Annotated in this window: 112 protein-coding genes, 2 tRNA genes and 1 pseudogene (1 of these 115 running past the window's edge); 67 read left to right on the forward strand and 48 right to left on the reverse strand. The window is 44.4% G+C overall.

All coding sequences use genetic code 11. From position 1 onward, the window contains the following. Positions 1-156 precede the first annotated feature (156 nt). Both K9J17_07930 and K9J17_07935 read left to right on the forward strand, forming a co-directional pair. A pseudogene (locus K9J17_07930) lies at positions 157-615 on the forward strand (recombinase family protein). A gap of 345 nt (positions 616-960) precedes the next feature. Next, a complete protein-coding gene (locus tag K9J17_07935) occupies positions 961-1,707 on the forward strand; it encodes a zinc ribbon domain-containing protein (GenBank protein MCF8276648.1) in 747 nt (248 codons plus the stop codon). Here K9J17_07935 and K9J17_07940 read toward each other — a convergent pair. The 3 genes from K9J17_07940 to proS form a co-directional block, all read right to left on the reverse strand. Next, positions 1,667-1,741 (reverse strand) — tRNA-Glu (locus K9J17_07940). The genes K9J17_07935 and K9J17_07940 overlap by 41 nt on opposite strands. A 256-nt stretch (positions 1,742-1,997) precedes the next feature. After that, entirely contained in the window at positions 1,998-2,075 is a 78-nt protein-coding gene (locus K9J17_07945; protein ID MCF8276649.1) for a KxYKxGKxW signal peptide domain-containing protein, read from the reverse strand. Between the two features lie 417 nt (positions 2,076-2,492). Then, a complete protein-coding gene (proS, locus tag K9J17_07950; protein ID MCF8276650.1) occupies positions 2,493-3,968 on the reverse strand; it encodes a proline--tRNA ligase in 1,476 nt (491 codons plus the stop codon). Between the two features lie 107 nt (positions 3,969-4,075). Here proS and K9J17_07955 point away from each other — a divergent pair, with 107 nt between their 5' ends. Both K9J17_07955 and K9J17_07960 read left to right on the forward strand, forming a co-directional pair. Further along, positions 4,076-5,626 carry a hypothetical protein gene (locus K9J17_07955; GenBank protein ID MCF8276651.1) on the forward strand — a complete coding sequence of 517 codons (1,551 nt, stop codon included), beginning with the start codon at positions 4,076-4,078 and terminating at the stop codon, positions 5,624-5,626. 11 nt (positions 5,627-5,637) lie between these two features. After that, positions 5,638-7,128, forward strand: a complete 1,491-nt coding sequence (locus K9J17_07960; GenBank protein MCF8276652.1) for a hypothetical protein — start codon at positions 5,638-5,640, stop codon at positions 7,126-7,128. On the opposite strand, the gene K9J17_07965 is transcribed toward K9J17_07960, so the two are convergent. From K9J17_07965 to K9J17_07975, 3 genes are read right to left on the reverse strand one after another with little or no spacing between them, the layout of a single operon-like run. After that, complete coding sequence (locus K9J17_07965; protein MCF8276653.1) at positions 7,125-8,603, reverse strand: tetratricopeptide repeat protein; 1,479 nt, start codon at positions 8,601-8,603, stop codon at positions 7,125-7,127. The genes K9J17_07960 and K9J17_07965 overlap by 4 nt on opposite strands. A 60-nt stretch (positions 8,604-8,663) precedes the next feature. Further along, entirely contained in the window at positions 8,664-9,434 is a 771-nt protein-coding gene (locus K9J17_07970) for a hypothetical protein (protein ID MCF8276654.1), read from the reverse strand. Between the two features lie 5 nt (positions 9,435-9,439). Beyond that, positions 9,440-10,534, reverse strand: coding sequence for a Nif3-like dinuclear metal center hexameric protein (locus tag K9J17_07975; GenBank protein ID MCF8276655.1), 1,095 nt, complete (start codon positions 10,532-10,534; stop codon positions 9,440-9,442). A 57-nt stretch (positions 10,535-10,591) separates the two neighbouring features. On the opposite strand from K9J17_07975, the gene lpxK reads away from it, so the two are divergent. Continuing rightward, positions 10,592-11,611 (forward strand): tetraacyldisaccharide 4'-kinase, encoded by a 1,020-nt coding sequence (lpxK, locus tag K9J17_07980; protein ID MCF8276656.1) that lies wholly within the window; start codon positions 10,592-10,594, stop codon positions 11,609-11,611. After that, positions 11,604-12,416 (forward strand): purine-nucleoside phosphorylase, encoded by an 813-nt coding sequence (locus K9J17_07985; GenBank protein MCF8276657.1) that lies wholly within the window; start codon positions 11,604-11,606, stop codon positions 12,414-12,416. The genes lpxK and K9J17_07985 overlap by 8 nt, the downstream gene beginning before the upstream one ends. A gap of 65 nt (positions 12,417-12,481) precedes the next feature. Here the strand turns inward: K9J17_07985 and K9J17_07990 are convergent, their stop codons facing one another. Then, positions 12,482-12,862: a DUF1987 domain-containing protein gene (locus K9J17_07990; protein ID MCF8276658.1), complete on the reverse strand. Its 381-nt coding sequence runs from the start codon at positions 12,860-12,862 to the stop codon at positions 12,482-12,484. Positions 12,863-12,880: 18 nt separating this feature from the next. Then, complete coding sequence (locus tag K9J17_07995) at positions 12,881-13,483, reverse strand: SiaB family protein kinase (GenBank protein ID MCF8276659.1); 603 nt, start codon at positions 13,481-13,483, stop codon at positions 12,881-12,883. Positions 13,484-13,673: 190 nt separating this feature from the next. On the opposite strand from K9J17_07995, the gene K9J17_08000 reads away from it, so the two are divergent. From K9J17_08000 to K9J17_08020, 5 genes are all read left to right on the forward strand, one after another. Further along, positions 13,674-14,408, forward strand: coding sequence for a class I SAM-dependent methyltransferase (locus tag K9J17_08000; GenBank protein ID MCF8276660.1), 735 nt, complete (start codon positions 13,674-13,676; stop codon positions 14,406-14,408). Continuing rightward, positions 14,408-15,100: a ZIP family metal transporter gene (locus K9J17_08005; GenBank protein ID MCF8276661.1), complete on the forward strand. Its 693-nt coding sequence runs from the start codon at positions 14,408-14,410 to the stop codon at positions 15,098-15,100. Before K9J17_08000 ends, K9J17_08005 begins: the two co-directional genes overlap by 1 nt. Positions 15,101-15,183: 83 nt before the next feature. Continuing rightward, positions 15,184-15,816: a peroxiredoxin gene (locus tag K9J17_08010; protein ID MCF8276662.1), complete on the forward strand. Its 633-nt coding sequence runs from the start codon at positions 15,184-15,186 to the stop codon at positions 15,814-15,816. A gap of 130 nt (positions 15,817-15,946) precedes the next feature. Beyond that, positions 15,947-17,500 (forward strand): S8 family serine peptidase, encoded by a 1,554-nt coding sequence (locus K9J17_08015; protein MCF8276663.1) that lies wholly within the window; start codon positions 15,947-15,949, stop codon positions 17,498-17,500. A 2-nt stretch (positions 17,501-17,502) separates the two neighbouring features. Next, positions 17,503-18,615, forward strand: coding sequence for a hypothetical protein (locus K9J17_08020; protein ID MCF8276664.1), 1,113 nt, complete (start codon positions 17,503-17,505; stop codon positions 18,613-18,615). 5 nt (positions 18,616-18,620) lie between these two features. On the opposite strand, the gene mazG is transcribed toward K9J17_08020, so the two are convergent. Further along, positions 18,621-19,391: a nucleoside triphosphate pyrophosphohydrolase gene (gene mazG, locus K9J17_08025; protein ID MCF8276665.1), complete on the reverse strand. Its 771-nt coding sequence runs from the start codon at positions 19,389-19,391 to the stop codon at positions 18,621-18,623. Positions 19,392-19,520: 129 nt separating this feature from the next. Between mazG and K9J17_08030 the strand changes: the two genes are divergently transcribed. From K9J17_08030 to K9J17_08040, 3 genes are all read left to right on the forward strand, one after another. Continuing rightward, complete coding sequence (locus K9J17_08030) at positions 19,521-20,183, forward strand: DUF4272 domain-containing protein (GenBank protein ID MCF8276666.1); 663 nt, start codon at positions 19,521-19,523, stop codon at positions 20,181-20,183. A 3-nt stretch (positions 20,184-20,186) separates the two neighbouring features. Next, positions 20,187-20,681, forward strand: a complete 495-nt coding sequence (locus K9J17_08035) for a hypothetical protein (protein ID MCF8276667.1) — start codon at positions 20,187-20,189, stop codon at positions 20,679-20,681. Positions 20,682-21,126: 445 nt separating this feature from the next. Next, on the forward strand, positions 21,127-22,386 hold the full coding sequence (locus K9J17_08040) for a hypothetical protein (GenBank protein ID MCF8276668.1): 1,260 nt from the start codon (positions 21,127-21,129) through the stop codon (positions 22,384-22,386). Between the two features lie 60 nt (positions 22,387-22,446). Here K9J17_08040 and K9J17_08045 read toward each other — a convergent pair whose 3' ends face one another. The 6 genes from K9J17_08045 to ruvX form a co-directional block, all read right to left on the reverse strand. Beyond that, positions 22,447-23,064, reverse strand: a complete 618-nt coding sequence (locus K9J17_08045) for a DUF1684 domain-containing protein (GenBank protein MCF8276669.1) — start codon at positions 23,062-23,064, stop codon at positions 22,447-22,449. Positions 23,065-23,135: 71 nt separating this feature from the next. Continuing rightward, positions 23,136-23,897, reverse strand: coding sequence for an NRDE family protein (locus K9J17_08050; GenBank protein MCF8276670.1), 762 nt, complete (start codon positions 23,895-23,897; stop codon positions 23,136-23,138). Between the two features lie 230 nt (positions 23,898-24,127). Then, positions 24,128-25,849 carry a phospho-sugar mutase gene (locus K9J17_08055; GenBank protein MCF8276671.1) on the reverse strand — a complete coding sequence of 574 codons (1,722 nt, stop codon included), beginning with the start codon at positions 25,847-25,849 and terminating at the stop codon, positions 24,128-24,130. Between the two features lie 72 nt (positions 25,850-25,921). Next, positions 25,922-26,461, reverse strand: a complete 540-nt coding sequence (locus K9J17_08060; protein ID MCF8276672.1) for a tetratricopeptide repeat protein — start codon at positions 26,459-26,461, stop codon at positions 25,922-25,924. Further along, a complete protein-coding gene (gene def, locus K9J17_08065) occupies positions 26,458-27,024 on the reverse strand; it encodes a peptide deformylase (GenBank protein ID MCF8276673.1) in 567 nt (188 codons plus the stop codon). Before def ends, K9J17_08060 begins: the two co-directional genes overlap by 4 nt. Further along, a complete protein-coding gene (gene ruvX / locus K9J17_08070; protein MCF8276674.1) occupies positions 27,021-27,449 on the reverse strand; it encodes a Holliday junction resolvase RuvX in 429 nt (142 codons plus the stop codon). Before ruvX ends, def begins: the two co-directional genes overlap by 4 nt. A 48-nt stretch (positions 27,450-27,497) precedes the next feature. Here ruvX and K9J17_08075 point away from each other — a divergent pair, with 48 nt between their 5' ends. From K9J17_08075 to miaA, 5 genes are all read left to right on the forward strand, one after another. Next, positions 27,498-28,319: a 2,3,4,5-tetrahydropyridine-2,6-dicarboxylate N-succinyltransferase gene (locus K9J17_08075; GenBank protein MCF8276675.1), complete on the forward strand. Its 822-nt coding sequence runs from the start codon at positions 27,498-27,500 to the stop codon at positions 28,317-28,319. Between the two features lie 127 nt (positions 28,320-28,446). Further along, positions 28,447-29,430, forward strand: coding sequence for a glycosyltransferase family 9 protein (locus K9J17_08080; protein MCF8276676.1), 984 nt, complete (start codon positions 28,447-28,449; stop codon positions 29,428-29,430). A 78-nt stretch (positions 29,431-29,508) separates the two neighbouring features. Then, on the forward strand, positions 29,509-30,930 hold the full coding sequence (locus tag K9J17_08085) for a CCA tRNA nucleotidyltransferase (GenBank protein ID MCF8276677.1): 1,422 nt from the start codon (positions 29,509-29,511) through the stop codon (positions 30,928-30,930). 105 nt (positions 30,931-31,035) lie between these two features. Further along, a complete protein-coding gene (locus K9J17_08090) occupies positions 31,036-31,713 on the forward strand; it encodes a plasmid pRiA4b ORF-3 family protein (GenBank protein ID MCF8276678.1) in 678 nt (225 codons plus the stop codon). Continuing rightward, a complete protein-coding gene (miaA, locus tag K9J17_08095) occupies positions 31,713-32,615 on the forward strand; it encodes a tRNA (adenosine(37)-N6)-dimethylallyltransferase MiaA (protein ID MCF8276679.1) in 903 nt (300 codons plus the stop codon). Before K9J17_08090 ends, miaA begins: the two co-directional genes overlap by 1 nt. Here miaA and K9J17_08100 read toward each other — a convergent pair. After that, positions 32,612-35,209, reverse strand: coding sequence for a hypothetical protein (locus tag K9J17_08100; protein MCF8276680.1), 2,598 nt, complete (start codon positions 35,207-35,209; stop codon positions 32,612-32,614). The genes miaA and K9J17_08100 overlap by 4 nt on opposite strands. A 136-nt stretch (positions 35,210-35,345) precedes the next feature. Here K9J17_08100 and K9J17_08105 point away from each other — a divergent pair, with 136 nt between their 5' ends. The 5 genes from K9J17_08105 (at position 35,346) to K9J17_08125 (ending at position 41,265) form a co-directional block, all read left to right on the forward strand. After that, positions 35,346-37,532, forward strand: coding sequence for an N-acetylmuramoyl-L-alanine amidase (locus K9J17_08105; GenBank protein ID MCF8276681.1), 2,187 nt, complete (start codon positions 35,346-35,348; stop codon positions 37,530-37,532). Between the two features lie 2 nt (positions 37,533-37,534). Next, positions 37,535-38,533, forward strand: coding sequence for an MlaD family protein (locus K9J17_08110; protein MCF8276682.1), 999 nt, complete (start codon positions 37,535-37,537; stop codon positions 38,531-38,533). A 9-nt stretch (positions 38,534-38,542) separates the two neighbouring features. Beyond that, on the forward strand, positions 38,543-39,868 hold the full coding sequence (locus tag K9J17_08115) for a (Fe-S)-binding protein (protein MCF8276683.1): 1,326 nt from the start codon (positions 38,543-38,545) through the stop codon (positions 39,866-39,868). Positions 39,869-39,875: 7 nt separating this feature from the next. Then, entirely contained in the window at positions 39,876-40,667 is a 792-nt protein-coding gene (locus tag K9J17_08120; GenBank protein ID MCF8276684.1) for a (Fe-S)-binding protein, read from the forward strand. Between the two features lie 94 nt (positions 40,668-40,761). Beyond that, positions 40,762-41,265: an ABC transporter ATPase gene (locus K9J17_08125; GenBank protein ID MCF8276685.1), complete on the forward strand. Its 504-nt coding sequence runs from the start codon at positions 40,762-40,764 to the stop codon at positions 41,263-41,265. Positions 41,266-41,269: 4 nt separating this feature from the next. Here K9J17_08125 and K9J17_08130 read toward each other — a convergent pair whose 3' ends face one another. From K9J17_08130 to K9J17_08155, 6 genes are all read right to left on the reverse strand, one after another. Next, the gene (locus K9J17_08130; GenBank protein ID MCF8276686.1) at positions 41,270-41,692 is read right to left on the reverse strand and encodes a hypothetical protein; all 423 of its coding nucleotides are present in this window, start codon (positions 41,690-41,692) and stop codon (positions 41,270-41,272) included. A gap of 13 nt (positions 41,693-41,705) precedes the next feature. Continuing rightward, positions 41,706-43,211 carry a hypothetical protein gene (locus K9J17_08135; GenBank protein ID MCF8276687.1) on the reverse strand — a complete coding sequence of 502 codons (1,506 nt, stop codon included), beginning with the start codon at positions 43,209-43,211 and terminating at the stop codon, positions 41,706-41,708. 11 nt (positions 43,212-43,222) lie between these two features. Further along, positions 43,223-43,471, reverse strand: coding sequence for a hypothetical protein (locus K9J17_08140; protein MCF8276688.1), 249 nt, complete (start codon positions 43,469-43,471; stop codon positions 43,223-43,225). Between the two features lie 132 nt (positions 43,472-43,603). Then, positions 43,604-46,159: a TonB-dependent receptor gene (locus K9J17_08145; protein ID MCF8276689.1), complete on the reverse strand. Its 2,556-nt coding sequence runs from the start codon at positions 46,157-46,159 to the stop codon at positions 43,604-43,606. Then, on the reverse strand, positions 46,128-46,739 hold the full coding sequence (locus tag K9J17_08150; protein MCF8276690.1) for a carboxypeptidase-like regulatory domain-containing protein: 612 nt from the start codon (positions 46,737-46,739) through the stop codon (positions 46,128-46,130). The genes K9J17_08145 and K9J17_08150 overlap by 32 nt, the downstream gene beginning before the upstream one ends. Positions 46,740-46,822: 83 nt before the next feature. Continuing rightward, the gene (locus K9J17_08155) at positions 46,823-47,407 is read right to left on the reverse strand and encodes a hypothetical protein (protein ID MCF8276691.1); all 585 of its coding nucleotides are present in this window, start codon (positions 47,405-47,407) and stop codon (positions 46,823-46,825) included. Between the two features lie 155 nt (positions 47,408-47,562). Between K9J17_08155 and paaA the strand changes: the two genes are divergently transcribed. From paaA to paaJ, 4 genes are all read left to right on the forward strand, one after another. Further along, positions 47,563-48,510 (forward strand): 1,2-phenylacetyl-CoA epoxidase subunit A, encoded by a 948-nt coding sequence (gene paaA, locus K9J17_08160; protein MCF8276692.1) that lies wholly within the window; start codon positions 47,563-47,565, stop codon positions 48,508-48,510. A 79-nt stretch (positions 48,511-48,589) separates the two neighbouring features. Continuing rightward, entirely contained in the window at positions 48,590-48,877 is a 288-nt protein-coding gene (gene paaB, locus K9J17_08165) for a 1,2-phenylacetyl-CoA epoxidase subunit B (protein ID MCF8276693.1), read from the forward strand. A 1-nt stretch (position 48,878) separates the two neighbouring features. Continuing rightward, a complete protein-coding gene (gene paaC, locus K9J17_08170; GenBank protein ID MCF8276694.1) occupies positions 48,879-49,637 on the forward strand; it encodes a phenylacetate-CoA oxygenase subunit PaaC in 759 nt (252 codons plus the stop codon). Between the two features lie 97 nt (positions 49,638-49,734). Continuing rightward, positions 49,735-50,217 (forward strand): phenylacetate-CoA oxygenase subunit PaaJ, encoded by a 483-nt coding sequence (gene paaJ, locus K9J17_08175; protein MCF8276695.1) that lies wholly within the window; start codon positions 49,735-49,737, stop codon positions 50,215-50,217. Positions 50,218-50,220: 3 nt separating this feature from the next. Here the strand turns inward: paaJ and K9J17_08180 are convergent, their stop codons facing one another. Continuing rightward, complete coding sequence (locus K9J17_08180; protein MCF8276696.1) at positions 50,221-50,517, reverse strand: hypothetical protein; 297 nt, start codon at positions 50,515-50,517, stop codon at positions 50,221-50,223. 140 nt (positions 50,518-50,657) lie between these two features. Here K9J17_08180 and paaG point away from each other — a divergent pair, with 140 nt between their 5' ends. From paaG to paaZ, 10 genes are all read left to right on the forward strand, one after another. Next, positions 50,658-51,440 (forward strand): 2-(1,2-epoxy-1,2-dihydrophenyl)acetyl-CoA isomerase PaaG, encoded by a 783-nt coding sequence (gene paaG, locus K9J17_08185; protein MCF8276697.1) that lies wholly within the window; start codon positions 50,658-50,660, stop codon positions 51,438-51,440. A 107-nt stretch (positions 51,441-51,547) separates the two neighbouring features. Continuing rightward, positions 51,548-52,702: a 3-hydroxybutyryl-CoA dehydrogenase gene (locus tag K9J17_08190; GenBank protein MCF8276698.1), complete on the forward strand. Its 1,155-nt coding sequence runs from the start codon at positions 51,548-51,550 to the stop codon at positions 52,700-52,702. 87 nt (positions 52,703-52,789) lie between these two features. After that, complete coding sequence (locus K9J17_08195) at positions 52,790-53,629, forward strand: prohibitin family protein (protein ID MCF8276699.1); 840 nt, start codon at positions 52,790-52,792, stop codon at positions 53,627-53,629. 5 nt (positions 53,630-53,634) lie between these two features. Then, a complete protein-coding gene (locus K9J17_08200) occupies positions 53,635-54,054 on the forward strand; it encodes a hotdog fold thioesterase (GenBank protein ID MCF8276700.1) in 420 nt (139 codons plus the stop codon). Between the two features lie 16 nt (positions 54,055-54,070). After that, entirely contained in the window at positions 54,071-54,679 is a 609-nt protein-coding gene (locus tag K9J17_08205) for a MarC family protein (protein ID MCF8276701.1), read from the forward strand. A gap of 9 nt (positions 54,680-54,688) precedes the next feature. Beyond that, complete coding sequence (gene pcaF, locus K9J17_08210; GenBank protein ID MCF8276702.1) at positions 54,689-55,894, forward strand: 3-oxoadipyl-CoA thiolase; 1,206 nt, start codon at positions 54,689-54,691, stop codon at positions 55,892-55,894. A 223-nt stretch (positions 55,895-56,117) separates the two neighbouring features. Continuing rightward, entirely contained in the window at positions 56,118-56,732 is a 615-nt protein-coding gene (locus K9J17_08215) for a transferase hexapeptide repeat family protein (GenBank protein MCF8276703.1), read from the forward strand. Continuing rightward, entirely contained in the window at positions 56,729-57,277 is a 549-nt protein-coding gene (locus tag K9J17_08220) for a hypothetical protein (GenBank protein ID MCF8276704.1), read from the forward strand. The genes K9J17_08215 and K9J17_08220 overlap by 4 nt, the downstream gene beginning before the upstream one ends. A 186-nt stretch (positions 57,278-57,463) precedes the next feature. Next, a complete protein-coding gene (locus K9J17_08225; GenBank protein ID MCF8276705.1) occupies positions 57,464-58,423 on the forward strand; it encodes a hypothetical protein in 960 nt (319 codons plus the stop codon). A gap of 97 nt (positions 58,424-58,520) precedes the next feature. Further along, positions 58,521-60,560, forward strand: a complete 2,040-nt coding sequence (gene paaZ, locus K9J17_08230; protein MCF8276706.1) for a phenylacetic acid degradation bifunctional protein PaaZ — start codon at positions 58,521-58,523, stop codon at positions 60,558-60,560. 17 nt (positions 60,561-60,577) lie between these two features. Here paaZ and K9J17_08235 read toward each other — a convergent pair whose 3' ends face one another. After that, on the reverse strand, positions 60,578-61,414 hold the full coding sequence (locus tag K9J17_08235; GenBank protein ID MCF8276707.1) for a ZIP family metal transporter: 837 nt from the start codon (positions 61,412-61,414) through the stop codon (positions 60,578-60,580). Between the two features lies 1 nt (position 61,415). Beyond that, on the reverse strand, positions 61,416-62,072 hold the full coding sequence (locus tag K9J17_08240) for a metal-dependent transcriptional regulator (GenBank protein ID MCF8276708.1): 657 nt from the start codon (positions 62,070-62,072) through the stop codon (positions 61,416-61,418). A 78-nt stretch (positions 62,073-62,150) separates the two neighbouring features. On the opposite strand from K9J17_08240, the gene K9J17_08245 reads away from it, so the two are divergent. The 11 genes from K9J17_08245 to K9J17_08295 all read left to right on the forward strand — a co-directional run bounded on the left by K9J17_08245 (position 62,151) and on the right by K9J17_08295 (position 72,008). Then, a complete protein-coding gene (locus K9J17_08245) occupies positions 62,151-64,436 on the forward strand; it encodes a TonB-dependent receptor (protein MCF8276709.1) in 2,286 nt (761 codons plus the stop codon). 69 nt (positions 64,437-64,505) lie between these two features. Further along, the gene (locus tag K9J17_08250; protein ID MCF8276710.1) at positions 64,506-65,933 is read left to right on the forward strand and encodes a leucyl aminopeptidase; all 1,428 of its coding nucleotides are present in this window, start codon (positions 64,506-64,508) and stop codon (positions 65,931-65,933) included. A gap of 6 nt (positions 65,934-65,939) precedes the next feature. After that, entirely contained in the window at positions 65,940-66,473 is a 534-nt protein-coding gene (locus tag K9J17_08255; GenBank protein MCF8276711.1) for a peptide deformylase, read from the forward strand. A gap of 1 nt (position 66,474) precedes the next feature. Further along, the gene (locus K9J17_08260) at positions 66,475-67,092 is read left to right on the forward strand and encodes a 2,3-bisphosphoglycerate-dependent phosphoglycerate mutase (GenBank protein MCF8276712.1); all 618 of its coding nucleotides are present in this window, start codon (positions 66,475-66,477) and stop codon (positions 67,090-67,092) included. Positions 67,093-67,107: 15 nt separating this feature from the next. Then, the gene (locus K9J17_08265; GenBank protein ID MCF8276713.1) at positions 67,108-67,536 is read left to right on the forward strand and encodes a hydrolase; all 429 of its coding nucleotides are present in this window, start codon (positions 67,108-67,110) and stop codon (positions 67,534-67,536) included. Continuing rightward, positions 67,536-68,363, forward strand: coding sequence for a type I methionyl aminopeptidase (gene map / locus K9J17_08270; GenBank protein ID MCF8276714.1), 828 nt, complete (start codon positions 67,536-67,538; stop codon positions 68,361-68,363). The genes K9J17_08265 and map overlap by 1 nt, the downstream gene beginning before the upstream one ends. A 24-nt stretch (positions 68,364-68,387) precedes the next feature. After that, positions 68,388-69,149 carry a class I SAM-dependent methyltransferase gene (locus K9J17_08275; GenBank protein MCF8276715.1) on the forward strand — a complete coding sequence of 254 codons (762 nt, stop codon included), beginning with the start codon at positions 68,388-68,390 and terminating at the stop codon, positions 69,147-69,149. A gap of 47 nt (positions 69,150-69,196) precedes the next feature. Beyond that, entirely contained in the window at positions 69,197-70,093 is an 897-nt protein-coding gene (locus K9J17_08280) for a mechanosensitive ion channel family protein (GenBank protein ID MCF8276716.1), read from the forward strand. Positions 70,094-70,209: 116 nt separating this feature from the next. Then, entirely contained in the window at positions 70,210-70,638 is a 429-nt protein-coding gene (locus tag K9J17_08285; GenBank protein MCF8276717.1) for a GNAT family N-acetyltransferase, read from the forward strand. A 2-nt stretch (positions 70,639-70,640) separates the two neighbouring features. Continuing rightward, positions 70,641-71,708: an alanine/ornithine racemase family PLP-dependent enzyme gene (locus tag K9J17_08290; protein ID MCF8276718.1), complete on the forward strand. Its 1,068-nt coding sequence runs from the start codon at positions 70,641-70,643 to the stop codon at positions 71,706-71,708. 60 nt (positions 71,709-71,768) lie between these two features. Continuing rightward, positions 71,769-72,008: a hypothetical protein gene (locus tag K9J17_08295; GenBank protein ID MCF8276719.1), complete on the forward strand. Its 240-nt coding sequence runs from the start codon at positions 71,769-71,771 to the stop codon at positions 72,006-72,008. A gap of 218 nt (positions 72,009-72,226) precedes the next feature. On the opposite strand, the gene K9J17_08300 is transcribed toward K9J17_08295, so the two are convergent. Then, a complete protein-coding gene (locus tag K9J17_08300; protein MCF8276720.1) occupies positions 72,227-72,532 on the reverse strand; it encodes a hypothetical protein in 306 nt (101 codons plus the stop codon). Further along, entirely contained in the window at positions 72,525-72,884 is a 360-nt protein-coding gene (locus K9J17_08305) for a hypothetical protein (protein MCF8276721.1), read from the reverse strand. Before K9J17_08305 ends, K9J17_08300 begins: the two co-directional genes overlap by 8 nt. A 327-nt stretch (positions 72,885-73,211) precedes the next feature. Between K9J17_08305 and K9J17_08310 the strand changes: the two genes are divergently transcribed. Then, entirely contained in the window at positions 73,212-73,943 is a 732-nt protein-coding gene (locus tag K9J17_08310) for an NYN domain-containing protein (protein MCF8276722.1), read from the forward strand. Between the two features lie 25 nt (positions 73,944-73,968). On the opposite strand, the gene K9J17_08315 is transcribed toward K9J17_08310, so the two are convergent. After that, positions 73,969-74,817, reverse strand: a complete 849-nt coding sequence (locus tag K9J17_08315) for an agmatine deiminase family protein (protein ID MCF8276723.1) — start codon at positions 74,815-74,817, stop codon at positions 73,969-73,971. Positions 74,818-74,897: 80 nt separating this feature from the next. On the opposite strand from K9J17_08315, the gene elbB reads away from it, so the two are divergent. The 3 genes from elbB to K9J17_08330 all read left to right on the forward strand — a co-directional run bounded on the left by elbB (position 74,898) and on the right by K9J17_08330 (position 77,160). Beyond that, on the forward strand, positions 74,898-75,593 hold the full coding sequence (elbB, locus tag K9J17_08320; protein ID MCF8276724.1) for an isoprenoid biosynthesis glyoxalase ElbB: 696 nt from the start codon (positions 74,898-74,900) through the stop codon (positions 75,591-75,593). A 26-nt stretch (positions 75,594-75,619) separates the two neighbouring features. Beyond that, positions 75,620-76,621 (forward strand): hypothetical protein, encoded by a 1,002-nt coding sequence (locus K9J17_08325; GenBank protein ID MCF8276725.1) that lies wholly within the window; start codon positions 75,620-75,622, stop codon positions 76,619-76,621. A gap of 83 nt (positions 76,622-76,704) precedes the next feature. Then, positions 76,705-77,160: a MarR family transcriptional regulator gene (locus tag K9J17_08330; protein ID MCF8276726.1), complete on the forward strand. Its 456-nt coding sequence runs from the start codon at positions 76,705-76,707 to the stop codon at positions 77,158-77,160. Here the strand turns inward: K9J17_08330 and K9J17_08335 are convergent. Then, a complete protein-coding gene (locus K9J17_08335) occupies positions 77,157-78,926 on the reverse strand; it encodes a DUF885 domain-containing protein (GenBank protein MCF8276727.1) in 1,770 nt (589 codons plus the stop codon). The genes K9J17_08330 and K9J17_08335 overlap by 4 nt on opposite strands. Before the next feature lie 50 nt (positions 78,927-78,976). Here K9J17_08335 and K9J17_08340 point away from each other — a divergent pair, with 50 nt between their 5' ends. The 3 genes from K9J17_08340 (at position 78,977) to K9J17_08350 (ending at position 82,214) form a co-directional block, all read left to right on the forward strand. Beyond that, entirely contained in the window at positions 78,977-80,218 is a 1,242-nt protein-coding gene (locus tag K9J17_08340; GenBank protein MCF8276728.1) for a competence/damage-inducible protein A, read from the forward strand. Between the two features lie 65 nt (positions 80,219-80,283). Continuing rightward, positions 80,284-80,520: a 50S ribosomal protein L28 gene (gene rpmB / locus K9J17_08345; protein ID MCF8276729.1), complete on the forward strand. Its 237-nt coding sequence runs from the start codon at positions 80,284-80,286 to the stop codon at positions 80,518-80,520. A gap of 74 nt (positions 80,521-80,594) precedes the next feature. Continuing rightward, positions 80,595-82,214 carry a M1 family metallopeptidase gene (locus tag K9J17_08350; GenBank protein ID MCF8276730.1) on the forward strand — a complete coding sequence of 540 codons (1,620 nt, stop codon included), beginning with the start codon at positions 80,595-80,597 and terminating at the stop codon, positions 82,212-82,214. 117 nt (positions 82,215-82,331) lie between these two features. Here K9J17_08350 and rplS read toward each other — a convergent pair whose 3' ends face one another. Both rplS and trmD read right to left on the reverse strand, forming a co-directional pair. Then, complete coding sequence (rplS, locus tag K9J17_08355; protein MCF8276731.1) at positions 82,332-82,685, reverse strand: 50S ribosomal protein L19; 354 nt, start codon at positions 82,683-82,685, stop codon at positions 82,332-82,334. Between the two features lie 185 nt (positions 82,686-82,870). Then, positions 82,871-83,551, reverse strand: coding sequence for a tRNA (guanosine(37)-N1)-methyltransferase TrmD (trmD, locus tag K9J17_08360; protein ID MCF8276732.1), 681 nt, complete (start codon positions 83,549-83,551; stop codon positions 82,871-82,873). A 75-nt stretch (positions 83,552-83,626) separates the two neighbouring features. Between trmD and bioB the strand changes: the two genes are divergently transcribed. Genes bioB through K9J17_08385 form a run of 5 tightly spaced genes read left to right on the forward strand, consistent with a single transcriptional unit; the run spans position 83,627 to position 88,185 of the window. Beyond that, positions 83,627-84,724 (forward strand): biotin synthase BioB, encoded by a 1,098-nt coding sequence (gene bioB, locus K9J17_08365; protein ID MCF8276733.1) that lies wholly within the window; start codon positions 83,627-83,629, stop codon positions 84,722-84,724. Between the two features lie 12 nt (positions 84,725-84,736). After that, on the forward strand, positions 84,737-85,867 hold the full coding sequence (locus K9J17_08370) for an 8-amino-7-oxononanoate synthase (GenBank protein MCF8276734.1): 1,131 nt from the start codon (positions 84,737-84,739) through the stop codon (positions 85,865-85,867). After that, complete coding sequence (bioD, locus tag K9J17_08375) at positions 85,857-86,480, forward strand: dethiobiotin synthase (protein MCF8276735.1); 624 nt, start codon at positions 85,857-85,859, stop codon at positions 86,478-86,480. Before K9J17_08370 ends, bioD begins: the two co-directional genes overlap by 11 nt. Beyond that, complete coding sequence (gene bioA, locus K9J17_08380; protein ID MCF8276736.1) at positions 86,477-87,754, forward strand: adenosylmethionine--8-amino-7-oxononanoate transaminase; 1,278 nt, start codon at positions 86,477-86,479, stop codon at positions 87,752-87,754. Before bioD ends, bioA begins: the two co-directional genes overlap by 4 nt. Next, positions 87,751-88,185: a DUF1569 domain-containing protein gene (locus K9J17_08385; protein MCF8276737.1), complete on the forward strand. Its 435-nt coding sequence runs from the start codon at positions 87,751-87,753 to the stop codon at positions 88,183-88,185. The genes bioA and K9J17_08385 overlap by 4 nt, the downstream gene beginning before the upstream one ends. Here the strand turns inward: K9J17_08385 and K9J17_08390 are convergent. Then, positions 88,182-88,724: a DUF255 domain-containing protein gene (locus K9J17_08390; GenBank protein MCF8276738.1), complete on the reverse strand. Its 543-nt coding sequence runs from the start codon at positions 88,722-88,724 to the stop codon at positions 88,182-88,184. The two genes, K9J17_08385 and K9J17_08390, sit on opposite strands and share 4 nt — an antisense overlap. A gap of 336 nt (positions 88,725-89,060) precedes the next feature. Between K9J17_08390 and K9J17_08395 the strand changes: the two genes are divergently transcribed. The 3 genes from K9J17_08395 to K9J17_08405 all read left to right on the forward strand — a co-directional run bounded on the left by K9J17_08395 (position 89,061) and on the right by K9J17_08405 (position 94,471). Next, entirely contained in the window at positions 89,061-89,915 is an 855-nt protein-coding gene (locus K9J17_08395; protein ID MCF8276739.1) for a UDP-2,3-diacylglucosamine diphosphatase, read from the forward strand. Continuing rightward, entirely contained in the window at positions 89,912-90,952 is a 1,041-nt protein-coding gene (locus K9J17_08400) for a glycosyl transferase (protein ID MCF8276740.1), read from the forward strand. Before K9J17_08395 ends, K9J17_08400 begins: the two co-directional genes overlap by 4 nt. Before the next feature lie 78 nt (positions 90,953-91,030). Beyond that, entirely contained in the window at positions 91,031-94,471 is a 3,441-nt protein-coding gene (locus tag K9J17_08405; GenBank protein ID MCF8276741.1) for a pyruvate carboxylase, read from the forward strand. On the opposite strand, the gene K9J17_08410 is transcribed toward K9J17_08405, so the two are convergent. Continuing rightward, positions 94,468-95,022, reverse strand: coding sequence for a DUF922 domain-containing protein (locus K9J17_08410; GenBank protein MCF8276742.1), 555 nt, complete (start codon positions 95,020-95,022; stop codon positions 94,468-94,470). The two genes, K9J17_08405 and K9J17_08410, sit on opposite strands and share 4 nt — an antisense overlap. 33 nt (positions 95,023-95,055) lie before the next feature. On the opposite strand from K9J17_08410, the gene K9J17_08415 reads away from it, so the two are divergent. Next, on the forward strand, positions 95,056-95,898 hold the full coding sequence (locus K9J17_08415) for an alpha/beta hydrolase (protein ID MCF8276743.1): 843 nt from the start codon (positions 95,056-95,058) through the stop codon (positions 95,896-95,898). A 19-nt stretch (positions 95,899-95,917) separates the two neighbouring features. On the opposite strand, the gene K9J17_08420 is transcribed toward K9J17_08415, so the two are convergent. From K9J17_08420 to K9J17_08430, 3 genes are read right to left on the reverse strand one after another with little or no spacing between them, the layout of a single operon-like run. Further along, positions 95,918-97,090, reverse strand: a complete 1,173-nt coding sequence (locus tag K9J17_08420) for a glycosyltransferase (GenBank protein ID MCF8276744.1) — start codon at positions 97,088-97,090, stop codon at positions 95,918-95,920. Continuing rightward, positions 97,091-98,284: a glycosyltransferase family 4 protein gene (locus K9J17_08425; protein ID MCF8276745.1), complete on the reverse strand. Its 1,194-nt coding sequence runs from the start codon at positions 98,282-98,284 to the stop codon at positions 97,091-97,093. Next, entirely contained in the window at positions 98,259-99,707 is a 1,449-nt protein-coding gene (locus K9J17_08430) for an LptF/LptG family permease (protein MCF8276746.1), read from the reverse strand. Before K9J17_08430 ends, K9J17_08425 begins: the two co-directional genes overlap by 26 nt. Positions 99,708-99,790: 83 nt before the next feature. On the opposite strand from K9J17_08430, the gene K9J17_08435 reads away from it, so the two are divergent. Then, positions 99,791-100,546 (forward strand): glycosyltransferase family 2 protein, encoded by a 756-nt coding sequence (locus K9J17_08435; protein ID MCF8276747.1) that lies wholly within the window; start codon positions 99,791-99,793, stop codon positions 100,544-100,546. Here the strand turns inward: K9J17_08435 and K9J17_08440 are convergent. The 3 genes from K9J17_08440 to K9J17_08450 are packed head-to-tail and all read right to left on the reverse strand — an operon-like array spanning position 100,534 to position 103,239. Next, positions 100,534-102,174 carry a glycosyltransferase family 39 protein gene (locus K9J17_08440; protein ID MCF8276748.1) on the reverse strand — a complete coding sequence of 547 codons (1,641 nt, stop codon included), beginning with the start codon at positions 102,172-102,174 and terminating at the stop codon, positions 100,534-100,536. The genes K9J17_08435 and K9J17_08440 overlap by 13 nt on opposite strands. Then, positions 102,171-102,836, reverse strand: a complete 666-nt coding sequence (locus K9J17_08445; protein MCF8276749.1) for a phosphatase PAP2 family protein — start codon at positions 102,834-102,836, stop codon at positions 102,171-102,173. Before K9J17_08445 ends, K9J17_08440 begins: the two co-directional genes overlap by 4 nt. Before the next feature lie 28 nt (positions 102,837-102,864). Continuing rightward, complete coding sequence (locus K9J17_08450; protein MCF8276750.1) at positions 102,865-103,239, reverse strand: SRPBCC domain-containing protein; 375 nt, start codon at positions 103,237-103,239, stop codon at positions 102,865-102,867. 137 nt (positions 103,240-103,376) lie between these two features. Between K9J17_08450 and K9J17_08455 the strand changes: the two genes are divergently transcribed. Continuing rightward, positions 103,377-103,450 (forward strand) — tRNA-Met (locus K9J17_08455). Positions 103,451-103,674: 224 nt separating this feature from the next. On the opposite strand, the gene K9J17_08460 is transcribed toward K9J17_08455, so the two are convergent. From K9J17_08460 to K9J17_08500, 9 genes are all read right to left on the reverse strand, one after another. Further along, positions 103,675-104,025, reverse strand: a complete 351-nt coding sequence (locus tag K9J17_08460) for a hypothetical protein (GenBank protein ID MCF8276751.1) — start codon at positions 104,023-104,025, stop codon at positions 103,675-103,677. A gap of 147 nt (positions 104,026-104,172) precedes the next feature. Continuing rightward, positions 104,173-104,784 (reverse strand): class I SAM-dependent methyltransferase, encoded by a 612-nt coding sequence (locus K9J17_08465; protein MCF8276752.1) that lies wholly within the window; start codon positions 104,782-104,784, stop codon positions 104,173-104,175. Next, positions 104,781-105,650, reverse strand: coding sequence for a hypothetical protein (locus tag K9J17_08470; protein MCF8276753.1), 870 nt, complete (start codon positions 105,648-105,650; stop codon positions 104,781-104,783). The genes K9J17_08465 and K9J17_08470 overlap by 4 nt, the downstream gene beginning before the upstream one ends. Next, the gene (locus K9J17_08475; protein ID MCF8276754.1) at positions 105,650-107,086 is read right to left on the reverse strand and encodes a hypothetical protein; all 1,437 of its coding nucleotides are present in this window, start codon (positions 107,084-107,086) and stop codon (positions 105,650-105,652) included. Before K9J17_08475 ends, K9J17_08470 begins: the two co-directional genes overlap by 1 nt. Before the next feature lie 53 nt (positions 107,087-107,139). Next, positions 107,140-107,709, reverse strand: coding sequence for an ankyrin repeat domain-containing protein (locus tag K9J17_08480; GenBank protein MCF8276755.1), 570 nt, complete (start codon positions 107,707-107,709; stop codon positions 107,140-107,142). Between the two features lie 113 nt (positions 107,710-107,822). After that, the gene (locus K9J17_08485) at positions 107,823-109,868 is read right to left on the reverse strand and encodes a hypothetical protein (protein MCF8276756.1); all 2,046 of its coding nucleotides are present in this window, start codon (positions 109,866-109,868) and stop codon (positions 107,823-107,825) included. Then, on the reverse strand, positions 109,868-110,365 hold the full coding sequence (locus tag K9J17_08490) for a hypothetical protein (GenBank protein ID MCF8276757.1): 498 nt from the start codon (positions 110,363-110,365) through the stop codon (positions 109,868-109,870). Before K9J17_08490 ends, K9J17_08485 begins: the two co-directional genes overlap by 1 nt. Before the next feature lie 23 nt (positions 110,366-110,388). Next, the gene (locus tag K9J17_08495) at positions 110,389-110,937 is read right to left on the reverse strand and encodes a hypothetical protein (GenBank protein MCF8276758.1); all 549 of its coding nucleotides are present in this window, start codon (positions 110,935-110,937) and stop codon (positions 110,389-110,391) included. A gap of 84 nt (positions 110,938-111,021) precedes the next feature. Next, on the reverse strand, positions 111,022-115,343 hold the 3' portion of the coding sequence (locus tag K9J17_08500; GenBank protein ID MCF8276759.1) for a hypothetical protein. It continues 88 nt past the right edge of the window; the window shows 4,322 of its 4,410 coding nt (coding positions 89-4,410); its start codon lies off the right edge, out of view; it ends in the stop codon at positions 111,022-111,024.

A 115,343-nucleotide genomic window follows, 5' to 3' on the forward strand; every position in this document is an offset into this window, starting at 1 on the left:
AAACCTACCGCTTAAAACGCTGCATTCCGTATTCAGAATTGAAATTGACCGCTAATGGTCATAGAATCCTACACCCTGAAAAGAAGAAAAATGATAGAAAATAAACTTTTAGTAAGTCTTGGTTTTTACCTCAGTTCTTCCTGAAACGAAACGAGGATGAGAAAGCGAGCAGTATTGATGTCACGAGTATCCAGTGATGAACAGGCAAAAGGATACAGTCTGGATGTTCAGACTGAATCATTAGAGAAGTACTGTGAGCGATCTGACATTGAAGTGGTCTATTCATTCAAAGAGGATCATTCAGCTAAAAACTTCGAGCGACCAGCGTTTAAAGAGTTTATCTCATTCGCAAAGAAGAACAGAGGTAAGATTGATGAGTTACTTTTCACTTCTTGGGATCGATTTTCAAGAAATATTCAAGAGGCCTACAAAGTCATTGATCTACTGAGAGAGTTGGGTATTTCACCCCAAGCAATAGAGCAGCCCATTGACCTTTCAACTCCAGAGAACAAGGCGATACTTGCCATGTATTTGGTCATTCCTGAAATAGATAACGACCGAAGATCGATCAAGACAAAAGGTGGTATCCGTGCAGCGCTTAAATCTGGTCGATGGTGTAGCAAAGCTCCATACGGTTACAGGAATACCAGAGATGAGAATAATAAACCGCTGATCGTACGCGGTGAACACAGCGATAACATCAGATGGGCATTCGAACAGGTGCTGGAAAATGCAACTCAGCGTGAAATACAGCGTGAATTGAATAAGCGCGGCTGCATGATTCAAAAGACCCGCGTTGGCCTCATGCTTAGGAATCCTGTTTACATTGGAAAGATTGAAGTTCCCGAATATGGAAAAGAACCTTACCAGTTAGTCGAAGGGGTACATGAAGCAATCGTTTCAGAAAAACTGTTCTATCAGGTACAGGATGCGTTGAATACTAAAGGTCCAAGGAGGGTAATGTCCAAGAAGACAAGCGACCAATTGCTACCATTACGCGGTAAACTCAAATGTTCTAAATGTGACGCAAAATTGACGGGCAGTCGATCACGTGGAAAATTGGGCGGTCATTACGCCTACTATCATTGCAACCATTGCAGGAATGAGCGCCATCGGGCAGACCTTATTAATCAAGTGATGGAAGAGGTCTTGGATTCTGCCAAATTGAACAGCAGACTTGACAGGTTAGTTGAAGCTATATGCGCTGACCTTTTAACTGCTGATAGTTCTCAAACAGCTGCCAAGGTCAATAAGTTGAAGCAGACCGTGTCGAAGCAGAACGACCGAATCCAGCGGTTGCAGGACAATCTTGCTGATGGAGTTGTTTCTTCAGATGACTATATGTCTATGAAGACGCGTTTTTCCAAGGAATTGAATGAAGCGCAGAACGAATTGAATCATTTAAAGGCTCATGATTCAAGCAAAGAATCAATTATTCGCAAAGCGGTCGAGGCTCTGAATAATTTAGGGGTGAACTATCGTAATTCTTCGGCAGACCGTAAGATTAAGCTTGTAGGTTCGATATTTCCAGAAATGATTGAATTTGACGGAAACAAATGTCGAACCCCGAAAATAAATGAAGCCGCTGCTCTGTGTTTCAATGTTGATGGGCGATTGCGAGGAAATAAAAAAGGGACACTTCATCAAAAAATGGAAGTGTCCCTTTTGGTAGCCCGTAGGGGAATCGAACCCCTGTTACCAGGATGAAAACCTGGCGTCCTAACCCCTAGACGAACGGGCCGTTTTATTTAACGGAGTGCAAATGTAAAATTTTATCAAAAATGAAAAACAATCGGTAAAAAATTATTCTGAAGAATCTTGTTCGTGACTGAATTGAAATCCTAATCGTTTGCCCGTTTTCACATTCATCTGCTTCGAAATGTCGATCATTTGGCCAACTTGAACCGGTCCCATGCTGGAAAAAGGTGGAGTTAAAAGGTCAAATTCTTGGCAGTATTGGACGGCAGACATGATGATCTTCCTTAGCGATGGTCCATCTAACTGCGAAGAACCGAAGTCGTTGTAGAGAAAACCCAATTGTTTTTTGCCTTCCATAAAATAGTGGCCTTCTGCATTCACAAACAATCGACCCACAAGATATCCAAGGTCTTCCAGTCGATTAAGTTCAAAGGAAGAATTCAGAAAATTGAAGATGCTGATCATCCCGCAGTATGCATTCAATCGGTCTTTTTCTACATACGAAGTTTTCCAAATCCGATGACTTCGATCAAAATCAAAGACATCATTATGCAGAAAGAAGATGACCACGTCTTCCCCAAATTTCAATTCAGCCTGAAAGTATCCCTTTTCAGTGTACTTGACATCAACGTTGGAGATGCTTTCAACATCGTCACAAAGTTCGTTAGCCAACTTTTCAGCCTCCGATTTGAGCGATTCGAAATAATCCTTGGTCTGATTAAGAACCTTTAGCTTGTGGGTGCTTTTCTCCTTTAGAGACGTAAGAATGGATTGATATTGCTCATTCGAATCCATTAATACGACTTAGCGAAAACCACTATCTGGTTAGAGTCATTCCCAGTATAAACACACTTTCCAGGAACCTTATACGAGTCCTCCAACGGAATGAGCCGAATTGTAGCTTTGGTCTCTTCTTTGATTATTTGCTCGGTCTCTGATGAACCGTCCCAATGAGCAAGAATGAATCCACCTTTATTCTCTAACACGTCTTTGAATTCTGTCCAAGAATTCACGCTTGTAGTATGTGTTTTTCGGTGTTCAAGTGCTTTTTGATACAGGTTGCTTTGAATTTCTTCAAGCAGAGATTGAACATGATCAGCAATTCCTTCGGCAGCTAGCGTTTCTTTGGTAAGTGTATCCCTTCTTGCCACTTCCAAGGTTCCGTTCTCAATATCGCGAGGTCCGAGACCGATGCGTACAGGAACGCCTTTGAATTCGTATTCGGCAAATTTCCAACCTGGTTTGTGTGTGTCGCGATCATCCAATTTCACCGAAATCCCTTTGGCTTCCAGTTCGGCTTTAATCTCACGAGCTCTATCGCACACCAATTTGTATTCTTCTTCCTTTCTGTAAATAGGAACAATGACCACTTTGAACGGAGCCACATTAGGAGGAAGAACAAGACCGTTATCATCTGAATGTGTCATGATCAAAGCGCCCATCAAACGTGTAGAAACACCCCAAGAAGTAGCCCACACGTAATCTTGCTTTCCATCTTGGCCAGTGAATTTTACGTCAAATGCTTTCGCGAAATTCTGTCCTAAGAAGTGTGAAGTGCCGGCTTGTAGTGCTTTTCCATCTTGCATCAATGCTTCTATGCAATATGTTTCAATGGCACCTGCAAAACGTTCGTTGGCTGATTTTGTGCCTTTCCAAACTGGCATTGCCAGGAAATTCTCTGCAAAATCAGCATAAACGTTCATCATTTGTTCAGCCTCGGCAATCGCTTCCTGTTGCGAAGCATGTGCCGTGTGTCCTTCTTGCCAAAGGAACTCGGCTGTTCGAAGAAACAACCTCGTTCGCATTTCCCATCGCACCACGTTGGCCCATTGGTTTATCAATATAGGTAGGTCACGATAACTCTGAATCCAATTTCTATATGTGTTCCAAATAATGGTTTCAGATGTTGGACGAACAATCAGCTCTTCTTCAAGTTTTGCAGTTTCATCTACTTCGATTCCACCATCAGCTGTACTTTTTAGGCGATAGTGAGTTACAACGGCACACTCTTTGGCAAAACCCTCCACATGACTGGCTTCTTTTGCAAAAAAGCTTTTTGGGATGAAGAGTGGGAAATAGGCATTGACGTGTCCGGTTGCTTTGAACTTTTTATCGAGTTCGGCCTGCATGCTTTCCCAAATGGAAAACCCATATGGTTTAATGACCATGCAGCCTCTTACAGCAGAGTTTTCTGCTAAATCGGCTTTTACAACAAGTTCGTTGTACCATTTCGAATAATCTTCTTCACGGGATGTAAAATCCTTCGCCATTTTGGTATGATGTTTGTAAGATTTGTAAACGTTTGCGAAAGGCCAAAATTAAACATTAAGCCGCGCTGACTGTCTTATAAAATGATTGATTGTAAAAGCCAAAAGCCATGAAACGTTCATCTTTCAAAATCATTCTTTCCGTAATCCTGTTCTCAACTGTATCGTTTTCAATCAGTGCTCAGGACGATGATGGAATTTACGGTGACATTTATCAAGCACCTACAATTACTGAAGAGGTGATTGATACGTCAGCCTCACCGCTCGATGGATATTCTACTGTTGATGATTATTATCCAGAAGGAGGCACTACAGGTTCTGTAAATGGTTCAGCTGAGAGCAATTCTCAGCAATATGTTGATCAGAATGGGAACAACATTACCAACAATTATTATGGCGATTACTATGAGGATGACAATGACTATTACTACGCTTCACGAATAAATCGCTTTTACAGGCCGATGTACAACTTCGGCTATTACAATTCTTATTACACCAACATGTACTATTATAATTACGACCCATTTTATTGGGGTACAAGTATTTATGGTGGCTATGGTTCTATGTTCGGATGGAATAATGGATGGAATAATGGCTGGGGAATGGGCTTTGGTTACGGCTATGGATATGGATGGAATAGTCCGTTCTATTATCCAGCTTGCTACGGTGGATATGGCGGCTACGGAGGTTTTGGTTACGGTTACGGAGGCTATGGTTATGGCGGTTATGGTGGCTACGGAGGATATTACAATACCTACGATTCAAACAGTGGAATTTACTACGGCCACCGAGGGTCAGAAGGAACTGGAGGTACAGTTGGTTCAGGATATAGAAACACATCGTTTGCAAACGTGTACAACAAGGCTGCTGAGAATGGACTGGTAAACCACGCGAACAATGGAAACATACTTCAAACTTCTGAGGGCAAAGCTGTTAAGGTTGATCAATCACGGTCTATTGTGAAAGAAAGTGCTTCACAAAATTCAGTGAACCAGATTAACAAGCAGATTGCCACTGAAAGGTCAACGGCTACTTCAAGCGAACGTGTGAACAGTTCGAGTGACGTTTCTAAGAATCCTTATCAACGTAGTTCTGCGGCAAATGTGCCGTCTACACAGCAGCGAAATATTGCTTCGAATGTGGATAGAGTACGCATTCAGTCAACCACGCCACCTAGAACCCGAACTAATCCGAGCAATGCGGGTAATGTTTATCAACGTGGTCAGGATATGTCGAAATACTCGGGTAATCAGCCTAGCAACCAACCTAGTCGGTCTACTTATCAAGATCGTGGAAATGGAAACATGTATCGTGACATTCAGCGTACACAGCCAAGTCAAAATAATAATGGTTACCAACCATCTCGTGGTGTGCAGCCTTCTAATGGACAATACACTAGGCCATCAAACGAACAACGACAGAATAATTATTCGCAACCTTCTCGAAACTATGCGCCACCTGCTAGAACAGCTCCTTCGCGAGGCACGCAGCAGCAGCAACCTTCTAGAAGCATAAGTCCAACACCAAACCGTGGCTCTAATAACAGTTATTCTGCACCATCTCGACCTTCTGGTTCTGGGTCTGTGCCGAGTTCAGGTAGCCGTGGTTCTTTCAGTTCACCTAGTAGAAGTTCGTCTGGATCAAGAGGCGGACGCCCATAAATTTCGAAACCATGAAAAGTATATGCATTCAGTTGATCTTAATCGTTGCGGTTGTTACGCTAACGAAAGTTGAGTCGTTCGCACAGAACGAATTGGATGCATTGCGCTATTCGCAGGTAGATGTTTTGGGAACAGCCCGATATTCGGCAATGGGCGGTGCTTTTGGAGCTTTAGGTGGCGACATGTCATCGATGGGAGTCAATCCAGCAGGAATCGGGGTATTTACCAAAAGCACAGGTTCGGCCACTATTTCTATCCTTTCAGCAGGAACAGACGCCACTTATTTAGGCACTTCGAGTTCCGACAATAAGGTAAATCTGAATATTTCGAATGTTGGATTCGTGGCCCGTTTCAAACGAAAAAGGGGAGACGATAAACAGTGGGCTTGGAAAGCATTCCATCTTGGTGTGACTTATAATAGAACTGCTAATTTTAATCGAAGGACTTCGATTGTAGGAGTCAATACATCCAGTTCGGCAATCGATCCATGGGTTGATCAGCTCAATAATTCTGGAATTCAATACGCTGATATTCCTACAAATGACTTTGTTCCTAGTTCTGGTTTGACCAATGCATACATGGGTTGGGGAACATTCTTGATAGATACAACTCCTGGTTCTGTCAATTCATATTTGCGGAATGTGCTTCCCAATTATGGACAATCGCAACAAGTGAAGGAAATGACCAAAGGTTCGATGGGCGAAGTGGCTATCACATTCGGAGGGAACTTCGGAAATGCACTTTATATTGGAGGAAGCATAGGCATTCCTCGTATCAATTATGAGTTGGAACGCGGCTATACCGAAAGTGATACGCAAGATTCTATTGCTGATTTTGATTCTTTCACAAAAACAGACTATTTGAAAGCTTCCGGAACTGGATTCAATTTCAAATTAGGAATGATCTACAGGCCAGTAAAATGGCTCAGATTAGGAGCTTCTGTTCACACGCCTTCTTATTTCAATATCAATGAGCAATACAAAAGCTTGATTGTGGCGAATGCTTTCGGAACTACCTTCAGTCAATCTACGTTGCAAGGAGCGTTCAAGTACAACTTGCAAACACCATTCAGAGCAATTGGAAGTTTGGGTTTTGTGGTCGGGAAAATAGGTTTGATCTCTGCTGATTATGAGTACGTAAACTATTCGTTAGCGCATTTCAGGTCTCGTAGTTATGGTTTTGATGTAGAGAACACCAACGTTCAAAGCCGTTTACATTGGGCAGGAAACATTCGAATTGGAACAGAATGGAGAATCAATTCGTTCAGTGTTCGTGGAGGTTTTGGAATCAATGGCGATCCATTCACCGGAAAATTCAATTTTGATAACACCCGATATTCGGTGGGAGCTGGTTTCAGATTAGATCATTTCTTCGTGGACTTGGCTTACAGTCTTCATAGAACAGTTAGTTCTTATGAAGTGTATGATGTGGCTTATGTGCCTTTGGCGAAAACGGTCACGATTGATAACAGTATTATCGCAACCGTTGGGTTCAGATTCTAATTTTTCAATCGTAAAATTCCCGCTTTCGCTTTTTGATTGATGCTGTTCTTGTATTCAGAATTATTGAATTCAGAGCATGCCTGGAATGCTTTTAAAGCTTCCTCTTTTCTTCCTGCATTTTCATAAAGCATTCCGAGCATCAACGAAGAATTTGCAGCAAAGTATCTGTTGCTTTCTCTTCCGTTCTCAATCGTTAATCTATAATAGTTTATGGCATCCTTGTCGTTGCCCATCTCATCATGTATTCGGGCAAGTCTGTACGTGAATTCCAGTTTCTCGTCCGTTGAGTTGACGCTTCCGTTTGGTGACGAAATCAGGGTGCTCAACGCTTCTTTGTAAAAACCACCGTCAAATTGCAGTCTTGCCTTCAGAAGGAATTTGTTTGGAACTTGGCCTGATTCAAATTCCTTCTGAGCTGATTTATCCTCATCAAGCATTGTATTTCCAGCATTTTCGACTTTGGAAATCTCCTTCTTGTAAAGAGCCACGTCATTTTTGACCAGCAAGGCATTCCAAGCCAATTTTTGGTGTGCTGCCTTCAGGTAGCTTTTTCCTTTGAATGTGCTCACGTATTTCTGCAGCGGAATACTCGCGTCTGCATCCATTCTGGCTAGTTTCAATTCTCCTAAAAGGAAATTCAGATACGGAAATGAATTGCTGTTTTTGGTCGAATTTTCCAGTGTTTTGATTGCCTCGTTCGTTTTTCCTGTCTCCTTTAGCAAACTCGCTTTCGAAAAATCCATAAGCGGACCCGATTCTACCGCCACTTTATCTGCAATACGACTCAAGGATTCAGCATCGTTCAACAGATTGATATGAAGAAAGCTCAAGAGGAAAAGGGTTTCTTTTCTCAGATTTTGGTATTGCTTTTTTCCTTCTGATCTGGAAATAACGGACTCCATTTCGTCAATTCCTTGTTCAATGCTGCCATCAACTCCCATCAGTTTGGTGGCCCATTTGTAATTGTCTGGAACGGTACCGATGAGCGTGTGTAAAAGTCCCATGCTCTTGTACGTTGGAAGAAAGTCTGGGAACTTCTGCTTGTTCTTTTCCAACGCATGAAAGGCCTTGTTGATTTCCCGAGCTCCGTTCAGGTATTCTCCGAAACGCATCATTGAAAATGCCCAATGCAAATGAATTTCACCTTCTACCAGCAACTTGTAGGGCGAGTTGCTTGGTAACTTGTCCAAGGCATTCAAACGCTCCGACCTCAATTCTTTCCGCAGTTCAAATTGCTGTTGATCTTCCGTTACTACAATGAACAGGAAGTCAGAAAGGTCGTCCAGATAAACTGGTGCCAAATTGCTTTCATCTGCCAAGCGTTGTTTCTGAATCAACGATGTAGCCTCGGCAAATTTCAGGTCGAGTAGGAGGGAATAGGACTTTTCATAGTCATCTCCAGTAACGAAATGCTGGCCTCGAACCTCGGTACAGACCGCAACGGCAAGAAAGATGGCGAAGATGTTTTTGAACATAGGGTACAAAAAAAGGGGATTCAATCTGAATCCCCTTCAATATTCTAGCCGAATATGATTTTATCCTTCTTCTCCGCTTCCATCAATGTCAGCATCAACAAGAACACGTCCACAATGCTCGCAAACGATGATTTTCTTTCTTAAGCTGATATCAAGGATACGCTGTGCAGGAACTTTATTGAAGCATCCGCCACAAGCGCTACGCTCAATTTTAACAACTGCCAATCCGTTCAAAGAATTCTCACGGATACGTTTGTAAGCTGTGATCAGACGGTCTTCAATGACTTTTTCAGCTTCTTTCGATTGCTTAGCAAGTTTAGCTTCGTCTTTTTCAGTTTCAGCAATGATAGAATCAAGCTCTGCTTTCTTGGCCTCAAGGTCTTTCTGACGTTCTTCCAAGTTCAACTTGGCGCCATCGATCATTACGTTCTTTGCCTCAATATTTGCGCGGAACTCGTTCATTTTCTTCTCACAAAGTTGGATTTCCAAATTTTGGAACTCAATCTCTTTGTTCAATGAGTCAAACTCACGATTGTTACGCACTTTACTTTGCTGCTCTTCGTATTTTTTGATGGCAGTAAGCGCATCAGTGATCATGTTTTTACGCTGAACGATTGCATCTTCAAATGCATTCACCTCATCGGTAAGATTTTGCAATCTTGTTTCAAGACCTGCAATATCATCCTCAAGATCTTGAACTTCCAATGGAAGCTCTCCTCGGATGGTTCTGATTCGGTCAATTTCAGAGTCAATTGTCTGAAGGTTATAAAGTGCTTTCAGTTTGTCTTCTACTGAAAATTCTGACCCTGTAGTAGCTTTTTTAGTCGCCATGCTTCTTATAGATAATTGATGGGGTTTGTTTTTACCCTTGTCAAACGGGGTGCAAAGGTAGGAAATTTATGTGCCAGTTTGTCTGCTAAAAGTGCAATCGTGAATTGTTCGCTTTCGTAATGACCGATATCGGCAATAATGATGCGGTTTTCAGCATCAAAAAACTGATGATACTTGAAATCGCCAGTGATGAAAACGTCAGCTTCTGCGGCCACGGCAGCGTTCAGAAGAAAACTTCCAGCGCCACCGCAAATTGCCACTCGTTTCACGTTCTTTTTATGCGGAAGTGTGTAACGAACACAGTCTGTTTTCATCGATGTTTTGAGTGATTTCAGAAATTCCAATGCATCCACTTCTTCAGTAAGGTCGCCAACCATGCCCGAACCGACCTCATTCCAAACGTTTTCCATAGGATAAACATCAAAAGCAACTTCCTCGTACGGATGTGCTTTCTTCATGGCACTCAAGACTTTTTTAACGGAGAAATCGGGTACAATGAACTCAATTCGTACTTCTTCTTCCTTATGGATCTGACCTTTTTCTCCTACAAATGGATTCGTCTTTTCGTTCCCTCTGAATGTTCCAGTTCCCGGAATGTTGAACGAACACTGGTCGTAATTGCCAATGTTGCCAGCGCCAGCATCGCACATTGCGGTTCTAAGCTGTTCTGCATAATCGGTTGGGCAGTAGGTCACTACTTTTTTGAGCAGTTGTTTTTTGGACTGAAGAATTCGCGTATTGACTAAACCAAGTCTTTCAGCAAACTTGCTGTTCACACCATCAATCACATTATCTAAATTGGTATGAATGGCATATAGAAGCACATCGTTTTTGATGGCTTTCATCACCGTTCGCTCCACATAATTGTTGCCATTGAAGCGTTTCAACCCACTGAAAACGATCGGATGGTGCGAAACGATGAGATTACAACCTTGCGAAAGGGCATCATCAATCACATCTTCGGTGCAATCTAAACTCACCAGTATTCCTGTTATCGGAGTTTGGCTGTCGCCTACCAACAATCCCGAATTATCGTAACTCTCTTGAAGTGATGGCGGAGCCAGCTCTTCCAGAAAATCAATGACCTCTTTCGCTTTCATATCTAAGATTTGGAACAATATTAATAAGAATGTAATGTTCGGTACTATATTCGGACCGTGCCTTTGTACCGACATCTTCTTTGGCCTTTTGCTATTGCCTATGGCATTGTCGTAGGTATTCGCAACTTACTTTTTACTATTGGTATTCTTCCTTCAAAGCAATTTGATGTTCCTGTTATCTGTGTTGGAAATCTGGAAATGGGCGGTACGGGTAAATCGCCTTTGGTCAGTTACATCGTGCGAATCTTACTTCGAAATTCGAAGCGTGTTGCAGTTATTAGTCGTGGTTACGGACGTTTAAGCTCTGGTTTTAAACTAGTTGAGGGAAATAGTCTAGCAACTGAAGTGGGCGATGAACCCTTGCAGCTCAAACGAAGACATCCAGAAGTTGCCGTTGCGGTTTGCGAAGATCGAGTGAAAGGAATTGAGCAACTATTGAATATGAAACCCAAGCCAGATTTCGTGATAATGGACGATGGTTTTCAGCATCGATGGGTGAAGCCGAGTTTTTCCATTTTGGTTACCAGCGCACACCTTCCGTTCATTTCCAATTGGTTGCTGCCAGTGGGAACCTTGAGAGAATCGATGTTTTCTGCTTCGCGCGCTGACATTATTGTAATGACTGGAGCAAGTGAAAACTCTGATTCGGCAATTGCGGAAGTGGAAAATGTGTACTTCTCAAAAACGCTTGTGAATGATGAAGTTCAGATTTCGGGTGAAGGGGCTGAACTGGATTTGCATCAATCGGTAGTAACCTTCTGCGGTATTGCAAATCCTGAACGTTTTGAAGGAATGATGCGAATGAATTTCAATGTACTTGAGCATCTAAGCTTTGCTGATCATCACAACTATAACCTTTCCGACCTCCAAAACCTGCGAAAAAAATTAGATAGTTTTGGCCCGGCCGTTGAGGCGGTCATTACAACAGAGAAGGATGCGGTTCGCCTCATCAATACTTCTCTTTTAAAAGAACTTGGACAGATACCTGTTTTCTACATTCCGATAGAGATGGAAATGCTCTTTGGTAGATCAGAGGAATTCGAAAAATTGATTTTGGAACATGGAAAACATGCTTGAGAAAATACAGGAGACGGCCAGCTATTTAAAGAAGCGAACAGGCGCATCTCCGGTTGTTGGAATCATCCTCGGAACTGGACTTGGTGGGCTTGTCAAAGAGATTGAGGCTGAACATGTTGTGCCTTACGAGGAAATCCCAAATTTCCCAGTTTCTACTGTGGAAGGTCATTCTGGTAAGTTGATTTTCGGACAGCTTGGTGGAAAGTCGGTGATGGCAATGCAAGGTCGTTTTCATTACTATGAGGGCTACGATATGAAACAGGTGACGTTTCCTGTTCGTGTTATGAAAGCTTTGGGTATGAATGACCTTGTGGTTTCTAACGCAAGTGGTGGCGTAAATCCCGATTTCGAAATCGGTGACCTGATGATCTTGAACGATCACATCAATTTGTTTCCTACAAATCCATTGATCGGAAAGAACTATCCTGAGTTAGGACCTCGTTTTCCTGATATGAGTGAGGCTTACGATAAAGAACTTATTGCCAAGGCCAAGGAAATTGCTTCAGCCAATGGAATCAACGTTCAGGAAGGGATTTATGCCGGATTGAGCGGACCTTGTCTCGAAACTCCTGCTGAATATCTATACGTTCGAAATGTTGGTGCTGATGCTGTTGGAATGTCTACTGTGCCTGAGGTAATTGTTGGAAGACATGGCAACATGCGCTGCTTTGCTGTTTCCATCATCACGGATCTTGGTGTTCCAGGTAAAATTGTAAAAGTGACGCATGAAGATGTGATCAACGTGGCAGCCAAGGCTGAGCCTAAGATGACCTTGATCATGAAAGAACTTATTTCTCAGATGTAGCAACAAAAAAGCCTGAACTCGTTGAAACAAGTTCAGGCTGAAGTAAAGTAGTCTGTAAGTAGAAGTTATTCCTGAATCTCGATCATTTTGAACGGAACATTGATGATGCTTTGGTAATCCTCGCCAGCCTCAAGCATGTCTTCATCATCTTCCTCGTAGTACCAGTTTATTACAATTTCGCTGCCATTCTTGTTCATCGTCTCCATTTTCTTGAACAGATCAAGAAGGCATTTTGACGAGCTGGTATTGAAATATTCCAATTGAATATCGCAAACCGTTTTAGACTGCGGTTTTCTCGAGTAGTTTTCAAGCCAATCTACCAATGGTTTGTAAAACTCGATGGAGTTTTCTGGTATTGACCGACCTTTAAGAAGCAGCGCTCCTTTGTCGTGGTCAAAGTTTACGTTAGGTGTTTTCGGTGTTCCTTCTAAAAATATCGAATCCATGTTACCGATGTTTTCTGGTTAATTTTCGTCTACGTTAATATTAAGGCTGAAAAATGAATATTCTTCATTCAGCTTGGCAAATTCATAATTCAGCTTTTTTCCTGTTTTTTGGGCAATATCAATCATTCCCAATCCTCCACCGCCTTTTACCGATCGACCATCACTGTTCAAAACTTCCTTGTAAAGGTCTTTCAGTTCTTCTCTATCCAGAGAGTTTATGCGGTCTAATCTATCTTGGAATGAATCTTTTCTTTCCGTCAGAATGTAGTTTCCTGTGGTAATGGAATAACCATTATTGTTCAGACTGATCATGAAAATGGCAGACCGATCTGTTCCGTTCTTAGCCATTTCTGAAGGCACTTCATCTATGTGATGATATAGATTCTGAAGACACTCAACAAGCACATTGTAAACCTTCTTGCGCAGCTTTGGAGCTTCATTCATGTCATCCATTCGCTGTTCGATGATCTGAAGAATCGAAGACATCAACTCGGAAGTCACGTCTCCTTTAAATGACAGAACGACCTTGTTCGATTCCATTCTGTGATATAGGTCGTATATGTTCATTTCCTCGTCTCGCTCAGCAATTTTAACTTGGTTTCTGCCAAAATTATCAGTCATTACTCATTTAATCTGGTTTGGAAAATCCAACTCCAGCACCTGGTTTCGTGAGGTTATACACCGCTTAAACAAAATAGGTTACTGCGTTTTCTTAAAAAATTGTTGTGGTTATAAAGAAATTGGATGATGTCTAGGTCGTAAGGCAGTTAAGCGACACAATTGAATAAATTAGCCGCTCAATAGATTATCTGTGCAAGACTGGTTCGCTACTTGGTTTAACTCACCTTATTATCATACCCTATATCAAGATAGGGATCATTCTGAAGCAGAGAATTTTGTCGATGTCTTGGTCTCGCACGTGCAGTTGCCAAAAGGTTCAAAGGTTTTAGATCTTGCCTGCGGAAAAGGGCGTCATTCACTGCATCTTTTCAAACACGGATTTCAAGTTATTGGAATTGATCTTTCTGAAGAAAGCATAGCCGAGGCGAGACTGAATGAGCAGGAAGGATTGGAATTCTTTGAGCACGACATGCGATCACTCTATTGGACAGATTATTTTGATCTGGTGGTGAATCTGTTTACAAGCTTCGGATATTTCCACAGCAAAATGGATGATCAACAAACAATTTCCTCCATTGCCGATTCTCTAAAACCGGATGGGTTGTTTGTGCTCGATTTTATGAACTCGGTGAAGGTGGTCGGGAATCTGATCACTTACGAGGAAAAGACAATTGATGATATTCGCTTTGAAATAACCAGAGGAGTGGAGAAAGGAGTGATCGTAAAGCGCATTCATGTGGTTGATGGAGAAGTGGAGCTTGATTTTGAAGAACAGGTTGATGCACTCAAACTTTCTGATTTTGAATCGTATTTCACCGCTGCAGGACTTGAGTTGTTGTCTACTTTCGGAGATTATCATTTGAACCCTTTTGAACCTGAAATTTCTGACCGTTTGATATTGGTCGCTAAAAAGCCAACTGCCTGATGGAACTTCTCATTCTCTTAGTAGGAGCCTTTGTGGGCGGTATGCTTGCATGGGCCATCAAAGTAGAAAAGTCGAATATGAAGCTGATTCTAGCATTCAGCGGAGCTTTCATGCTCGGCCTGTGCTTTTTTCATGTCTTACCCGAATCGTATGAATCAGTTGGAAGTAAGGCCGGTGTTTGGGTCTTGGTGGGTTTCATGGTTCAGATCATGCTCGAAGTGCTTTCTAAAGGCATGGAACACGGGCATGCACATGCATTGCACGGAAAACAATTGCCCTTGGCTTTGTTTGTCGGATTAGGATTGCACGCGCTTTTAGAAGGTCTTCCATTTGGTGGTGAACATGCCCACGAGCATCATTCGTTACTAGCAGGTGTCATCATCCATAAAATTCCTGTAGCATTCATTCTTGGAACCGTTTTGCGCGGTGCCGGATTTACAATGCTTCAAGGAGCTGTAGCCATTTTTGGCTTTGCGGCAATGGCGCCATTAGGAGGCATTCTTAGTCATTTTCTTGAAGGTAAACTGGCAGATGCTGTCGTGTTCCAAGGAACTGTTCAGGCCATTTTGGTAGGTGTTTTTCTTCACATCGCCACTACCATCATTTTTGAATCAGACAAAGGACACGCCTTCAACATTACCAAGCTGTTGGCCATTGTTGCTGGCTTCGTATTGGCCTTTTTGTCGGTTTAAGCTTACGTTAGATCGAACATCGTTCGAGGCTATCTGTTACCTTTGCAGTCGAATAAAATTCTAATCAAAAATCAAACGATAAAATGTCAACATTAGTAGGTAAGAAAGCACCGTCATTCAAAGCGGCTGCTGTAGTTAACGGAGGTACAGTTGAGGCAGATTTCTCATTGGATCAATATGTAGGAAAAAAGAATGTGGTGTTCTTTTTCTATCCAAAGGATTTCACATTTGTATGCCCTTCAGAGCTTCACGCATTTCAAGATAAATTGGCAGAATTTGAAGCAAGAAACACTGCTGTTGTTGCTTGCTCAACCGATACGGAAGAAACGCATTGGGGTTGGTTGCAAATGGATAAAGGAGCCGGTGGCATCAAAGGAGTGAAGTATCCTATCGTAGCAGATACGGCTAAAACCATTTCTGCCAACTACGGAGTTCTTTTCGGAGAGTACGATATGGACGAAGAAGGAAATCTTATGGCCACAGGTCCGATGATCGCTTACCGTGGTCTTTTCCTTATCGATAAAGCTGGTACAGTGCGTCATGCTTTGGTTAACGACCTTCCATTGGGAAGAAACGTGGACGAAGCTTTGAGAATGGTTGATGCACTTACCTTCTTCGAAGAGAACGGTGAGGTTTGTCCTGCCAACTGGGTTAAAGGTTCGGAAGGAATGAAAGCAACTCACGAAGGTGTTGCAAGCTATTTGGCAGCTCACTAAGCCTTAGAAAGCTCATTGAAAATCCCTGCTCCGAGCTATCGGAGCAGGGATTTTTGCATTATGGGAGGTTGAAAAATGCCTTACTTAAATTGCCTGTACCTTAGAGGCACATTAACATGATTAAACTGAAATGAGATTTACTCTACTATCAATGATTGTCGTTGCGATGGTCTTTCAAACACGGATTGTGACTGCTCAAACCGTAGACCCGAATGCAGTTGACGGCCATATCCACATAAAACTATCAGACGCTGCGCCTATTAACCTGGCTGGTTACACGGGTGGAAACTTGGCGCTTGACTTGCTTTTTACTGCATCCGGACTCGATAGTATTTACAAGCCATTTCCAATGGCTGGAACTGCCCTCGACAGCATTTACCGGATTGTTTTTCCAAATGTTGGACAAGTAAATGCGCTGATAACTGCGTTGAATGCGTTGCCTTATATCGAATACGCGGAAAAAGATCCGATGGCATTTGCGTTCAATACACCCAATGATCTACAAACAAATCAATGGTCACTCCAGAAAATTCAAGCGGAGTTGGGGTGGAATTATACAACTGGTTCGAGCAATGTGCTGGTAGCGGTTCTTGATAATGCCATCGCTATTGATCATCAGGATCTATTGGCCAATATTTATACAAACGCTGCCGAAGCTGGAGGTTTTCCACTCCTTGATGATGATGGGAATGGCCGTGCCGATGATGTGAATGGATTTGACGTGGTGGATAATGATAGTAATCCGCGGCCGCCAGCCAACGCTTCGGGCAACAATGATGGATTTACGCACGGAACACACGTGGCGGGCATTGCAGGCGCAGCCACCAATAATGGAATAGGAATGGCTTCCATTGGTCATTCAATCAAGATTCTTCCGGTTAAAATTGCCGACAATGCCAATGGAAATCTTTCAGGAGGACTTGATGGAGTTTTCTACGCCATGCGTTCAGGAGTGGACGTGATCAGTATGTCGTGGGGATTGATAAATGATGTCATTACCTTCAAAACACTCATTCAGCAGACGGCTGCCGCAGGAATTCTGATGGTGGCAGCTGCTGGAAATGATGGTGATCAGACTTTACAATATCCTGCTGCCTATCCTGAAGTGATCAGCGTGGGCGCCACGGATCAGAACGATCGAAGGGCATCATTTTCCAATTACGGTTCAACCATAGATGTCATGGCTCCGGGAGTTGACATTTACAGCACATTTCCAGAAGGAAATAACACCTACGGAAATTACAGTGGCACGTCTATGGCCACACCAATGGTTGCCGGTTTGGCGGCCTTGGTCAAATCGCATTTTCCAAGCATGACCGCTGCACAGATTCGTGCTCGGATAGAAGCAGGCTGCGAAGATATCAGTGCTCAGAATCCAGGAATGAACGGGCAGTTAGGCGCTGGTCGTATCAATGCCTTTCAAACATTGGGAAATGTTTCGGTGGCGGAATTGGCAGACAATGGTTTCAGCATTTGGCCGAATCCATGTTCTGAATTAATTCAACTCAAAAAGCCGATTGAAATGGATGTAATATCTATTCACATCATTGATATTTCTGGCCGCGAAGTGCTCCGTTCTGCATGGACAAGCCATCTTGATATCAGCATGTTCTCTTCCGGAATGTATTCGCTTAGTGTGGCAACGAACAAAGGAATGATGCAGACGAAATTGATGGTGAATTAATCATGAAAGAGTTCCTTTTGCTTTGCGTTATGGCATGTTTGATTTCAAACTCTTCTTATGCTCAAACACCTGTCATCACCGAATTGTGCGAACTCCCTTCGGCAGTAACGGAAACGTCTGGACTCGAAAATGGACCTAACAGTTGGTTTTGGACGCATAACGATAGCGGAAATCCTGCGGTTCTTTACGCGGTAGATACGGCAGGAAACATCCAGCGGACTGTTTCTGTAATTGGTGATGCCAATGTTGATTGGGAGGAAATAACCAAAGACGAAAATGGCAATATCTACATTGGAAACTTCGGGAACAATTCCTTGAACAGAACGGAACTTCGGATTGTGAAAATCCCGAGCATTGATACCTGCACGGTCAATGCATATGTCACTGATACCATCCGATTCAGCTATCCCGATCAATCAGCATTTCCGCCAAACGGAACCTACGGAAATTTCGATATGGAAGCTATGTTTCACTTTCAGGATTCGGTGCATCTTTTCAGTAAAGACCGCTCCAATCCTGGAACAGGATTTACCAAACATTATAGGCTACCTCAGCTTGGCGGAACGTATGTTGCCGAATTGGTAGATAGTTTCCAAACGGGCTCGATCAGTTATGTGTTTGCCGTAACTGCTGCTGATATTTCTGATGATGGAAATGAAGTTGTGCTATTGAGCGCAGATAAGATCTGGCTATTTAACAATTTCTCTGGGACCGATTTTTTTGCTGGCGATGTTGCTACGCTCAATTTGAGCGTATTCTCTCAAAAGGAAGGAATCTGTTTCAGAAATGGATTTCTGTATGTGACAGACGAAGCCTCGTTCGGGTTAGGAGGGAAGATGTACCGCATTCATCCCGGGTTGTTCGTTCAGGTTGATGAAACTGCGAAAGAGTTAGAAATAGAAGCCATTTATGGTCAGAACCTGCGCTTGGCCGAACTTCGATTTTCGGAGAACGAATCCGTGAGCTGGCAAGTATTCAGTACCGATGGGCGTTTGCTGCAAGAGGGTAAAGCCCGTGAGCGCATTTTAGCTTCTGAACTCGCCCAATCGAGTGGGGTTTATGTATTGCAATTGCGAAACGAAAAAGGAGCGAAAGCCATGCTCATTCAACTCTGATGGGCTTATCCCAATTTCTTAGCCGCATTCCAATATTCATCCATTTCGGCCAAGGTCATATCGCTTAGCTGCTTGCCTGCTTTTTTGGCGCCTTCTTCCAAGTATTGAAAGCGTTTGATGAATTTCTTGTTGGTGCGTTCCAAGGCCATTTCGGGGTCTACGTTTACAAAACGAGCATAGTTGATCATTGAGAATAGCACATCTCCAAACTCATCTTCAATGTGCTTGTGATCGGCTCCTTTGTCAATCTCAACCTTCAGCTCGTTCAACTCCTCGTTCACCTTTGCCCAAACCTGTTCTTGGTTGTCCCAATCGAAACCAACACCTCTGGCTTTCTCCTGAATTCGAGTGGCCTTAACCATGGCTGGAAGTGATTTCGGTACGCCTTCCAGTACCGATGTCTTCCCTTCCTTCAGCTTCAGTTTTTCCCAATTCTGCTTCACTTCCTCCTCATCTGCCACTTTCACATCGCCATAGATATGCGGATGGCGCGAAATGAGTTTTTCGCAGATACCTTCAGCCACATCGGCCATATCGAAGGCGTTCTGTTCCGAACCGATCTTGGCATAGAAAACGATGTGCAAAAGGATATCGCCCAACTCCTTCTTGATCTCTTCCAGATCGTTGTCTAAAATAGCATCGGCCAGTTCGTAGGTTTCCTCAATGGTCAGATGGCGAAGGCTTTCGAGCGTCTGTTTCCGATCCCACGGACATTTCTCCCGTAGGTCGTCCATGATGTTCAATAGTCGTTCAAATTGTTCCAGTCTTCTGTCCATCGCTTTGGCTTTGGGGCAAAGGTGCTGATTTATGATAGATCGAGGTTGACTGCGGTACATCTTGAATCAGAATCCAACTACGAAATGGATAAAACACTATTTTTCATGGTGTAATCATGTTGAGACAAAATGTTTGGATTTTTTAAAAAGAAACTGACGCGAAAGGAACGCAGCGAAAAGTTCCTTGAATCGCATGGGGTGAAGATCAATTACCATCTTCCACATGTAGAAAGTGAGGAGGAAACCGTCCTAAGAACGCCTGAGGAAATTGCTACACGGGTTACGGCTTTGGCTTTTGTGAACATGGTGGCTTGCAATGCGGTCGATGCTGAAAAATGCATTGAAACACTCCATAAGTTCAAGCTATATGATGCGTTGACCCCCAATGAAAAAGACTTTCTGTCTGACCCGACCGAGGAACGCAAGAATACCGAATCGTGGAAATGCGAGTGCATTTGGGTCTTGCTTTGGGCGCTGAATAAGGTGGATGACCTTGGCTATCCAGACGAGCTATGCAACCTGAACAATACGACTGAGGGTGGTTACCCGCTCAAGTCAAACGTGAATCCCAATGATTACATCAAGTCCATTACAACTTCGCGCAACAAGACCGAGATACTGGATGCGAACGACCTCTATTACCGCTTGGATTGGGCATGTGTAGATGCGCGCATCAACGGGCGGGAAATCGATGGATTGATTCCTGGCGTGGTCTACGAACGGCATTACGCCCTCAATTGGCTGATCAACTACATGGACGATGAGTGGGATGATATTTCATGTGATACGTAAGCCATGAGCTGGACCGTTATCATCACGCTTGTTATTGTTGTCATCGTTGCCCGAATTGTGTGGAAACAAAAGAAGGAAGACGCGGAGAAGAAAGCGACCGAAGCATACATCGAAGAGTTGCTAGCCAATGCAACACCGGTTGAAGATCATCCTTACCATGTCCGAATGAAGGAGGCTAAGGATGCCATGATGGAGCAGATTATGGCCAAAAAGTACAGCAATGACGAAGACCTGTTGTATGACCTTACCGTTGCCAACGTGCTTTATATGCTTAATGACCCTGATAAATGGTCGTACTCCAAAGATGAGTTTGTGATAAAGCGGGAGGGGAACACCGTCCTTAGAATGCGACTGAAACTGAACTGTGAGGGAGAGGAACACCGCATTTATCAGCAGCTATTCCAGCGGATTGGAAACAACCCTTTACTACCAGATTCTTACAAGGGTATCAGTACCATGTGCGATATCTTCGGTAACGAACTCGAGAATTTCCTGTAGACGCTTCAGATCTGTTCTCGACTGATGGGGACTGGGTGGGGCTGTCAAGCGAATCACCTTGTTTCCTTCCTTATTCCACCCGCTCAACCACTCTGGTCGCCTGTTAGAGCAATGGTGAAACGAGGCCTCTTCAATTTGTTCAGAGAGCTTCCATCGGTCGGTTCGCTAAGTTTCAACGCAAGCCAAACCCTAATCCTCCCCTCCCAAGATCAATTCCCAATTTCCTTCCCGCAGTAGCTAGCGGGTTCTTTGAATAGCATCAACAGCAGCGTAAGATAAATGGAAAGCTTGCTTGGCCTCTGAGAAGATCTGCTCGGCCCGTGAGCAGATCTGTTTGGCCCGTGAGAAGATCTGCTCGGCTCGTGAGAAGCTCCTTTGCTCAAAAAAGCAGCTTCCGTGGCTGTATGCTTGATGAACTTGGCCGAGAGTAGCCATCGGACATGAGATGGAATTCGGTGGCGGATCGAGTCAAAACATTTCTCACCTTAGGAGTGTGATCCGAAAGCGCATCGTCATATGCCTGTTTCTGTTGCCGCTGCTGTATTTCAATGCGCGCTTACTGCACTCGCCAGATTTTAAGCAGTCCGGATACGGTTATCTGAACAAGGACGTATACGCGCAGCAGCAATTCTTGAAGAAGGCAATTGACCAAGGCGCAGACACCGACATGCAGCGCTATTTTCCAGAAGGTTTTGTGTTCTTGAACGTGTTGTATGGGCTTACTTGGTGCGAACTTGCTGAGCATTTAGACCATGGAATGCCCGAATTCCATGAGGCCCAAGACGAGGTGATCAAAACCTATAAAAAGCTTAGCTGGGCAACAACGGAAGCCGTTTTTCCGGAAGGAATGCAACCTGAAAGAGGTGTTTTCTATGCTGGATGGAAGAACTACCTCTTAGCTAGAATGATAAAAGGTGGATTGGATGGTGCAGATCCGCAATTCAAAGAGCAGTTCGAAAGCAATACCAACGCCATTGTAGCTGCCTATGAAGACAAAAAATGTCAGTTCTTGGATTCCTATCCCGGAATGACATGGCCAGCAGATAATGTGATTGCCGTGGCTTCGGTGGCCATTTATGATGAAGTGGAAGACCAACGGCATGCTGATTTTTTGAAAGGATGGAAACGTGGTCTGCTTCAACATTTGGATGAGAACGGTCTTATTCCACATCAGACCCAATCTGGTACAGACAGGATTGTTGAAGGGGCAAGAGGCTCGTCCCAATCATTGATGCTCATCTTTTTAAAAGAATATGCAGCAGATATTTCCTCCGAACATTTCAAGATCTATCGCTCGCTGTTTCTCACGTCCCGAATCGGTCTTCCAGGTATATTGGAATATCCGAAGGGGATTGAAGGCCATGGCGATGTAGATTCGGGGCCAGTGCTGTTCGGTGTAGGAGGCTCGGCATCCATTGTCGGAATCAGAACGTTGGCAACGTACAATGACTTTTTTGTCTCGAACGGAATACGAAACTCCGTAGAGGCTTTTGGAGTGCCCTATTCGGTTTTTGGGAAGAAGAAATACCTTTTCGGAAAAATGCCGATGGCAGATGCTTTTATCGCGTGGGCCAACGCTACGGCCATACCGGATCAGGCCTCAGAAAAAGTACCCTTCCAAGAAAACTGGAGATTGAAATGCCTTATTCCAAGCAGTATGATCATGCTTGTTCTGTTGTTCTTATTTGCACGGACTTTTCGCTAGCGTGATTCAAACTCCGGTTTCTTTCATTAGGAAACAGGAACAGAACTGTCAGAGGTCAATTCAATGGGGGTTCTTTACACCCGCTAAAACTTCCGTCTTCAGAAAATTCTCCTTTGGCGGAATAGGGCAAGAGTAGCGGTTACTGTAGGCGCAATACGGATTGTATGCCTGGTTGAAATCGATGACAATACTGTTTCCCGAAGGTATCTTGAGGTCGATAAACCGCCCTCCTCCATAACTTTCTTCCCCGTTCGAAAGATCGGTGAAGGGTAGGAACAGGTCTTCTTTAAACTCATCCATCGCTCTAAGTTGATGACTTTGATAAACATTGAGTGAATATTCTTTGCCATTTAGTTGGAAGACAACCGTGCCATAGACTTCGTAAATAGGCTTACGGTCCGTGGTTGTTTTCATTTCAAATGGTTTCGAACGCTTTGCACGGTAGAACTGGGCCGTTACACAAAAGTTGGTGTCGATGGGGAAGAATGGCAGCCCATCAAATACAAGCCGTTCATCATTTGGCAGCGGACTTTCTGTAGAATCAGCGTATTCCTTATTCAGTTTAATTCGAAAGGCCTCATTGTCGGCTATAATGGTTTTTCCATCGGTCTGAGCAAAGCATTCAGTCGTAATCAGGATGATCGTTATGATCAAAGAAGATCGAAGGGTCAATGTCATTGGCATATCTTGGTTTTGGGCCCTAAGATAGGATTACCACAGACCGCCAACGTTCAAAACCATTCTAAATTTCACATTATTGGAAGCTCAAAGCCAACCTTCCCAACTTCCTTCCCTTCCGCATCAAAGCTCTTTTCTTTAAAAAAGCAGGTGCCATTACGGTCAATTTTGATGACTGTAGAACACACCGTTCCGTAATCGGGCGTATTGATGAATTTGGCGGAAAGGACCTTTTCCAGTTCAAGGCCAACGCCCGTTTGAGGCAGCTCTTCGGTCTTAGCAAAACTGCTATCGTGCAGAATGGAGAAGAGGCTGTCAGAATCGAGTGCGTTGGTTTCAGTGGCAGCTTTCAACTTTGCTTTGCCGTCATCCACCTTGGGCCAAGATGTATTGAGGAAGGCGTTGCTCAATCCGTGAATGCCCGAAGTGATGGCTTTGATCTCGTTCTCCACATTGGAATAATAGAACAGCTTTTTGGCTGTGCCCACAATGAGGTTGAAACCGTTGTAGGCTTCCGTATTCTCAATCGATTTCAAATAAGATTCTGCGTCCTCGCTACCAATCAGGAAGTTGGAGACCAAGGTGCCACGGGTAGGGCCTTTGCGGTTGAAGAAATCGGGATGGCGGTAATTGGTGAGGAAGGCGATCTTCCCTGCCTTGTTGGTGCCAAGCCAAGTGCCCATTCCTTCCAGATCGCGGCCTGCCAATACCTCGGGATGGTCGTTCCAAAAATCAGCCTTGGCTGCTGGGCGTTTTCGAAATTCGTCCCTGTTGGCTATCAGCACGAACGGAAATTCCTCAGACTCGTTGATGGCGAAAAGACACAGACACATGGGGTAATTAAAAATGAAGAATTAATAATTAGAAATATTCACCTCAGGTAATGTAAAGAAATCCTCCGCCTTACTTCGACAGGCTCAGCACAGGCTATTCCTCGGCACCTCCTTTGAAAGGAGGACTGAGCCCCCTTCCCCTTTGAAAGGGGGTGCCACGCCCAAGCGTGGCGGGGGATTTATTTTCTCTGCATCCTTTGCGAATCCTTCGCGTCTTTGCGGTTCAATAATTATATCAAACCAAGATCAGACTGAATGGTTGTGATCTTTCCTTTCAATGCATCATGAACAGCATCGTGATCAGCCGTGTTTTTCAGTTCAGCATTCACCGAAAAATAGAACTTGATCTTCGGTTCCGTTCCCGATGGTCGGGCTGTGACAATGGTTCCATCTGCCGTTTCAAACTGTAGCACGTTAGACGAAGGAAGTCCAGTAGGGCTTTGACTTCCATCTGCCAAGTTGGTCACCTTCCCAAGTTTATAATCGCGAAGCGTAAGTACTGTCGAGCCATCCAAGGTCTTAGGTGGATTGCTGCGGAGGTCTTCCATCATTTGGGCAATTTCTTCCGCTCCAGTTTTTCCTTTTTTGGTTATGCTGATGAGGTCTTCCAAGTAGAATCCGTATTCAAGATGGATATCCATCAGCATTTCGTACAGGCTCTTTCCTTGGTTTTTCGCCCAGGCGCACATTTCAGAAATCAGCACACAGCTCAGCACAGCATCCTTATCGCGAACGATGTCTCCGGCCAAGTAGCCGTAGCTTTCTTCGCCTCCGCCAATGAACTGTTTCTTGCCTTCCAATTCCAAGATAAGCGCTGCAATGAATTTGAAACCCGTCAGCACATCGTAGCAAGGAACGCCTTTCGATTCGGATATCTTTTGGATGAGTGCCGTTGTCACAATGGTCTTGGCGGTGAACTGATTCCCGTCCAATTTGCCCAACTCGCTCCAGCGCTTAATGAGGTAATAGACCAATAGCGAACCGGTCATATTACCGTTCAAAAGTTGCAATTCGCCTTTCGTATTTCTCACTGCAATTCCCACTCGGTCGGCATCTGGGTCGGTTCCCATCACGAGGTCGGCACCAACGGCTTCGGCTTGTTCCAAGGCCATTTTCAAAGCGGCTGCCTCTTCAGGGTTCGGAGAAACCACCGTTGGGAAATTCCCATTCGGCTCATCTTGTGCAGCTATGGTACTCACGTTAGTGAACCCGAGTTCTTTCAATGTCCGTGGAACCATGGTTCCGCCCGTTCCGTGCAGCGAAGTGTAAACGATATTCAGGTCAGACTGTGCTTTCACCGCATCAGGCGAAAGGCACAGCGATTTCAACCCATCAATGTAGGCACGGTCCAACTGCTCATCTATCAGTTCAATCATCGCATCATCAGCATTCCACTTTACATCCTGCGGACCAGCAATTTTCTGCACTTCAGTGATCACGTTCTTATCGTGAGGAGCAATCAACTGACCGCCATCTTCCCAATAGGCCTTGTAGCCGTTGTATTCCTTCGGATTGTGAGATGCCGTGATGACCACACCGCTCTTACAACCCAAATGACGGATGGCAAAAGACAGTTCGGGCGTTGGTCTCAGCGCGCTGAAGAGGTAAGCTTTAATGCCATTGGCAGCGAAAACCTCAGCCGTTTTGCGTGCAAAAAGCGAAGAGTTGTTCCTAGAATCGTGCGCAATGGCTACGCTGATCGGACCATCAAAAGAATGCTTCAGGTAATTAGCCAACCCTTGAGTGGCCATTCCAATCGTATATATGTTGATGCGGTTGGTGCCCACACCCATGATTCCGCGCAAACCGCCTGTTCCAAACTCAAGATCCTTGTAGAAACTTTCGGTCAGTTCGGCACCGTTCTCATCAATCAGCGCCTGAACTGTTTTTCTGGTTTCAGCATCAAAGGCATCGCCTGTCCATTTCTTCGCTTTATCGAGTGGGCTTTCCATTTATCAGTATTTGCGGCAAAAGTACTATCCGAAGTGGATTGAAGACACAAGAACAGAAAACGCTGAGTGCTATTATTCTGTCTGCATTCGTTCCTGAAACATCTTGATCAGGTCCTCATCTGTCATTCCCATATTCTGCATGGAGAAATTGGCGTCTTCGGCCAATTTATGGTTCGGGTACTCTTGGATGAATTTTTCGTAGAAGAATCGCGCCTGAGCCGTGTCCTTATTCAGATTTTCCTCACAAAAACCGCAAAGGAAAAGTGCTTCTGGAGATTTGTAAAATGCCTTGTGCTCATCCGTGACGGTTCTGAAATACTTAACAGCCAAATTGCCTTGGCCAATTCCCATACTTACTTCACCTGCTTTAAAAAGCATATCAATGGCCAAACTGTCTTTATCACTACTGCCTTGGTAGTATCTGGAATACTCACGCACTAACTGAATGCCTGCTGCGGGGTCAGCTTTTTCATCACTGTCAGCAAACAGAATGGCTTCCATGCTGTCAATTCTGGCAAGACATTTTTCTTGATCCGTAAGTGGTTTTTTGCCTGGCTGGCAAGCAACTAGACCAATGGTCAACATGGATAAAGCAATCGCTGTTTTTTTCATCTTGGGAAACGCATTTTGTATTCTGCGTCAGTAATTCCGTTTGTAATATCTGTCAATTTTCCCTTCAGCATTCTTCGCTTTAAGGCAGGTAGATGATCGGTAAAAAGAACACCTTCAATATGGTCGTATTCATGCTGAATGACGCGTGCGGCCAAGCCATCAAATTCTTGTTCTTGAAGGTCCCAATTCTCATCGTAATATTCAATAAGGATCTTTGGTCTGCGCGAAACATCTTCGCGTATGCCAGGAATACTCAAGCAACCTTCGTTAAAATCCCACGGTTTTCCCGATTCTTCAAGAATGATCGGGTTGATGAACACTTTTACAAAACCATCCAATTCCGGATGTTCTTCACAAAATGGGGTGGCGTCCACAATAAAAAGACGGATACTCAATCCAACCTGTGGAGCTGCCAGACCAACGCCAGAAGCTTCGTACATGGTTTCGAACATGTTGTCTACCAACTGCCCAAGTTCTGGGTAATCTGGTTCAATTTCTTGGGCAACCTTCTTTAAAACGGGGTCTCCATACGCCACAATCGGCAAAATCTTGGTCTTACTCATAATCTATTCAGACTGTTCTGTTGTTCCATATAAGATTGAAGGATGATCGTTGCGCTCACCTTGTCCACCATCGCTTTATCGGCTCTCGCTTTCTTTTTCAATCCACCTTCTATCATGGCGCTGAACGCCATTTTGGAGGTGAAACGTTCGTCCATCCTGTCAACCTTCAGTTGAGGAAATTGTTTTTTCAAATTGGCGGTCATCTGGTCGGCTCCGCTAGCCGCTTGGGCAGGTTCGTTATTCAAGCGTCTTGGGTCTCCAACCACAATGCAATCAACCGTTTCCGATTTCATGTACTCGGTAAGAAATGCCATCAGCTCATTCGGATGAATGGTCGTGAGGGCAGACGCAATGATCTGCAAAGGATCAGTGGCGGCAATTCCAACACGTTTTGAACCATAATCGATGGCGAGAATTCTACCCATTTATGCCCTTTTTTGAAGCGCGGCAAAGTTAAGGATTATCTTTGCCGCATGCAGATAACCGAATTACAGGAGATAATTGATCAGACGTGGGAAAACCGCGAACTTCTCACAGCCGAAAAATCAGTGACAGCCATTCGCGAAGTAGTGGCGCTTCTTGATGCTGGAAAACTTCGCGTAGCTGAACCCAAGGGAGAAGATTGGCAGGTGAATGAATGGGTGAAAAAAGCCGTTATCATGTATTTTCCCATTCAACAGATGGAAACCATTGAAGTTGGCCCATTTGAATTTCACGATAAGATTGCGTTGAAGAAAGGGCATAAAGCTGCTGGTGTTCGCGTAGTTCCGCATGCCATTGCGCGTTACGGTTCGTTCTTAGAAAGTGGCGTGATCATGATGCCATCTTACGTCAACATTGGTGCGCATGTGGGCAGCGGAACGATGGTCGATACGTGGGCAACGGTAGGTTCTTGCGCACAGATCGGTAAGAATGTACATCTCAGTGGAGGTGTTGGAATTGGCGGTGTTTTAGAGCCGATCCAAGCAGCGCCAGTGATTATTGAAGACGATGCATTTCTAGGTTCAAGAAGTATTGTGGTTGAAGGCGTACGAATAGGGAAGGAGGCTGTTCTTGGTGCAAATGTGGTTCTTACCATGAGTACGAGAATCATTGATGTAACAGGTCCAGAGCCGATTGAAACGAAAGGTTATGTTCCACCACGTTCGGTGGTGATCCCAGGAACCTATCCAAAGGAATTTCCTGCAGGAACATACAACGTACCTTGTGCGCTCATCATCGGAAAACGCAAGGAAAGCACAGACAGAAAAACGTCTTTGAACGATTCGCTTCGCGAGTTTAACGTGGCTGTGTAGATAATGCCAGACCCGCACCATACTCTCCAAGCGCGTCACCCTGAATTTATTTCAGGCTCTTTTCAGATACTGAAACAAGTTAAGCATGACCAATCTGCATGCTTTGGTGTTTACAAGAGCATGCGGCATGGATAAAGTGCTGGTTATTCAAACCGCCTTTATCGGTGATGCCATTTTGGGAACAGCACTTCTCGAAAGGCTTCATCAAGATCATCCGAATGCCAAGATCGATTACCTCGTCCGCAACGGAAATCAGTCGCTTTTTGCAGGACATCCGTTCTTGAATGAAGTGTTGGTTTGGCACAAACAGGATGCTAAATATTCAAAATTGTGGCAAACGCTTCGGGAAATTCGAAAGAGAAAATATGACGCTGTTTTCAATATCCAACGTTACACATCAAGCGGATTTCTAACTGCCTTTTCTGGTGCGAAGGAGACGATCGGATACAAGAATAATCCGCTTTCGTTTCTCCTCACCAAATCCATTGAGCACCGATTCGGAAATGGATTTGAAAAGGTGCATGAAGTAGACCGTGTGCTTGATCTTGTAGGCCCTAATGCTATCAGAACCAACCCAAAAGTCTATCCATCAAAATCTGATTTTGACGCTGTTTCAGAGTTCAAGTCCAAACCATTTGTGACCATCGCGCCAGCTTCTGTCTGGTTCACAAAGCAGTTGCCGGCAGAAAAATGGATTGAACTGATTGATCGCATTCCAGCATCGATGAATGTTTATTTGATCGGAGCGAAGTCGGATTCAGCCGTATCAGAACAGATTTCAGATAAAACGCAACGCAAGGTTTTTGACCTGACAGGCGAATTGAAATTGCTGGAAACTGCTGCGCTGATGAAAGATGCACAGATGAACTTTGCGAACGATTCAGCTCCCGTTCATTTGGCATCAGCCGTTAATACACCCATGTGCGAAGTGTTCTGCTCAACCGTTCCTGAGTTTGGTTTTACACCGCTTTCGGATAGTTCCTACATCGTTCAAACAACTGAAAAAATGGATTGTCGCCCTTGCGGGATGCACGGTAGAGTAAGCTGTCCGAAAGGCCATTTCAACTGCGCACATTCCGTTGATGTGAACGAAATGATTTCTGTGCTGTAGGGGCGTATGGAAATACGCCCTTGTGTTACAGCATTTGATGTGCCCAACATGAATCGTATTGGTAATTTCGCGCCCCCAATGCAAATGCAGCAGCACATAACGCATCCCGTTTTTAAGCTTATTTCCGAAGCCGCGAAAGAACTCAACGTGGAAGCGTACGTGATCGGTGGCTACGTGCGCGATTGCATTCTTGGTCGCGATACCAAGGATATTGATGTCGTTTCCACCGGAAAAGGAATCGAATTGGCGCAGGCCGTGTCGAAACGCTTGGGTGGTTCCAAGATCAGCGTATTCAAACGCTTTGGAACCGCCATGATCAATCACAAGGATCTGGAAGTTGAGTTCGTAGGCGCCCGAAAAGAATCGTATTCGGAAGATTCGCGAAAACCTGCGGTAGAAGATGGCTCCATCAAAGACGACCAAGACAGACGCGATTTCACCATCAACGCCATGGCCATCAGCCTAAGCGATGGATCGTGGGGAGAATTGGTTGACCCGTTCGATGGCGTGGAAGATCTGAAAAAGGGAATTCTACGCACACCGCTCGAACCTGCCAAAACTTACAGCGATGATCCGCTTCGCATGATGCGTGCCATCCGTTTTGCCACACAGCTTGATTTTCAAATTGAGGAAGAATCGTTTCAGGCCATTTATCAGAATCGCGAGCGCATTTCAATTGTTTCTCAAGAGCGAATTACGGACGAACTGAACAAGATCATTCTGGCGAAAGTGCCTTCAAAGGGATTCAAATTGCTGTTCAATACAGGTTTGCTTCACCTTATCTTCCCCAAAATGACAGAGCTTTTTGGTGTGGATGTGATCAACGGAAAGGCGCACAAAGACAACTTTTACCACACACTGCAAGTGTTGGACAACATCTCGCAGAACACGGATGACCTTTGGTTGCGTTGGGCAGCCATTATGCACGACATCGAAAAACCGATAACCAAAAGGTTCGATCCAAAGGTTGGTTGGACCTTTCACGGTCACGAAGACCGCGGTTCGCGTGCCGTTCCAGAGATCTTCCGAGAACTGAAGTTGCCGCTGAATGAGAAGATGAAATACGTTCAGAAACTCGTGTTTTTACACTTGCGCCCCATTGCATTGGTGCAAGAAGTAGTGACAGATTCGGCAGTTCGTAGACTGCTTTTTGAAGCGGGCGATGACGTTGAAGACCTGATGACGCTTTGCGAAGCCGACATCACGAGCAAGAACGATAATCGCGTGAAGCGCTACATGAAGAACTTCGAAATTGTCCGTCAGAAAATGAAGGAAGTGGAGGAGAAGGACCGTGTGCGGAGTTGGCAACCGCCCGTTAGTGGCGAAGAAATAATGGAAGCTTTTGGAATTCGACCTTGCAGAGAGGTCGGATTGATAAAAGATGCCATTAAAGACGCGATAATGGATGGCGAAATTGACAATTCGCGGCAAGCTGCCATTGCTTTTATGGAGGCAAAAGGAACAGCGCTTGGTCTTGATTTAAGCACAAAGTTGAAATGAAAAATGAAAAACTTTCATTAGACGAAACCATTGTAATGAATAGAGGTTTAACATCCGTTTTTCGTTCAGCCCAATTTCTTTTTTTCCGTTTAGATTTGCGCAAACATGGCAGTTTATAGATTCAGAGTTTATATAGAGGATGATCACGAAGTCTATCGTGATATTGATGTACAAGGCAAGCAACGTTTTGCCGATCTTCATCGACAGATCATCCAGAGTTTCAATTTTCAGCAAGGGCAGCCTGCCGAATATTTCAGTTCAGATCAGCAATGGTATGAAGGAGATACGGTAGTTGCGCTCGACCGTAATTTGGAAGGAGATCATCAGAAGATCGTAAGTCATATCAACGTTCCGCGTCAGCGTTTTCTTTGCGTTACCATCAGCCATAAGGAAGTTGGTTTGGCATTGGAACTACAGAAGGTTTTTCCAGAAGAAGCTGGAATTGCGTATCCGCTTTGCGCCAAAAGCCAAGGCGAACCTCCTTATTACACACAACCGCCACCAGAACACATCATCGACAATTCATCATCGAACCAAGTGGAAGAAGATGATGAGGATCTGTTTGAAGGTGATGAACCTTCGGAGGAAGAAATCGAACGCATTCAGAAAGAAGCTGAGGCAGCCAGTAAAAAGGCCGATTTCAAAGCTCCTTCCATCGATTTCAGCAAGTTGGGGTCTATTTCGGATGATGATGGTGACGAAGAAGATGATGAGGATGATGACGAATCGGACGATGATGATGGCGGTGGTTTCGATGACTTCAACATGGACGATCTGATGTAATGCCTGCCAAGGCATCCAAAACCCTCATTGTGATTTGCGGCCCGACCGCAGTTGGAAAAACAGACTTTGCCATTGCATTGGCAGAGAAACTTGAAACCGAGATCATTTCGGCAGATAGCCGTCAATTGTATCGTGAAATTCCCATTGGAACAGCACAGCCAAGTAAGGAACAACTAAGTCGGGTGAAGCATCATTTCATTGCCGACCGATCCATCAATGAGGATTACAATGCAGGCATGTTTGAGCGTGATGCTTTGGATTTGCTCAATCAAGTTTTTCAGAAACATGATCAAGTAGTTTGCTGTGGCGGAACGGGGCTTTACATCAAAGCGCTTTGCGAAGGATTGGATGACATGCCTGAAGCTGACGAGGAACTCCGCGAGCAGCTCAATCAGCGTTTGGAAAGTGAAGGTTTGGAATCGCTTCAAGATCAATTGAAACAACTAGACCCTGTTCATTTCTCGAAAATGGATACGCAGAATCCGCAGCGGGTTATCCGCGCTTTGGAGGTTTGTATATCTACAGGAAAACCATTCTCATCATACCACGGGAATGAGAGAGTTAAGCGCCCGTTCAATATCATCAAAATCGGGTTGGAATTGCCGCGCGAAGAATTGAATCAGCGAATCAATAAACGCGTAGATGTCATGCTCCAAAACGGTTGGTTGGAAGAGGCGAAAGCCGTGTTCAGCCATCGTCAACTCAATGCGCTGAACACCGTTGGATACAAGGAATTGTTCGCACATTTATCTGGTGACATGACCTTAGAGGAAGCAGTCGAAAAGATCAAGATCAATACCAGACGTTTTGCCAAACGGCAGATGACGTGGTTTAAAAAGGATAGGGAGGTAAAGTGGTTCAGCCCTTCTGATGTGTCTGTTCAGAAGATGCTAGAACCTTAAAAATCAAATGCATTCTTACGTCTCGAAAGTTTGAGGTCAGAAAGGATGTTGGCCTTCACTTTCAGGTCGAAACTCCATTGCTGTTGAGCACCGAACGGAACCCATGTCATGCTGAAATCCCAACAGTGAAGATCGCGGTAAATGGTCACGGAAGTGTAGCTCAGATTCTTGCCCACGAAGTCATATCCTGAAGTAACTCCGAATTTCCACTTCGGAGTAATGTTCACGTCTCCCCAAAATTGAAGTGTCTGCACAAATCGTTGCTTCAGATTGTTTGTCAGATTATTCACTGCGAAATTGTAGCTGACGTTCAAATTCCACGGAATATTGAAATCGATGTATGCGTTCTTGTTGGCGTTTATCTGCGCCAACTCATCTGGTGTACCTTTGTTGCTTTGATAATCTTGCTTCCCTTTTCCATTCAAGCTAAAGGTCAGTGCAACGGATGCATTGGTAAGCCGCGTCAGTTGTTTGGTCTCGTTTATCAACCATCTGTTCTGTTTCACATGGTTGCTGTCTTGCGCGTATGGCGTGAACAACATTCTAACGTTCAACCCTAACTTTTCAAAAATGTGTGTGTTTCCGTTGATGCTTATATCTGAGAGGTTCAGCGAATCTGCAAAGAAATTGTATCTGGTTCCGATGCTAAACTGCTCCAGCAATTTCACCTTTTTAAAACCTGTGATGGTATCTTTCTTAGAGCGCACTTTCATTTCTAAAGTATTCCCTAAACTGAAAGTAGCTGCACCAGTGTTCACTTTCGGAGCCTGACCATAAATACTTAATGCATCGTGGTTGTAGGGAGATAAACTGGCATTGTTGCCGTAATACCCGATCTCATCTTTATTCAGCTTTGGAGTATAAAGGAAACCCACTGTTGGGTTAAAGGTGTGGCGGATGCCGCGTATCGGTCCTTTTTTGAATTGAACCAGACCATAAACCGTAGTGGTCATATTTACACTGGTGCTCACATCTCTATTACTGTAAAAACCATAGGTCGTGTCGACATCCAACTGTTGCGTCTCGTTGTTCCATTTCTTATCCAGCGTTTGAAAGAACCAACGTTCGTTGTAAGTAACCGATGGCGAAATGGTGAAATACTTGAATGCTTTGAATGAAGTGGAAATCGGAATGTTGTGGATCACTCCATTCTTCATCTTGTCAAGTATGGAACGGGTGAAGAAAGTGGAATCTGGCGATGTAACGCTGTTTTCTGTCCGTAAAGAATAGCTAAGACCGATCTTTTCGTACCAGCGCTGTTTTCCGATCTGATTCTTCCGTTTAAACGGATAGATCCGTTGCATGTTGAACGCGATCTGCGGAAGCGTTACCGTAACCAACTTATTCTGCGTGTTCTGACTATGGCTCATGTTTACGCTGATGGTGAATGGCGTTCCGATCCATCGTTTAGAAAACGAAATGTTCGATTGGAACGTGTTGGTCAGATAGTTCTGAGCATTCGTAACCAGCCCGTTCGAGAAATAATTGCTAGTTCCAGCATTAACACTTGCCTGAAACGTGGTACTTGGTCTCGATTTAGGGTCTTGCTGATGGTTCCATTTGATGAAGAAGTTGTTCTGCACCGAATAGTCGGGAAAAGCCTTCTGGCTATTTCGCAAACTATTATGGCTCAATTCAACTGAACCATTGAATTTGTAGCGTTTGTTGTATTTCGAATTTAGCCGAACTGCATAGCTGCCTTGCGTGTAAATATCGCCCGTAACGGCAAGATCCATCTTTTCGCCCAAATTGAAGTAATAACCCATGTTACGGAAGAAGAATCCCTGCGAAGGAGATTCTCCATATTCTGGAAAAATGATTCCCGATTTTCTTCCAGGCTTGGTCGGAAACAGCGCAAAAGGAACCACAAGCGGTGTGTAAACGCCTTCAAACATCAGAAATGCTGGTCCACTAACGATCTTATCGTTCGGAATAACCTTCAGCTTTTTGGCCTTTATCATATAATGTGGCTCTTCGGCATCGCAGGTGGTGTAGCCGCCATCTTCTATATAATAATGGCTTTCTTCTGTCTTCTTCACCTTCTCTCCGCGGATGTTCCCTTCGCCTTGCTGAGTAACTACATCCAAGATCTTTCCTTTTCCCGTATCAAAATTGTAGCGCATCCTTTTGGATGAGAAATTCTGATCGCCACTCTTGAATTCAGGCGTGCCAATGGTTTTTCCCAGCGAGTCCGTTACGCCTTCTGCATAAACTTCTTTGGTTGCCTGATCAATTTCAATGTAAGCCGCTTTCAACTCAATGTCCTGATAATTGATCTGCGCTTCTCCATACAGAAAGACCTTTTTGTCTTCCACACTGAAACGGATGGAATCTTTGGCGTGATACTTTATCTCATCTTCCAGATCTGTCTTTTTCTTCTTGGGCTTCAAGCTCAGACTGTCTGACGTAAGCGCGGCATTTTCAAAAAGTTTGTCGCCTGTAACGATCAGCGCTGTGTCAGGGGCCTGTGTCAGCACAGAATCTCTTTTGCCTTTCTGCGCTCGTTCGCGCATGTTTGGAATAATATTGATGGTGCTGTCAGTCGTAACCGCAGGCTCGGATTCCTGTGCGTAACCAAGGCTGGTTATCAACACCAATAACAGGCTTATTGTAAAGGTTTTTATCACAGACGCCACACTATTCAACGGTACCTCCTGTTATTCGGGGAAAAGGCTTTATTTTTAGGCGTTCAAAGCTAACCATTTCATCGGGGACACGGGTTGGACAATGATGCACGCGCAATCGATCTTGAAACGCTCAATTTTTCTATTTCTTGTATTCACGCTGAACCATTTTTTGGGGTTTGGCCAGACTTCCAATACGCCCTATCGGATTAAAACCATTGTAATAGATGCCGGACACGGAGGGAAAGATCCCGGAAACCTCGGAACCGGACGCTACAAAACCCGCGAAAAAGACATAGCGCTTGAAGTTGCTTTGCGTGTCGGCAGTTACATCAACCAGCAGTTTCCCGAAATAAAACTCATTTACAGTAGGAGTACAGATGTTTTCATTGGGTTGGATGAGCGCGCTGAAATAGCCAATAAAGCCAAGGCCGACCTTTTCATAAGCATCCATTGTAATGCATTTGCCAAGCCAACCAGTAGTGGCGTAGAAACCTACGTGTTAGGACTTCACCGTAACCAAGAGAACTTGGAAGTGGCCATGAAAGAGAACTCGGCCATCTTTTTGGAAGATGATTACAAGACAAAATATGATGGATTCGACCCGAATTCGCCAGAAAGCATCATTGCGCTAACCATCATGCAAAGCGCCTTTTTGCAGCAGAGTCTATCCATATCGTCCTATGTTCAGAAACAGTTTAGAGAACGAGTTGGTCGTAAAGACCGAGGTGTGAAACAAGCAGGATTTCTAGTGCTTCGCAGAACCACCATGCCTAGCGTACTTATAGAACTTGGGTTTTTGACCAATGCCGAAGAAGAGGATTTTCTGAATTCCGAGAACGGAAAATCATACATGTCATCGGCCATTTTCCGTGGTTTTAAAGAATACAAGGAATTGGTAGAAGATCCATTGCCTGCAGGATCGGTTGTTCAACCAGTAAAACCAGCAGAACCTACTGAAACAACCACAATAAGTGACGCTGAAAAGAAAAAGGCCGAAGCATTGGCAGCAGCTGAAAAAGCAAAACTGAAAGCAGATCAGGACGCGAAACAAAAAGCACTGGATCAGCAGAAGTTGAAAGCCGTGGCCGATTCGTTGCAACTTGCAAAACAGCGTTTGTTGGATGAGAAGACTAAGCGTGAGGAAGAGCTTGCTAAAAAAGGGAAGGAAGACGAAGCAGCAAGACTAAAAGCCAAAAGTGATTCGCTTGAGTTGGTGAAACAAGAGAAAATTGCAGAGTTTGAGCGTAAACAACGAGAGGTAGAAGAACAGAAGAAGAAGGAATTGGCAGAATTGAAAGCCAAGGAAGAAGCAGAGCTCAAAGCAAAAGAAGCAGAAGCGAAGAAGGAATTGGAGTCGAAGCAACAGGCCAAAGAATGGTTGGAAGAGATCAAGGAAGTGAAGGAAAAGGAACTGGAAGAAGCCAAGGCGAGGACAGAAATAGATGCTGAAAAGGAACGCTTAGAAGCAATCAAAAAGAAAAAAGAGGAAGAACTTGCCGAAGCCAAACGATTGGCTGATGAGAAATCTACCAAGCAAAATGGAGATTCTTTGGCAGTGCTCAGAATGATCAAAGAGCAATCTCGGATAGATTCGATCTCTAAAGCGCGGGCCGATGGAGGCCAATTCAGAAAAGACTCAATCGCGGTGGTTGAAGCTGCGAAAAAGGCGAAGATGGATTCAATTGCCGCTGTTGTTGCAGCTCAGCAAGCTCAAAAAGAAGCGTTACGCAAGGCAGAAGAGCAGGAAGCGCGCAGATTGGCCAAACTAAAGTTCGAACAGGATTCCATCGCTGCTGCTAGAAAAAAGGAAGCGGATGCAATTGCCGTAACGATTGATGCCAAGAAGGCTGCTTCGCCAGAAGAAGCAGAATTGTTGTTTTTGCAGTTGAGAAAGAAACAGCTAGAGCAACGAATTGCGCAACTTAAAGGACAAAACGTGCAGACCGTTACAACCGAAAAGTTGGAAGAGCGGACAAACTCAACACCTGAATCGGAACCAGAACATAAGGTAGATGCAGCCGTGGTTGCTGGTCTTGTGTTGAAAGTTCAGGTCGTAACGTCTTCAAAACCATTGGATAAGAACGATCTTCAGTTCAGAGGACAGGACGTTTGGCAATACGAACAAGGTGGTCTTTATAAATATACGGTTGGCCATACTCAGGATTTTGAGGAAATAACTAAACTGCAAGGCGATTTGAGGAACCTCGGATTTCAAGGAGCGTTCGTTGTTGCATTTAAGGATGGTGAGCGGATCAAGGTAGCGGAAGCTCGAGAATTGTTAACTAAATGAGTATGAAATATTCAAAGGAGATACGTACTGGTGTAATTGCCATTGCCATCATTTTCGTCTTTGTTTGGGGATATAATTTCCTGAAAGGGAACGACATTTTCAGCAAACAAAGGGTCTATTATACTACGTACGAGAACGTTGGCGGACTTACAAAGTCCAATGCAGTTACGGTCAATGGCTTTAAAGTGGGATTGGTGAAGGATGTTTATTTCGAACCTGTTCATCGCGATAAACTGATTGTTGAGTTTATGCTTACTGCTGATAATTATGAGATTCCAAAAGGAGCCAAGGCAACATTGGTTTCCGATCTACTCGGCACCACAAGCATCAATTTGGTCACTTCAAAAGATGAAGACGGAGTTGAATTGGTCGGATATTATATGGAAGGAGATACGCTTCCTTCCGAGGTAGAAGGCGCGTTGATGGAAAGCATCACCGATCTTTCGTCCAGTTTGGCCACTACCAAGATGAAAGCCGACAGGTTATTTGATTCGCTCGATTCTCTGGTTGTTGATATTCGAGATGTTTTGGGTCCTGGAGATCGTGAATCAAGTGTAAACAGAGCGATCACCGATCTTGCCAAAACAATGGACAACCTCAAAAATGCATCCAGCAAAATTGATGGTATCCTTGCTCAGGATGGACAACTAGGCAGAATTCTGGCAGATGTGGAAGGCTTTACCACCACGCTGGATGAGAACAAGGATGAGATTGACAACCTGTTGAATAACCTTTCAACCTTGTCAGATTCGTTGGCCGCAGCCGAATTGGCCGCCACAATAAATAATGCAAACAAGACTTTTGCTGAGTTGGCAGAAGCAATGGAGAAGATCAATAACGGAGAAGGAACGATCGGTAAACTGTTTAAAGATGACTCGGTTTACAATAATCTTGAAGCTGCAACAAGAGACCTTGACAGCTTGTTTATTGACATAAAAGCAAATCCAAACCGATACGTGCATGTGTCGGTTTTCGGTAGAAAAGAAAAGAAAAAGAAGTAAGCTAAAACCATGGAATACATTCCTCAGATACTGTTCCTTATCATGCTGGTGGTCGGTTTCGGCCTGTTTGCAAAAAGTGCAGCACGAATAAGAAGAAACATCCTTTTAGGAAAAGACATCGATAGAAGTGATAACCCTTCGCTTCGGTTGAACACAATGCTCCGCGTTGCTATGGGCCAATCGAAAATGGTCGTTCGGCCAGTTGCCGGAACCTTGCATCTTATCGTGTACATCGGTTTTATCCTCATAAACATCGAAGTATTGGAGATTGTGATCGATGGTCTATTCGGAACGCATCGCATTTTTGCTCCAGTATTGGGCGGAGTTTACACCGCAGCCATAAACTTCTTCGAGATTCTGGGCGTGCTGGTTATCATTGCCTGCGCCATCTTCTTATATAGAAGAAATGTGATGAAGATCGGTCGTTTCCACAGCACCGAAATGAAAGGTTGGCCATTCAAGGATGCCAATTACATTCTCATTATTGAGATTGTGCTGATGACAGCTTTGCTGGTTATGAATGCTGCAGAAGCCAATTTCCCTGATGATCATCGTGCAGCAGGTCCATTCCTAATTAGTGGAATGCTTGCGCCATTGTTTTCTGGTATGGGTTACGAGACACTTCATCTTATAGAACGTGCTTGTTGGTGGGCGCATATTGCAGGGATCCTGTTCTTCTTGAACTACCTGCCATATTCAAAGCACTTCCACATTATGTTAGCATTCCCGAACGTTTATTATTCTAATCTCAAACCTAAAGGTCAGTTCAATAATCTTGAATCGGTTAAGAAAGAAGTAGAGTTGATGATGGATCCAAATGCTGATCCGTATGCAGCCGCGCCAGAACCAGATCCAAATGCTGCGCCACAGCGTTTTGGAGCTAAAGATGTTCAAGATCTGAGTTGGGTTCAGCTGATGAATGCATACAGCTGCACGGAATGCGGTCGTTGTACTTCAAATTGTCCTGCAAACATTACGGGTAAGAAATTGTCTCCGCGTAAGATCATGATGGACACGCGAGATCGTTTGGAAGACGTTGGCGCCATCATTGACCTTAACAAAGGAACATTTGTGGATGATGGTAAATCCTTACTTCACGATTATATCACACCAGAAGAATTGTGGGCCTGTACTTCGTGCAACGCATGTACAGAAGCTTGTCCTGTAAACATTGATCCGCTAAGTATCATTATCGATCTGAGAAGATACTTGGTAATGGAAGAATCATCGATGCCGGCACCGCTAGCACCGGTTATGAGTAGTTTGGAGAACAACGGAGCTCCATGGCAGTTCTCGCCATCAGACAGATTTAATTGGGCCACCGAAGAAGCATAAGAAAGACATGAGCGAAGTATTGAAAGTACCTACGATGGCCGATATGATGGCCGCTGGCGAAACTCCAGACATCCTTTTTTGGGTTGGATGTTCGGGCAGTTTTGACGATCGGGCCAAGAAGATCACAAAAGCAATTGTGAAAATTCTGAACAAGGTTGATATGAAATTTGCTGTGCTTGGAGTGGAGGAATCTTGTACTGGCGATCCGGCCAAACGTGCAGGAAACGAATTCACCTTCATGATGCAGGCGATGAGCAACATCCAAGTGATGAACGCTTATGAAGTAAAAAAGATCGTTACGGGTTGTCCGCATTGCTTCAACACCATTAAGAACGAATATCCTGAGCTAGGAGGGAAGTACGAAGTAATCCACCACACGCAATTGGTTCAGCAACTTATTGATGAAGGAAAGTTGAAGGTTGAAGGTGGGGCTTTTAAAGGCAAGAAGATCACCTTTCACGATCCGTGCTATTTGGGAAGAGGAAATGGAGAATACGAAGCTCCACGTAGTGTGATTGAGAAGTTGGATGTGGAATTGACTGAAATGAAGCGTTCTCGTGCCAACGGACTTTGCTGTGGAGCAGGTGGCGCCCAGATGTTCAAAGAGGCAGAGCCAGGCAATAAGGAAATCAATATGGAAAGGGCAGAGGAGGCTTTGGCCTTGAAGCCAGATGTAATTGCTACGGGTTGTCCGTTCTGCAATACCATGATGACGGATGGCGTGAAATACAACGATAAGCAGGACGAAACACAAGTGCTGGATGTCGCTGAACTGATTGCGCAAGCGAACGATCTGTAAAGAGCTTTCAGTCCACAGACGATAGACCATGGACAATCGTCAATTGAAGCAATAATCGCTGTGGACTGTTGACAATGGACTATCGACTTTCAAGATGAAAACAACGCTCGAAACATTCCAAACATTCGCGACTAACTCACGAACGTGGGTTTATCAATCATCGCGCAATCTCACAGATGCCGAAGCTGCTGAATTGAAGCAATTGGCAAGTGGTTTTGCTGCCGAATGGAAAAGCCACGGAGCATCGTTGAAAGCTGCTGCTGATGTGCTTTACAATCGCTTTTTGGTGATGATGGTGGATGAAGATGCTGGTTCAGCCAGTGGATGTTCCATCGATAGTTCTGTAGCACAGATCCGATCCATCGAGCAGAAATTGAACATTGATCTTTTTGACCGACTGAATTTAGCCTATCTCAATTCTGATAATGAACTGGAGACGGTGCACTCTAACAAGATCTCAGATGCTTTTGAGCATGGCGCATTAACAGAAGAGACAACCGTTTTCAATAACATGGTGATTTCCAAAACAGAGTTGGAAACGGGTTGGAAAATTCCGTTGATTCAGAGTTGGGCGGGTAGTAGAGTGAAAGTCCTTTAATTTGCTAATTGGATTTTTTAAGAATCCTGCTTTCGCTTCTGTATGTTCCATGTTCCAAAGTGAATCGTTCACTTATCGTTCCTGAATTGCCATTTATGAAGATTTCAATTTTCTCTTCAGTAGCACTCCAGTATCCATCCTTTTTAACGTTTGTTTGTGTTGATCCGTTAGCGGCCTTAGAACGGTGTTCCCACGTAGCTGTTCCATCGTCCTTAAGCGAGTAGATTTCAGAGTCCAAGCCATTTTCGTAATCATCCACTTCTACCATGTATTTGCCTGAAAGACTTGTATACAGTGGGTTGGTTTTGATGTATTCACTTTTTTCACTTTCTAGTTCATTCTCTGAAACTTGGTGTTTAGGAGAGGAGCAACTAATAACAAGAATGCAGACTACTAAGTTGAGATGTTTCCAGTTCGATCCTGACATGTTTCTTAATTATTTACCACTCAAAAATATCCTTCATTTCTTCAGGCCTGTGCTCAATTCGCCAATTGAAACCTTCCAGTTTCATGTCGCTGAGGTTGATCAGAGTTAGCGGATAAAGTGTAGCATCTGGTTCTGTGAGAAAAGTGATGTCTTTCACTTTATTCTTCTCGATTTTGATGATCAGATTACTGGCTTTTGCCTTATTCACGTTATCGGGTTGAGCGCCATCTTCGCCTGCAAAATAGATGGTTTCGCCATTGCCTTCCACAAACACGCGCCTCAGTTTCTGTTCGTGGAAAAAACCGGTCATGTAGCGGCCTTTTATCTGATTGAACATGGCGCTGTCTTCCTCCGAGATGATCATCGAATTCTCTTTCATAAAAAGCCGATCAATTCGGTTATTCCTGTTCTGTATCCACATACTATCAGCGGTCAGTTGGTTTTCATCTGACCAAAGAATCGGGTCGCGATAAAGTCGGATGGTAGAATCAGCGTATGAATACACCAACGAATCGCACTTTCCGCGCATGTCAGGTTTAAAGAACTTAGCGTGATGGAAAGCGAAGAGGATTCTGCGGTCTATCACGGTATCTACAATGCTCAAAAGCGTATCAGCATGCAGAAACAGCGAATCTGCGCCCATATCTTGGATCATTACCGCACTGTCGGTCAGTAGAACCATGTCGCCCACTTCGTAGTATTTGGCGTGTTCTCCCGTCAGAATAATATCCTGCGCGGTATCTGAAACCACTACGTTCCCAATCGCCAAGCCGTAGCCATATTTCTTGTTGTAGTACAGGCTATCGGCCAAAATGGATTGATCGGAACTTAGAACCGTGGCCTTGTTGCTGAACTGCGCAATATCAAGCTCGGTATCATACCAACCGAAATTGCAGAGAATCGTGTTTTCATCACTAATAATGGTCGTTGGACCAAGGAAGAAAGACACTTCAGTCTTTGCATTGTATCTCAGTGTATCGCAATAAAGCGTGTATTGCTTATTTACCAGTTTCACGCTGTCTTTGAAGAACATTTCCTCAAGCGTGCTGTAGTAGTAGCCAATTCTGCTGGTGAGGGTATTCTCACTGTCTACAATTTTTCCGCCCGTATTATACCAAGCTTGTTCAGTGGCCATGTTGTAGTCCAACTTTTGGCTGGTCAAGGTCATTTCACTGTCCACCAGTTTAACGTTGCGTTTCGCTTTGGCAAATTCCGTGTTGCCGTTGTAGTTCAGCTCTTCGCACCACATTTTTATGCTGTCGCCTTTGTTGATGACCACGCGCGAAAAGGCGTCCATGCTATTGTCTTCGTACAGATAGGCGCTATCGCAATTCATGATGGTGCCTTCGTGTTCGAAAATCACGTTGCCGATAAGTCTTCTTGCTTTGTGGTCAAGACCTTCATCATACTCCAAAACCTCTGCGTTCAGAAGTTCAATGCGTTTCTTTTTCTCCTCTTGTGCAGAAGAGGACAGCGCTACGCTGATGAGAACAGAAAGGAACAGGAAACGGCAATACATGGTTGCCAAAGTTAACTTCCCTGATGCCTTTCGATGGTGGATTTCCAAGAAAGATACATGGCATTGAAGTGGTCGATGCATTCGGTAAGAAAAGGTGCATCGATCAACTTATGCAGGTTGCCCAAATTTTCAATCTGATCGATGGTGATCTTGTAGGATTGTTCCATTGGACCTGCTTCCATCTTCACTGTATACTTTTCGTTGTATTCAAAGATGGTGATGGTAATGCTCGGATGTGGAATGTGGCCTACGACTCTCATTTTATCTTACACAGAGATTTGATTGAGAAAAAGAGAAACACAGAGGCTTGGTAGTAGATCGAAACGCTGTGCTTCTCTTTTTCTCCATGTTCTCTGTGCAATAATTAAGGTGAAAACAGCGAATAAGCATTGCTAGAACTTCATCACAATTTTGGCGTTTACCCTTCTGGTCGTTAAGTAGTTAGGAACTGCATATTGACGGTTGGTAATGTCCGAGATCCAGAGGTAGCTGAGTGTGTTGTTGGTTCCAAGAAGGTTGAAAACCTCTAAACTGATCCAAATTGACTTGAAGTGTTTGAGGGGATTTTTTGGTCCAACGAATTTCTTTTTCTCACCCAAAAGCATGTAAGAGAAACCGATGTCTACTCTTCGGTATGGAGGTATACGTAATGTGTCTTTGTAACGGGTGTAGTCTGGCGGGCCGAAAGGCATTCCGGAGCCGAATACTAGGTTCAAATGCATTTTTAGAGAAGGTAATTTCGGAACGTAATCCTGAAAATAGAGCGAGAAGTTTACGCGTTGGTCGGTAGGGCGCGGAATGTAACCTGGCTCAACTCTTACGCTGTCTGTTGGAATGGAATTCTCGATGCCATAACCGATCTTCTGTCCATCCGAATTGTAATAATCGTAGTAGTAATCATCTATGATATCTTCTTGAACCGTCATCACAGACATACTCGCCCAACTTTCAATTCCTTGAACGAATTCACCGTTTAGCTTCAGGTCAATCCCGGTGGCATAACCTCGAGCATTATTTTGAGCGTAATAACGGATTCGAACGTTGTCAATTTCGTATGGGACAAGGTCGTTCAGGTATTTGTAATAAACTTCGGCTACCAGTTTGAAGGGACGATTCCATGCCTTGAAATTGTAATCCATTCCAATAACAGCATGATACGATTGCTGCGCACGGACATTCTTATTCAACGTTCCATTCAGATCTCTGAGCTCGCGATAGAACGGTGGTTGATAGTACATACCTCCTGAAGCTCGGAAGATCATATCGGTATTTATCCATTGAGGGTCGAATGCATAGTTTACCCTAGGGGTCACAATGAACTGCTTATTTACATCCCAATAATGATAGCGGGCGCCAGCTGTAAGTTGATGTTTTGACGTGTCTGAGAACATCCATGTGTTCTGAATGAAACCGCTGATGCGATTACTCTGAAGGTCAATTCTGGTTTTCAGTACCTCCTGAACCTGAAGTTCATTTGCATTCAATGGAATGGAATAACCGGCAGAATCGATCATGTTCCACTCACTTAGCTTGTCTACTATTATTTCGTGCTGATACGTACTTCCCCAATCCATGATTCGATGACCATCGAACCATTTGCCAACATTCCTTGCAGAGACCACGGTGGCGGTCAGATAGTCGCGACCATGGTTAAGAAACGTTCCAATTCCACGGTTGAAGGCCACTTCACCCAAATTATCAGATCCAAAGTTATTGTCCAGTTGGCCAAGGAAATACTCGCCCTGTACGTCAAATGTTTGATTTTCAGTGGAGCGGAAGGCAGAAGCAATAAGTTTGAGTTTGAGTTTCGGATTTGGTCTGAATTCGGTTGTAAGGGCACCAAGAATCGTCTCGAAACTACTGATCTCCTGACCGTCAAAATACACGGTTAGTTGCAGGGCATCGCTGATGGTTCCGAAAGCCGTAACTCGGTCTTGCGGAACGAATTGATAACGGTTTTGTGCGTAGTTGGCTAACAGACTTACGCTCCATTTATCGTTTATGTCAAAATTCAACAGACCTTGTACATCAATAAAACGTGGTCTATATTGACCTTTCGTGTCTAAACTACCAAGTACGTATTGGTTGGTGCGATACCGAACACCAGCCAAATACGAAAAACGGTAATCTTTAGAGGAACCTTCTACGTGAGCAGCTCCTCCCAAAAGACTTCCTGTTACAGAACCGGCAAATTTCCGTGGGCGCTTGTATTTTACGTCCAAAACGGACGACATCTTATCGCCATACTTGGCTTCAAAACCGCCAGCAGAAAAACTCAAACTACCAACAAGATCAGGATTGACAAAACTGAGTCCTTCCTGTTGACCAGAACGAACCAAAAATGGTCGATAGATGAGAACATCATTCACATAAACCAAGTTCTCATTGTAGTTTCCTCCACGAACGTTGTACTGTGAGCTCAATTCGTTATTTGAACTCACGCCTGGGAACGTTTTCAGCACGGCTTCAATTCCTCCGCTTACTGTCGGAATTTCAATAGCTATTTTGGGGTCAACGCGCGTCATGGTGGTGGTGCGATTGGCGTCATCATTCACCACAGCTTCCGTCATCAGATTGTCGTTCAGTTTCAGAATACGATTAAGAATTTTGATTTCGCCAGGTGCGAGCTTCACTTCGAAGGTCTGCGATTCGAATTGAACGTGGCTAAAGCTAATTTTGATCTTGGTGTCGGCTGGAACTTCGAAACTGTAATTCCCACTTTCATCTGTCGATGTTCCGCCCGGATAACCGATGGCCGCCACATTCACAAGTTCAATTCCCTTGTTGTTTTCATCCAGCAATTGGCCCGCTACAGTGGCTTTGGATTGAGCCCAAGCCATGTTTCCCATCAAAAGGAGGAAACCCAGCACCTGCAGCGTGCGCAGCTTTATTTGAAAAAGGATGATCAAGAGTGGGTCAGCGTTTTTTCTTGCGTTTAAAATCCCCATTCTTCCATGCTTTGATGAATTTGGCCCAAGCCAACGGATTCAACAAATTGTTCGGTGGAAGTTGCCCAGCGTAATACAATTGAGCTCCGTGCTGTTGCATGGCGTAAGTAAAGTTTTCGCTGCCGTCCATGCCCATGTTTTCCATACGTTCTTTCATTTCGGCACGATTCAGATTACGTTCCGCCCGCTGCTTGTCATCTTCAGGAAGGTGAAGACTCAGAAACGCCTCTCTGAACTGTTCTTTTGTTGGCCAAGGATAAATGACAGCTTCTTGAAGAATGACTGTATCCTGATCCATCATCTGGATAAGCGAGTAGTTCTTTCGGTTCAATGAATCAGGGATTACAAAAAGTGCATCCTTAAATCCAACGTAGCTGAATTGAATCGTATCTCCACGCTCAGCAACGAAAGAGAAGTATCCGAAGTAATCGGAAATGGTGCCGCGTTTCGAGTTTTTGATGAGGATATTGGCAAATGGAACAGCCATCAGACTATCACGGGTAAGCAGCACACCAGAGAATTGGAGCAGGCTGTCGTTCTTGGTCTGGGCATGTGTTTGGAAGTTCGAAAAACAACTCAACAACACTACGATAGGAAATATATACTTAAGAATCGAAGTGCTTGTAGACATGATATTCGCTCGGTAACGCTTAAAATTCAGAACTATTGTGCTACAAATTTTTCGAGTACCTCAATAATGCTGAAAATCATCTCATCGTTTTCAGGCGTATCAGATTCAGATAGGAATGCTTTCAAACGGATCATCTCATTTTCCAACATTTCCTGATCCTTTATCTCTTCCCAATTCTCTATAATGGTAAGCACTTCCAAGCATTCCATGTACGAACCGGTGGAAGCCACGGTAATGAAATCTGGCAGGCGATGACTAAGGTCAATCCCTGTTTGCCAGCAAGCAGAAAGCATTAGCACGCGGATGTCTGCGAACTCAAGATTTGAAAGTTCGTTCACCAATTCTTCTATAGCATCCTTGTCTTTGAGGTCGAACAACAACTGAGCAATGCTGCTTTCAACAGAAACTTCAGTTGTGTTTTTCAGAGCAGTAAGGATGTCTGAAATGTATGATGCGTCACCTCCTTTTTTCAACTTTTCAATTGCAGCAAGCGCAATTGTCTCATCGTTGCTCTTCAGGTCCTTGATGACCGACTCTCTATTTGTCTTCGCAATTTTAGCCATGATTCGAGGCGCGAAAGTACTCAATTGAACACGTTTTAGAATCACCTTACTCATTACCGTCAATTGATTGCATTCGTTTGGACGAATCTGTTTATGAGTGATATTCCTCGGAATCTGTCGGATTTCTATAAGCTGTCCAAATTCCACTGATGAACATCAGCCAAGCAAAGCAGGTTATTGTTTAAACTTGTTCCACCAAAAACACATCAATGTCTGAAAAGGATTTACAGGCCATCTTCGATAAGAAGATTGAGAATGAAGTAAAGATCGAGCCCAAAGATTGGATGCCAGATGCTTACCGCAAGAACGTTTTGCGTCAGATGGCGCAACACGCACATTCTGAAGTGGTGGGAATGCTTCCAGAAGGCAATTGGATAACCAGAGCACCGAGCTTGAGAAGAAAAGTAGCCTTGTTGGCCAAGATTCAAGATGAGGCTGGTCACGGACTTTATCTCTATAGCGCAGCGGAAACGTTGGGAACAGACCGCAATAGGTTAGTACTGGACCTTCTTGAGGGCAAAGCCAAATACAGTAGTATTTTCAATTATCCAGCACTTACTTGGGCTGATATAGGCGCTGTGGGTTGGCTGGTTGATGGAGCGGCCATTGTGAACCAGATCATGCTTCAGAAAACGAGCTACGGGCCGTATTCTAGGGCTATGATCCGTATCTGTAAGGAAGAGAGTTTCCATCAGCGTCAAGGCTATGAGATCATGCTTACGCTTTGCCGTGGGTCTGAAGAACAAAAAGCTATGGCGCAAGATGCACTGAACAGGTTTTGGTGGCCAAGTCTTATGATGTTCGGGCCTTCGGATAAGGATTCTGCGCATTCAGCACAAAGCATGGCTTGGAAGATAAAACGAATGGGAAACGATGAACTTCGTCAGAAATTCATCGACCAAACAGTAAAGCAGGCAGATTTCCTCGGACTCACTATTCCTGATCCTGAATTGAAGTGGAATGAAGAGAAAGGTCAGTACGATTGGGGACAGATCGACTGGGAAGAGTTTCAGAATGTGATCAGTGGCAATGGACCTTGCAATAAGGAAAGACTGGCGGCACGCCAGGCAGCGTACGATAATGGTGCTTGGGTTAGAGAAGCAGCCACAGCTTATGCTAATAAGAAAGCAGAACGTAAAGACAAAGAAGCAGCATAAACCAGCTTTTAGCATATAGCAGTTGGGAATAAGTTCACTTGCCTAATCGCTGATCGCTAATCGCTAATCGCTAATTAAAATGGAAAGAAAAGACTGGCCTCTTTGGGAGGTATTTGTAAGAAGCAAAGCAGGATTGAGCCACAAACACGCAGGTAGCCTTCATGCACCAGATGCAGAAATGGCCATCAGCAATGCACGCGATGTTTATACGCGCAGAAACGAAGGCGTGAGCATTTGGGTGGTAGAAAGCAAACACATCCATTCTACCTTGGAAACAGATGCCGAATCCATGTTCGACCCGAACGAGGACAAGATCTATCGTCATCCGACTTTCTACGATATTCCGGACGAAGTAGGACATATGTAATATGGAGAAGAACCAAGCTTTATTCAATTATCTACTCCGATTAGGCGATAATGCCGCCATCCTCGGTCATAAATTGAGCGAGTGGTGCGGTCATGGTCCAGAATTGGAGGAAGACATAGCCATTATCAACACAGCACTTGACCTTTTGGGTCATGCCCGATCCATTTACAGTTATGCTGGAGAAGTGGAAGGAAAAGGACGAACAGAAGACGACCTTGCTTATTTGCGTATTGAGCGCGAATACAGAAATGCGCTTATCTGCGAATTGCCGAACGGAAATTATGGCGATACGATCGCACGTCAATATTTGGTGGATCAATTCAATTTTCTGCTGTTTTCTGAATTGGTGAATTCGAAGGATGAAACTGTTGCGGCCATTTCAGAAAAAACCATCAAAGAGATTCGCTATCACTTACGTAGAAGTAAGGAATGGGTGTTGCGCTTGGGCGATGGAACCGAAGAAAGTCACAATAAGATCCAAGAGGCATTCGATAATATTTGGCCCTACACAGGCGATCTGTTTGTGGAAGATCAAAGTGATGCTGTGATTGTTGCTGAAGGCATTGGGCCAGATATGAAAGCAATCCATGGTACATGGAGGGAGAACGTGAAAGCAACCTTGGCTGAGGCCACGTTGACGATTCCGAAAGATGGATGGATGCACAGTGGAAGTAAAGCTGGTCGTCATACCGAACACATGGGCTATATTTTGGCCGAATTGCAATACATGCAACGCACCTATCCTGGCTGCGAGTGGTGATAAAAGCGCAAGCTTTTGTCATTCCGACCCAAGTGGAGGAAGTTCCCCCTTTTAAAGGGGGTGCCGAGGAACGAGGCGGGGGATTGAATAACGAACAATGAACGAAGAAGAACTTTGGAATCTGCTCGATGAGGTCATGGATCCTGAGATACCTGTTCTCAGCTTGGTTGACCTTGGAGTAATTCGTGATGCCAAATTCGTTCACGGAAATCCTGAGATAACCATCACGCCTACCTATTCCGGTTGTCCTGCCATGAAGGTGATGGAAGAAGATATTGAAGCGGTGCTGCAAGGCGTAGGTTTTGATGAGTACAAGATCAATACCGTGCTCTCGCCAGCTTGGACTACTGATTGGATCACCGAAAAGGGACGGAAAGCCTTACAGGATTACGGAATAGCACCACCGGAACAAGCCACTTCAGATAAGAATGCGCTTTTGGGCCATCCAAAAGAAGTGACATGCCCGAATTGCAAAAGTCGTAAAACAAAAATGTTGAGCCAGTTCGGCTCAACACCTTGTAAAGCATTGTATCAATGTCAAGACTGCAAAGAGCCTTATGACTATTTCAAGTGCATTTGAAGGTTACTTCAACCACACCTTTACGTAGCTACCTTCTTCTTGGATGAAGATGGCTTTGCTTAGGTCGTAAGAGTGAGTCACTTTGCCTCTTGTAAAAGCAACGGTATAATCACCTTCAATCGTCATGGTTGTGATCCAGTTTCCAGTGTACTTATATTCCCAACCTGGCATATTGATCACGACTTCGTTGTAGGTCTCGAGTATCCGTTTCAGGTCATCCTTTTTATACATGGCCTGAGCAGAGGCGTCAAATGGGTTGGAAAGCAAAAAAATCAATCCGAGAGAAAATAGATACTTCATTTGATTTACGTTTTAAGATTCGATGCAATTTACTGCAAGTCATCTGTTGTTCAATGACGGAGGTCAATCTATTTGCTGACCAATTTCCAACTTTGGGAGATTCAGGTGGCTTTCTACCTTAGTCGCATCAAAAATTCAAGATGACATTCGATATCATAGATTTCAAAATAGAAGATGGCGTTGCTGTGATTACGCTTAATCGACCTGATAAACTCAACAGCTTCAATCAATTAATGGCCTATGATGTTCAATCGGCATTGGACCATTGCATGGAAAATCCTGAGGTGAGATGTGTGCTGATAACTGGTGCAGGACGAGGTTTCTGCGCTGGACAGGATCTGGAAGAGGCCATTGAACCAAACGCGGCAAGCATCGAAGAACACGTAGAATCGAAGTACAATCCGATGGTTCGGAAGATTCGCGCCATTAAAAAACCAGTGATCGCTGCGGTGAATGGCGTTGCGGCAGGAGCAGGCGCCAATTTGGCCTATTGCTGCGATATCATTGTGGCAGCAGAAAGCGCCAAGTTCATCCAATCGTTCATCAACATTGGTTTGATTCCAGATACAGGCGGTACATATTTTCTACCTCGAATGGTGGGAATGCACAAAGCCGCAGAATTGATGATGCTTGGAGAGAAGATGACCGCTCAGGAAGGAAAAGACCTTGGCATCGTCTATCGCGTTTACCCTGATGCTGAATTCATGGAAAGCGCCATGGAACTCGCGAAACGAATGGCCAAAATGCCAACCAAAGGCTTGGGTTTGATCAAGAAAGCAATCAACATGAGCTTAAACCACGATCTTGATCAACAACTCGAAGTTGAACGTGATCTGCAAGGAAGAGCAGGCAGAACCTACGACAATGCCGAAGGAATCAATGCTTTTTTGGAGAAACGTAAACCAGTATTTAAAGGAGAGTAATCTTTGCACAGAGACTAAATGAGAAATTGAGATTCACAGAGGTTTTCTTTGTGTCCTTTGTGAAATCTTTGTGATCTCTGTGGTTAAGAATTAAAGCAATGAACGAATTGATTGTAGGAGTTGTCGGGGCAGGAAGCATGGGAGCAGGAATTGCTCAAGTTGCGGCACAAGCAGGACATAAAGTCTATTTGAATGACAGTTTTCCAGATGCGCTGGAAAAAGCAGCAAAAGGGCATCAGCTAATTTTCAGCCGATTGGCAGAAAAAGGTAAAATGACCTTGGATGAAGCGAAAGCCTGTGCCAAACGAATCACATACACGCGAAGTGTTGACGATCTGAAGCATTGCGGATTGGTCATCGAAGCGATTATCGAAGACCAGGAGATCAAGCAAGGACTGTTTCAGGAATTGGAAATGATCTGTGGCGATGAAGCCATTCTCGCTTCGAATACATCCACACTTCCGATTGTAGCAATAGGTGGAAAACTGAAAGACCCAAGTCGCGTAATTGGCATTCACTTCTTCAATCCGGCACCATTGATGGCGTTGGTAGAGGTGATTCCGAGCATGCTGACGCGAGATGGTTTGGCAGAAGAAATGAAAGACCTGATGAAGGCTTGGGGCAAAGTTCCTGTTATTGCCAAAGACACTCCTGGTTTTATCGTGAACCGTGTTGCTCGTCCATTCTACGGGGAGTCAATCAGAATTCTGGAAGAAGGAATTGCTGATGAAGCAACCATCGATTGGGCATTGAAAGAAATCGGTGGTTTCCGAATGGGACCCTTTGAACTGATGGATCTGATCGGAAACGACATCAACTTTGCGGTTACATCAACAGCATTCAAATCCTTCTTTTACGATGGTAGATACCGACCGTCAGTTATTCAGCAACGACTGGTAGAAGGCGGATTGCTTGGTAGAAAATCGGGCAAAGGCTACTACGATTATTCGGAAGGAGCCGTGCAACCAGAACCAAATAAAAGCAAGGCGTTGGGAGAACTGATTGTGAACCGCGTACTATGCTTGCTCATCAATTCAGCCATTGATGCATTGCATTTTGGCGTTGCATCCAAAGAAGACCTCGATCTGGCCATGACCAAAGGCGTGAATTACCCGAAAGGCTTGCTTGCTTGGGGAGACGAACGTGGATTGGAAAACGTGCTTCATCGCATCGATTCGCTGTATGAAGATTACCGCGAAGACCGTTATCGCGCTTGCGTGCTGCTGCGCAGAATGGTGAAGGAAGGAAAGACATTCTACTAGGATTCCTTTGAACAGTGTTCAACGATTGGGGTTTATTGGTTTGAGATAACTATCGTATCTTACCAACAAACCTAAAACAACTATAAGATGGCAGATTTCAGAAACGTACAGGACCGAGTTTCAAAGTTGAGCAAGTCGGTTTTCATCATGATTGCAGTATTTATTGTGCTGATGATCGGCTTTACGAAAATGTCTGTCACCATTCATGCAGGAGAAGCAGGTGTTCTTTTTAGAACATTCGGAAATGGAGTTGATACGACACATACCTACGGAGAAGGCTTTCATGTCATCGCACCTTGGAATAATATGATCCGTTACGAAGTGCGGCAGAATGAACTCCTCGAACAAATGTCGGTGCTTTCTGCCAACGGACTGGAAATTACGGTCGATTTGAGCGCGTGGTATCATCCGGATCAATCGAAATTGCCCAAGTTGCACCAAGAGAAAGGTCAGGATTATTTGAATCGATTGGTTAAGCCAGCTGTTCGTTCGGCAACGCGATCTGTAGTTGGCAGATACACACCGGAACAGATCTATTCCAGCAAGCGAGACGCCATTCAGGAAGAGATTTATTTAGAGACAAAGGAAATCCTTGATCCGCAATACGTTCAGTTGAATGAGGTTTTGGTGCGCGATATTACCTTGCCGACAACCATTAAAACGGCCATCGAGAATAAGCTGAAGCAGGAACAAGAATCGCTAGAATATGAATTCAGACTTCAGCGAGAATTGAAAGAGGCAGAAAGAATCCGTATTGAAGCCGAAGGTAAAGCTGCGGCTAACCGTATTCTAAACGCTTCGCTAACGGACAATATCCTGAAGGAAAAAGGTATTGCAGCAACCTTAGAATTGGCTAAATCGCCAAATTCCAAAGTGGTAGTAGTTGGAAACAGCGATGGTCTGCCCTTGATACTCGGCAATCAGTAAAAGAAATGGCAGAGGATCTCGCAAAACGCGTGGTTGACCGAATGTTCAACAACGATCCATTCAGTCAATGGCTGGGAATCGAGCGTGTGGAAGACGGTGCCGGAAAGTCAGTTCTCAGAATGACTGTTCTTAAGGAAATGCTGAATGGTTTCGACATCGCTCATGGCGGCATTACCTACAGTTTGGCGGATTCGGCTTTGGCTTTTGCCTCAAACAGTCACGGCATTCAAAGTGTCAGCATCGAAACATCCATTTCTCACACAAAACCAGTAAAGGAAGGCGATGTGCTAACAGCAATTGCGGTTGAGAAAAACCTCACCACCAAGATCGGTGTGTATGAGATTATCGTCACCAACCAGCGCAATGAAACCGTGGCACTGTTCAAAGGAACCGTTTATCGAACAGGAAAGGAATGGGAAGTTTGATTTATCCACTTGCCACATGAATGAAATAATTGCAACACTTCTTTTTCTAATTGCCGTTCTAGACCCTGTTGGTTCTGTCCCTGTGTATTTGGAAGCAACGAAGCATTTTGACGAAAGACACAAGCGGAAAATTGCTATTCGCGCTTCAGTTGTTGCGTTTCTTATCTTATTGGTTTTTATCGTTCTTGGTCAGATTGTGCTTGAAGGAATGAGTGTATCGCTTGATGCATTTCAGATTTCAGGAGGAGTGATTCTGTTCTTGTTTGCACTCACCATGATCTTTGGCGATGGTAAGCCTGAAATGGAAAAGCACCTTATAAAAGACTACAAACACGTGACGATATTCCCTGTAGCAATACCGTCAATAGCTTCGCCAGGGGCAATCATGGCAGTTGTCTTGATGACGGATAATCATATTTATACCATTCAACAACAGGCGGTAACCACCTTTTTAGTTGCGGTTGTGGTAGGTTTGACCAGCCTACTTCTGCTTGCGGCAAACAAGGTTCAAGAACGAATTGGGGAGTACGGGATCACGGTTATCAGTAAAGTGATGGGACTTATTTTGGCATCTTACGGTGTACAGAGTATTCTATCTGGTTTGAAAGGATTTTTTGCAACATAAAAACGGAAAATGAAACAAGCATTTATAGTTGACGCCATAAGAACACCAGTTGGCAGTTTTGGAGGCACATTAGCACCTGTAAGGGCAGATGATCTGGCCGCCATTCCTATTCGGGAATTGATGAGTCGGAATCCGAATTTGGATCCATCAGCCATTGAGGATCTGATCTTCGGTTGTGCCAATCAGGCAGGAGAGGACAATAGGAACGTGGCAAGAATGGCCTTGCTCTTGGCAGGACTTCCTTGGTCGGTCGGTGGCGAAACTGTGAATAGATTATGTTCATCTGGAATGGCCTCGACCATCAATGCAGCAAGAGCCATTCAGACAGGAAATGGAGATTTATATATCTCAGGTGGAGTTGAACATATGACGCGTGGGCCGTGGGTGATCTCTAAAGCAAGTCAGCCATTTGGAAGAGATTCTGAAATGTTCGACACAAGCTTCGGATGGCGATTCATCAATCCCAGAATGCAGGAATTGTACGGCACCGAAGGCATGGGACAAACAGCAGAGAACTTGGTGGAGATGTACGGCATTGAGCGCGAAGCTCAAGATCTGTTCGCCCACAATTCGCACATGAAAGCGGCTGCTGCACAAGCTTCCGGCAGATTGGCTGAAGAAATCGTTGCTGTGCAGATTCCGCAACGGAAAGGCGAAGCCATCAGCTTTGAGAAAGATGAATTCATTAAGCCGAATACGACCTTGGAAGTTCTAGGAAAACTCAGAGCCGCTTTCAAGAAAGATGGTTCCGTTACTGCTGGAAACAGTTCTGGATTGAATGATGGCGCAGCCGCCATGCTCATCGCATCCGAACAAGCATTAAAAGATCACAACCTCAAACCAATGGCCCGCATCGTTTCTGCCGCTGTTGCTGGAGTTGAACCACGCATCATGGGCATCGGACCGGTTTACGCTTCCGAAAAAGCATTGAAACGTGCTGGTTTGACACTCGATCAAATAGACGTGATTGAACTCAACGAAGCATTCGCAGCGCAAGTGCTTGCCTGTACGCGCATAATGGGCTTGGCCGATGATGATGCTCGTGTAAATCAGAATGGAGGTGCCATTGCCATCGGTCATCCACTGGGAATGAGCGGAGCTAGAATTCTGCAAACTGCGGCCATCCAATTGCAAAAGACGAATAAGCGCTATGCCTTGGTTTCGATGTGCATTGGGGTAGGGCAGGGCTACGCCACCATTATTGAACGGGTTTGATGGGGATGGGAATTGAAAAACGGCAAATTCAAGTTCGAAAATGTCAAATTCCAATTGAAATTCGAGACATTTCAATAGAAATGTTGGAAATTCCGATAGGAAAATGCTGAATTATAATAGGAATGTGACGAATTATAACAGGAAAACACTGAATTCCGATAGGAATGTGATGAATTCGGATAGAAATATGTCGATTTACTACAGAAACTAACCGCCAACAACTATGATATTCGAATTCAATGGAATGCGTCCGAGGATTCATCCGACAGCTTTTGTGCATCAAACCGCAAGCGTTGTTGGTAATGTTCAGATTGGGAGGGATGTGTATATCGGTCCAGGCGCAGCAATCCGTGGCGATTGGGGCAGAATTGTGATCGAGGACGGTTGTAATGTGCAAGAGAATTGTACCATTCACATGTTTCCAGGCACAACCGTTTGGCTACACAAAGGAGCGCATGTCGGACATGGAGCTATTATACACGGAGCCACTTTGCTTCAGAATTGTCTTATTGGGATGAATGCCGTGGTGATGGATGATGCCGAAGTAGGCGAGGAGAGTATCGTTGGAGCTTTATGTTTCGTTCCCGCTGAGATGAAAATCCCAACCAGAAAGATCGTGGTAGGCAATCCTGCCAAGATCATCAAAGATGTTTCTGACGATATGATCGCTTGGAAAACAGAAGGGACCAAACTCTATCAATCCCTACCAAAAGAAAGCCATGCAACCTTGAAAGAACTTGGTTTGGAAGATGTGCTCTCTTCAGATTCCATTCCGGAAACTGATCCCTACTACGGGCAGCAGAAAGACTTATTTGAAACCTGGAGCAAGACGAAATGATTTTCAGATGGCCGGCCTTGTTTATGGTGGTCATTGCAGTAGGATGCCATTCTTCTAATGAGGAAAAGGAGCCGGCATTGAATGAAACCACTGGGATTTCAGATGCAAAAGCTGATGAAGGTGCAGCGATTGACTATGACACCACCGTGAACTATACACGATATTCCGAGTACGGTCTTGTTGAGGATTTTAATGGTGATGGGTATTCTGAGTTGGTTTCGTTGGTGGCAAATTCAAGTACAAACGAGATCGGTGTAAGGATCATTGACGGCAAAAATGCTGAACAACTATCTATTTTCGGAGCAGGTAGAGAGGTTAATGGTATTGCCAATCTTAGATGGATCGGCTCTATGGAGTTCATTCCGGAAGGATTTTACATCGCTCCAACCATTATTGACGCTCAAACAGGCGACATATTAGGTTCTGATTCGATAAATGGATTTTACCTGAAGACCAAAGCAATTCATTTGCTGCCAAAGCATGGGCACTCCAGTGGAATTATTTATTGGAGTGGAAGTGGATACGCTTGGATGCACCAAGAATGAAAAAGATCTCTGCTTGAACAAGGTAAGCTAGAATTCAAACCGTTATTCGATTGCATGGACGGATAAAGATTTTGACATTTATCATTCGTAATGCAATATTTCAAAGCTAACTTTGGTTTAATCTTTGATGTAAATGAAAACCATCGTGATTCACTTTTTAAATCATAAAACAAGAACAGTACTTCAATGAAATATTCCATTCTTAAAATTGCTGCCGTTGCCATGTTCGTTACGGCATTTATCGTTGGCTGCGGTGCATTCCGAAAACTGCTTGATGCCAAGATCGAACAGTTCAATACAGATTCGAACACCTACAAAGCAGAGTTGGATCAAGCTGACAATGACATCAATGATGCATTGAGCGACATTGATGGGTTTGGAAAAACCGATTATCACGATCAGATCTTCTCCAGCCCACTTTGCGGTGTCACTATCGATTGTACCGATGTGAACCAAGGCATTCTCTACTTCAATTTTGATGGCACTACGCCATGTTTCAGTCCATCCAGAACACGTGCCGGACAGATAAAGGTGCAATTAGTGGCAGGAAACAGCTGGGCAGAGGCTGGAGCTGTCATTAAACAGACCTTTTCCAATTTCAAGGTGACGCACCTGAGCAGTGGTCGTTCCATTGAATTTGATGGTATAAAGACGTTGAAAAATGTGAATGGACACAATTGGTGGCAATTTTTGCAAGGAACATCTGATCTTACCTATGAATCGCGTTCATTGGATATGGCTGTTTCGTTCGATAATGGGCAGAGCGCCAGTTGGAACCATGCTCGAACTGTGATATGGAGTTATTCTCCAGCAGGAAACGACCCGCTTATTCCGTACGCCTACATTGGTTTTGAAGCGAATGGCGATACCACCATAAACGGAACGAGTGGAATCGATTCGTGGGGAGTTAATCGATATGGAAGCGATTTTATCACCTATTACACACAGGCCATTCATTCAAACACATATTGCGGACTGTGGAGGTTCAATTCGGGTCAATTAGTGCACGAAGTGGATGGCGATGATTACACGCTTACTTTGGGTGTAGACCAAAGTGGCAACCCTGCCTCGGGTACATGCGCCTACGGTTTTGAAGTTAGTTGGAATGTGGGGAATAACTCCAATAGCGCAGTTTTCAGCTATTAAGCTTCTTTATTAGAAAATGTTGAGGGGCGCACATCTTCGGATGTGCGCCCTTTCTGTTTGGAGGAGGAAAGTATATTTACGCATCAAATAGCATAGAATGAAACTACAGAACTACATAGGCGGAAAATGGATAGAGGGTGATGGAGAGGGAACCCCATTGTTCAATTCCGTTACGGGCGAATTAGTGGCCACCGCCACCACCAAAGGTTTGGACTTTGCACACATGCTGCAATACGGACGAAAGAGTGGCGAGGCCCTGAGGAAAATGACCTTTCAAGAACGCGGATTGATGCTGAAGGCATTGGCCATGTATCTCCTCGAACGCAAGGAACGCTATTATGAAGTGAGCTACTTGACAGGTGCCACGCGCATTGATAGTTGGATTGATATTGAGGGCGGCATCGGTAATCTATTTGCCAATGCCAGTTTGCGCAGGCAGTTCGGAGATGAAAGCTATTATGTAGATGGCGAATACGCGCCATTGGGTAAGAACGGAACCTTCATCGGTCATCACATCATGGTGCCAAAAGAAGGCGTTGCCGTTCATATCAATGCCTATAATTTCCCTATTTGGGGAATGCTGGAAAAGGTGGCTGTCAATTGGTTGGCCGGAGTGCCAGCTGTGGTGAAACCGGCCACAGTTACTTCGTTTCTTACGGAAGTGATGGTGAAAGACATCATCGCATCGGGCATCGTTCCTGAAGGATCTTTGCAATTGATCTGCGGTTCGGCAGGCGATTTGTTGGATCATTTAGAAAGTCAGGACGTGGTCACTTTCACGGGTTCTGCAACTACTGGAAGAATGCTGAAAGCAAAACCTTCCATCATCAACAATTCGGTGCCTTTTAATATGGAGGCCGATAGTTTGAACTCATCGGTACTTGGCGAAGATGCTGTTCCGGGAACGCCCGAATTTGAGCTATTCATTAAAGAGGTGGTGAAGGAAATAACCGTGAAATGCGGTCAGAAATGTACAGCCATCCGCAGGATCATTGTTCCCGAAAATCTGGTGGAAGACGTGCAGATAGCTGTAGGGCAACGCTTAGAGAAAACAGTCATTGGTGCGCCAACGGCAGAAGGTGTAAGAATGGGTGCCTTGGCAGGGCAGGACCAAATGCGCGAAGTGAAAGAACAAGTGGCCTTGCTGATGAAAGAGAATCAGATCGTATTCGGAAATCTCGATCAGGTGAATGCCATAGGTGCCGATGGTTCGAAAGGAGCATTCATGTCGCCAATTCTGATGCGAAACGATGACCCTTTCAACAATTCGGCCGTTCATAATATTGAAGCTTTTGGCCCAGTAAGCACCATTCTTCCTTATAAGAACTTGGATGAAGCTGTAGCCTTGACCAAACTTGGTTTGGGCTCGCTGTGTTGTTCCATCGTTACAAACAACGAAAAGACAGCACGCAATTTCGCTCTTGGCGCTGCTTCGTATCACGGTCGAGTATTGGTCTTGAATGGAGATTGTGCTAAGGAAAGCACAGGCCACGGGTCGCCTATGCCATTGTTGGTGCACGGTGGCCCGGGACGAGCGGGTGGAGGAGAAGAGATGGGCGGAAAACGAGGCGTAATGCACTACATGCAGCGCACGGCCATACAAGGTTCGCCAAGTATGATCACCGCCATCACCAACATCTATCAGCCAGGGGCGAAGCAGAAAGAAGTGCTGCTCAATCCATTCATGAAGCATTTTGAGGAGGTGGAAATAGGAGAGACGCTTATCACACACAAGCACACCGTTACAGAAACCGACATCATCAATTTTGCGAATGTGAGTGGCGACCATTTTTATGCTCACACAGACGTCACTTCGCTTGGTGGAACCTTATTTGAAGGTCGCGTGGCGCATGGCTATTGGATTCTGAGCAAAGCAGCAGGCATGTTTGTAGAGAACAGAAAATGCCCCGTGCTACTTAACTACGGCATTGACGAAGCACGGTTTACCAAGCCAGTCTATCCAGGAATGACCATTGGCGTGCGCCTTACTTGCAAAGAGAAGGTGCAGCAAGAGAAGAAAGATGCTGAAGACATTCGCAAAGGCATTGTAAAATGGCTAGTTGAAGTGTATGACCAAGACAACGAAACCTGCGCCATAGCCACCATCCTTACCATGGTGAGGAATTTGGAGCAGTAGATGGTTTAGTCGTGTAATCAACCCAACGCCACGTCCAGCACCATCATCACAATAAAACCACCAATGAAACCGAGGGTGGAGGTATCGGCATATTTGTCGAGCTGCGTTTCTGGGATTACTTCTTCAATCACCACATAGATCATCGCCCCAGCTGCAAAGGCCAATGCATAGGGTAGAATAGGGAAGGCATAGATAACGGCTGCTGCACCGATCACACCAGCAATTGGTTCCACCACCGCAGAAAGCTGACCGTACCAAAAGCTCTTAAAACGCGAGACGCCCTGCCTTCGGAGCGGCATTGAAACCGCCAATCCTTCAGGGAAATTCTGAATGCCGATACCAATGGCTAAAGCGATTGCAGCTCCGATGGATGCTCCTTCAATTCCATGAGCTACTGCTCCAAAGGCAACTCCCACCGCTAATCCTTCGGGAATATTGTGTAACGTGATTGCCAAAACCAATAAAAGCGTTCGGTCCAATTTGGTTTCTACCCCTTCTTTTTCGGTAACAGGAAAATTGATGTGCAAGTGAGGCATAACTTTATCCAACGCGAAAAGAAAAAGCGCACCTGCAAGAAATCCTGCTGCTGCAGGAAACCAGATCGGAACACCTGGATTGCTTTCTGGTGTGATCTCGATGGCAGGAGCGAGCAGCGACCAATAACTGGCAGCAATCATCACACCACCAGTAAAGCCAAGCATCCCATCAAACAATTGGCGTTTCATGCTTTTGAAGAAGAAAACCAACGATGCCCCTGCGGCCGTGAGAAACCAAGTGAAGCAAGTGGCCATGAAGGCCTGCAGCATCGGGTTTTGTTCTAAGAACCAGAATTTTGCGGTTTCGAATAGTTCCATGTTAATAGGCTACAAATATGTTTTTAGCTACGTCTTGGCTCAGTTGAATAGTCTTTCCTCCGAGTTGAATTTCGATGGAGCGGTCAAAGTCGTGGCGTTCCTTCAGGGTGAATTCGGCTCCCAGTTCCAATCCGAGTTTTTTCAGATGCGCTAAGAATGCTTCAGAATGTTCTGTAATTCCCATCACCTTCGTTCGTTTTCCAACTTCCAATTCATCCAATTTTACACGGGCTGGTGCAGGAAAATTCCCTTCGCTATCAGGAATTGGTCCGCCATGCGGATCGTACTTCGGACGACCTAAAAACACGTCCAATCGTTCAATCAACGTATCCGAATTGATGTGCTCCAATTCCTCGGCTACTTCATGCACCTCATCCCAACCGAAACCCAGATGCTCTACAAGGAACACTTCCCATAAACGGTGTTTTCGGATGATGTCAACCGCAATCTTCTGACCCTTTTTTGTCAGCGTAACACCTTGGTATTTCTGATAGTCGACCAACTTCTTTGTAGCCAACTTCTTGATCATATCGGTAACAGACGAAGCTTTCGTTTCCATCCGTTCGGCAAGGGCGTTCGTACTCACGCCCTTCTCAGATTTCCGCGATAGCTTATAAATGGCCTTGAGGTAATTCTCCTCTGTAAATGATTGTGACATGTGCCGACAAAGGTATTTAAATTAAGGTTGTCAAAACTAAAATTTAGACTGGTCTAAAAATAAATTTAGTTTTGTCGCATGAATCTTAGGATTACCATATTTTTCCTATTGTTGATCTGGAGCGTTGGAGTCTTTGCTCAAAGCGGTTCTATCATTGGCATTGTAAGTGACGGAGCCGCCTGCATCCCATTTGCGAATGTGGTCTTGAAGGGAACAACACTTGGGACATCTGCCAAAGAAAATGGCGAATTTGAACTCAAAAACGTCCCATTTGGGAATTATCAACTGCAGATTTCTTCGGTTGGATTTATGCCATTCACTCAAAAGATTGAATTGAATTCAACTCGGATAGATCTTGGAATATTGCCAATGATTCCGTCTGTTTTGGGGCTAGATGAAGTGGTTGTAACGGGCACGATGAAAGAGACCTTTGTTTCCGCCTCTCCCATCAAAATTGATGTCATCACGCACAGCTTTTTGGAGCAAACAACCACTCCAACCAACTTGGTTCAGGCGGTTAGGTTGGTCAATGGCGTGAAGGAAGTGGTAGGCTGTGGCGTGTGTTTTACCAACAGCATCAGCATAAATGGCCTTCCTGGACCCTACACAGCTGTGCTGATTGATGGAACTCCGCTTTATGGAAATCTAGCTTCTGTTTACGGTCTGAATAGTATTCCAGCAAGTATCATCGATCGAATGGAAGTGATAAAAGGACCGAACTCAACACTATACGGTTCCGAGGCCATGGCCGGAGTAATCAACATCATTACAAAACGGCCTAAGGATCAGCCGCTTGTGGCCGTTCACATCAAAGGAACTTCTCAAGGAGAAGTGTTTGGTGATGTGGCTTTTAGTCATGGCTTAGGTAAGCTACTATATAGCACAACAGGTGTCAGTTTAGCTTACACGAACACTTTTGTAGATAATAATCAAGACGGTTTTAGCGATCTCATTTCTATGGATCGTATTTCGGTGTTTTCCAAACTTCAATTGGAACGGAAAGAGCACAGACGCGCCACGTTGATGTTGAAGTATTACTATGAAGATAGACGAAATGGTGTAGAGAAATTCTTAAAAGACAGAGCTTACAGGCAGATTCGTGGAAACGATAGTATTTACGGGGAAAGCATTTATACACATCGCGTAGAAGCACTTGGAACGTACGATCTTCCTACAAAGGAAAAGTTCTGGATCAACTACTCGTTTAGTTTCCATGATCAGAATTCGGCTTACGGCAACCATCGCTACCTCGCAACGCAATACATAGGGTTCTTGAACTTGATTTGGAGTAGGAAAATTGGTAGGCACGATTTGCTTGCGGGTCTCACGGGACGCTACCAATGGTACGATGACAACACGGTTGCCACAGCAGATTCGAGTTCCAGTTTCGCCAAGGGACAAGCCATTCCAGGGATTTTTATGCAAAATGATTGGGAAGCCATCAAGGAGAAACTGACCATTCTTGCAGGTTTCCGATTTGATTATTACCAAGCCAATGGGCCGATCGTATCGCCACGTTTGAGTTTGAAATACAGACCAGGGAAATGGACAACCATCCGTGGCAATTTCGGGACTGGTTTTAAGGTTGTAAACCTATTTACGGAAGATCATGCTTTCATTACAGGGCAACGAAAAGTAGTGATTGAAGACGAACTGAAGCCTGAGAAATCATATAACGCAGCCCTCAATTTCAACCATGTGTTCACCTTGGGCAATTCGCAGGGTTCCATTGATGTGGATGGATTTTACACCTACTTCGTCAATAAGATCATCCCTAACTATGATGTTCCCGGCCAGATCATTTACGGCAACACAGACGGACATGCAAGCACGTGGGGCATCAGTGCATCGGTCAATCACCAGTTCATGTTTCCGTTGCGAAGCAACATCGGCTTCACTTATCAGCGTGCTACTTCCACAGATAGAAACGAATTGGGTCAGTTTGAGACCCGCCCGATACTCTTCGCATCCGAATGGTCGGGCGTGTTCTCTTTTGTGTACACGCTTAGAAAGTGGAAACTCGATTTCGCGTATTCCGCAAATATCACTGGGCCAATGCAATTGCCCGAAGTTTATGACCTGGATGAAGCTGGCGAACAACTGCCGAATCCTCGTCCAATACGCTCAAAACCTTTCTATTTGGATAACCTTCAAATCACGAAAGACATTCCGAAGATCAATCTGAAAGTGTATTTCGGCATCGAAAACTTGGTCGGCTATAGGCAACCATTCTCACCATTAACAGGAAGCAATGATCCGAATTACGCGGTTGGTTTCAGTCCCAAGTTCGATACCAGTTATGCTTATGCTCCCATTCACGGCAGGGAAGTGTATTTCGGGGTGAGATGGTTTGTTGGAGGGTGATATTTGCTAGACTTTGGCGAGGGTAACATTTGGTTAACTTGCGCGCCTCAAAAAAATCCAGGAATGAGCATGAGCAAACCAATTGAACTGAAAAAAGTAACGGGACCTATCGGTCCGGTGATATACCTAATTTCCACAAAAGCAAATGTTGCCCAAGTTCCGGAACTTGGCGTTTTGCAGGCCAAAGTAGAAGGGCGCATCAATGATGATGAATTAGTGTTTTTTGCTCCTGCAGCAGAAGACGGAATAGTAGTGGCGAAAGTGAAAAAGGATGCCGAGATCAGCTACAGATTGCAGAATGCACGAGTGCTGGGAGCAAAACTGACCACATTGCTTAATCGCGAGAAATCAACTTTTGCCACCATTGTGAATCTTGGCGTGCCAATGGATGAATTACTGGCTGTTTTGGAAGGTCTCGTGCTTTCCAATTATCAGTTCCTCACTTATAAGACGGGAGATGCGAATAAACCTCGCGCCTTGTCCACCATCAATGTGGTTTCGGATGCTTCGCAAGCAGATTTGGATGAACTGAGCAACATTTTGACAGGCGTTTTTGCTGCTCGCGATTTTGTGAACGAACCTGTTATTACCCTTACATCAACAGAATGGAGCAAGCGGATAGTTGAGTTGGGTAAAAAAACTGGCTTCAGTACCACGGTTTTTGATAAAAAGAAGATCGAGGAGCTGAAAATGGGCGGTCTTTTAGGAGTGAACAAAGGTTCAGTGGAGCCACCAACCTTCAATGTTTTGGAGTGGAAGCCGACAAACGCCAAGAATACTAAACCATATGTTTTGGTTGGAAAAGGAGTGGTTTACGATACTGGTGGCTACAATATTAAAGTAGCACAAATGGCAAATATGAAGTGCGATATGGGTGGTGGAGCCGCTGTTTGCGGTGCAATGGCTGCCATTGCTGCAAACAAATTACCTGTTCACGTTATCGGTCTTATTCCATCAACAGATAACAGAATTGACGGAAAAGCGCTGGTTGCAGATGATGTCATCACCATGATGAGCGGAGCAACCGTGGAGGTTTTGAACACGGATGCTGAAGGTCGATTGATCTTGGCTGATGCGCTTCATTATGCAAAGCAATTCGACCCTGAATTAGTGATCGATCTGGCAACATTGACTGGTGCTGCTGCACGTATCACAGATTACCATGGAATTGCCATGTGTGCTGACAAAGCTCCGCAGAAGGAGTTGTTGAAGGAATGTGGTGAGAACGTGTATGAGCGATTGATGGAATTTCCGATGTGGAAGGAATTTCATGATGTGATCAAATCGGAAGTGGCAGATATCAAGAATATTGGCGGTGCGGCAGGTGGAAACATCACAGCAGCCACGTTCCTCAATCATTTCACCGATTATCCTTGGATCCATTTGGATATTGCTGGGCCAGCTTTCATGGAAAGCTCCAAAGACTATCGCTTGAAAGGCGGAACAGGTTCAGGAGTTAGATTGCTTTACGATTTTGTGAAAAAATCTGTTGCCTGATCTGTTTTGATAAAAGCATTCGGAAACAACATCTATAAAACGAAGTCGCAGGTAATTGGAAATGCCACTGGCACTTCGGAATTGGCTGCGCAACTTCGCGAAGTACAGAAACGTGTCAAGCATCCGTTGGTCTCTGCCAAGCATCTCGGATTGGATCTTCAGGCCTTTATTGTCGACCTGAATTTTCTTTCTCAAGATGCAGTCGATTTCCGTCAGCTTATCATCAATCCAGAGTTGATCTTAACCAAAGCTCCGCTTACGGCTCAGTTGGAAGATGATCTATCTATACCACGCTTGGCCGTTTCCATCGATAGGCCAAAGGAGATTGAGATCAGTTTTTTTGATGAGAATTTAACGCCCCGAACGGCTGTGTTTTCCGATCTTGCAGCCCGTTGGATCTTGCATGGAATGGATCAGTTGAATGGAATTTCCATCTTAGATAAATTGAATAAGCATAGGCAACGGTCGGTTCAAACGCATTTGAAGCGAATTGCAGACCGAAAAATTGAAACGAATTACGAATTAGAATACGATAGCTGAAATGACACAACCGTACGCAAAATTGGTCATCGTCCGTCACGGACAATCGGAATGGAATGCTCAGAACCGTTTCACTGGCTGGGTAAATGTTGATCTTGCTCCAAAAGGCATCGCGGAAGCGAAAGAAGCAGGCGAGAAATTGAAGGGTTACAAATTCGATATTGGCTTTACTTCCGCACTGATGCGTGCTCAAAAAACGCTGCAGAACATTCTTCAGGTCACTGGTCAAACCGATTTGGAAGTGGTGGAGAACGAAGCGCTGAACGAACGCATGTATGGCGACCTGCAAGGAATGAATAAGGACGAGGCGCGTGCTGAGTTTGGTGAAGAGCAGGTTCATATTTGGCGAAGAAGTTTCGATACGCCACCTCCCGGAGGAGAGAGCTTGAAAGGAACAGCCGACCGTGTGTTGCCATACTTCAAAGCAGTAATTGAACCTGAATTGAAAGCAGGCAAGACCATCATTATTGCAGCCCACGGAAACAGTCTTCGCGCTCTGATCATGTACTTGGAAAAGATGACTCCGGACGAGATTCTGAAAACAGAGGTTCCAACAGGCAAGCCGAAACTGTATGAGTTCGATGCTGACCTGAATGTGCTTCGCACAGATTATATCTAACTTCGCAGCATGGATATGATGATGGGCAAATCGCTCGTGATAGCGGTTGATTTTGATGGTACAGTAGTGGAGCACAAATACCCAGCAATTGGCAAGGAAATGCCATTCGCTTTTGCTACGCTCAAAGAGTTACAAAAACGTGGTCATCGCTTGATCATGTGGACGTATCGCCATGGGAAAACCTTGGATGAAGCTGTGGAATACTGTCGGCAGAATGGTGTCGAATTTTACGCCATCAACAAGAGTTTTCCAGAGGAGAAATTCGACCCGAATGAAGCTAGCCGTAAGTTAGATTGCGACATGTTCATTGATGATCGGAATGTTGGTGGTTTTTTAGGTTGGGGCGAGATTTTCAACCTGATACATCCGGAAGCTTCAGGACAGCAAATGCAACGACAACCAGAGGTCAAGAAAGGATTGTTCGGTAAATTATTCAGAGGATAATGGCGGTTTTAAAGACAAGAGAGCAGATTGAATTGATGCGCGAAAGCGCCTTGGTGGTTTCGCGCACCCTAGGAGAAGTAGCTAAGTTGATCAAACCAGGCGTTACACCGCTTGAACTCGACAAAGTAGCCGAAGCATACATTCGCAGCCAAGGTGCCGTGCCCGGATTTCTGGGCTATGGCGGATTTCCAAACTCGCTTTGCACATCGGTAAATGAGCAAGTGGTTCACGGAATTCCTTCTAACACGCCACTCAAGGAAGGCGATATCATTTCGGTCGATTGTGGAGCCATTCTGAATGGTTATTACGGAGATCACGCATACACCTTTGCCGTTGGCGAGATTTCTGAAGAAACGAAGCAATTGCTAAGAGTTACGGAGGAAAGTCTCTATTTAGGAATTGAACAGATCCGTTCAGGAAATCGGATTGGAGATGTAGGCTACGCAGTTCAGCATCATGCCGAAAAGCACGGTTATGGTGTGGTAAAGGAATTGGTCGGTCACGGACTTGGAACGCACATGCACGAAGATCCTGAACTTCCTAATTATGGAAGAAGAGGTCATGGGAAGAAGATGAAAGACGGTTTGGTGTTGGCCATTGAGCCGATGATCAATCTCGGAACTGCTGATGTGGCCCAACTGGAAGACGGCTGGACGATTGTAACCTTGGACGGCAAACCATCTGCTCACTTTGAGCACGATGTGGCCATTGTTGGAGGAAAGCCTGAAATTCTATCAACCTTCAAATACGTTTACGAAGCATTAGGGATTGAAGATCCATTCAAAGACAAGCAATCGTTCTATCAGCTTCAACAGGCTAATAGCTAAATCCTATTACCTAAAACTTAAAAAGTGTTTCACTTTCTCCTCAGAACCATTCCGCGTCCTATACTCATCAGACTGAGTTACATTTTTAGTTTCTTTTCGCCCGTATTCTATGGCGGAAACAAGTACGAATGTCCTGTTTGCGAAGGAAAGTTTAGGAAGATGCTTCCTTACGGATACGATGGTTCCGCGAAGCGCGATAATGTGCTTTGTCCAAAGTGTCTTACGTTAGAAAGACATCGCGTGCTTTGGTTGTATCTTAAAGAGCAAACTGACTTCTTCACAAAACCACGCAAGATGCTTCACATTGCGCCCGAGCAACCATTTCTTGGTCGCTTCCGCAAGATGAAACACCTCGATCTGATAACAGCCGATCTCTTTTCTCCATTGGCAGACGTGAAGTGCGACATTATGGACATGCCTTTTGAGGATAACACCTTTGATGTGATTTTCTGTAATCACGTTCTGGAGCACGTGGCAGATGATCACAAGGCCATGAGCGAACTCTACCGCGTGATGAAGCCTGGTGGTTTCGGCATTTTCCAAGTCCCTGTTGACTACAAGCGCGAAACCACGCTCGAAGACCCGAAAATCACTTCAGAAGCCGATCGCGTGAAGCATTATTGGCAGAAAGACCACGTTCGTCTATATGGACTCGATTATCCTTCTAAGCTTGAGGCAGTCGGTTTTAAAGCGCAGCGAATTGATTTGGCGAATGAAATTGGCCCAGAACTGAAAGACCGTTACCGCTTGGGTCCAGGCGATAAGGTTTACAGAGTCGATAAGTAAAGCCTTTGTTGGCCAGGTTGCGTTACCTTAGTGCAGACGCTAACTCAATGGAACAGATAACCACTTTTTTTCAAACGTGGCTGCACAATGCGGTTCTAGAACGATTGGCCTTTATAGCCATCGGAATTGTGGCGGTGGTGGTGGTTACCACGCTGATAAAGCGGGTGGTGAATACCACCATCAAGAATACCGATCATCGCTATAGTGTTCGGAAAGCGGTCAATTTCATCGGTTATGTGCTTATCGGAATTGTTCTGCTAATCATCTATGGCGATAAACTGGGCAATTTGGGTGTGGCTTTGGGTTTGGCGGGAGCAGGTATCACGTTTGCATTGCAAGAGGTGATTGTCAGTTTCGCGGGCTGGTTAAGTATTATCCTATCAGGTACGCCAAGTGTTGGACAGCGCGTAAAGATCGGTGATGCCAAAGGAGACATCATCGACATTGGTGTGATGCGCACCACCATCATGGAAATGGGCGATTGGGTAGAAGGAGATCTGTACAATGGCCGCATCATTACCTTGGCCAACAGCTACGTTTTTAAAGAGAAGATCCATAATTATTCTGCGGAATATCCTTTTCTGTGGGATGAAGTGAAAGTGCCGATACGTACGGAAAGCGATCACGAACTTGCACGCAAAGTGTTTTCCAAAGTGGTGAATGATGTGTGCGAAGATTACGCCATCAAAAGTGAAAAGGACTGGAAGCGAATGGCCTATAAATTTCGGGTCGAACAAGCGAATGTTCGTCCTTCAGTACGACTGAAGTTTGATGAGAACTGGATCACTTTTACCCTTCGATACATTGTAGATTACAAGAGCAGAGGCATTACCAAGGATAAGATCTTCACTGCTTTGCTAAATGAAATTGCCAAACACGATAACATTACCATAGCCACCACAACCTCCGAGGTTACGAGCGTTGTAAAGCGTCCAGAAGCGTAGTTTTTCGACTTTCATTTGCGAACGGGATAGTTCAGAAATACCCCGAATGATTAGGATTTCACGCTCATTCATGGTATTATGGGCTTATGATGATTTCAAATTCTATAGAAACACGGATGTTCGATGCGCTGGAACTTCCGTCTGAGTTACAGAAGCGCGAAATAGTCAATTTTCTTCACCAGCATCTTGAAGCGTATGGCGATCCGAAAGCCGATATTCTCAAGTGCCTCAACTTCGCTGTGAAGGAAACAACCTCATTTGGTGGTTTTGTGCTCGTCTCTTTTGATGGAGACACCATTACGGGTGTGGTCATCGTCAACAAGACGGGCATGGGAGGCTACATTCCAGAAAACATTCTGGTGTACATCGCCACACACAAAGATCATCGAGGAAAAGGCATTGGCAAGAAGTTGATGCAAGAGACGCTCAACTTTGCCAAAGGCGATATCGCGCTACACGTAGAAGCAAGCAATCCAGCTAAGAAACTTTACGAGAAATACGGCTTCACCAATCCGTATCTCGAAATGCGTTTAAAACGAAGCTGAGTATGGCGTATATAGAACTCTACGGAGATAAACTTCGCCACAACTACCAATTTCTAGACACACTTTTTAACCACCACGGCAAAGAATGGGCGGTGGTGACCAAGATGCTTTGCGGCAATCGCAAATACATCGAAGAGATCATTAAACTGGGCACCAAGGAGATCTGTGATTCGCGCATCAGCAACCTGAAAGTGGTGAAGAGCATTGACCCTACGGTGCAGACGGTTTACATCAAGCCGCCCGCCAAGCGTAGCATCAGCAAAATTGTGAAGTATGCCGATGTGAGTTTCAACACGGAATTTGCCACCATCAAGATGCTTTCTGATGAAGCGGTGAATCAGAATAAGACGCACAAGATCATCATCATGATAGAGATGGGCGATCTGCGCGAAGGCATTATGGGCGATCATCTGATGGATTTCTACGACAGCATTTTCAAACTGCCTAACATCAAGATATCAGGCATTGGCACCAACCTCAACTGCCTCAATGGCGTGCTGCCATCGCAAGACAAACTCATACAGCTAGGCTTGTACGAGCAGCTGATCGAGGCCAAATTCAACATCAAGATACCATGGGTGACGGGCGGCACATCGGTCATCATTCCCATGCTGTTCAAGCATCAGGTGCCTGATGTGGTCAATCATTTCAGAGTGGGAGAGACGCTCTTTTTCGGTGCTGATCTACTCAGCGAGGGCACCATCGAAGGAATGGAGGCAGATGTGATCAAGCTTTTTGCCGAGGTCATCGAGATCACCGAAAAGCCGAAAGTACCCATCGGTTCCTTGGCCCAGAATCCTTCGGGAGAGGTATTTACCGTAGATGAAAAGGACCTTGGAAAGAACATGCACCGCGCCATTCTCGACATCGGTCTGCTGGATGTTTCCACCGATTTTCTACTTCCGGATGATGATAGGATAAGCGTGGTAGGTGCCAGTTCAGACATGTTGGTGATCGACATAGGAGAAAGCGGCAACTACACTGTAGGCGACCTTGTTTCCTTCAAACTCAAATACATGGGGGCGCTTGCCCTGCTGAACTCAGATTATATTGAGAAACGGTTGGTGTAGGCTTTCGGACCTATCAAACACGCACCTGAGCGGGTTCAGTCTCTTTAAACGTAATTCAACGTGCGTTCGACTGTAGTTAAACTTCAATTGACTGTATCCAACCTATCTTTAACTGTAATTGACTTAGCTCTAACTGTAGATAACTTAGCTTTAACCGTAGCTAACTTAGCTCTAACCGTATATAACTTAGCTTTAACCGTAGCTAACTTAGCTTTAACCGTAGCTAACTTAGCTTTAACCGTAGCTAACTTAGCTTTAACCGTAGTTAAGTTAGCTTTAACCGTAGTTAAGTTAGCCTAAACTGAAGATAAGTTAGCATAAACTGAAGTTAAGTTAGCATAAACTGAAGTTGGGTTAGGTACAAGCTGAATTTAAACTCCATTTAACTACGATTGAAATGCGTTAAGATGGCTTTGCACTGGCACAACTCAATAGAGGTCAGTACATGGGCGCTTGGGTTACTGAGCTCAGATTATAGTGAGGTGGGGTTGGTGCAATTGATATTGAGTCCCCTTTGGTTAATTATTCTTACCGAATATGTATCCTAACGCTAATGTCAATAGAGGAGTAGTGATACCCCAAAGTTCAAGAATCGTTATTCCACATTTGGTTGGAGTTAGATTCATGATAAGTACTGTACACATTACACCAAACAGAAATATTAAAAAGATGAAGAGTCCAGCAATGTTGATCTTGCCACTATCTCCTGACCCGAAAAAACGTCCAAGAACACCTAATTCTTTTGCGTGCTTTTCGCTTTCAAAAGTTTTTTCAACAACAGTTCGAGCCAACTCTGGGTCGCTTGGCAACTTTAACTTATCCATTCTGTACCGTTTCTCCTAAATACCAAGTATAATGCACAGTCTTACCTACCGACTTGTCTGCAAGAGAGTAAATCCGATAGTTTAAAAAAAGTCTTCGTCCTTTTACCGTACCCAATTCTAAGGGCAGTGTATTTCCAATCCCGAGTGCTTCTTCAAAGTTTGTAAATTCTAATGTCATTTCATTTTCTTGACTGATTTCAGCACGGACTTGGTGGGCCTTCTGGTGCGAATCAATTTTAAACTTGAATACAATTCGTATTTTTTCGGTAATGTGAAAAGTGATTGGGTCAATACCATAACTGATGATTGTTCCGCTTTCAAAAATTTCAAGGTCTCCAGTTGTTATTCTCATCTTGACAAAAGCCAGTTTGATTTAGTTTTTCAAAGTAAGCGAAAAGCTACAGGTTCGTTGCAAATCAAGGTGTGGTTTTTACTGTGTATTTAGCAAAGCCACACAAATCAAGCAAGTACTGGTGAACTCAACTTATAGTGAGAAGCGCTAGCTCTTCTCAAGTCGTATACACCGAATTGAACATTAAATGATCTGTAGCGAGGTTTGAGCCGTGACCTTTGGCGTAGCTAGCCGCCATTCCTCATACCACAGAAATTCCACCTACCTTTACTCAACCAAAGCCGCCCGAATAATCTATATGCGGCAGAGTACGATTACAATTCTATTATGACAAAAGACACTAAACTGGCCGTCCTTATCGATGGCGACAACATACCTAGTAAGTATATCAAGGAAATGATGGAGGAGATCACCAAGTACGGTACTCCCACCATCAAACGCATCTATGGCGATTGGACCAATCCGCGCCTAGGCAGATGGAAAGACATCTTGCTCGAAAACGCCATCACACCTATTCAGCAATACGGATATACCACTGGCAAGAATGCCACGGATAGCGCCATGATCATTGATGCCATGGACATTCTCTATTCAGACAAAGTGGATGGTTTTTGCCTCGTTTCGTCCGACAGCGATTTTACTAAGCTCGCCACACGACTTCGCGAAGCAGGAATGAACGTGTACGGAATAGGAGAGAAGAAGACCCCAAATCCCTTCATTGTAGCCTGCGATAAATTCATTTATCTCGAAATCCTTCATGAAGATGAGGAAGTGGAGGAGAAAGGCAAGAAGCGCAGACAGAAACGTCAGGTGGATAAGATCACGCCAGAGGTTATCAAGCTTTTGAAAAGCTCGGTGGCCGATGCGGCCGAAGAAGATGGTTGGGCCTTTATGGGCGATGTGGGCAAACTCATTCTGAAGAAACAACCCAACTTCGATTCGCGGAACTTCGGTTTTGAGAAGTTGACACCGCTCTTCAGTTCACTCAAGCAGTTTGAAGTGGACGCCCGAACCCAGCCAGGTGCCAAGTTCAAAGTGATTCATGTGAAGAATAATTGAGCTATTAGGCGTTAGGAATTAGCTATTAGCTCTTCAGGATATTCCAACTGATGCAGTTAAGAATACCGCCTGTGCGCGCCAATTCGGTGCATTCCAAGGCTACCACCTTTTTTCCTTGGAAGATCTCGGTGAGAATTTCCATAGCCTCCTTGTCCGAAGGTAAATTGAACACAGGAACAATTACCGCCTGTTCCATCTCCAAATAGTTCAGATAAAGCCCAACGGCACTTACAAGTGTTGGGTCGTCTTCGGGTTCATACGGAAGGATGATCACGTCCAAACCAATGGCTTCGATGGCCGATTGGAAGAGCTCTTGGAATTCTTCTTCCTCGTTCCAATAATCGTTGATGAGTAAGGTGTTCTGATCTATAAATCGGACCATGCCGTCAGCGTGGCCGGTAAAATCCAGTTCATCCTCAGGCACAAAATGAAGGTTTTCTTCCTTCAGATTCAAGTAATCCATCAGTTCTTCAAACACCTCATCTTCCGACAATTTTGGGTTTTCGTGGAACACCTTTTCGCAAAGAATAGCGCGATCAGTCCATTTGCTCACATTGCCGCCATCCAAGTTCAGCTCAGACTTCACGGGTTTAATGCCAATGGCCTTACAAATGGCATCCACATCAGAAATGGTCGCTCTATTTTCGGGCGTATCCATTAGATAATCAGGCTCATATCTAAACTGAATGAACTCATCTTCCCGTGTTTGAACGGGCATGAAATCCTTGGCCCAAATATCCTTGGTACTAGGAAGGAACGCGAATGGAATACCGCATTCTTTCAGCACAGCTTCAAAGCGCTTGAAGAATGCTGGATGCTCCGTTGGGAGGATGTCTGAGAGGTAAAGGAAGTTGGTTTGGTTGTCAGCAATCATGGTCGTTGAATCAAAGTTCAAAGAAGATGAATTCTCTCGAAACATCGCTATTCACTAATTTCACGGCAAACCAAACAAGAATGAGTTACAGAATAGGAGTGCTTCTTTCAGGAAATGGCGTGTACGATGGATCGGAGATTCACGAGAGCGTGTTTACGCTTTTAGCGATTGACGAGAACCGAGGAGTAGCAGTGTGTATGGCACCGAATATCCAGCAGCATCATGTCGTCAATCACATTACAGGAGAGGAAATGCCTGAGGCCCGCAATGTGTTGGTAGAAGCGGCACGCATTGCCAGAGGTGCCATTTCTGATCTCGCTGAAATGACTGCGGATAACTTGGACGCGCTGGTTATTCCCGGTGGTTTTGGCGCAGCCAAAAACCTGACCACTTGGGCTTTCAGCGGACCGGATGGCGAGATAAATGCAGAAGTGAAGCGCATCATCAACCAAATGGTGAACGCAAAGAAACCTGTTGTTGGGTTGTGTATGGGGCCAACGGTTATTGCCAAGGCGCTGCAAGGTGCAGGATTGAACGAACATCTTACGGTTGGTACAACGAAAGAGGCTTCGCCTTACGAGATTGATGCGATCAGCCAAGGAATGGAAAAGACAGGTGCAGTGGCTGAAATGAAGACGATTCGCGAGATTTCAATTGATCACAAAAACCGGATCATCACTGCGCCTTGCTACATGATGGAAGCATCGATAACCGATGTGCGGAACAACATCAAACAGGCCATAGATGAGCTGTTTGAAATGCTGGAAGACGCCTGATTTCTCATTTAATATCTCCCTAAATCTTGAACCGTTACCCGTTTCTTCTCATTCTCCTTTCTCTTGCATCCTGTGCAGATTATGGAACGTTTACTGGCGATTACAAACGCATTGAAACAGGTCCTGGACCAGAGGATATTGCGTTGGATACCATCGGAAACAGTGAGCGTATCATCGCTTCCTGTTCGGAAAGAAGAACAAGCGATTATAGCCGAAACGGATTTTACGACTACAACATCAGCACAGGAAAGTTGGTGAAATTGCCAATTGAAGGACTGCCAGAAAGTATTGCATTACGTCCTCACGGAATTGATATTGCCTTAGTAAATGGAGTTAAAACCCTTTACTGCGTAAATCACGAGAAGAACGCAGAAGCATTTCCTCCTGCTGGGCGACAGAGCATATTGGTTTTTGAGTTGAAAGATGACAAGGTCGTTTTCAAACAACAACTGACCGATCCATTGATGATATCACCGAATGATGTCTGCACCGATTTCAAAGGCGGGATTTTCGTCTCTATTGATAGTGGAAAGATCAACAGTAAGTGGGAAAAACTGATGGCGCTAAAGCACAGTTTCGTCATTCATTTTGATGGAGAAAAATGGCAACAGGTTGGAGATAAATTGCGCTACGCGAATGGAGTAGGCGTACGGAACGGCCGCATTTTCATCACTGGAGCGCAGGAATCTACCGTTGTTTCTTACCTCATGAAAGAGGATGGAACGTATTCGGATAAGATTCAGATTCCTTCGATGAAGGGAAATGATAACATCACTTTTTACGGAGATAAACTCGTGACCACGGCACACTTGGATTTTCTAAAATTCCTGAAACACGTAAAAGATGGCGATGAACCTTCGCCTTGCGCTGTCTATTCCATCGACCTTCATACGAATGCGTTGGAAACGCTTTATTTGGATCAAGGAACGGTTATGAGTGCTGCTTCCACTGGGTTGGTTTATAATGGAAAGCTCTACGTTTCGCAGATATTCAACCCCTGCATACTGGAGATTCCACTGAATAATTAGTGGGCCATCGGCTTCATTGAATTCAGATCTGAACATTGATCTTATATTTGGGTTGTCTGAGACGCATGCAGACCTTACAGATAATGAGTTTAGAGCAGGATATAAAACAGGAAAAAGGCTTTAAGAGCGAACGACACAAGGCGATGGTGAATATCATGTTCACTGATGGATGGCTGCGCGGCATGCTCAACGACATCCTCAGGCCCTACGACCTTACCAACCAACAGTATAATGTGCTACGGATTTTGCGTGGTAGTAGCCCAAAACCACTCAGCACGTCTGATATCAGAAGTCGAATGCTCGATAAGATGTCTGATGCATCAAGAATCGTGGATCGCCTGTTCAAAAAGGGGCTGTTGGATAGAACTGTATGCCCAGCCGATAAACGATTGGTGGATGTTTTCATCACTAAAGAAGGCTTGAAAATATTGGAGAAGATTGACGTGGAGATGGAATCGTTCAACACGGACAAGCTTGGGGAGATAAGCGAAGATGAGGCGAAATCCCTCAATTCAATTCTCGATAGACTTCGCGGTTAGTTACCGTTTTTCGAGCTGATGTATTCATCCACTCGTTGCTCCAAAATCTGCAATGGCATAGCGCCTTGACCGATCAGAACATCATGGAATTCTTTAATGTCGAATGCAGGAATTCGGGATTCGGCACGTTCGCGAAGCTCCAAAAACTTCATCAGCCCCACTTTGTATGCACAGCCTTGTCCGGGCCAAACAATATAACGGTCCACTTCATCCGCGGCTTCTGATTCGGAAATTCCGGCATTCTCCACCATAAAATCGATGGCCTGTTCGCGAAGCCATTTTTTGTGATGAATGCCGATGTCGGTCATCATACGTGCCGTTCGGAACAATTCCGATTGAACCTGTCCAATTTTGTCCCACACCATCAACGTGCCGGTCATTTCATGTCCAAGTTGTTCGGCATACATGGCCCAACCTTCCGAATAAGCAGTGAATGGTACAAATCGCCTGAAAGTTGGAATGTCCTTTAAATCTGCCTGAATTCCTTTTTGCAAGTGATGACCGGGAATTCCCTCGTGATAAGCGTAAGTTTTTGCCAAATGCTTGGTCAGATTATTCGCTTTCCACGTGTTTACATACATCTTACCAGGACTCAAAGGTTCACCTCGTGGCGAAATATATAATGCGAACGTGGAGTTATTTGATCGGTATTCCGGAAGTTCCAGAACCTCTAATTCAGTTGATGGGAGTTTATTGAAGTAGGATGGAAGCAGTGGTTTTATGTCGTCAGATGCTTTTTTGAAATATTGGATGGCCTCCAATCGACCAAAGGAATCTGTTTGAAAATATTCGGCATTTGAGCCAGTAGCAAAAACCTCCATCTTCTTAAGCAAAGATTTTAGCCGTTCCATTTCCATTCTTCCCAATTGGTAAAGGCTATCAGGGTCGAGCGGTAATGTGGTCTGCTGAAGTAGGCACGAGCGGTAGTAAGCATCGCCATTGGGCAATTGCCACACGCCAGCAATGGCCAGCGAATGGTGCTCAAGCTGAAGCAAATAACCTGACAATCGCTTATAAGAAGGAATAACAACTTCCTGAATGGTCTTGGCGCATCGCTCCAAGTAACTCAAGCGCATGTTCGGTTCCAGTAACTCAATCGAATTCAATTTCTTTTCAAACGAAACGAATAGCGGATTCTCGCTAACAGGCGTTTCATAAAAGTTGTCGCAGAACGCAATAGACTTTTGCAGAATGTGGGTTGGCGGCACAAATCCAAGTTTCTGTCTTTCGCTCAAGGCGTCAATCACCGAACCGAACTTCTCGTCCACTTTTTCCAGTCGGCTCAAGTAATTCTCAATTTCGTTCTTAGAATTAAGCGGAAGACTGTTCATGAACTGCGGGAGTTCAATATGCGCTCCCGAAATGTGCGTGATCGGGTAATCGTGAAACAGAAAAGGCTCAGCCTCTACGCCTGTTTCTAAGAACCAATGCAGCACATCATACGAAACCATTTGTGCTGGTTCAAGTTTATTGCGATCGTATTCTTCCAAAATCTCAAGGTTAGCGCGACCGACCTCGGCTAAGTTTCTCGTTGCCGCTGGAGAAATAAATGTCAGTTCGCTTCGATATCCTTGAAAACCGAAAGGATCCAAAACGCCTGTTTGAGTAAGTGCCTCAGGGTCATTCCACAGAAAATCGATGTAAGCACGTTCAAAAAAATGATCAATGCTTAAGGGTCTGAACCAAATGAGTTTCGCAAACCAAACACCAAAGACCAACACGGCAACGGTCACAATTATCAGTGATATGGTCAGGCTTTTTCGCATCTACCTCAAAGTAAACAATTGCAAGCCGAATGTGGTTTCTTTGCGGAACGATGAAGGTTGAGATAATTACAATTGGAGACGAGATTCTGATCGGGCAGATCGTAGACACGAATTCTGCTTGGATGGCGCAGAAACTCAATGATATTGGTGCAAAGGTCGAACGCATCGTCACTATCAGTGATGGTATGGATGCCATAATATCTGCTTTGGCCGATGCTGAAAAACGAAACGATATTGTGCTGATCACAGGTGGGTTAGGACCAACCAAGGATGATGTGACCAAGAAAGCACTGGCTAAGTATTTCAATTGCGGATTTACCTTTTATCCCGAAATAGCTGATCACATCGCAAGGTTATTTGCTCGTTTTGGTAGAGAAATGAGTGAACTGAACAGGCTTCAGGCTGAACTGCCGTCCGCTTGCGAACCGCTTCAGAACAATCAGGGCACAGCGCCCGGGATGTGGTTCGAGGGAAACAATACGGTATTCGTGAGTCTTCCTGGCGTGCCTTACGAAATGAAAGGCCTAATGCAGGATCACGTGCTTCCGCGAATCAAGGAGAAATTCAATTTGCCAACCATTCTGCACAAAACCGTGCTTACAATGGGAATGGGCGAAAGCTGGCTTTCCGAACGGATCTCAGATTGGGAAGATGCACTTCCAGCGGAAATAAAATTGGCTTACTTACCTTCTCCCGGAAGAGTTCGCTTGCGGTTATCAGCGTATGGTTTGGACGAAAAGAGTTTGGCCCAAAAGCTTCAAGAGGAAGTAGATAAGTTAATTCGACTGATTCCCGAACTGGTTTATGGTTTCGATAATGACACGATTGAATCAGTTGTTGGAAATCAGCTTCGCGAGAAAGGAAAAACAGTAAGCACGGCAGAGAGTTGTACGGGTGGACTAATTGCTCACAGGCTCACATCCATTTCAGGCTCTTCAGACTATTTCATTGGTTCAATTGTTTCGTATGCAAACGAAGTGAAAATGGACGCGTTGGGCGTTTCGGAGCAGCATCTCATCCAGTTTGGAGCGGTTAGCGAACAGGTCGTGTCGCAAATGGCAGAAGGAGTGAGGGTGAAAATGAATACGGATTATGCGATTGCCACCTCTGGAATTGCCGGGCCAAATGGTGGAACGGACGAAAAACCAGTGGGAACAGTTTGGATTGCAGTAAGTGGTCCGAATGGAACCAAGGCTAAGAAATTCCTATTTGGGCAGAACAGAGAGCGCAATATTGAGATAAGCGCCAACACCGCTTTGAACATGCTTAGAAAGGAACTTGAAAGAAGTTGATGTTTTGAAAATAAAATATTTACATTTGCACCCCGAAATTAAGAACACACTAAGTAGAAAGAGCCATGTCTAAGGTTTGCGATATAACAGGAAAAAAGGTAATGGTGGGAAATAACGTTTCTCACTCTAAACGAAGAACAAAACGTACGTTTCTTCCAAACCTATTCAAAAAGAAATTTTTCTTGCCTGAAACTGGAGAGTGGATCACATTGAAAGTGTCTGCATCTGGTCTTAGAAACATTACCAAAAAAGGTACTGAGGCAGCTATTAAAGATGCACGTGCTAAAGGCTTTCTGAAATAGGACTCAATCATAAATTATGCTAACGCTGCCATCAGGTTTATACTGATGGCAGCGTTTTTATTTCCTTTAAGTCCATGCGACACGTTTCTATAGTACTTCTTCTCATCCTAAGCAACTTTGCTCAGGCACAGGAATTCACCTTGGCTGATACTTTGCGAGGTACGCTTTCGTCCATCCGTTCCTGTTATGATGTGACCTATTATGACCTACAACTTAAGGTCGATGTTGAGGCACGTACCATTAGCGGTGTCAATCATATTCATTTTAAGAATGAAGCTGATTTTGATAGTCTTCAGATTGATCTATTTGAAAATATGCTGATTGATAGCATTGTTTATAAGAGTCAAAAATTGAAGTTCAATAGAATGTTCAATGCTGTTTTCGTGTCGTTTCCTTCTAAAATGAAAACGGGTGGAAACGGAGTTGTTTCGGTCTACTATCATGGAGAGCCGATTGCTGCAAAAAATGCCCCGTGGGACGGAGGTTTTGTCTGGAAACAGGATGCCGCTGGCAATCCGTGGGTTGGCGTGGCTTGCGAAGGAACAGGGGCAAGTCTTTGGTGGCCAAATAAGGATCATTTGTCGGACGAGCCAGATAGCATGCGCATCAGCTGCGAAGTTCCAAAAGGATTGATGTGTGTCGCAAATGGAGAACTGGAGGAAACTATTGAGAAATCAGAAGCGGCTGTGTGGCAATGGAAGGTCAGTTATCCGATCAACAATTATGATGTCACCTTGAATATTGCTGATTATGCGCATTTCGCAGATGAGTATCAAAGTGTGAATGGAGAAAAACTGAAGCTTGATTATTATGTATTGCCAGAGCATCTCGAGCAAGCAAAAGTTCAGTTCAATCAAGTTTCCGAGATGATGAATTGCTTTGAGCAGGCGTTTGGAGCGTATCCTTTTTTCAAAGATGGTTATGCGCTTGTAGAGACTTCTTATTTGGGAATGGAACATCAAGGGGCCATTGCTTACGGAAATCGCTTCATGCCCGGTTATTTAGGCCGTTTTCCGGCCGATATGGATTTCGATTACATCATTATTCACGAAACGGGGCACGAATGGTGGGGTAATAGTGTGAGCATGAAGGATGCAGCCGATATGTGGATACATGAAAGCTTCTGCACGTATTCAGAAGCTGTATTTGTGGAGTGTAAATACGGCTACGATAAGATGTTGGATTACTTGATCTACCAGCGTAATTTCATCAATAATCGAACTCCGATTTACGGGATTTACGGAATGAACCATGAGGGAAATGGAGGAGACATGTATTACAAAGGCTCTTGGATGATACATACGTTCCGAAATGTGCTGAATAATGATTCGCTGTTTCGTACCATTCTAAAGGGAATTGCAGAGGACTTCGCGTATCAGACGATTGACGGAGAAGCGATCATCGCTTATGTCAATCAGCGCACGCATTACGATTACTCACCATTTTTTGATCAATACCTGAAATTTGCTGAAGTACCTGTGTTGGAATCCCGTTGGGATAAAAACAAACTCGAATTGCGGTGGAAGGCGGAAGCGAAAGGATTCCGAATGCCCGTTATTTATGAGATCTCTTCTGATCTTGCGCAAAAGCGTTTGTTGGTGACCAACGAGGAATGGACTTCAGTTCCAATGTCAAAAAAGGAATTCAAGAATCTCAAATTCCGAGACGACCTGATGCTGTATTTGAAAAAATAACGAACCACAGCTCGTAGTCAGAGTAGCAATTCTTTTGCTATCCTGTAGAGAAGCTAGAGCAAAAAAAAATCCCCACCGAATTTCGATGGGGATTTTTTATGATTAGAGCTCTAAGGCTTATTTCATTCTCTTTTCCTTAATACGGGCTTTCTTGCCAGTAAGGTCTCTTAGGTAGAATATTTTCGCTCTACGAACCACACCGTGCTTGTTAACAGTGATAGACGTAAGGTTAGGATTGCTCATTGAGAAGATACGCTCAACACCAACACCTCCAGAAATCTTGCGGATGGTGAAAGTTGCAGTAGCTCCTGAACCGCTTTTTTGGATGATCACACCCTGAAAACGTTGCGGACGGGTCTTTTCACCCTCACGGATAAGGTATTCAACAGTGATAGTATCGCCAGCTTTGAATGCTGGTGCATCCAGCTTTTTGCTGTAGGTATCTCGTACGTGGTTAAGTATTGCGTCCATGCTTTCTTTAATATCTGTCCCAAAATTTGGGAGCGCAAATGTAAATAATTAGTTTCTAGATGCAAGTCGTTTGCTTGAAGAAAAATCGTAGGAATTTTTAATAGCGGTTTGTTCGTAGAATTAAAGTTCAAGGTTAGCGATTCATGGAATGCAAACTCCGCAAACTTTATCACTTATCAACGCTATCAACTTTCATCCAAATAACCCGGTCTTCGTTCTTGCGTTCGCTTCAAAGCCTGTTCGTGCCGCCAATCATCCACCAGTTTGTCGTTTCCCGAAATGAGCACATCTGGCACTTTCCAACCTTTGTATTCTGCTGGACGAGTGTAAACCGGTGGCGCAAGCATTCCATCCTGATGGCTGTCGAAAAGGGCAGAGGTTTCGTCTGAGATAACGCCCGGAATGAGCCGAATGATGGCATCGCAGACCACAGCCGCGGCCAATTCGCCACCCGTGAGGACGTAATCGCCAATGGAGATTTCTTTGGTGATGAAATGTTCGCGAACGCGCTCGTCAATGCCTTTGTAGTGGCCGCAAAGGATGATCATGTTGCCTTTTGAGGACAAGCGATTGGCCATTGGCTGGTCGAATTGCTCACCATCGGGTGTCATGTAGATTACCTCATCGTAATCGCGTTGTTGTTTGAGTGCGGAAATGCAACGGTCAATTGGTTCAATGGTCATGACCATGCCAGCACCGCCACCAAATTGGTAATCATCCACTTTTTTGTGCTTATCCAACGTGTATTCACGTAGGTCGTGGAATTCAATTTCTACCAAGCTTTTATCCTGAGCACGTTTGAGAATGCTGTGGCTGAATGGTCCCGAAAGCAGTTCGGGATGTATGGTGATGATGTCGAAACGCATTTGGTGTGCAAAACTAATCAACACAAAATCCTACAAGAAAAAATCGTGTTCTACATTTGTTTCAAATTCTGAATTATGAGCGACATCAGACACAATTGGACGAAGGACGAGATATTGGAGATCTATAACCGTCCGCTGATTGATTTGATATATGAAGCGGCTAAAGTGCACCGCGAGCACAACGACCCGAAGGAGGTGCAAGTGAGCACGTTGCTTTCGATAAAGACAGGTGGTTGCCCAGAGGATTGTTCGTATTGTCCGCAGGCGGCCCGCTACCACACGGATATTGAGAAGAATGATCTGATGAGCGTGGAGCAGGTTCGGAAGGCGGCTCAGGATGCGAAGGACGGTGGTTCATCGCGGTTGTGCATGGGCGCTGCGTGGCGGAATGTGAAGGACAACGATGAGTTTGATCAGGTGTTGGACATGGTGAAGACGGTGTACGACATGGATATGGAAGTGTGCTGCACGCTGGGAATGGTGACCGAAAACCAGGCGAAACGCTTGGCGGCCGCTGGTCTGTATGCATACAATCACAACGTTGATAGTTCGGAAGAGTATTACAAGGAAGTGATTTCCACACGTGGATACGAAGACAGATTGGAGACCTTGAGCAACGTGCGTAAGGCTAAACTGACGGTTTGTTCGGGCGGAATTATCGGAATGGGCGAAAGCCCTGAAGACCGCTGCGGCATGCTACTGACGCTTTCGTGCCTGAATCCGCATCCTGAAAGTGTGCCGATCAATGGACTTGTTCCGGTGGAAGGAACACCTTTGGGCGAGCAGGAAATCGTTCCTATTTGGGATATGGTTCGGATGATTGCTGTGACGCGGATAGTGTTGCCAGACACTACGGTTCGTTTGTCTGCGGGAAGAACACAAATGACAGATGAAGGTCAGGCGCTGTGCTTCTTGGCCGGTGCAGGTTCCATTTTTGCGGGAGATAAACTACTTACTACGCCAAACCCTGAGTTTAATCGGGATATGGCTTTGTTCAATGCCTTGGGATTGACGCCAAAAGCTCCTTATAAGAAAGGTGACAAGCCGCAGGTGGACGAGGAAGCGTACAAGACGCGCCCTGAGAACGCTGAGAAGATCAAGTGGTCTCGACCTGGGCATACGATTGAAAAGAACGTAGCGGCTGCGAATAAGGCGAAAACCCCAAGCGCATAAACTGTGGAGCAGTTGGACGGACTAGTTGCGGCCAAACTCGCACAACGCAAAGAGCAGGGCACGTTCCGTAGCCTCAAAACGGTTGAAGGTCAGGTTGATTTCACTTCGAACGATTATCTTGGATTTGCGCGCAGCCAAGAGCTGAAAAGACGCATTTCTGAAGCAGAAAAGCAGTTTTCTGAAACAGGGGTTGGTTCAACGGGTTCGCGCTTGCTGACGGGTAATTCGAAGCTGGCTGAGGAAGTGGAAAGGCAGATTGCTGATTTCCATCATGCGGAAACCGCGCTCATTTTCAATTCGGGTTATGATGCCAATGTCGGGCTGTATTCTTCGCTCGGCAGAATTGCCAAGTATATCGTTTATGATGAGTTGATACATGCTTCGGTGCATGACGGTATGCGTTTGTCGCGAGCCGAATTGAAACCGTTCGAGCACAACGATGCGGAAAGTCTACGGTCGGTTCTGTCTGAATTGGATGGTGCGACCATGGTTGCTGTGGAAAGCGTTTATAGCATGGATGGCGACCTCGCTCCATTGGAAGAACTGGCAGATGTCTGCAAGGAATTTGATTCGGCATTGATCGTTGATGAAGCGCATGCGGTTGGACTGTTTGGAGAGGGCAGAGGCAGGGTTTCGGAATTGGGTCTGGAGCATGAAGTTTACGCCCGTTTGGTGACCTTTTCTAAAGCGCTCGGATGCCATGGAGCAACGGTGCTTTGCAACGACAATCTCCGGCAGTTTTTAATCAATCATGCGCGGTCGCTCATCTTCTCAACATTTACCTCAAATCACTCGCTTTTAGCTGTGAAATGCGTGTATGACATGCTGTCAGTTAATGATTATAGTAATTTGAATATCAGTCATTTGATTACGTTATTTAATCAATCAATGAAAGATGTGTCAAGCGTTCAGCAGATTGGAGGTGAAAGCCCTATTTTGGGTGTCATTGTTCCAGGAAATGCGGAGGTTCGGGCAGTTGCGGCAGCCATGCAAAATGATGGTTTTGATGTGCGTCCGATCGTCTCTCCAACGGTCCCGAAAGGCACCGAGCGCATCCGTATTTGCTTGCATGAATTCAATACCGAAGCAGAGGTGAAAGGGTTGATTGCATCGCTTCAAAATGCCATTGGAAATGTCAAGTAAAGGCTTGTTCATAACAGGTATCGGGACCGATGTTGGAAAGACCGTTGCAGCGGCTATCATCACCAAAGCATTGGAAGCGGATTACTGGAAACCTGTTCAGTGCGGTGACTTGGATAATTCAGACAGCATTAATATTGCACGATTAACTGGGCTGAAAACACTTCCTGAAGCGTATCGACTGCAAGCGCCTATGTCGCCACACGCAGCGGCTGAATTGGAAGGAATTGAACTCAGGATTGATGAAATCGAGCTGCCTCAATCGGACAATCTGATTGTAGTTGAAGGTGCTGGAGGTGTGATGGTTCCACTAAGTTCAACGGAAACCTATGTTGATTTGATGGTCAAATTGAGTTTGCCCGTTGTGCTCGTGACGCGTCATTATTTGGGAAGTATCAATCACACCATGCTGAGTTGGAAAGCGCTGAAAGAAGCAGGTTTGAACGTGGTTGCATTAATCATCAGTGGAAAAGCGCACGAAAGCACAGAAAGCTATTTCGCAACGCAGATAGATATTCCGTTTATTCGGATAAATGAATTGGAGGAATTTAGTTCAGAAACGATTGGCACGGAAGCACAGCGATTGAAATCAAGCATAAAAGCATTGATGGCATGAGTGATTGGAGAGAAAACGACCGCAATGCTGTTTGGCATCCGTTCACAGCTGTGAATACGGATACGGTCAATGTGCCGATCGTGCGTGGAGAAGGAGTATGGTTGATCGATGCGGATGGAAAACGTTACTTGGATGCAATTTCCAGCTGGTGGGTTAATCTGCACGGACATTGCAATCCGTACATCGCGAAGCGAGTGGCGGACCAGGTAATGAAACTGGAACATGTGATGTTTGCTGGCTTTACTCATGAGCCGGCAGTTGAATTGGCAGCACGCCTCTTAGAGAAAATGCCTAATCAATTCACTAAAGTTTTCTATTCCGATAATGGCTCCACAGCAGTTGAGGTGGCGCTGAAAATGTCCTTCCAATATTGGTTCAATCAAGGGAAACCAAGGAGGAAGGTGATTGCATTGGAAAATGCCTATCACGGAGATACTTTCGGAGCCATGGCAGTAGGGGGAAGGGGTGTGTTTTCCAAACCCTTCGACCCGTTTTTGTTTGAGGTTGAATTCATTCCAACACCGGCTGCGGGAAAGGAAAGTGAGTGTTTAGATAGATTGTCTCAAATAATTGAAAAAGAAGAAGTTGCTTCTTTTATTTGTGAACCGTTAGTGCAAGGAACGGCTGGGATGCAGGTCTATTCTCCTGAGGTTTTAGATAAGATGATTTCCATGTGTCGAGACAAGGGAATTATCATTATTGCAGATGAGGTGATGACGGGTTTTGGGCGCACAGGAACCCTATTTGCGATGGATCAATGTGAACAGAAACCAGACCTGATTGCACTGAGCAAAGGCATCACGGGTGGTTTTCTTCCTATGGGCGTTACCGTCTGCACGGACGAAATGCATAATTCATTCTGGTCAGATGATGAAGCAGGGAAGATGAAAACCTTTCTACACGGCCATTCCTACACAGCTAATCCGTTGGCTTGTGCTGCAGGATGCGCCAGCCTTGACCTGATGGAAAAGGACGAAACATGGGTAAATATCAGACGGATTGAACGACAGCACTCAGAATTCGCCATGGAAGCTGCAGAATTGAGCGGTGTGGCTGCCGTTCGTCACAAAGGTGTGATTTTGGCCATTGAGTATGAAACACGCGCTCAGACGGGCTATTTCAACTCCCTGCGTGACCGTTTATATGATTTCTTCATGGAGCGCGGCATCATTCTCCGTCCGTTGGGAAATATAATCTACATCATTCCGCCATATTGTATCACGGAAGAAGAGCTAAATTTGGTTTATCAGGCAATTCGTGAATTCAAGCTATGAGAACACTTCTTCAGCCAAGTGACTACGAGTATGTTTTGACCCGCTTAAACGCGTTAAACGGCTCAGAAACCCGATTGTGGGGTACGATGACTGAAAGTCAGATGTTGCAACATTGCCGGAAGCAAATTGAAATGGCATTGGGTCAAATTCCAACTAAGCCATTGTTTCTACGACCAATTCAATGGCTGACTAAGATCAGCTTCGGTTATTACATCCCGTGGCCCAAGAATTTGATCACTGCTCCAGAAATGCTGGCTAAAGAGGATGTTTTGTTCGATACTGAGCACGAAAAACTCCTTTCACTCATTTCAGAATTCATGGAAGCGACCGAGCTCTTTCCGCATCCGATTTTCGGAAATATGACCAAAGAAGATTGGTCGCTCATCATTTACAAGCATCTCGACCATCATTTGCGGCAGTTCGGAGTTTAATTCACGTTCCGCTTCTTCAACCACTCATCCCAAGGCGTTCGTTTGTAGGCGTTTTCGGCCAAGTATTCCAAGATCGGTTGGATGGTTTCAACATTCAAATAACCAGAAACAGGTTGGATCATATTCATGCTTTCATCCAAGAAAACCGTTGTCGGGTAGCTCATTTTGCCTTGAAGCAATTCGTTGGCAATCTCATGATACCCGCGCCTTCCGTTCGGCACATACTCGTACGTTTTACCTCCAATCGTGATCGGTTCACGCTGTTCAGCATCCAATTTCACTGCGTAATAGTGCGCGTTTATGTATGCTACAACTTTCGGATCACTGAAAGTAGAAGCGTCCATTTTCTTGCACCAACCGCACCAATCCGTGTATACGTCAATCAGAATCTTCCGTGGTTCAGTTCTTCTCAATTCGTCTGCTTTCTCGATAGAGATCCAATTGATTCCTTCCTTCGTTCCAGCCGTTTGTGCGAAAGTTTGCACAGCGGAATTGAACAGTAGGAATAAGCTCAGGTAGGTAAGTTGAAACAGTTTCATGACGCAAAGTTAGGTTTTGATGATCTTAACCATAATCATACCGTAATCTGCGCTTAACGCACTGAAAGACTGTTGGTTATTCCTTTGTATAAACCTACACCAAGGGCTTCATGGTCCGAGAGACGAGAGCAGTCATTCCACCGCATCTTCACTCTTCCTGCCGAAACAGGACCGAACAAACGACCCCTCAGATTTTAGGTTCATCGGTCATAAAATCAACCACCATGTTCCATCTCAAACTAAAGACGCTTTCGCGTCTTTTTTTATTCACCATCATTCGCAGCGCATTCCGCTTTGCCAAGAAATACGATATGCCCACAACCATAAAGACAAGTAATGAAATTTGAAGAGAGACGAACTGTTGAAACTGTGATCATCAGCGATACGCACCTTGGCACATACGGCTGCCACGCAGAAGAATTGGTGCGTTACCTGAAAAGCGTGCGACCCGAAAAACTGATATTGAATGGCGATATCATCGACATCTGGCAATTCAGTAAGAGTTATTTTCCGAAAGATCATATCCGCGTCATCAAAGAGATCATGAACATGCTATCTAAGGGCGTTCAGGTCTATTACATTCCTGGTAATCACGATGAATTTGTGAGGAAATTCTGTGGACAGAAGATCGGAAATCTCTACATCGACAATAAGGTTGTGTTGGAATTGGACGGTAAAAAATCATGGATTTTTCATGGCGATGTATTCGATGTAAGTATGCGTTATTCGAAGTGGATAGCTAAATTGGGTGGACAGGGTTACGACCTGCTGATTCTCTTCAATCGCTTCGTAAACCGATGGCTCCAAAGGTTTGGAAAGGATAAGATTTCGTTGTCGAAAAGAGTGAAGGATAGCGTGAAGGCTGCGGTTAAACACGTGAATGATTTTGAAGCGACAACCGCGCTGATAGGTATTTCGAATGGCTACGATAACGTGATCTGCGGGCACATTCACAAACCGATCATCAAAACAATAAAGGGCGAAGACGGGCAGATCACTTACATGAATAGTGGAGATTGGATTGAGAATCTGACATCGCTCGAATACAACGAGGGTGAGTGGAAGCTTTATCGCTACGAAGAAGACGCAGCATTAAAGGATTATAAACTTGAACCAGATCAGGCGATGGAGCTGAGTAGTCAGGAAATTCTATTCGGATTGATTGAGGAATTCAGCTTCAAACGCGCATGAAAATACTTTACGCCATACAAGGAACGGGCAACGGCCATCTGAGCCGTTCGATGGAGATCATTCCGCATTTGCAGAAGCGCGGCCAAGTGGATGTGCTGCTAAGTGGAAACCAATGCGAACTGAAGCTTCCGTTCGAAGTGCGCTACCGTTTTCACGGATTGAGCTTCATTTTCGGGCAAAAAGGTGGAGTCGATTTCGTGAAAACCTACAATAACAACCGCGTCAGGCGATTTATGCGCGAAGTGAATTCGTTAGATGTGTCCAGTTATGACCTCGTCATTTCTGATTTTGAGCCAGTCTCATCTTGGGCGTGTTTTCTGGCCGAAAAACGATGTATCGGATTGAGTAATCAGGCTGCTATTCTTACTAAAGATGCGCCCGTTGCCGACAGCGATGACCTCATTGGTAAGTTCATTCTGAAGAATTACGCGCCTGTTTCGCAGGCTTATGGATTTCACTTTCAGCGCTACAATCCGAGCATATTTACGCCCATTGTTCGGCAAGAAGTGCGCGAACTCAAGGTTTCGAACAACGGACATTACCTCGTTTATCTGCCAGCTCATAGCGATGAGCGCATCATCAAGGCCTTGAAGAAATTCCCTGAAGTGGAATGGCAGGTTTTTTCCAAACATGGAAATGAAGACCTGACAGAAGGGAACATTTGGCTTCGCCCGATCAATAATTCGCAGTATCTCGAAAGTCTTGCGAGTTGTGCAGGATTGCTCTGTGCTGCTGGATTTGGAGCAACCACCGAAGCACTTTTCCTCGGTAAGAAACTGTGTATCGTACCGATGAAAAAACAGTTTGAGCAGCAATGCAATGCGCTGGCTTTGAGTCAGATGGGAATTCCGAGCATCAAATCACTCAAGGAGAAATGGCTTGACCGTTTGCGTTTGTGGCTCAACGAGGAAAATCCGATCCGCGTGAATTATCCAGACAATGCAGAAGAGATTGTGAATACGATTCTCCGAAACGAGATTCTTGATGCGCCAAATCCAAGGGAAAAGCGTTTGATGGCGGGGTTGACAGCTACTTGATAACTCATCAGCGCGATTGGCTTGAAAGCCGGCATTACTTCAGTGCATTCTGTATTTTCGGCAGTCTAAGCATACCCAATGAAGATCAGAAAAGTACTTGTTGCCAATCGTGGCGAAATAGCCATTCGTATTCTGCGTGCCTGTGTTGAATTGAAACTGCGAACCGTTGCGGTTTACACCTTCGAAGACCGTTACTCGTTGCACCGTTACAAGGCTGATGAGAGTTACCAATTAGGCAAAGACACGGAGCCGCTAAAACCGTACCTCGACATTGAAGAGATCATCAATCTCGCTTTGGAAAAGAACGTGGATGCGATTCATCCAGGTTATGGTTTCCTTTCAGAGAATGAGGAGTTCGCAAGAAGATGCCGTGAGAACGGAATCGTTTTTATCGGTCCGGAGCCGGAAGTTATGGCCCAATTGGGAGACAAGGTCGCAGCCAAAAAAGTGGCCAAAAGTTGCGATGTACCGATCATTGAAAGTAGCGAGAAAGAGCTGACCGATGTGAAGATCGCCATGGCAGAAGCCGAAAGAATCGGATTTCCGTTGATGCTGAAAGCCGCTTCTGGTGGAGGAGGCCGCGGAATGCGTGTGATTCGAAAGGCAGATGAACTTGAAAATGCATTCAGCGAAGCAAAAAGAGAAGCAGGTAGAGCCTTTGGCGATGACACGGTTTTCCTAGAGAAATTCATTGAAAATCCGAAGCACATTGAGGTTCAGATCGTTGCAGATAACGAAGGCAATACGATTCACCTTCACGAACGCGATTGCTCGGTTCAGCGCAGATTCCAAAAAGTAGTGGAAGTTGCCCCGGCAATGGGTTTGAATCAAAGCGTGCGCAAGCGGCTGTTCGAGTACGCCATTAAGATTGCCAAAGCAGTCAAATACAACAACGTTGGAACGGTGGAGTTTCTCGTTGATCCGAAAGGTGAGATCTACTTTATTGAAGTAAATCCTCGAATCCAGGTAGAGCATACCGTGACCGAAATGGTCACAGGAATCGACATTGTGAAGCTTCAGATTCGCATTGCGATGGGCTACAAATTGTACGAAGATGAGATTGCGATTCCAGACCAATCAGCAATTTCTGTAAATGGATTTGCCATTCAATGTCGCATCACGGCCGAAGATCCTGAGAACGATTTCAAACCCGATCACGGCACGCTTTACACTTATCGACCAGCGGAAGGCTTCGGCATTCGACTTGATCCAGGAAGTGTTTATTCTGGTGTTCGCATCAGTCCGTTCTTCGATTCGCTGTTGGTGAAGATCTGTGCTCACTCAAGAACATTGGATGGCGCAGCCAGAAAGATGACGCGTTGCTTACAGGAGTACCGAATCCGAGGCGTTAAGACGAATATTCGTTTCGTAGAGAATATTGTCAATCACCCTGTTTTCATAAAAGGCGAGGCAACTGTCAATTTCATTCCTGATCATCCAGAGCTTTTCAAGTTTGTGAAGCCGCGCGACCGTGCCACCAAGATTGTGAAGTTCTTGGGAGAAATCACCGTGAATGGAAATCCGGATGTGAAGTTTACCGATGATAAGAAGGTGCTTTTGAAGCCGATTGTGCCCGAATATAAGCGATTTGGCGCATATCCGAAGGGAACAAAAGACCTACTCAACGAGCTTGGTCCAGAGCGTTTTAGCGAGTGGCTGCGAAAGGAAAAAGTGATTCATTACACCGATACCACCATGCGCGATGCGCATCAATCGTTGTTCGCAACACGAATGCGAACCTATGATATGATGCGTGTGGCGGAAAGCTATGCGAAGAACCATCCTGAGATTTTCAGTTTCGAAGTTTGGGGCGGAGCGACCTTCGATGTGGCGTTGCGCTTCTTGCACGAAGATCCGTGGGAACGTTTGGCTGAACTTCGAAAAGCCATTCCAAACACGCTTTTGCAGATGTTGATCCGTGGTTCAAACGGAGTTGGATACAAGGCTTATCCCGACAATATGGTCGAGAAATTCGTGGAGAAATCGTGGGAAACCGGGGTTGATATCTTCCGCATTTTCGACAGTCTGAACTGGATGAAGGGCATCGGTCCCTGCATCGAATATGTGCGTTCGCGCACCGAAGGAATTGCCGAAGGCGCCATGTGCTACACGGGCGATATTCTCAATCCTGCAAGGGGCAAGTATACGCTCGAATATTACTTGCAACTCGCCAAGGACATTGAGAACGCTGGAGCACACATTCTCGCCATCAAAGACATGGCCGGATTGCTCAAACCCTATGCCGCAACGGAGCTTATCACTGCGCTGAAAAACACCGTGAAAATTCCAATTCATCTGCACACGCACGATACATCTTCACTTCAACCTGCCACGTACTTGAAGGCAATTGAGGCTGGAGTTGATGTTGTGGATGTAGCGCTCGGTTCCATCTCAGGATTGACATCGCAGCCGAATTTCAATTCCATTGTGGAAATGATGCGTTTCCACGAGCGCGAGAATCCGATTGATATTCATCGATTGAATGAATTCTCTAACTATTTCGATAATGTTCGTGATTACTATTATCCGTTTGAAAGTGGCTTGATGGCGAGCACGGCCAGCGTTTTTCAGCACGAAATTCCTGGTGGACAGTATTCCAATCTGAAGCCACAGGCCGTGGCACTTGGTTTGGCGGACAAGTTTGAGGAGATCAAACTCATGTACGGAGAAGTGAATGAACTTTTTGGTGATGTGGTGAAAGTCACGCCTTCGTCAAAAGTGGTTGGCGATATGGCATTATATCTTGTTTCCAACGGTTTAACCATTCAAGACGTGCGCGAAAAAGGGGACACGATTTCGTTTCCAGAAAGTGTGGTCGATTTCTTCAAAGGAAATCTCGGTCAGCCAGTTGGTGGATTTCCAAAGGACATTCAGAAAATGATCTTGAAGGATGTGGAACCGTTCACGGATAGACCGAACAGTCATCTGGAACCAATTGATTTTGACAAAGGTTTTGCTGAATTCAAGAAGAAGTATGATTCAACGCTGAAGTTCACCGATTACTTGTCTTGTCTCATGTATCCGAAGGTTTTTGAGAATTACTACAAGCAGAAACAGCTTTTTGGCGACCTAAGCAAGATTCCAACAGGCAATTTCTTCTTCGGAATGAAGCTGCGCGATGAGACTTTGGTGGAGATCGGTGAAGGAAAGAACATCATCATCGAGCTGCTTTCTGTCGGACCTGCGGATGACAATGGTATGCGCACGCTTTTCTTCCGCGTTAATGGTATGACGAGAAACATCGAAATTCTCGACAAAAGCTTGAACATCGTCAAAATTGAGCACGAAAAAGCTGCGAAGGAAGATCCATTGCAGATCGGAGCACCACTTCAAGGCTTATTGAGTAAGGTGTTGGTGAAGAAAGGGGAGAAGGTCAAAAAGAACCAGCCATTGTTCATTATTGAAGCCATGAAGATGGAAACAACTGTTACGGCTACTGCGGAAGGAACAATCAAACGAATCGCATTAGACGATTCTACCTTGGTGGAGTCAGACGATTTGGTTTTGGTTCTTGGTTAATTATTTGCGTAAGAGGCAAATGGCCTCAACGCATCCAATTCTCGGGCGACTTTCTGTTCCCAATAGGCCTGTTTTTCCTTGTTCAAGCTATGGTTGCTTTCGCTATCATAAGCATCTTGATACGCCACGAATTCCTTGTAATTCCGATGGTAGTATTCCTCAATGTGTGAATTCAATTTCTCGCAATCATCTCCGAATTTGGCTAATTGCTGTCGCAGCTTCCGAACAAACAATTCCGTAATGTCGAAATGCAATTGTTCGTGACGAAGTAGATAAGTAGACTGCCGATCTTTCGTCCAACTTTTGTGCGGGTTGAAAAAGCATTTGACCACAGCTTCAGAGGATTTTCCATCGCATTTCAGTTCAATAGACATGCCGCTGTCTGTCAACGCCTCATTCGGAGAAAGCTTTTTGGGCGAACCCTTAAAGTCAGACCACTTCAATCTGCTTCCTTCAGTCCATTCAATGCAATCTTTGCACTCGTGTTGCTGACCTGCGACCTTTTCTCCAAGTCCAATCAGTAGAAAAAATGAAAACAATATTGGTCTCATGGGCCTTAACTTCGTACGCAGATTAAACTGAAAATGGTTCAACTTATTACATCCGTGATCACTGGCTCCGAAGAACGGCCAATGTTGGTCGATCTCCGCTTTGATAATCAGATTTCAAACCAAGCGGTTATCGTGTTTGTTCACGGGTTTAAAGGTTTCAAGGATTGGGGACATTTTGCGAAAGTGGGCGAGGAATTAGCGAAAGCTGGTTTCGCGTTTGTCAGTTTCAATTTCACGCATGATGGAACAACTGTAGATAATCCAGTGGATTTCGCTGATCTCGAAGCATTTGGCAACAATAACTACCACAAGGAACTGCACGATACAGAGCAGGTGATCAACGCTATTTCCGATGGTTCGCTGTTTCCTGGATCGAAGTTTGATCGCGACCGGATTTTCCTTCTTGGACACAGTCGCGGAGGTGGAATTTCCATCATCAAAGCAAGCGAAGACGAACGCGTAAAAGGGCTTGTTACTTGGAATTCGATCGGTGATACGAAACGCACACAGGCTGATTTTGATGTGTGGATGCGCGATGGAGTGATCTATATTCCGAATGCGCGCACCAATCAGCAAATGCCGATGTATTATCAGTTTGTAGAGGATTATTTTGCGCAGCAAGAACGCTATGATCTGGAGCAAAGCTGTGCGAATATCAACGTTCCATCGCTTTTCATTCATGGAACAAATGATCAGACCGTTCCTTTTGAATATGCTCAGAAGCTCAACGATTGGACGCCCAATTCTGATCTACTCGCGATTGAAAATGGCGATCACACTTTCGGAGGAAAGCATCCGTTTACGGAAGATGAATTGCCTGTGGACACTCAAACGGCTATTGCCGCAACCATCAAGCATTTGAAAGCAATTTCGTAGGAGTTTTTCGTGACGAAACCTAAGATTTCAGAACGTCTAAAAGTGGCTTGGTAGCTCCTTCCCAGCTGAAATGAGTTCTTACTAACTGATGTCCTTTCTCAGCAATTTTATTCGCTTTTTCTGAATGATTGAGTAGATGAATGATGTGCGCAGCGTATTCTTCGGCCGAACGCGCAATCAAGATTTCTGAATCGGGTTTTGCCTGTAAAGCATTGTTTGCCAATGTCGATGTCACGCACGGAATACGCATGGCCATAGCTTCGAGTAATTTATTCTGAAGGCCAGTTCCGATCATCATAGGCGCTACAAAAACCTTCGCTTTCGCATAGCAATCGCGGATATCATCTACCCAACCTGTTACCTCAGAAAAATCAGAAGCAAGTTCTTTAACCTTTTGATCGGGACGAGCGCCTGCCAACATCAATTTGGCATTCGGAATTTCCTTCCGCACAAGCGGCATGACTTCCTTTTCAAGAAAAACAGCACCTTCTACATTTGGCGGATAACCCATATTTCCAGCAAAAAGTACGTCAACCGTTTTTGCTTCCGAGCTAGGCGAAAAATCTTCTAATGCAACCCCGTTTCTCACAATGGTCACGTCATTCCGCTGCTGAAACGGAAGTTGATCTCTGTCCTGTTCGGAAATGATGGTGCAATGGTCGAATTTCTTGAAAACCGCTTGTTCATATCGATTCAATCGTCTCAACTCTGAACTTAAAATCGGCTTCCAATACCACGGATCGGTTTCCAATCTCCGTTCAATTCCTTTCGAAAATGCATCTTGAAAATCAATCACCTTTCGAATTTCATTCTGATTTTCCACATACTTGGCGGTGCGTAGTAATTGGCAGTAAATGGCTTCAGGTTTCCAACGGTCAATACAATCTTGAACACGTTTTTGAGCACCAGATTGATAGAAATACGCTACTTGAAATGGTTCGGAACCGAATACGGAAAGACCGAGATTTAACAGCTGATTGAACTTGGAAATGCGGATGGTTTCCATTTCGGTGCAATACTGTTGCACTTCAGCGATCCAACTGGGCTCAAGGTCTTCTTCATGCAGAGCGCAAAGAAAAATCTGATGGTGCTTGGAAAGTATGCGCAACTGATGGAACGCGCGCAACTTATCGCCTTTTTCAAGCGGATATGGAAAGCGCGAAAGAAGAACAAAAAGGCGCAAATCGGTCAATCAGAGATTTGCGTAAAAATAGGTCAATTTTGAACTGAGCTTCTTTTGGTCAAAGACGGAGGAGGCAAGCTTTCTGGCATTTTTTCCGATCTGCACGATCTGATTCGGATTTTCGCTGAGAAACCTCAGTTTCAATACAAACTCTTCAGGAGTGTTCGCAATCAGTAGGTTTTCGCCATCGGTGTATGGAATGCCCTCGGCACCCGCGCTGGTCGATAGAATCACTTTTCCCATTGCCAATGCTTCCACGATCTTGATACGCATTCCGCTTCCCGAAAGCAGTGGAACAATAGCGATGTTCTTGCGCTTCACAAATTCCTGAACCGAATCGATCTGTCCATCGATCTTCAGCTTTCCCTTTGATAGTTTGAGCAGATGCTGTGGCATTTTACGTCCTGCCAAATGGCATTCAATATCAGGAAATTCAGCCTCAATTACGGGCCAAACATCATCCAAAAACCAGTTGATTCCCTCAATATTCGGTTGCCAATCCATGGCGCCTACATGGTACAGAGACAGCGGATGTTTGCTCAAGGTATCTGGTCTGATGGCATCTACATTGAATCCGATAGGGATCACTTCAATTGGACAACTCACACCGATCTCTTCAAATGCTTGCTTGTCTTCTTCTGTGATGGAAATGATACCATCGACCAACTTCAGCACAGCGATCTCATAGTTCTTGAGCCGAGTTGCAAGCAGATTCAAATACCGCTTTTTGATGCCGATGACTTCATTTTTGGCAAGCTGCTCCCAAATTCTGAACTCGATATTATGAGCTCGAACCACCACTTTGGCTTTGGAGTGCTTTCTGATCGTTTCCACATAAGGCGTGCAGAAAATGCTTTCCAAGTGAATGACATCGAACTCGGTTTCTTTTAGAATGCCTGTTAATTTGGCTTCGAAAGTCTCGCTGAAAAAGCGTTCTACGTTATACGATTTCGAGTTGAAAATATTTAGGAATGCCTTCAGTGGTTTCAGTCGCGTATCCATCGGAATGGCTTCCATCTTGGTCTTCGCAAGTATTTCTGAAGGAACTTTTGAAGCATCAAACGGATGTTTGTGTGTACTCATGCAGATCACTTTCACCGAATGACCTGCCATCAGCATGCTTTCCGTCATGGCCGCCATTGCCATGCAGCCTCCATCCACCTTTGGGTAAGGCGGCTTAAGACAGACCTGAAGTATTCTCACTAGGATTGATTTTTCTGGAAAGTGCAGCAAATGCCGTCTTGAATGGTTTGATGTACGATTCCCATTCAAATATTTTGGAATCGGTGGTTGCCTTGTAGGTCAGGAATAATCCAACAGGAAGCAACACGAATGAAGAAAGCCACATGCCTTCAAAAACAGTCCACATTCCTTCTTTCGCGAATTTTTCGCCCGTTATCGAAAGCAGGTAATAAATAAGGAAGAAGACAATGGCGAAGACGGTTGGAAGCCCCAGGCCGCCTTTTCGGATAATGGCTCCAAGTGGAGCACCAATGAAGAATAGAATGAGGCACGCGATGGAAAGCGTGAATTTGCGATGGACTTCTATCCAATAGCGATTGACACGCGTAGTTCTTGCCTCAATGTCTTCCTTGGCGGAATGAGCATATGAGCGCGTGCTTCGGGCCATGTTCAAAGCAGCTTCCACAATTCGTACATGTTGTGCTTGATTGAACATGGAAAGCGCGGAATTATAAGGTTTCACTTTCGAGCTTACCGCAACGCTGTCCGTTTGAATGTATTTGAAGTTCCGTTTGATATTGGTGTAAAAATTAACCTTGCGTTCCACAAGGTTCTGCTTAAGTGTGTCGATGTTCTCGGTTAGCTGACCAAGACTCTGCATCTTGTAATTATCCTTGAAAATCTCCTCGTTGCTCCTTCGCATCGAAAATTCGGACATGTCAAAACGAATTACTTCTTTCTGAAACTCGTTCCGCATGTGCGGATAAGTGATTTCATTTCGGCTACGGTTATCCTGTTGTTCGTAGCTTTTACCGCTGAAAAGAGTGAGCAATAGGTATCTGTCGCCCTCAAATTCCATTCGGCCAGAATCGGCCAAAATCACCTTATTGTTGCCCTTGTTCTCGGTATGATCGTAGATCAGTACATCGTAAAGTGACTTTTCATTTTTCCCTTTTGAACCAACGCGGATCGAGTAGTTGTCAATTCCCTTGTAGAAAATGCCAGGACGAAGATCCATTGTCGGCTTTTTGTGCCTGATATCGTACAGCAGCGTGCCCATTTTGAGGTTGGCAATGGGCAAAAGATTATTTGAGAAATAGAAAGCCAAGCCACTGATGAAAATGGAGAATACGATGAGCGGATACATCACTCGTCCAATGGAAATTCCAGCAGAACGAAGAGAGACCAATTCGTAATGCTCGCCCAAAGAGCCCATCGTCATGATGGACGAAATGAGCACAGACAAAGGAAGCGCTAAGGAAACCAAACTGGCCGAAGCGTAGAACATCAACTCCGCAATCACAATCCATTCAAGACCTTTTCCTACCAGGTCGTCAATGTATTTCCAAAGGAATTGCATGAGAAGAACGAACAGCGAAATGAAAAAGGTCATGACGAACGGCCCCATGTAAGACCCCAAGACCAATTTGTGCAGTTTCTTCAACTTCGATTCGCTTTAAACGCCAAATATACACGGTGAATCAGGGTGATGTCAATAATGTCCTGATCGGTTACATTTGCCGCTCGATGATAAACGGCAAAAAAGTAGTTGTAGTATTGCCCGCTTACAATGCGGCACAAACGCTGGAAACCACCTTCAATGAGATACCATTTGATATTGTTGATGATGTAGTTTTAGTGGATGATGCGAGTCCGGACAATACGGTTGACGTAGGGAAGAAGTTGGGAATCAAACATATAGTGAAGCACGAAAAAAATCGCGGATATGGCGGAAATCAGAAATCGTGTTATGCCAAAGCGTTAGAGATCGGGGCCGATATCATTATCATGTTGCATCCAGATTATCAGTACACGCCCAAACTCATTCATTCTATGAGTTATATGATTGCCAACGATGTTTATCCGGTGGTTTTCGGTTCTCGAATTCTAGGAAAAGGAGCGCTTATAGGAGGAATGCCAACTTACAAGTACATCGCTAATCGCTTTCTGACGCTCACGCAAAATATCCTTATCGACCAGAAACTATCGGAATACCACACTGGTTATCGAGCTTTCTCCAAAGAGGTGATCACAGCAATTGATATAGAAGCAAATTCTGACGATTTTGTATTTGATAATCAGATGGCAAGTCAGATTTTCATGAAAGGTTTTCAGATTGGGGAAGTAACCTGCCCGACCAAATATTTCGAAGAAGCGTCTTCCATCAATTTCAGTAGAAGCGTAACTTACGGTTTAGGTGTGCTCAAAACCTCCTTGATGCATCGCTTGCACATGTGGGGCATTGCCAAATTCAGAATTTACCAAAGTCCTCAGAACGGATAATTCTCGTCTGTTCGTTTAAGAATCACGTATCCGCCTTTTCTATCCATTTCCACTAAGTGTGGAAAGTAGCCTTGCGTAGTTTGAAGATCTTGACTTCGGCACACGAAATACACGGGTTTATCTACTTTTTCAAAGATCAACCACTTTACCTCATCATCTGTATTAACAGGAATTGGAGTTCGTTTACCATAAAATAGGTGTGCGTAAGAATGAAATCCCAATGGCTGTAGATATGCCGCCTCCGCATTTTGTTCGTAGAAATCGAACAAAGACGTTTGAGTGTAATGGTCAATTTTAGGTGCGATGACCACAGAAAGCAGAGTAACCGTTATGAGCGTTGAACCAAATAACGCAGCAATCATTTTTCCATTTCTATTGATGAAAATGACAGAAATGCCAGCTGTTATCAGAAAAAACAACCCGATCAGTGGGTCGAGAAATCCGTCAGGAACCAATTGACTGAAATTGCCATAGGCAAGGCTGTCATCTTCAAGCAACGGAAGAAGATACACTTTTACTTGATCAAGGATTCCAGAAAGGATGAAAGCTGTTCCTAGAATTGCCACAAAAAACAAGAGTGCGATCTGCTGCCAGACTCTGAATTTCATCTTGCTTTCTATCGACTCATAAATGAACCATGTTGCCAGAAACGACATTGGGAAATAGGTAAGCGATGAATAATGAATGATTTTGGTTTTTACGATTGAAAACACGACCAGAACGACCCAAAACAGGATGGTCATCCACTTTTTGTAATGCAGAACTTCTGTTGGTGCGTTTGACTTTTTGCTCCAACTGAAAATGAAGAAAAACGACATTGGAAAGCAGCCGATGAGCAGCACCAAAGGATGGTAGAAAAACGGTTGACCATGGCCAGCTTCGCTCTTAGAAAACAAGCGAATATGATAATCGATGAACTCCTGAATGACGTAGCCATGACCTCGAGCGATTTCGATCAGGAACCACGAAAAACCAATGGACATCACGATGAGGAGATAGATGAATCCATCAATCAACTTCCATCTGTGTTGCTTGAATGAAACAGCAAAATAGACGGCTGCACAAATTCCAACCAATCCAACTGCTGTTGGTCCTTTGGTCATCACAGCCAAACCGACAAGTAATGCAGAAATGACGAGTCTTTTCCTTTCAATCAGTTCCGATCGCGTAGCTAAGATCAGTTGGTGAATGCCTAAAAAAATGAACAGATTGAACCACGGATCGATGATTCCTGAACGGAAATAGAATTGTGGCAGAATGGAACCCGCGTAGATCAGCACCCAAAACAGACCGAATTTCTTTGAGACAAGTGAATAACCAATGTTGAATAGTGCAGTAAGCGTCAATGCTCCGCAAATGGCGTTAGGCAACCTTGCAGCAAATTCATTTATCCCGAAAACGGACATGCTTATGGCTTGCAACCAGATGAAAAATGGTGGCTTTTCCCAAAATGGTTTGAAGTTGATCTGAACGTAACTGTATTCTCCAGTAACGAGCATTTCGCGCGCGGCTTCAGCAAAATTTACTTCGTCCCAATCGAAAAGGTGCGAGCCATTTAAAAAGGGAACGAAAAGTAGAATTGAGGCCAGGAAAACCGCAAACGAAATGGAAGTCTTATTCCAATTCATGACGGCCAAAGTCGCTTGTTCAGTTTGGATGAAGGATTTTCTTCCGCGTAGCGAACAATGAAAATGTAGCCGAGATAAGCCAAGAAGAAACCGATCCAAGAACCAACAACCGTGTCTTGGATAAAATGCTGAGAAATGTAAACTCTTGAAAATGCTACCAGCAAAGCCAGCACTAGAAAAAAGTATGTGGCCCATTTTTGCTTTACAAAAAAGGCAAACATCAAGCACAAACAGAACGCTGTGGCACTGTGGCCAGAAGGAAAACTGTAGTTATGCATGAGAACAACTCCATCAATATCAGGTAAACCTCCTTCTGGAAAAAACATGGCTGGCCGATGATCACCAGCAAAAACGGAACGCTTTAAGGTTTGCACCACAATTCCCATCACTAAACTGGAAACTCCTAGGCCAATAGCCCAAGAGTAGCGTACGAGAAGTAAAAGATGGAATACGATCACGGGTACAAGTCCGTGACCAACGTGGGTCAGATACTTGAATATCAGATCTAGATATGGTCTATGATGGGAGTTTAGGAATTGATGAGATCCTTCTTTTCCATAAAACAGAAAAACGGCAACGCCAAAAACGCTATAAATAGAAAGCCCTACCAAAAATGGGAGGGCAATGGATTGGGTTTCCTTAACGGATTTCATCAATTTCATGAAAACCAAAGGTAAACGGTGAACGCTTTCAGCTACCCAAAATATGAAGTAATTCTTCTATCTGATTGTCCCAAAGCATTCGGGCGGCATCTTCATCGCCTTCTTCGGCAAAAAATGTGACGATCAAAGCCAGATCTTTGGTAAGCGGATCGGTTTTTAGTCTGAATTCTAGAAAAGTTCCTTCTTCCATGTGTGTCCAATGGAACTTTACATACTCTAAGTTCTTCTTGCTTAGGAGTTTGGCAACTTCTTGTTCGCCATCCCAGTTGAAGTGATATAATCCGTCTTTGTCGATTGTTACGTCATCAGCAAACCATTCAGCTAGTCCACTTGCAGTGCTCAATCTACTGTATAATACACCGGGCGAAGAGTTGACCGTGTATTCAGCTTCAATCTTTTTCATTGATAATCAAATTGTTACGACTTGGCGATTTAACCAAGAACGGCAAGTTAGAAAATTTTAGTTCACGTACTTAAAACTTACAAATTTTGACGTTTGCGAGAGCGTAATGAGATACTATATTTGCAGCCGCAAAAAATGGCGAGGTAGCTCAGTCGGTTAGAGCGCAGGATTCATAACCCTGAGGTCGGGGGTTCAATTCCCCCTCTCGCTACGCACAAAGGCTCGGTTTTCCGGGCCTTTGTTATTTTAAGGTACAACATAGGTACAACAACTACCTTCTCAAGCTATTTGGAATGCAATTAAATTCTTGTTGAGTATACTATCCAAAGCATGGTCACTCCAGCCTTTGGCTACGTTCATGCCATTATCAACAATGGTGAATTGTTTCTCATAGCGAGCAACATATCCATCACAGGCAATGTTTCTAATTTCCACTTAATCAAGTCGTAAGAGTTCCTGATGGTATTTTCTTGAGAAAACCAACATCTCCTCCTGATCTATCGTTCCCGTGGAATTCATAACCCCATCCAATAGGAGTTTTTTTAGAAGCATTTCACCTTTAAATCCAAAGAAAAGCTCCTTGGACACTACTAACACATCAAATTGATTGAAGTAGATTTTCACATAGTCGTCTCCTTTGAATTCTTTCGTTCCATTATTATTGAATTTGAGGAACAACACTTCTTCTTTGGTGTTTGTCCTGTAAACATGTGTTTCCGCGAACATCACCTGAAAGTCAAAGTCGAGAACATTCACTTTGTCAATGAGAATTTTACCTTTCTTCATTTTAACGTTTTGTCCACAAACAAGATTGGCGAAAGGCAATAACAAGAGGATTAAGACGAAATGAGATTTGCGTAACATAGTAATTGTTAGATGGCTGATGCTGAGTTTAGAAATGTGTAAGGTTTTCTTTTTTGACAGAGATCCTGGTTAAGAATAGATCCAATTTCGAACAAGTAGCACCTGATGGTCCGTTGCTGCAACTTGAATCCACCCCTCAGAAAGCAGGTAAGGAATAGCCAGCTTACCCTTTCCAGTGAATTGACCGTCAAAGTTATCATCGAATAGTATAAGAGCTCCATCACTGAGTTTGGGCAAAGCTGCCTTCACGAATTTCAATGTTTCCACCTCACTTTCTCGTTCATTACCCAGATGATAATCCCACCCATCGACATAAAGGAAATCTATTTGGGAAGCATTCATTCTAAGTATCCACGTATGCGCGTTTTCACACACGACATTAGCGCTTGACGATAGCCCGTAACTATCCAGAACTGAACGTGATATCGAACAGGCATTTTCAGATACATCAATACTGTAAAATGTAGCATTGCACCTACCTTGAGCCTGAACATGCTTGCAGAAGGCTGCAAAGGCCAGCGTACTCCATCCATTGGAGTGAGCCTCGTCCATACCTCTGATCGTTCCTACTTCCACTATGGTGAGATGCGATGATTTGCCTGATTGCGCCAATAGGACTGATAAGGAAAGGTCAATGGAATTTTTCCGTCCGTAAGGAGGTGTGCTTTGCGGTCCTTTCATGAAGTGGTTTTCGAAATTTGAAGATAATCGTGTTTTTCCCTTTGGTGCTTATTCGTTGTATTGATACTCGAACATATAAGACCAAAAACTTGCTCAACACTCACCTTGTTCAACATACCTTGCTGATCATTAAGAGAAGTTTGCCTCCTGAAAAATGGAGACGGTACCAAACGATTGAGAGGAACAGAGGCGGTTTTAACATTGGTCATTGAAAAAAGATGATCTCGTGAAAACTCAACCGAAGTAATAGCTACCACTGGAGCTTTATACATACCACCCAAATGAGCCATGCCGCTGTCATTAGCAACAATGCAAGAAGCCTCCAACATCAATGCTATAATGTCTTCTGCTGGCAATCCCGTTTTCCGCATAGACCTGAACCGCGTTAATAGGTCTGTCTTACTGGCAACTCCCAACACCATTACATCATAGTTAGCTACGAGCAGCCTCTTTTCAAGTTCAAGCCATTTTTCAATTGGCCATTCTCTGTATGGCCATGCCGCAAACGGGAACAAAAGAACCGACCTATTCGTACTTCCTTCATAATATCGAGTCAAATTTGGAGCAACAGGAACTAGCCCAGGAATACCCAACCTGTCGGTGTAAATATGCTTTCTACACTTTTTAATCGACTTATACTCGGCAGTGGCCGAATCAAAGTATAGGTCGATTTCAGCGGGTGGACTTTGAATGTATTCTTTATATGGCAAACAGGAAAAATCCTTCACATCAACCGCCCACTCTGGATGTCGGCAGTAATACTCCACCGCTGCAGACCTGTTCTGTTCCTTCAGAGCTTGACAGGCATATAACCCAGTAATTTGGTCTCCAATACCGAGGCCGCTATTACGAACCTTGATAATCACTACAATACAGTTATCTCAGATCTTTCAGAGGGCGACAACGGATTGGATGCTAATAACTCAATTGGCCAGAGTGTGCCAACGCTTGAGGCGGTCTGGAAAAATAAACGCATAGAAACAACTTGCGCTACGGCATTGAGTATCGTATTTCCAGGTGTAGAGGTATCAGAAGGAACACTAGTAGCAAGTGTCAACACACCAATATCCAACATTCCAGGTGCACCTATATCAAGAAGTTCAATATGAACCCTTCCTCCTGACAATTGGTTTTCCCCAACAACTCCTTCCAAGTTAATACCAAATAGGGTGTAGAAATCGGCATCCCAATTACCTGGGGCTCCTATCATGATGTTCGAAAGAGAAAGTGTGTTTACTGGGCTTGATTCAACCAAATATGTAGTCGAAGGTGCTACTCCACTTCCTGATCCAGAACCTGCCTCTTTCTTCTCAAGAATAATGTAGCTGCACGCCTCTTGCCCAGAGTTGTGGTTGATGAGCTTATACTGAATCATGTCCGCGGCTTTTGGATTATCCCAATAGCCTGACTCCAGATTGAATTGATACCTGACAGTATTCATTGGATGATCAATAAAAACAGATCCTCTTTCGGAAGGAGTATTGGTATCAACGTCCAATAGCCCAATGTTGGCGAACGTCTGATTGTAATCCAACACGTTTATATACTGATCTGGTGGTGTCGGATTGTTAACACTAAGTTCAATGAATTCTGCATGAAAGGATTTAGTAAAGAAGTCGAAAACGACCTTTGCCTTTGAAACACTTTTTTCACCATCTACCTCAGCTTCGATGGCGTATTCAATTTCTGTTGTTCTACCGACATTAAAATTGGTGCATCCTGTAGCAAATTCCACAACCAATTCTGATTGCTTATCAATGTTGATGGCTACACTTTTGAAAATTTTCTCATTGTAATCACCAACCTCAATGATTCGCACTGAGGCTTGCTTATTAACCCAAGCAAGATCCATTTGCAACGGTGGAAATCCGAACCATCCATCCATATTAAAGTTATCTACAGGAATAGACACACAAACATCCTGAGCTTTGAACGCTCCGTGCTCAATCCGTTCAATAAAGATGTTGCCAGTTGATGTTTGGCCTGTGTTCACATCTCGAATGACGTATCGAACGGTATCTGTAGCCCCCTCGTTAGACCAAAGCTCAAACTCATCGGTCCAAGCTTTTTCTGAATCAAATGTTTTGTAGATGATTCTCCGTTTGTCGTATGTGATGAAGACTCCTTCGGTTTTCATCGACATGCGAGATTCAACGGCCACTACCTCAAAACAGCATAGCCCGTCATAATAAACATCTAGGTCTATTACGATCTGACCCTTCTCTAATGGGAAATAAGACTTAATGGTAATATCCTTAGCCACCAATTGGCCTTCTTCGTATAGTGTTTCGTCTGTTATCATGGCTACTTTGTTCTGTGATTATCGTTGAGTTCAATTATTTTGTGCCTTCCGAACTATTCATATTGCGCTAAAAAATCTTTCACTTTCGGATTAGCAGCTAAATCAAAAGCCGTTTTACCGTCATGATTTTTAATATCGGTTCGTGCTCCATGAGTGATTAGAAATTGTAGAATGGATACAAGTTCAACTGACGTTTCTTGCGACTTGCATTTGGAATGAAGCATCAGCAAAGTATTGCCATCATCGTCTTGCCAGTTAAAGTCATACCCTGCTTTAACAAGTTGGGTATAGCGTTTAAAAGTGTCACTAACAAATCTATCCAAGCATTCACGTGCTTCAATCGAAACATGACATCCATGATTAACCATTAATTCAATCAGTTCGCTGTCCCCAGTTGCCACGAAACTCTCCAACATGTCATTCTTAGTGGTTTGGGGAATATCGTATTTCAAATAGTATACTATCATTTCATAGGACCTTGACGAGGATACCATGTTATGGAGTTCCAGCCAAAATCCAAGACTCTTACCTACCCTCGTATCATAGCATTTCCAACCGGGGTCACCGCCATTTTCAAGGTGGCTTTTAAGCACTTCAATACTCCCGGATTCGATTTGCAACATCGTTTTTTTGTCCTCTCTACTACAACTACAGCAAACAGTGTTTAAAACAAGCTCACAACCGCTCAGGCAAATTAAGCAGGCCACTAGGATTAGAATGAATTTACCACGAAGTATCATTGCCCGAATATTTTCACATCGTCCCACCAATCTGAGATGCCCTTCCAACTCTTGTTAAAATACTTATTCAAATCTTCGTACAACTCAATTGTTCTGTTGTAATAGTGCTCAGTTCTTGTTGCTGTTTCAGAATTTGCGATGGCATCGGGATTCGCCTTTGCCCATTCAGCAACCATGCTATCCATCCAATCAACCTCGGATGGGTGTGCAAAATACTTTGTTTCAGCAAGAGTGCACAGTTCTTCAGCGTTAAACTGCTTCGTCTCCCAAATAGATTTCATCACAATGCCAACTTCTCTTACCGCTTCAATTGCCAGCAAGCCTGCCAGCGGATTAAGTCTGTGATCCGGTTCATCCTTCGCAACTTGAGTATGCGTTGGATCTGTACCGAAATCTACCACCCCCTGAATTTCTTTGATTGCTTCAGGAGAAACGGGCTTGGCAATCATCATGATTAAACCATTAAATGGTATGGCCACATTCTCTCCCGTATTGTGCATCACCTCGAAAGTCTTTTCTAATTCATCGTCTACTTCACCATCCTCTGCTGATTCTATAACGTCATCTCTCAGATTCAGATACTGCATCAGCATGTCTTTGGCCTTGCCAGGTTCAAACGGTACATCAGCAATTCTGGCCGACAGTGGCCGATCGTCACCCTCATCTGGGGAAATTATATCCCAAATTCTACCAACAACTCCTGAATCTTCAAGTCCTTTCTCCTTCTTATATTCCAGTTCCTTCCTTGCCAAGTCCTCAAGCACAATCTCTGCAAAACGTTCGCCAAAGGTTCTCTGACGAACTTTCATAGCTGTATATGGAGTTTTGGTAGTTGGAAAAAGCTCCTCCTCTAGTTTTGGCGCAATACTCGCTATCGTGTCCCAAGAACCAAATGAACCTGTTACCAAAGGAATTCGTTTCGCCTTCTCCTTTCCATCAACCATATTCATAACCTCATCTGGTAGTCCTTTAACCCACGGGAACACATTAATTGTACCTCTAATTTTTTTGCCTTCCCGATTCAAATTATCGTCTTCATTAATGCCAGATGGGCTTACCTGAGAATCTACTTTGATTAATGCTATTTCTACGAAATTGCTATGCGCAAAGTAATCCTCAAGAACGTGAAGGGCAGCACCAAAATACCTTAATCTATCTCGCTTATTCTGTGCATTAGCAGCTAAGAAGATTTGATCTTGAAAATATGTAAAAGAACTTGGTCTAGGGTCACGAAGCTTGGCACTCGGTTGATACTGGTCGGTATTCGCGGGATCATCGTAGCCCTTGACAAAGGGCTTTATCTGGAAACTCTTATTGAGATTTACCTGACGTGATTTTGGATCATCCCCTGCGTACAGCTTTATATACTTAGGCTCGCCTTTTGAATTCAGATAATTGAACCCGATTGGCTCCTTCAAGCTTGTGTCTGAAAATGGCGTATGGTCAATTAGATTATCAGGGTTGTCTATGTGTTCTTCGGGTCTATAAATCCCTAGCATGTCCAAACTCAGCCTGCCGTAAGTAGCAACAAACTCATCATGGTAAGAATTGTAAGCCGGTTTAAGTCGCTGCCCCTTTTGGCGTTTTCGATTGTAAACAAATTCCTTGGCCGCCAAGAGCTCTAAAACTTTGACCCAGGTACTAACGCTTAGCTTTTGATGCATTAGTGGGATTAGATTCATCACTTCAAGAGCAGCGCGATTATCTTTTAATAACCTGTACTTACCAAGTAAAAAGTCTCTATCTACTTTTCCAAACCCTACCATGAGTGGGACAAGTACCTGTGAATAATCTCTCAACCAATTCCCATAGTAAATCATAAATATCTCATCCTCGGAAAACACCTTCGTTAGAGCGATTGCTTCAATATCACCATGCGCCACGGAATTCGGATACTCCTTCTTATCGACATTCCCTGCTCCAAATGGTGGAAGTGCAGCCGAAAACAAAGGTTTCCAAGCGCGCCTGCTTTTGATGCTGCTAGCATTCAACCCAATTGAATTAAGCACAAACCCCATCATATTTTCATGGGTAACTTTCATTATGCCGCTTGCTTCTTGATATCACTTACAAAATACTTCTGTACACCATCAATGGGTGACTTGTAGGTCTTCGCCTCCAATGCATTCGCGTTTAGTTTCTGCTCTCTCAACCACTTTTTAAACACACTTCCAAAACGATACGTTATTTCCACTGCCTCGTCTTGCATTAATTCCATAAAAACCAATATTTCATCTTCAGAAGCCCTTACTGTGTTCTTCATAGTCTCTGCCAATACTCCTTTAGGATAGGTGAACACAATTAGCGTAGTCAGTTTGCCAGAACTATCCAGCGACAGAGAGGCCGCCTTAACCGCCTCGACCGTGGGGAACAAATTCGCTCCATCATACACCCAAAGAGCTGTTTTACCTTTTATCAACTTAGCCTTTGGTAAAAAGGTGTCTGCAAACTGATGTGGATAATACATACGCCAATCCTTACGCAGAACCGGGTGCGGTGCGTTGGCCTCAATCAATATGTCAAATTCCTCTTGGGTCATTTGAACGGTTTTACGCTGAGTTTTCAGCTCATGTATAGGTAATCGCGTTCGCCTTTGTAATGACCAGTGATAGTTTTGCCATCTGACATGGAAAGCGTGTAATCCAATGTGTATTCGCTGCCGTCAATGCTAATTTCCAAGCTGCCACCAACCACGTGCGGTGACGGGTCAGAAGTCAAAGTGGAGTAGTCAAAATTTATCCAAAAACTTTCTGTGTCGCCCCAGATTGTACCAGGAGTGGTTGCGGACTGGCTAAATGTATAAGTTCCGGCACCTGGTGTATTTCCGTCCTGATAGGTCACAGCATTCAGTCTTAGCATGGTGAAAAGCCCTCCGGTCACCTGTTGGTCGGTACCATTCCAACCTGTTCCTGTGGACAGTTCAATCCTAAGGTCGTAATCGCTTTGCTGGAACATGTAAACCCCAAATAGCTCTGCGTCATAGAATGTGCCGTCATATGTGAAGCCATTTGGGGTGTCATCGTTGTCGTCATCATCGCTGTCCTGATTGCATCCGTTCAGAAAGAGACCTCCGACTGCGAAGAGCCCAATTAGCAAAATGTTATTTTTCATGATTAAATTGATTTAGGTTAACTTTTTTAAAGTTCGTATTAATATTTTGGTGCTACACATCAAGAGCTTTTATACATCCATTTTTTAATCGTTGCCCAGTAAACCTTCTTTCCTCATTCTTCTCACTCCATGTGTCAAGAACGAGAGGTAAGACATTCGCATTACAGTAACTTCCATCCCTGAAGTGTTAATGGCAACACCCACAAACTGGTTTCGGTATGTATTGATGAAATGCGAATCAATCATATCCTCATAGGCTAACTCGGCAGGTTTTACCTTCCCATCAGCGGCTGGAATCATCACATGATTCGTGAGCTGCGTAAGATCTGCTCCGGAGGTTATGTCCAGCTCATATCCACTATTGAACAGTTCATGAGATACTGAGAAAGCACTTTCAAGAGTGTATGTCTCGACCAGCTCGCTGCTGATGATGGCGTTATCTCCATCTATTCCAAGGAGTTTTCCGAGGGGGAAGCCAACAGGCGCAGCCGGAGATGCTGGTTGAGAAGTTACTACCACTTCCAGACTGAAGTCTGGCCAATCTGATAACTTAACCTCTGACGAAAGCATGGCTATTTCTTCCAACACCAATTCATCATCAACAATAGACGTTGTGAAATTTGCACTCAGCGTGGCATCAGCATCAATGTAATCCTTAATCAAGTTCAATTCTGCAAGTGGGTCAGCAGGTGTTACCATACCTCTCCAATCAATCCTGTTAAAATAAACCTGAATTCCCCCAGTTTCTATATCTATTGCTGAATCATCGATGAGGTCGGCCAAATCCGTCAGCTTAATAATGTAATTGCCGAGTTGTTCTGGAAGTGGGTCTGCCAACTGTGAAACCTTGGCTAAGCCATCTCCATCGTTCATTACCAGTTTACCGACATCATTAGAGGATAAATCTCCGTGCTTTGGGAATAGGAAGCTGCTCTTGGAAGAACTGGTAGATGTTCCTCCGGATCCAGATTCACCCAAACCTGCAAGCACATTATTCCCTGTTCCAATCGCAGTACCTTCCAATGATGAACAACCACTGCAGTCACAGCCATCACAATGAACTTCAGTGCCATCTTCGCATAGATGACATGGCAGGCCATTGGCATTCAGCGGAGCACTATTGGTTTGAATAATGGTAAGTGCTGTCGGAACTCGCGATTGCCAGCATGATTCTGGACAAAGCTGATCTGTTCCAACAATATACGGTCCAATCTCAAGATCCACTTTTATACTCTCATAAGCCTTCTCTATTTCAGGAAGTACTTCGAATGTGTTCACATTCCAAATGAGACCAGATTCCATGAAATACAGTACTTGAAACTCATAACCTGCCTTAATCGGAAGCGTGACCTTGGCCATCCCACTTTGCAGAAATGCCTCAAATAGGGGGTCAGAACTGCTTTTTTGTTTGATCAGACTTTCCCATTCACATACACTTGCCCAATAGTAGGGGAGGAATTTATAGGAGAAAATGTCCCAGTCAAAGGCATCTTCCATAAACTTAACGTAAGTGGCATGACGGTTCAGGCAGTTTTTAGCTGTGTTTAATTTCCACCTGCAATCTTCTTGGTCATAATGGGAGAGCCCCATGGCATCTAATTGAGTGATGTCTGAGAATGGTTCTAGCATCATTTCTATACACAAGCGCTTAAGCTCGCGTTGCTCAATAGCTCTTCCAATACCTGGATTGTAGCGGAAATCGGTAGGTTCGGTATCTGTGGGCACAACATTGGCTGCGGCCACAGCATTGTTGTAGTCATCCAGTTTTTTGTAGTAGGCATTGAGGATGGAAATGTATGTCTCCCTTTGCCAAGCCTCATACAATTCAGGAATTCTTTCACATTTTCCGATAACATTAATCGAGAAAGATGATATGTCTCTATTAACAACCGTCACACCTAATTTTCCAGTTATGGCTACATTTAAATTTGTATAGTTGTTCATCAAAGTATTCGTGCCACGAAGGCCGCCACTTTCCCAAATATCCTTGTTCGCTATCGTTACATAGGCCCAAGCTCCTGATGCTGATGATCCGTAGTAAATGTGAGAGTAGTTATACCGAGCAGCAACACACGCATATCCATCAGGTATTGTAAGCTCAAAACTGTCAGCACCTGTTCTGGGGTCTGTTGTTCCAGTGCTCCCTGGATTTCCCGAAAAAACCCCTTCGACTTCAATTTCTGATACTAAGGGTGGTTCAACATCAGCTCCATATTCTGCAGCTAAATCCGCATAGTTGTCCTCAGTTATCTGATTCCAACTGAATTCGGTCAGGTTTCCTGGGGTATCTTCATCTGGATCACCAATTCTAAAATCGAACTCGGACAGGTCACGAGGTTTTCTTATCTCTGGCGTGTTCGGGTCAGGGTTTTTGACAGTCATCCAACTTTTGAAGTTCTTTGATGGTTCTGGAACCATGAACTCATAGAGCAACCGTTTACCATAGTTATACAGCTTATTCTCGTAGATTTTATCTACCCATCTGTAGATTCCCGTAACATGCTTTTCTCCAGCACGGTTGTCAAAACCATGTGTATTTGTTTCCTCAAACTCACGCAACATTCTAGAAGTTCGCTTGCTTGTGGTTTTAGTGACAATGCGCTCAAGTGCCCGTTGTGTAATCTCTTGGGCAAATGTCTCTGACTGACTGAAATTATTTGTCGATGACGAGCCACTTGTCCAAGAAGAATCTGTACTAAAGCTCACACCTAGCGAAAACATGTCTGAAGGCTTGAATTCAGTCTCAATTCCGGCCGAGATTGAAGTTTCTTGCGATTGTTCCTCCTGCTGCATCTGAGAAATCTCAGTTTGCATTTCATACCTATCCGTTGTGGTGGTATCTGTTAGGTTTTCCACTTCCTTCTCCGTAGTATCTTCCTGAACTATCTCCGAACGGGTAAGATTTCTTGTTACCTTCTCACGATACTCGCGAGCCATGATGTTTTCGATATGAGAAACTTCGCCAGCCACGTAACAGCAGGTTTGCTGTTCCACCTTTTTGTACTCCAAAACACCGAGTCGTTTTACACCGTTCAGTTTTTTGTCTTCGCAAAGCTTTACCAGATCACCAAGGAACACCATTTCCAAGTCGGTGCTGAATCTTTCGAAAAGCTGTTTTTCTGGGGTGTAATCCAGAAAATCCATCGACTTCGGCTCAGGGTCTTCTTCTAAAACGAATGAAAAGGAAAGACTGAATCCTTCATCATTAACCTGTAATCCATCCTTAAACAGCAAAAATGAAACATGGTCTGATGACCTATAAAATGGTTCGTTCGAACTGAATTCCGCATCTCCTAATGTGGGATGGGATGTATTCAAGCTCACAGAGACCAAGGCTTTCTCAGGGTTCGTAAAATGCTGTGTCAAAATCAACCGCACTTTCCCATCAGTACCTGAGATCTTCTCAGATGACATTACGAACGTATTATTCTGAATTGTATTTGGCTCCGTGAGGACCACTCCTTTGAATAGAACTTGCCGCGGCAACTTTCGCTTATTCTTAGAAAGTACCCCGAATTTCTTCGCCTTCTCGGCTCTTAATGCTTTTAATACCTGATCAAACGACTCTAAAGAATCGAAACAAACAAGACTTTCAATCAGTTGTTTTGAATCATCCTTAATGTACTTATCTGCCAACTTGGATAGATCAATATTTACCTTGCCCTGACTAGAATCTGTTCTTGGGGTGGCAGTTGATACATACTTTCCACCGTTACCCTTGGAGCCAAGTAATTCTGCGGTTTCTCGATACGCTTTAGAGTATGCCTCCTCAGCACATTTAACTTCAGAAATTGCCTTTTCAATGAGACTAATTTTGAACCGAGCCCGATCCGAGTTGTTCTTACGAATTAAGAAGTCTTTTGTCCTAGCACTCAACCCAACTTTGCCCAATGTTGGTTCTGGTATTTCCCTGGAGATCAATTTTCCTGGAATTTCCACATTCGCTCCAGCCAGACGATACAGTCGATTAAAATTCCGCTGCTTTTGCTTGTCAGACGGGATACCAGCAGCCACTTGGGCATTATATTCTAATAGAAAAGCATTTGCTCTCAACATTCTCACCAAGGCATTTGCCACGACTGCCGAACGGGTTGTAACCGCTTGAAAATACAGGTTGTCCCAAATCAAATCAAGATTAGGCTGTGACAACTCTGAAAGTCCTGTTGTCCTGTCTACCAATGTTTCACTGGTGGTTTTTGAGTTGAACAGCTTAATGAAGCTACCAAATTCGTATAAATCTGAATCAATGGCGATGACCTCTTTACCAGTCGCGAAAGGAGAAAACGTATCGATTACCCCTTGTAATGCCTCATCCCTCTCCCCAATACTGGCCGCTCCTTCAATTGCATCTAAAAAATCGCTTGCTGCTGTGTTTCCATTGGTGATTGTCGATACTTGATCATCCG

It is taken from the genome of Flavobacteriales bacterium (assembly GCA_021739695.1).
Taxonomy (GTDB): Bacteria; Bacteroidota; Bacteroidia; order UBA10329; family UBA10329; genus UBA10329.

Bases quoted from the DNA above. Each gene is read 5' to 3' on its own strand.
- K9J17_07935 (MCF8276648.1), top strand. From the start codon at position 961: ATGTCCAAGAAGACAAGCGACCAATTGCTACCATTACGCGGTAAACTC.
- K9J17_07945 (MCF8276649.1), bottom strand. From the start codon at position 2,075: ATGCAGAAGGCCACTATTTTATGGAAGGCAAAAAACAATTGGGTTTTC.
- proS (MCF8276650.1), bottom strand. From the start codon at position 3,968: ATGGCGAAGGATTTTACATCCCGTGAAGAAGATTATTCGAAATGGTAC.
- K9J17_07955 (MCF8276651.1), top strand. From the start codon at position 4,076: ATGAAACGTTCATCTTTCAAAATCATTCTTTCCGTAATCCTGTTCTCA.
- K9J17_07960 (MCF8276652.1), top strand. From the start codon at position 5,638: ATGAAAAGTATATGCATTCAGTTGATCTTAATCGTTGCGGTTGTTACG.
- K9J17_07965 (MCF8276653.1), bottom strand. From the start codon at position 8,603: ATGTTCAAAAACATCTTCGCCATCTTTCTTGCCGTTGCGGTCTGTACC.
- K9J17_07970 (MCF8276654.1), bottom strand. From the start codon at position 9,434: ATGGCGACTAAAAAAGCTACTACAGGGTCAGAATTTTCAGTAGAAGAC.
- K9J17_07975 (MCF8276655.1), bottom strand. From the start codon at position 10,534: ATGAAAGCGAAAGAGGTCATTGATTTTCTGGAAGAGCTGGCTCCGCCA.
- K9J17_07985 (MCF8276657.1), top strand. From the start codon at position 11,604: ATGCTTGAGAAAATACAGGAGACGGCCAGCTATTTAAAGAAGCGAACA.
- K9J17_07990 (MCF8276658.1), bottom strand. From the start codon at position 12,862: ATGGATTCGATATTTTTAGAAGGAACACCGAAAACACCTAACGTAAAC.
- K9J17_07995 (MCF8276659.1), bottom strand. From the start codon at position 13,483: ATGACTGATAATTTTGGCAGAAACCAAGTTAAAATTGCTGAGCGAGAC.
- K9J17_08005 (MCF8276661.1), top strand. From the start codon at position 14,408: ATGGAACTTCTCATTCTCTTAGTAGGAGCCTTTGTGGGCGGTATGCTT.
- K9J17_08010 (MCF8276662.1), top strand. From the start codon at position 15,184: ATGTCAACATTAGTAGGTAAGAAAGCACCGTCATTCAAAGCGGCTGCT.
- K9J17_08015 (MCF8276663.1), top strand. From the start codon at position 15,947: ATGAGATTTACTCTACTATCAATGATTGTCGTTGCGATGGTCTTTCAA.
- K9J17_08020 (MCF8276664.1), top strand. From the start codon at position 17,503: ATGAAAGAGTTCCTTTTGCTTTGCGTTATGGCATGTTTGATTTCAAAC.
- mazG (MCF8276665.1), bottom strand. From the start codon at position 19,391: ATGGACAGAAGACTGGAACAATTTGAACGACTATTGAACATCATGGAC.
- K9J17_08030 (MCF8276666.1), top strand. From the start codon at position 19,521: ATGTTTGGATTTTTTAAAAAGAAACTGACGCGAAAGGAACGCAGCGAA.
- K9J17_08035 (MCF8276667.1), top strand. From the start codon at position 20,187: ATGAGCTGGACCGTTATCATCACGCTTGTTATTGTTGTCATCGTTGCC.
- K9J17_08040 (MCF8276668.1), top strand. From the start codon at position 21,127: ATGGAATTCGGTGGCGGATCGAGTCAAAACATTTCTCACCTTAGGAGT.
- K9J17_08045 (MCF8276669.1), bottom strand. From the start codon at position 23,064: ATGACATTGACCCTTCGATCTTCTTTGATCATAACGATCATCCTGATT.
- K9J17_08050 (MCF8276670.1), bottom strand. From the start codon at position 23,897: ATGTGTCTGTGTCTTTTCGCCATCAACGAGTCTGAGGAATTTCCGTTC.
- K9J17_08055 (MCF8276671.1), bottom strand. From the start codon at position 25,849: ATGGAAAGCCCACTCGATAAAGCGAAGAAATGGACAGGCGATGCCTTT.
- K9J17_08060 (MCF8276672.1), bottom strand. From the start codon at position 26,461: ATGAAAAAAACAGCGATTGCTTTATCCATGTTGACCATTGGTCTAGTT.
- def (MCF8276673.1), bottom strand. From the start codon at position 27,024: ATGAGTAAGACCAAGATTTTGCCGATTGTGGCGTATGGAGACCCCGTT.
- ruvX (MCF8276674.1), bottom strand. From the start codon at position 27,449: ATGGGTAGAATTCTCGCCATCGATTATGGTTCAAAACGTGTTGGAATT.
- K9J17_08075 (MCF8276675.1), top strand. From the start codon at position 27,498: ATGCAGATAACCGAATTACAGGAGATAATTGATCAGACGTGGGAAAAC.
- K9J17_08080 (MCF8276676.1), top strand. From the start codon at position 28,447: ATGGATAAAGTGCTGGTTATTCAAACCGCCTTTATCGGTGATGCCATT.
- K9J17_08085 (MCF8276677.1), top strand. From the start codon at position 29,509: ATGCAAATGCAGCAGCACATAACGCATCCCGTTTTTAAGCTTATTTCC.
- K9J17_08090 (MCF8276678.1), top strand. From the start codon at position 31,036: ATGGCAGTTTATAGATTCAGAGTTTATATAGAGGATGATCACGAAGTC.
- miaA (MCF8276679.1), top strand. From the start codon at position 31,713: ATGCCTGCCAAGGCATCCAAAACCCTCATTGTGATTTGCGGCCCGACC.
- K9J17_08105 (MCF8276681.1), top strand. From the start codon at position 35,346: ATGCACGCGCAATCGATCTTGAAACGCTCAATTTTTCTATTTCTTGTA.
- K9J17_08110 (MCF8276682.1), top strand. From the start codon at position 37,535: ATGAAATATTCAAAGGAGATACGTACTGGTGTAATTGCCATTGCCATC.
- K9J17_08115 (MCF8276683.1), top strand. From the start codon at position 38,543: ATGGAATACATTCCTCAGATACTGTTCCTTATCATGCTGGTGGTCGGT.
- K9J17_08120 (MCF8276684.1), top strand. From the start codon at position 39,876: ATGAGCGAAGTATTGAAAGTACCTACGATGGCCGATATGATGGCCGCT.
- K9J17_08125 (MCF8276685.1), top strand. From the start codon at position 40,762: ATGAAAACAACGCTCGAAACATTCCAAACATTCGCGACTAACTCACGA.
- K9J17_08130 (MCF8276686.1), bottom strand. From the start codon at position 41,692: ATGTCAGGATCGAACTGGAAACATCTCAACTTAGTAGTCTGCATTCTT.
- K9J17_08135 (MCF8276687.1), bottom strand. From the start codon at position 43,211: ATGTATTGCCGTTTCCTGTTCCTTTCTGTTCTCATCAGCGTAGCGCTG.
- K9J17_08140 (MCF8276688.1), bottom strand. From the start codon at position 43,471: ATGAGAGTCGTAGGCCACATTCCACATCCGAGCATTACCATCACCATC.
- K9J17_08145 (MCF8276689.1), bottom strand. From the start codon at position 46,159: ATGGGGATTTTAAACGCAAGAAAAAACGCTGACCCACTCTTGATCATC.
- K9J17_08155 (MCF8276691.1), bottom strand. From the start codon at position 47,407: ATGAGTAAGGTGATTCTAAAACGTGTTCAATTGAGTACTTTCGCGCCT.
- paaA (MCF8276692.1), top strand. From the start codon at position 47,563: ATGTCTGAAAAGGATTTACAGGCCATCTTCGATAAGAAGATTGAGAAT.
- paaB (MCF8276693.1), top strand. From the start codon at position 48,590: ATGGAAAGAAAAGACTGGCCTCTTTGGGAGGTATTTGTAAGAAGCAAA.
- paaC (MCF8276694.1), top strand. From the start codon at position 48,879: ATGGAGAAGAACCAAGCTTTATTCAATTATCTACTCCGATTAGGCGAT.
- paaJ (MCF8276695.1), top strand. From the start codon at position 49,735: ATGAACGAAGAAGAACTTTGGAATCTGCTCGATGAGGTCATGGATCCT.
- K9J17_08180 (MCF8276696.1), bottom strand. From the start codon at position 50,517: ATGAAGTATCTATTTTCTCTCGGATTGATTTTTTTGCTTTCCAACCCA.
- paaG (MCF8276697.1), top strand. From the start codon at position 50,658: ATGACATTCGATATCATAGATTTCAAAATAGAAGATGGCGTTGCTGTG.
- K9J17_08195 (MCF8276699.1), top strand. From the start codon at position 52,790: ATGGCAGATTTCAGAAACGTACAGGACCGAGTTTCAAAGTTGAGCAAG.
- K9J17_08200 (MCF8276700.1), top strand. From the start codon at position 53,635: ATGGCAGAGGATCTCGCAAAACGCGTGGTTGACCGAATGTTCAACAAC.
- K9J17_08205 (MCF8276701.1), top strand. From the start codon at position 54,071: ATGAATGAAATAATTGCAACACTTCTTTTTCTAATTGCCGTTCTAGAC.
- pcaF (MCF8276702.1), top strand. From the start codon at position 54,689: ATGAAACAAGCATTTATAGTTGACGCCATAAGAACACCAGTTGGCAGT.
- K9J17_08215 (MCF8276703.1), top strand. From the start codon at position 56,118: ATGATATTCGAATTCAATGGAATGCGTCCGAGGATTCATCCGACAGCT.
- K9J17_08220 (MCF8276704.1), top strand. From the start codon at position 56,729: ATGATTTTCAGATGGCCGGCCTTGTTTATGGTGGTCATTGCAGTAGGA.
- K9J17_08225 (MCF8276705.1), top strand. From the start codon at position 57,464: ATGAAATATTCCATTCTTAAAATTGCTGCCGTTGCCATGTTCGTTACG.
- paaZ (MCF8276706.1), top strand. From the start codon at position 58,521: ATGAAACTACAGAACTACATAGGCGGAAAATGGATAGAGGGTGATGGA.
- K9J17_08235 (MCF8276707.1), bottom strand. From the start codon at position 61,414: ATGGAACTATTCGAAACCGCAAAATTCTGGTTCTTAGAACAAAACCCG.
- K9J17_08240 (MCF8276708.1), bottom strand. From the start codon at position 62,072: ATGTCACAATCATTTACAGAGGAGAATTACCTCAAGGCCATTTATAAG.
- K9J17_08245 (MCF8276709.1), top strand. From the start codon at position 62,151: ATGAATCTTAGGATTACCATATTTTTCCTATTGTTGATCTGGAGCGTT.
- K9J17_08250 (MCF8276710.1), top strand. From the start codon at position 64,506: ATGAGCAAACCAATTGAACTGAAAAAAGTAACGGGACCTATCGGTCCG.
- K9J17_08260 (MCF8276712.1), top strand. From the start codon at position 66,475: ATGACACAACCGTACGCAAAATTGGTCATCGTCCGTCACGGACAATCG.
- K9J17_08265 (MCF8276713.1), top strand. From the start codon at position 67,108: ATGATGATGGGCAAATCGCTCGTGATAGCGGTTGATTTTGATGGTACA.
- map (MCF8276714.1), top strand. From the start codon at position 67,536: ATGGCGGTTTTAAAGACAAGAGAGCAGATTGAATTGATGCGCGAAAGC.
- K9J17_08280 (MCF8276716.1), top strand. From the start codon at position 69,197: ATGGAACAGATAACCACTTTTTTTCAAACGTGGCTGCACAATGCGGTT.
- K9J17_08285 (MCF8276717.1), top strand. From the start codon at position 70,210: ATGTTCGATGCGCTGGAACTTCCGTCTGAGTTACAGAAGCGCGAAATA.
- K9J17_08290 (MCF8276718.1), top strand. From the start codon at position 70,641: ATGGCGTATATAGAACTCTACGGAGATAAACTTCGCCACAACTACCAA.
- K9J17_08300 (MCF8276720.1), bottom strand. From the start codon at position 72,532: ATGGATAAGTTAAAGTTGCCAAGCGACCCAGAGTTGGCTCGAACTGTT.
- K9J17_08305 (MCF8276721.1), bottom strand. From the start codon at position 72,884: ATGAGAATAACAACTGGAGACCTTGAAATTTTTGAAAGCGGAACAATC.
- K9J17_08310 (MCF8276722.1), top strand. From the start codon at position 73,212: ATGACAAAAGACACTAAACTGGCCGTCCTTATCGATGGCGACAACATA.
- K9J17_08315 (MCF8276723.1), bottom strand. From the start codon at position 74,817: ATGATTGCTGACAACCAAACCAACTTCCTTTACCTCTCAGACATCCTC.
- elbB (MCF8276724.1), top strand. From the start codon at position 74,898: ATGAGTTACAGAATAGGAGTGCTTCTTTCAGGAAATGGCGTGTACGAT.
- K9J17_08330 (MCF8276726.1), top strand. From the start codon at position 76,705: ATGAGTTTAGAGCAGGATATAAAACAGGAAAAAGGCTTTAAGAGCGAA.
- K9J17_08335 (MCF8276727.1), bottom strand. From the start codon at position 78,926: ATGCGAAAAAGCCTGACCATATCACTGATAATTGTGACCGTTGCCGTG.
- K9J17_08340 (MCF8276728.1), top strand. From the start codon at position 78,977: ATGAAGGTTGAGATAATTACAATTGGAGACGAGATTCTGATCGGGCAG.
- rpmB (MCF8276729.1), top strand. From the start codon at position 80,284: ATGTCTAAGGTTTGCGATATAACAGGAAAAAAGGTAATGGTGGGAAAT.
- K9J17_08350 (MCF8276730.1), top strand. From the start codon at position 80,595: ATGCGACACGTTTCTATAGTACTTCTTCTCATCCTAAGCAACTTTGCT.
- rplS (MCF8276731.1), bottom strand. From the start codon at position 82,685: ATGGACGCAATACTTAACCACGTACGAGATACCTACAGCAAAAAGCTG.
- trmD (MCF8276732.1), bottom strand. From the start codon at position 83,551: ATGCGTTTCGACATCATCACCATACATCCCGAACTGCTTTCGGGACCA.
- bioB (MCF8276733.1), top strand. From the start codon at position 83,627: ATGAGCGACATCAGACACAATTGGACGAAGGACGAGATATTGGAGATC.
- bioD (MCF8276735.1), top strand. From the start codon at position 85,857: ATGTCAAGTAAAGGCTTGTTCATAACAGGTATCGGGACCGATGTTGGA.
- bioA (MCF8276736.1), top strand. From the start codon at position 86,477: ATGAGTGATTGGAGAGAAAACGACCGCAATGCTGTTTGGCATCCGTTC.
- K9J17_08385 (MCF8276737.1), top strand. From the start codon at position 87,751: ATGAGAACACTTCTTCAGCCAAGTGACTACGAGTATGTTTTGACCCGC.
- K9J17_08390 (MCF8276738.1), bottom strand. From the start codon at position 88,724: ATGAAACTGTTTCAACTTACCTACCTGAGCTTATTCCTACTGTTCAAT.
- K9J17_08395 (MCF8276739.1), top strand. From the start codon at position 89,061: ATGAAATTTGAAGAGAGACGAACTGTTGAAACTGTGATCATCAGCGAT.
- K9J17_08400 (MCF8276740.1), top strand. From the start codon at position 89,912: ATGAAAATACTTTACGCCATACAAGGAACGGGCAACGGCCATCTGAGC.
- K9J17_08405 (MCF8276741.1), top strand. From the start codon at position 91,031: ATGAAGATCAGAAAAGTACTTGTTGCCAATCGTGGCGAAATAGCCATT.
- K9J17_08410 (MCF8276742.1), bottom strand. From the start codon at position 95,022: ATGAGACCAATATTGTTTTCATTTTTTCTACTGATTGGACTTGGAGAA.
- K9J17_08415 (MCF8276743.1), top strand. From the start codon at position 95,056: ATGGTTCAACTTATTACATCCGTGATCACTGGCTCCGAAGAACGGCCA.
- K9J17_08435 (MCF8276747.1), top strand. From the start codon at position 99,791: ATGATAAACGGCAAAAAAGTAGTTGTAGTATTGCCCGCTTACAATGCG.
- K9J17_08440 (MCF8276748.1), bottom strand. From the start codon at position 102,174: ATGAATTGGAATAAGACTTCCATTTCGTTTGCGGTTTTCCTGGCCTCA.
- K9J17_08445 (MCF8276749.1), bottom strand. From the start codon at position 102,836: ATGAAATTGATGAAATCCGTTAAGGAAACCCAATCCATTGCCCTCCCA.
- K9J17_08450 (MCF8276750.1), bottom strand. From the start codon at position 103,239: ATGAAAAAGATTGAAGCTGAATACACGGTCAACTCTTCGCCCGGTGTA.
- K9J17_08460 (MCF8276751.1), bottom strand. From the start codon at position 104,025: ATGAAGAAAGGTAAAATTCTCATTGACAAAGTGAATGTTCTCGACTTT.
- K9J17_08465 (MCF8276752.1), bottom strand. From the start codon at position 104,784: ATGAAAGGACCGCAAAGCACACCTCCTTACGGACGGAAAAATTCCATT.
- K9J17_08475 (MCF8276754.1), bottom strand. From the start codon at position 107,086: ATGATAACAGACGAAACACTATACGAAGAAGGCCAATTGGTGGCTAAG.
- K9J17_08480 (MCF8276755.1), bottom strand. From the start codon at position 107,709: ATGTTGCAAATCGAATCCGGGAGTATTGAAGTGCTTAAAAGCCACCTT.
- K9J17_08485 (MCF8276756.1), bottom strand. From the start codon at position 109,868: ATGAAAGTTACCCATGAAAATATGATGGGGTTTGTGCTTAATTCAATT.
- K9J17_08490 (MCF8276757.1), bottom strand. From the start codon at position 110,365: ATGACCCAAGAGGAATTTGACATATTGATTGAGGCCAACGCACCGCAC.
- K9J17_08495 (MCF8276758.1), bottom strand. From the start codon at position 110,937: ATGAAAAATAACATTTTGCTAATTGGGCTCTTCGCAGTCGGAGGTCTC.